Origin of the sequence: Pseudomonas sp. R3-52-08 (genome assembly GCF_003851745.1) — a bacterium.
Taxonomy (GTDB): domain Bacteria; phylum Pseudomonadota; class Gammaproteobacteria; order Pseudomonadales; family Pseudomonadaceae; genus Aquipseudomonas.
Map to the genome: position 1 here is coordinate 3,362,665 of NZ_CP027730.1, position 113,818 is coordinate 3,476,482.

Sequence of the window (113,818 nt, forward strand, 5' to 3'; positions counted from 1 at the left end):
CGGAAACGCCCGGCGTCGACAAACAGCGGCATGTCGTAGAACCAGCCGAGGAAGTCGTGCCAGTCGGCCGGGTGCTGCTCGAACTGGGTCAGGGTTTCCTGGATCAGCCGCGCATGGCGTGGGGTGTGCTCGCGCACGAATTGCTTGCCGCTGCCCGGCGGTGCCGGCGTGGTCCAACCCAGCGCATTGAACTCATGGTTGCCCATGATGCACAGCGCCTGACCGGCCTCGGTCATGTCGTGGACGATATGCAGCGCTTCGCGAATGCGCGGGCCACGGTCGATGATATCGCCGAGAAACACCGCCATGCGCGACGGGTGGCGCCAGGTGCCGCCCTGCTTGTGGTAACCCATCTGGTCGAGCAAGTGCTCCAGCGTGTGGGCGCAACCGTGCACGTCACCAATCAGGTCGTAGCTACGCGCGGGATCGAGCATCAGTCGCCTCCACCCCCCAAGCGGCTGCCCCAGCCCAGCTTGGTGCGGCACACTTCGTAGTAGTTGTGGTCCAGCGGGTGGATCAAGCGCAACTTCTGTGCCTTCTTGCTCACGGTGATGGTGTCGCCGGGAGCGCAGGTGAAATGGTTCTGCCCGTCGCAGGACACTTGTGGGTAGATTTGCATATCTTTGGACACCACGATCTTCAGCTCACTGTTGCCATCGACCACAATCGGCCGACTCGACAACATATGGGGGTACATCGGCACGATCACAATGGCGTCGAGCTTGGGGTGCATGATCGGGCCACCGGCCGACAGCGCGTACGCGGTTGAGCCGGTCGGCGTGGCGACGATCAGGCCGTCGGCCTTCTGGCTGCACACGAACTGGCCGTCGATATACAGCTCGAACTCGATCATCCGCGTGGATTTGCCCGGATGCAGCACCACGTCATTGAGCGCATCGCCCTGGCCGATGGCTTCGCCGTGGCGGCGTACTTCGGCCTGCAGCAGGAAGCGGTTTTCCACCAGGTAATGGCCGTCGAGCACCTTGGCCACTTCGACTTCCAGCTCATCCGGACGGATATCGGTGAGAAACCCCAGGCTGCCACGGTTGATCCCCAGCACCGGCACGTTGTGCCGCGCCAGCGCCCGGGCTGCGCCGAGCAGGCTGCCGTCGCCGCCGACCACGATGACCATGTCGCACACTTCGCCGAGCATTTTGCGCGAAGAAGTCTGCAGGCCGTGGCCCGGCAGGATTTCGCCGATGGTGTCTTCGAGGATCACATGCAGGTGGCGTTCCAGCAGGAATTTTTTCAGCCGGCGGACGGTGTCCAACACCTGGGTACTGCCCAGGCGACCGATAATGCCGATATTGCGAAATTGCTCCATGGGGCTCCTGCGGGCATAGGGGTGTGGCAAAAAGAAAGGATTATGGGCGAAAGGCCGGCTCAGGCAAAATCCTTTGTCGCCGCCCAGCCTTGATGACAATGGTTCTCAGGCGGTTCCCAGGCGGTTCTCAGCACCTGCACGCAACGTAAGAGGCTATGCTCGCACCATGACTCTGTTCCCCGACTTGCACGCCCTGCCCCGCCAACTGCGACACCCCGAAGTGCGCGACCTGGCGTGGGTGATGCTAGCGCCACCGATGCTCGCACACACGCCTTGGCCGCAGCGCCATCCGCTGGCTGGCAGTGACTGGGTACAGGCGCCGCAGTTGCTCGAAGCCTGGTTGCGTGCGCTCGATCAGGACAGCAGCGCGCTGCAGCAATGGCTGAGCCTGGCGCGCACCCGGCGTCTGGGCCTTTATTATGAGCGCCTGTGGCAGTTCGCCGTGCAACATGCGCCGGGCGTGGAGCTGCTGGCGGCCAACCTGCCGATCCGCCGCGCCGGGCACACCCTGGGCGAGTTGGACATGCTGCTGCGAGACCGCGATGGCGTGCATCACCTGGAGTTGGCAATCAAGCTTTATCTGGGCCCGCAGGCTGGCAACGGCCGCGACACGGCGCAGTGGCTGGGGCCGGGTTGCCATGACCGGCTCGACCGCAAACTGGCGCACCTGGCCCAGCATCAACTGCCGATTTCGGCGCGCGCGGAAAGCCGTGAAGCGTTGGCGGCGCTGGATATCCAGCAGTTCGATGCGTACCTGTGGCTGGGTGGATATCTGCTGTATCCGTGGCCGGGCCAGGCCGAATCACCCCATGGCGCCCATCCGCAGCATTTGCGTGGGCGGTGGTTGCATCAGCGCGATTGGCCGGACTTTGTCAGCGCGAGCGCGGCAGGTCGCTGGCAACCCCTGCCCCGGCATGCCTGGCTGGCGCCGGCGCATTACCCGGCAAGCGAGGTGTGGAGCGAGGAACAGATGCAGGGCTGGCTGGCAGACCTGGACCCGATGGCGCCGGCGCAGTTGTTGGTGCGGCTGGTGCAGAAGGGTGAGGATTGGGAGGAAGCCGAGCGGCTGTTTCTGGTGGCGGATCTATGGCCGAATGTGCCGGGGGCTGGCTGATAGAGCGTGGGGGTCTGCGAGTGCCTCATCGGGGGCAAGCCCCCTCCCACAGGGGAATGCATTCCAAATGTGGGAGGGGGCTTGCCCCCGATGGCGGCTGGCCAGGCACTACACATCATCGATATGCCGATAATCCAGCTGCAACCCGATAGCCAGCTCTCGCGCCCGCCCCAGCCTGATCGGCCCGCGTTCGATATCCACCAGCACCCCCGGACACTCCAACAGCGCCAACCCATCGATCGCCTTGAGCCGCCCATCGGTCACCACCAGCACCCGCTGCTGCTCCGCCGGGTAACGCTTACGCCGCGCCACCAACCAATGGGCCGCCTCGCTCAAGGCTGCCAGCAACGGCGTACCGCCACCGGCGCCTAGCTGTTCCAGCCAATCCGCCAAGCCTTTCGAGGCCTTCAAGCCCTGCACCTGCCACTGCGGCGATTGCCCGCTGGCGGTCAACAACGCCAGGCGCGCCCGTTGCCGGTAGGCGTCATCGAACAGCTGCGCCAACAGGCCCTTGGCATCGCTCAACGCCCGGTACCGTCGGGTGGAGGCCGAGGCGTCGACAATCACCAGCCACAGCTCATGGGCCGAACGGCTGCGCAGGTGCCAGCGCAGATCCTCACGACGCTGCGGCCGGCCACCGAGCAAGGTGCCCGGCCAATCGATCTGGCCCTGCCCTGCGCTGCGCGCCTTGCCCTGCTTGCCATTGTCCAGTCGCCCCGCCTTGGGCCGGGCATCCGCCCCCGCGTCAGGTCGGGGGCGAATGCCTAGGGCTTTTTTGGCCAGGTGGGCACATCGCGACGGGAACCGGTGGTCAGGGCCGGCGCAGGCATGTCGCCCCATTGGCCTTGGCCCGGCGAGGTATCCGAGGGTTGCGGCGACTGCCCTGGATTCGGCGGGCTGGCCGGTGGCGACTGTTCCTGGCGCCGGTGACGCAAGGCAAATTCCGCAACCGCTTCAATGTCTTCTTCGGCAATCCTGTCAGCGCCCCGCCACGCGGCATGAGCGCGGGCGCCACGCAGCCAGACCAGGTCGGCGCGCAAACCGTCGACGCCTGCGGCAAAGCAGCGTTCGGTAATCTGCGCCAAGGCGTGATCATCCAGCTCAATACCGTCCAGCCGTGCCCGCGCCTGGGTGCAACGCTCGCGCAGCGCCGCCTGCGGCGCATTCCACTGCTGACAGAACGCAGCGGGATCACGGTCGAAATCCAGGCGGCGACGAATAATCTGCCCTCGCTCGGTGGGCAGCGTTTGCCCACTCAACGCCACGTTGAAACCAAAGCGGTCGAGGAGCTGTGGACGCAACTCCCCCTCCTCCGGGTTCATCGTGCCGATCAGCACAAACCGCGCCGAATGCCGATGGGAGATGCCGTCACGCTCGATCAGGTTGGTGCCGCTGGCGGCCACGTCCAACAACAGATCGACCAAGTGATCGGGCAACAGGTTGACTTCATCGACATACAACACGCCGCCATCGGCCTTGGCCAGCACGCCGGGGGAAAACTGTGCGCGGCCCTCGCCGAGCGCGGCGTCCAGGTCCAGGGTGCCCACCAGGCGCTCCTCGGTCGCGCCCAGGGGCAAGGTGACGAACTGCCCACTGGCGAGCAGGTCTGCCAGGCCACGGGCCAGGGTGGACTTGGCCATGCCGCGCGGGCCTTCGATCAGCACGCCGCCGATTTGAGGATCGATCGCGGTCAGGCACAGCGCCAGTTTCAGCGCGTCGGCACCGACCACGGCGGCCAGCGGGAAATGCGGAATATCGGTCATCAGCGGTCTTCTTCTATATCCAGCAACAGGTTTTCCAATGCTTCGCGGTAGGCGCCCGGCGCTTGCCACATGCCGCGCTGCTGGGCTTCGAGCATGCGCTCGGTCATGTCGCGCAGGGCGGCGGGGTTGTGTTGTTGCACAAAGGCGCGGGTATCGGGGTCGAGCAGATAGGCGTCGGCGAGCAACGCGTACTGGTGATCGTCGATCAGCGCCGTGGTGGCGTCGAAGGCGAACAGGTTGTCCACGGTCGCGGCCATTTCAAACGCGCCTTTATAGCCGTGACGCTTCACGCCCTCGATCCACTTCGGGTTGGCCGCGCGGGAACGAATGACTCGGTTGAGCTCTTCCTTCAAGGTGCGGATCTTCGGCAGGTCCGGCTGGCTGTGGTCGCCATGGTAGCTGGCGGCCTTGGCGCCGCTCAGGGTTTCCACGGCGGCGAGCATGCCGCCCTGGAATTGATAGTAATCGTTGGAGTCGAGCACATCGTGCTCACGGTTGTCCTGGTTCTGCAACACCGCCTGCACCTGGCTCAAGCGCTGGGCGAACTGCTCGCGGGCAGCGGTGCCTTCGTCAGCGCCGCCATAGGCGTAGCCGCCCCAGTTCAGGTAGACCTCGGCCAAGTCTTCGCGGCTTTGCCACAGGCGGCCGTCAATCGCACCCTGCACGCCCGCGCCATAGGCCCCCGGCTTGGCGCCGAAAATGCGCCAGCCGGCCTGTTTCGCCGCAGCCTCTTCATCCAGGCCCGATTCGCGCAAGGCCTGGCGCTCACTGCGCACCTTGGCGGCCAGCGGGTTCATGTCGTCCGGCTCGTCCAGGGCGGCGACCGCTTGCACCGCCGCATCGAACAGGCGGATCAGGTTGGCAAAGGCATCGCGAAAGAAGCCGGACACGCGCAACGTCACGTCGACGCGGGGGCGATCCAACAGGCTGATCGGCAGGATCTCGAAGTCATCCACGCGCTGGCTGCCGGTGGCCCAGACCGGCCGCACGCCCATCAGCGCCATGGCCTGGGCGATATCGTCGCCGCCAGTGCGCATGGTGGCCGTGCCCCACACCGACAGGCCCAACTGGCGCAGATGGTCGCCGTGGTCCTGCAGATGCCGCTCAAGCAGCAGGTTGGCCGACTGGAACCCAATGCGCCAGGCCGTGGTGGTCGGCAGGTTGCGCACGTCCACCGTGAAGAAATTGCGCCCGGTGGGCAGCACATCCAGGCGCCCGCGACTCGGCGCGCCGCTAGGGCCGGCCGGCACGAAGCGACCGCTCAAGGCGTCCAGCAGGCCGCGCATTTCGGCCGGGCCGCAGGCATCCAGACGCGGCGCCACGACCACGCGCAGGCTTTCGACAACAGCCTTCACGTCCTCCCAGCCAGGTTCCTCCAACTCTTCCAGCGGCCCTTCCAGCGCCTGCTCGATCAAGCGCGCCGCGTACAGCTCCAGACGCTCGCGGGTGTCGCCGGCGGTGCGCCACACCTGCGCGTCGACCTCACGCAACACCTCGGGCCGACGCCCGGTCCACGGTTCGGCGAGCGCGCAGTCCAGGGGGTCGAAGCCCAGGTCGAACGCCTTGGCCAGCACCCGCAACAGGCTTGATTGCGCGCCACGGCCATCGCCCCGGGGGATGCGCAACAAGGCCAGCAAGGTATCGATGCGCAAGCGCCCTGCTGGCGACTCGCCAAAGATGTGCAGGCCGTCGCGGATCTGGGATTCCTTCAAGTCACACAGGTAGGTATCCAGGCGCGGCAACCAACTGTCGGCATCGGCATTGCCGTCCAGCTCAAGCTCCTGGTCGATATGGGTTTCGCGCACCAGCTTGAGAATGTCTTTCTGCAGTTCCAGCGCGCGTCGTGGGTCGAGCAACTGCGCTTCATAATATTCGTCGGCCAGCAGCTCCAGGTTGCGCAGCGGGCCGTAGGTTTCGGCGCGGGTCAGGGGCGGCATCAAATGGTCAATGATCACCGCCTGGGTGCGACGTTTGGCCTGGGCGCCCTCGCCGGGATCGTTGACGATAAACGGGTAGATATTCGGCAGCGGGCCGAGCAGCACGTCCGGCCAGCAGGTTTGCGACAGGCCCACGCCCTTGCCCGGCAGCCATTCGAGGTTGCCGTGCTTGCCCACGTGAATCAGCGCATGGGCGCCGTAGGTATGGCGCAGCCAGAAATAGAACGCCAGATAGCCGTGGGGCGGCACCAGGTCGGGGTCGTGATACACCGCACTCGGGTCGACCTGGTAACCGCGCGCGGGCTGGATACCGACGAAGGTTTGATCCAGGCGCAGGCCGGCGATCATCAGGCGACCGTTGCGGCACATCGGGTCCTGATGGGGCGCGCCCCAGCGCTCCAGCACCGCCTGGCGATTGGCTTCGGGCAGGCGTTGGAACATCGCCGCGTAGTCGTCCAGCGCAAGGCTCTGATGACACGGGCGCAGGTCGAGGCTGTCGAGGTCGTTGGTGACGCCGCCCAGCAACGCATGGATCAAGGCCGTGCCGCTGTCCGGCAAGGTGGCAGGCACCGGATACCCTTCGGCGTGCAGCGCGCGCAGGATATTCAGCGCCGCCGCCGGCGTGTCCAGGCCCACGCCGTTGCCGATACGGCCGTCGCGGGTGGGGTAGTTAGCCAGGATCAAGGCCACGCGCTTGTGCGCATTCGGCACCCGCGCCAGCTCGACCCAGCGGCGCGCCAGTTCGGCGACAAAATCCATGCGTTCAGGCGCGGCGCGGTAGCACACCACGTCCGACTGGCTGCGCTCACTGCGCCAGGCCAGGTCCTTGAAGCTGATCGGCCGGCTGATGATGCGCCCGTCCAGCTCCGGCAAGGCGATGTGCATCGCCAGGTCGCGAGGGCCCAGGCCTTGTTCACTGGCCTGCCAGCCGGGCTGGTTGTCCTGGGCGCAGATCGCCTGGATCACCGGGATATTGCGGCGAAACGGGCGCAGATGCGGCGCTTCGGGGCTCGATTGAGCAAAGCCGGTGGTGTTGAGGATCACCGCCGCCTGCACCTCATCCAGCAGGTCTTCGACCACCGCCAGGCAACCGGGCTCTTTCAAACTGGCGACTGCGATCGGTAATGGGTTAAGGCCCGCCGCCTGCAGGCGCTGGCAGAACACATCGATAAACCCGGTATTGGCGGCCTGCAAGTGCGAGCGGTAGAACAGCACCGCCGCCACCGGAAAATCAGCGTGCCACTGCGCCTGCCAATCGGCCAGGTAAGCGTTGGCGGTATGCGGGAGGTAGATCGAGGTGCGCGGCAAGCTCTGCGGCTCAGCCCAGGCATAGTCGCGCCCCAGATAGCCGGCGGCCAGGCAGCGATAGAAATCCAGCGCGTTACCCAGGCCACCCTGGCGCAGAAACTGCCACAGCCGGTCACGCTCGGGCGCCTCCACGCTGCTCAAGCCGCTGAGTTCCGGGTCTGGGCGATCATCCCCCGGTACCAGGATCAGCGTGACGCCACGCTCCGCCAACGCCACCAGACGCTCGACGCCATAGCGCCAGTAACCGATGCCGCCGTGCAGCGAAATCAGGATGACCTTGGCGTGGCGCAGCACGTCGTCGACGTACAGGTCGACCGAGCCATGGTTCTGCACCTGCATCGGGTTGGCCAGGCGCAGGCTGGGGTAATCCTCGGGCAACTGCCGGGCCGCCTCGGCAAGCAGCGCCAGGCTGGAATCGCCGCTGCACAGGATCACCAACTCGGCAGGGGTTTGGCCAAGGTCGGCGATGTTGTCGTCCGCGACGAAGCCACCGGGCTGGGTCCTGAGCAGGTGCATGGGTCAGGCGCTGATGGCGGCGCGCAGTTGCGCTTCAAGGCCTGCCGCGTCAAGCGCCTGGCCGATCAGCACCAGGCGTGTGGTGCGTGCCTCACCGGCGCCCCAGGCACGGTCGAAATGCTTGTCGAAACGTGTGCCCACGCCCTGGATCAGCAGGCGCATCGGTTTGTTCGGGATGGCGGCGAAGCCCTTGACGCGCAGGATGCCGTGCTGCACCACCAATTGCGTCAGGGCGTCGAGCAGTAGGGCTTCGTCGGCTGGCGGCAGGTCGATGGAGATGGAGTCGAACGCGTCGTGGTCGTGATCGTCCTCACCATCATGATGATGGTCGTGATGGCTATGGCGCGCGTCGATATGCTCCTCGGAGCCGGCGCCCAGACCGATCAGCACGTCCAGTGGTACGCGACCGCTGCTGGCTTCGATGACTTTCACCGCCGGCGGCAACTCCTCGGCCACTTCCAGGCGCACGCGGGCCAGGTCTTCGGCGCTGATCAGGTCGGCCTTGTTGAGGATCACCAGGTCGGCACTGGCCAGTTGGTCGGCGAACAGCTCGTGCAGGGGCGACTCGTGGTCCAGGTTCGGGTCGAGCTTGCGCTGGGCGTCGACCTGGTCCGGGAACGCGGCGAAGGTGCCAGCGGCCACGGCCGGGCTGTCGACCACGGTGATCACCGCGTCCACGGTGCAGGCATTGCGGATTTCCGGCCATTGGAAGGCCTGGACCAGCGGCTTGGGCAGGGCCAGGCCCGAGGTTTCAATGAGGATATGGTCGAGGTCGCCACGCCGGGCCACCAGTTCGCGCATCACCGGGAAGAACTCTTCCTGCACGGTGCAGCACAGGCAGCCATTGGCCAGCTCGTACACGCGGCCGTTGGCTTCTTCTTCGGTGCAACCGATGGAGCACTGCTTGAGGATGACCCCGTCAATGCCCAGCTCGCCGAATTCGTTGACGATCACCGCAATGCGACGGCCTTGGGCGTTGTCGAGCATATGGCGCAGCAGCGTGGTTTTGCCCGAGCCGAGGAAACCGGTAACGATGGTGACGGGGAGTTTAGCCAGTGTTTTCATCGGATGCCCTTTGGGGCGGGCATACGGGACGATAGGCCCTGCGACGGCGCGCAGCAGCGGATTTCGTCACCGGATCACCCCGCCCGGTTGAATTGAAAAATCGATTGCGAGGCAGGTCTCCTGGCTTGGGGCTTGCGGATCTTGCGACCGGCGCCGACTGCGCCTTCCCGCCGGATCGGCAGTGGCGTGGCAGTCAGTAGAACCCTTCACAGTTGCGGGGGCAGCCGCGGCTTGAACCGCGTTCCCTTCTTAGCTTCGGCCTGGGCCGAAGAACCTCGAAGGTGCAAGGCTACAGGGGCTCGCAGCATTTGACTACCGTCCCCGGCCCATGCTCTCCTACCCATCTTGTTTCGGGTGCCCTTCACAGGGTGAAACGGGAAACCGGTGCGCCATAGAGCTATGGCAAGTCCGGTGCTGCCCCCGCAACGGTAAGCGAGCGAAGCGTCAAATCCACTGTGCTGTGCATGGGAAGGAGATGCTTGACAGGCCAAGCGCCCCTCGCAAGCCCGGAGACCGGCCCGAAAAATTCAGATAACAAACCCGCGGTGGGCGGGCGCTGTTCAGAACCCTGCGTGCCCGGCTCGCGGGGTTTTCATGCGCTCGTTTCACCCTGACACCCAGAAGGGACGCGCCATGTCGATCATCAGCAGCACCTCGCACACCGCCAGCAACTCCGCCACCCTGGGCCAACGCCTGACCGCCGCCATCGGCGCGTCGATCCTCGGCGCGTGCCTGGTGTATTTCGCCGGTTTCTCGCACATCGAAGCCGTGCACAACGCTGCTCACGATACCCGCCACAGCGCCGCGTTCCCGTGCCACTGAGACCTGCCGACATGATCAAGCGTATTGCCCAAACCGCAGGTTTCACAGGCTTGCTGGCCGCCCTGCTGCTGACCCTGCTGCAAAGCTTCTGGGTCGCCCCGCTGATTCTGCAGGCGGAAACCTTTGAAAACGCCCCGGCAGCCACCGAACCGGCGCATGAACATGCCGCAGGCGCCGCCGCCCACACCCACGATGCCGAAGCCTGGGAACCGGAAGACGGCTGGCAGCGCGTGCTGTCCACAACCGGTGGCAACCTGGTAGTTGCCGTCGGGTTCGCCCTGATGCTGGCCGGCCTCTACACGCTGCGCGCACCGACCCGCACGGCCCAAGGCCTGCTGTGGGGTCTGGCCGGTTACGCGACCTTCGTGCTGGCGCCGACCCTGGGCCTGCCGCCAGAGCTGCCGGGCACCGCTGCCGCTGACCTGGCCCAACGCCAGATCTGGTGGGTCGGTACTGCCGCCTCTACCGCCGCCGGTATTGCGCTGATCGTGTTCGGCCGCAACTGGCTGCTCAAAGTGCTGGGCGTGGCGATCCTGGCCGTGCCGCATGTGGTCGGTGCGCCGCAACCGCAAATGCATTCGATGCTCGCGCCAGAAGCCCTGGAGGCCCAGTTCAAGATCGCGTCGCAGCTGACCAACGTGGCGTTCTGGTTGGCACTGGGCCTGATCAGCGCCTGGCTGTTCCGCCGCAACCGCGACGATCAATACTCGGCATGACCCTGGTGGTCGGCCTGGGCTGCCAGCGCGGTTGTGATCTTCACACTCTGCTGAGCCTCTTTGACACCGCCCTCGCCGAGGGCGGGATTGAACGCCAAAGCATTACCGCACTGGCAGGTATCGACCTCAAGCGCGAGGAACCGGGGCTGCTCGCCCTGTCCCGATTGCTGGGCTTGCCGTTGCAGTGTTTCAGCGCTGAACAACTGGCCGCCTATGAAGATCGGCTGAGCCATAAATCGGCCGTTGCCTTTACGCATACCGGCTGCCATGGGGTCGCCGAAAGCGCTGCCCTGGCCCTCGCCGAACATCTCGCCAACGCCCCCGCACGCCTGCTGATCACCCGCAAAAAAACCGCCCAGGCCACCTTTGCATTGGCCTGCACCGGCTAAAACCTCGATAATCGTCCGTTCCGATCATGAGCAATCTTCATGCTCGCCCGTTTTTCGACAGGAATCCCCCATGACCGTCTACTTCATCGGCGCCGGCCCCGGCGATCCGGAACTGATTACCGTCAAAGGCCAGCGGCTGATTCGCAGTTGCCCGGTGATCATCTACGCGGGCTCGTTGGTGCCAACGGCGGTGCTGGAAGGTCATAACGCTGAACACGTGGTCAACAGCGCTGAACTGCACTTGGAGCAGATCATCGATTTGATCAAGGTCGCCCACGCAAATGGCCAGGATGTGGCACGCGTGCACTCCGGCGATCCGAGCCTGTACGGCGCGATTGGCGAGCAGATTCGTTACTTGCGCGAGCTGGGCATACCGTTCCAGATCATTCCTGGCGTCACCGCAGTAGCGGCGTGTGCAGCGCTGCTTGAGACCGAGCTGACCCTGCCGGACATCGCCCAAAGCGTAATCCTGACGCGCTACGCCGATAAAACCAGCATGCCGCCGGGCGAAGACTTCGACAGCATGGCGCGACACGGCACGACCATGGCGATTCACCTGGGGGTCAACCACCTGGAGAAGATCGTCGCCGACCTGTTGCCGCATTACGGCGCGGACTGCCCGATTGCCGTGGTGCATCGGGCGACGTGGCCGGATCAGGATTGGGCAGTTGGTACGCTTGAGGATATTGTGGCCAAGGTTGAGGTAAAAGGTTTCCGGCGTACCGCGCTGATCCTGGTGGGCCGCGTGCTGACCAATAACAGCTTCAGCGAGTCATCGCTTTACCGTGCCGGCCATGCCCATCTCTATCGCCCCGGATAAACACCGCCAAAACTGTGGGAGGGGGGCTTGCTCCCACAGTTAATGTTCTGCGCCAGCAATGTCGCGCAACTCATTGAAAAAAGACAATAAAAAACGGCGCTCACGGGGCGCCGTTTTTATGCTCGCAGTGAACACCTTACTCAGTAGTAGGCGTTTTCTTTCTGCGTGTGGTCAGTCACGTCGCGTACGCCCTTGAGCTCTGGAATACGCTCCAGCAGGGTGCGCTCGATGCCTTCGCGCAGGGTCACATCCGCTTGGCCACAGCCCTGGCAGCCGCCGCCGAATTTCAATACGGCGATGCCGTCTTCAACCACATCGATCAAGCTGACCTGACCGCCGTGGCTGGCCAGCCCCGGGTTGATCTCGGTCTGCAGGTAATAGTTGATGCGCTCGTTGACCGGGCTGTCGGCGTTGACGTTCGGCACCTTGGCGTTCGGCGCCTTGATGGTCAACTGGCCGCCCATACGGTCGGTGGCGTAGTCGACTACGGCGTCGTCGAGGAAGGCTTCGCTGAAGTTGTCGATATACGCGGTGAAGCTTTTCAGCCCCAGAGCGGTGTCTTCAGGTTTCTCTTCCCCAGGCTTGCAGTAGGCAATGCACGTCTCGGCGTACTGGGTGCCGGGCTGGGTGATAAAGACGCGGATGCCGATGCCTGGGGTGTTCTGCTTGGACAGCAGGTCAGCCAGGTAATCGTGGGCGGCGTCGGTAATGGTTATGGCAGTCATGGAAACTCCTCACAGGCTTGCCGGCAGTTTACGCCAAATCATTACAGAGGTACAAAGTCCTAGTATTTTTGTCGGGATAAAGTTAACCGTTGGTCGCCATCGAACCAGCCTTTGAGCAGGCGATAACTGCCCTTTTCCAGCCATTGGTAACTGCCGAGGGCGCCAAGCCCGATGATGACCACGCACACAGCGAGCACGGCATAGGGGTTCAGGCCATAGCGCTGTGCAGCATAACCACCGGCCGACAGCACCAGCACGTGCAGCAGATACACGGAATAGGAGCAATCGCCCAGGACCTTGAGCAGGCGGTTGCCTTCGAAAAACCGCTCCAGCGCCATGCACCCCATCACCAGCACCGCGCTGGGCAGGCCCCAGGTCAGGGCGCGTGGTGAGGCTGGCCAATGGTAGATCGCCAACAGCGCACCGGCGATTCCCAGCAGAGGCAGCCACAATCCGGGGCGAATCCCGCCCTTGCGGTACAGCATGCCGATGCCGATCCCCATCAGGAATTCGATGACGATATCCGAACGATAGAACGCGCTGATCCAGCCAAATGAGGTCCACGTTTCGCACACCGCGAACAGCAACGCCGCCACCACCAGCAGCCGCCATTGCCGACGAAACAGCAGCGCCCAGGCGAACAGCAGGTAGAACAGCATCTCGTAGTTGAGCGTCCAGCCGACGTTCAGGGTCGGGTACACCCCATAGCCACCGGGGTTCTCGGACGGGATAAACAGCAGTGACATCAACAGATGGGCGGCATCCACACTCTGGTCCGGCAACATCGGCCGGGCGACCACCACCAGCAGCGCCATCAGCAGGGTGTAAAACCAATAGGCCGGTACGATCCGCAGCAGGCGATACAGCAAAAACCGCCACGGTGGCAGGTCCTTGTCCTGGGTAGACAGGAAAATCACCAGACCGCTGATCACGAAAAACACATCCACGCCCGCCGCGCCTTTTTCGACAAACAGCCGACCCAAAGCGCTGTCCGCCTTGAAGCCGAAGAAAATCTGCATGAAGTGGTGCCCCACTACCGTCCAGGCCGCCAGGGCGCGCAACGCCTGTACCGAAATCAACATCGCCCGCCCACTCCCAGTACATTCACATAAAGCTGGGACCCTCGTGGACGGTCAAAGGTCGATCAAAGATTCTCGCAGCGGTTCAGCTCGGTCGGCGTGCGTGGACACTAAAAGACGTCGTCAGCACATAGACCGCCTTCGACGCGCGATCAACATGAGCGATATTCATGCAAAACCCGGGCATGCTCCAAAAGCGCACAGGTTTGCTATGATCCACGCCCTCCGTAATGCCTGACTTAGAGTAGTCCCATGTCCGATCGTAGCGCTCGTCTGCAAGCCCTCCACCAAGCCCTCAAGGAACGCATCCTGATCCTTGACGGCGGCATGGGCACGATGATCCAGAGCTATAAGCTCGAGGAACAGGACTACCGTGGCAAACGCTTCGCCGACTGGCCAAGCGACGTCAAGGGCAATAATGACTTGCTGGTGCTCACCCGCCCTGACGTGATTGGCGGAATTGAAAAGGCCTACCTGGATGCCGGTGCCGACATCCTTGAAACCAACACCTTCAACGCCACGCGCATTTCCATGGCCGACTACGGCATGGAAGAGCTGGCCTATGAATTAAACGTGGAAGGCGCGCGCCTGGCACGTAAAGTGGCCGACGCCAAGACCCTCGAGAACCCGGCCAAGCCGCGCTTCGTCGCCGGCGTTCTCGGCCCCACCAGCCGCACTTGCTCGCTGTCGCCGGACGTGAACAACCCCGGCTACCGCAACGTGACCTTCGATCAATTGGTGGAAAACTACACCGAGGCCACCAAGGGCCTGATCGAAGGCGGCGCCGACCTGATCCTGATCGAAACGATCTTCGACACCCTTAACGCCAAAGCCGCGATCTTCGCGGTGCAAGGCGTGTTCGAGGAACTGGGCGTAGAGCTGCCGATCATGATTTCCGGCACCATCACCGATGCCTCCGGGCGCACCTTGTCCGGCCAGACCACCGAAGCGTTCTGGAACTCCGTAGCCCACGCCAAGCCCCTCTCGGTCGGCTTGAACTGCGCCCTCGGCGCCAGCGAACTGCGCCCATACCTGGAAGAATTGTCGAACAAGGCCAATACCCACGTTTCCGCGCACCCTAACGCCGGCCTGCCCAACGAGTTCGGCGAGTACGACGAACTGCCCTCGGAAACGGCCAAGGTCATCGAAGAGTTCGCCCAGAGCGGCTTCCTCAATATCGTCGGTGGCTGCTGCGGCACCACGCCGGGGCATATCGAAGCCATCGCCAAGGCCGTGGCCGGTTATGCGCCGCGCTCGATCCCGGACATTCCCAAGGCCTGCCGCCTGTCCGGCCTGGAGCCGTTCACCATCGATCGCAGCTCGTTGTTCGTCAACGTCGGCGAGCGCACCAACATCACCGGTTCCGCCAAGTTCGCCCGGCTGATCCGTGAGGACAACTACACCGAAGCCCTGGAAGTCGCCCTGCAGCAGGTCGAAGCCGGCGCCCAGGTGATCGACATCAACATGGACGAGGGCATGCTCGACTCGAAGAAGGCCATGGTGACCTTCCTCAACCTGATCGCCGGCGAACCGGACATCTCTCGCGTGCCGATCATGATCGACTCCTCCAAATGGGAAGTGATCGAAGCCGGCCTCAAGTGCATCCAGGGCAAGGGCATCGTCAACTCCATCAGCATGAAGGAAGGCGTGGAGCAGTTCATTCACCACGCCAAGCTGTGCAAGCGCTATGGCGCAGCCGTGGTGGTGATGGCGTTCGACGAAGCCGGCCAGGCCGACACCGAAGCGCGCAAGAAGGAAATCTGCAAACGCTCCTATGACATCCTGGTCAATGAAGTGGGCTTCCCGCCGGAAGACATCATCTTCGACCCGAACATCTTCGCGGTCGCCACCGGCATCGAAGAGCACAACAACTACGCCGTCGACTTCATCAACGCCTGCGCCTACATCCGCGACGAGTTGCCCTATGCGCTGACCTCCGGTGGCGTGTCCAACGTGTCGTTTTCATTCCGTGGCAACAACCCGGTGCGCGAGGCGATCCACTCGGTGTTCCTGCTGTATGCGATTCGCAACGGGCTGACCATGGGTATCGTCAACGCCGGCCAACTGGAGATTTATGACCAGATCCCGGCCGAGCTGCGCGATGCGGTGGAAGACGTGGTGCTCAACCGCACTCCGGACGGCACCGACGCCCTGCTCGCCATCGCCGACAAGTACAAGGGCGACGGCAGCGTCAAGGAGGCCGAGACCGAAGAGTGGCGTGGCTGGCCGGTGAACAAGCGCCTGGAACACGCGCTGGTCAAGGGCATTACCACGCACATTGTCGAAGACACCGAAGAGTCGCGACTGTCGTTCGCGCGTCCGATCGAGGTGATCGAAGGCCCGCTGATGTCCGGGATGAACATCGTCGGTGACCTGTTCGGCGCCGGCAAAATGTTCCTGCCCCAGGTGGTCAAGTCCGCCCGCGTGATGAAGCAGGCCGTGGCCCATCTGATTCCCTTTATCGAGCTGGAAAAGGGCGACAAACCCGAGGCCAAGGGCAAAATCCTGATGGCCACGGTCAAGGGCGACGTGCACGACATCGGCAAGAATATCGTCGGCGTGGTGCTGGGGTGCAACGGCTATGACATCGTCGACCTCGGCGTGATGGTCCCGGCGGAAAAGATCCTGCAGGTAGCCAAGGAACAGAAGTGCGACATCATCGGCCTGTCCGGCTTGATCACCCCGTCCCTGGACGAGATGGTGCACGTGGCCCGCGAGATGCAGCGCCAGGACTTCCACCTGCCGCTGATGATCGGTGGCGCAACCACCTCCAAGGCGCACACGGCAGTGAAAATCGAGCCCAAGTACAGCAACGATGCGGTGATCTACGTCACCGACGCCTCGCGCGCCGTGGGCGTGGCCACGCAGTTGCTGTCCAAGGAATTGAAAGCCGGTTTCGTCGAAAAAACCCGTCTGGAGTACATCGACGTACGCGAGCGCACCGCCAACCGCAGCGCCCGCACAGAACGCCTGAGCTACCCGGCGGCGATTGCCAAGAAGCCGCAGTTCGACTGGAGCACCTACACCCCGGTCAAGCCGACCTTTACCGGCACCCAGGTGCTGGAGAATATCGACCTCAACGTGCTGGCCGAGTACATCGACTGGACGCCGTTCTTCATTTCCTGGGACTTGGCCGGCAAATTCCCACGCATCCTCACCGATGAAGTGGTGGGCGAAGCGGCCACCGCGCTGTATGCCGACGCCCGGGAAATGCTCAGGAAGTTGATCGACGAAAAACTCATCAGTGCCCGTGCGGTGTTCGGCTTCTGGCCGACCAACCAGGTGCAGGACGATGACCTGGAAGTCTATGGCGAAGACGGCCAGCCGATTGCGCGGCTGCATCATCTGCGCCAGCAGATCATCAAGACCGACGGCAAGCCGAATTTCTCCCTGGCCGACTTCGTCGCGCCCAAGGACAGCGGCGTGACCGACTACATCGGTGGCTTCATCACCACCGCCGGCATCGGCGCCGAAGAGGTCGCCAAGGCCTATCAGGACGCCGGCGACGACTACAACTCGATCATGGTCAAGGCCCTCGCCGACCGCCTGGCCGAAGCCTGCGCCGAGTGGCTGCACCAGCAAGTGCGTAAAGAGCACTGGGGCTATGCCAAGGACGAACAGCTGGACAACGACGCGCTGATCAAGGAGCAATACAGCGGCATCCGCCCTGCCCCAGGCTACCCGGCGTGCCCGGACCACACCGAGAAGGCCCAGTTGTTCCAACTGCTCGACCCCGAGGCCCGGGAAATGCAGGCCGGCCGCAGCGGCGTGTTCCTCACCGAGCACTATGCGATGTTCCCGGCGGCAGCCGTCAGCGGCTGGTACTTCGCCCACCCACAGGCGCAGTACTTTGCCGTCGGCAAGGTCGACAAGGACCAGGTGCTGAGCTACACCGCGCGCAAGGGCCAGGACCTGAGCGTGACCGAGCGCTGGCTGGCGCCGAACCTGGGCTACGACAACTGATAGGCTCTTGCGTCCGTGCAGGGGCTTGTCGAGCCCCTGCACGGACGTGCGCCCTACAGACCCAGCCGGGTGCGTTCCCTCGCGGTCAGCTCGATGGCCAGGGCGGTTTCCTGTTCAGCCCGCTTGCGGCCCAACTCTGCATATTCACGTAAATAGTGCGCGCCTGCGTCGGGGTAACGATCATCCAGGGCGTCGATTTGTGTGGCGATGTCGTCGGCCAAGGCCCTGAACTCGACAGCGTACGTCCTTCTCAAGTAGTCCACCCAGTAGGTGCGTTCAACCAGGCTCTGGACAAAGGCATCGCGGCCTTCGTTTTCAATGATGCTGTCATACGCAGTATCCAGGGCCGCCGAGGTCACGTTGGCGACGTTTGTATAGATCATGCCATGGGGTTGGCTCGGCAGATCCAGACGCTGGGCCAATCCAATACGGTAAGCCAGGCGAATTTCCGCTGGGTCGGCGCCTGGCCGCCCGCGAATGGCCTCTTCGGCATGCCTCTCGACGGCATCGAGGCGGCTCATGCGCCTGGCCAACCGGAACAATTCGCTACCTTCCTGCGCAGGCGTCACGCTACTGCGCACGTTGAACTCATAGACAGCCGTTTCAAGGTCGTTGAACACCAGAATTCGACCATCGCCGCATGTCACCCTGACCTGTGCCGCACTTGCCCTGGCAAATACGTCCGAGCGCAGAGAGCGGTTTGCATAGAGCGCATCCAGGACCCGCCACACCCGCGTTGTCATATCCGCCGGATTGCGCTGGAAATCCCGGGTATTGCGCAATTGCGACAAGGTGAAGAAAAAGGCAGCGCTGTCAGGCTCGGCCCGTAGTTCGTCCCAGGCTTGCTCCCGCTCCGAACCCTCAGCCACGTCGGCGAACCAGCGGTCTCGCTGCACTTGGGGGGGTTCGATTTCCGGGTGCTCATCGAAATCCGACTGCTCATCGGAGCTTTCGGACTCTTCAGAATGATAGCCTGCGATCATTTCTTCGATATCCTCGAGGGTAAAGCCCAGGCCATTGCCGGTGCGCAGCAGATGCGTTCGCAAAGCTTCGAACTCATCCTCAAGCAGCAGGTTGTCGTACAGGTCGGTGCCGGCCATCAACGCCTGATGCCTGAGGCTAAGGGCCTCGGGTGGGATGACCTCTATCCGGTTGTTACGCAGGTTCAACGAGCGTAAGCGCGGCGCCTGAAGCACGCCCGCCGGCCACTCGGTCAATACGTTGTCGCTCAGGTTCAAGGTTTGCACCTGCGACATACCGCTCACATCCAGCTCGGGCAGCAGGTTTTCATTCAGGTTCAAGCTTTCCAACAGGGGCATATTAAGCAGTTGTCGGCGCAGCGCCGGCGCGTCTCGCAAGTTATTACGGGCAGCGTCCAGATGCCGCAGCGAACGAAATTCACTCACGGCATCGGGCAATACCGTCAGGTCGTTGTTGCCCAGGGTCAAGGTGTCGATATGGCGAAACGTGCGCAGAAACTCATTGGAGCCTTGATCCGTAATCCTGACCCCGCTCAGGTCTAGATCGCGGACATGGGGGAGCAGGCTGGGTAGCGCCGGCAAATCCCCCAGCGTCAGCCCGGACAGAGTCAATTGGTGCAGGCCTTGCGGCGCCGGTACCGGCAGCCCTTCGCGAAGGCAATAGCGCCAGCTGGACAGCATCCGTCCTGCCGCCCGGTGCCGGTCGAGGGCGTTGATCCAGCGCCCGTTGTCACGGATACCGCGAATATCGATCCATTCATTCAAAGCCTCGACCCATTGGCGGTGCTGCCCCTCCCACTCCACTAGGCGATCCTCTATTTCAATCGCACTCAGCCCATCGCTGCTCAACGCGTCGATGCGCGCCACGGCCTGCGCGGTGTCCAGGCTTGGGTCCAGGCGCTGCATGCGCGCCGCGGCAGTCATCGGCGCCGCTGCGCCCTCAACCGATAAGGGCAGCGGAAACAGAAGGCCAGGATTTTGTTCAACGCCCTCAGGGAAGTACTCAGGAACGCCGCCCGTTCTGCCTTGCTCCAGAAACACACGGGAAATGCCCAGCGGGCTCTCGCTTCCCAGGCGTTGGCCGATCGTCTGTACCTGCGCCACGGTAGCCGCCGTAAGACGACAGCCGCGCAGGTTCAAGTTGGACAGCAATGGGTCATGGCCGGTCAACGCCGCCTTGGGAATCGTGGTTATCGCGCTATGGCTCAGGTCTAGTTGCCGCAGGGAAGTCGACTGCAACGCGCCCACAGGCCAATCACGAATGGCTGTGTGCCCCAGGTCGAGGGTCGTCAACTGCAGGAGACGGCTGATATCCAGCGTTCGGACGGGGTTAAATTGCAGATTCAGAGAGGTCAGGTTCGTCAGACTATTCAAGCGGGCCTGGATCGTGGGGGTGACGTGCAACAGGTTGCGGGAAAAATCCAGGGAACGCAGGGACGTCATCTCAGTCAGGGTTGAAGGCAGGCTGGTCAGGTCGTTATTGGCAAGGTCCAAGTGCTCCACTTGGCTGAACCGCCCCAGAAAGGTCTCAAGCTCCGTGAGCGGTACTCGCACGCCTGCCAGGTTCAAGACACGTACATGGGAAAAGCCGGCTGCCGGTAACGACGGTAAATCGACCAATCCACCGCCTGAAAGGTCGAGGCGCATCTCTGGCGTAGCGGTCTGTGTAGACGGCACCGGTCTTGTACCCGGCGCCAGACGCTGGCCCAGGCCCTCTTGCCAGGAGACGAGTATGCGATCCGCAGCCTGTTGACGATTAAACGAGTCTGCCCAGTTATCCGGGTCAACCGGAGTGCGCGTCGACCACTGCTGCACCTCCTGGGTCAAATTACGTTGCTCGTCGCGTAAGGCGTTAAGCCGATCGAGCTGTTCAATGGCGGGTACCCGCTGCAGTCTGAATGCCTCAAGAACGTTGAAGAGTGTGGCCGCATCACCGCCCGTCATGTAGAACAGTGAGCCCTCTACGTACGACCGAACCATGGCCTCTTCATCCACAAGATGCGCTGTGTTGTCACGCACGTGTTCATAGGCCTGAATGAATGCCTGCTGTTCAAACTGCCCCCAGTTCATCCGCAGCCCGCGCCATAGGTTCTCATGGCCGGTGAACATCTGCGGCGGTATGGAGGTGATCGGTGTGGACGCCAGGTTGAGGCTGCCCAGGTGCTCAAGCCCGAGGACACCTTCCGGCCAGGTCGCCAGCGATCCGGACACATGCAGGCTGCGCAGGTTTACCAGCCCGCCGACATCCAACCGGTCCATGCCGCCTGACAGGGACAGCTGTTCAAGTTGCGTCATGCGATTGATCGATTGCAATACTTCATCAGGGACGACGGGCGAGGACGAAGGCCTGGAGGATTCCAGGTCCGTGAATACCAGCTCAGTGATATCCGACAAGCTCGCCAGCCGTTCGGCGATCGCATTGCGGGTGGAGGCGTCGACGTGTAGCTCAAGGCGTCGCACATTCGGGAACTGGCGGATAAGCGCCGTTCCCTGGGCGTCAAGCAGCGCCGCACCCGACATATTCAAAGTACGCACATGGGAAAAATCGGCGTTCAATGCGGGTAACCTTGACTCACCGAATAGGCTCAAGCTGCTGAAAGGAGCGCCGCCACGATTCAGGCCATTGCGCCAACAGTCGATGACGTTGCCAGCCACTCGTAGACGATCCAGGTCACTTCCCGCCCAGGGTTCAAGGGCATTGCGCAAGCCATCGATTTCTCGCTGGCGATTGGCCAACAGGTTGAAAATCTGTTGCGGGTGTTCACCGCTGGCCAGGTGTCTGACCACAAAAAGCCTGGCTATGGGGTCAGACACATTTGGGTAGATATCTCGCACCCGCGTGACCAAGCGATCAATATCGCCTGCCGCCGCTCCCCTCCCCGACAACTCATACCCCAGGCGGCCGCCCGGCAGGCGCAGGGACGGTCGCGACCGGGGCGCCCGTTGTCCGAGAATACCCGCCATTTCGCTGCGATGGCTGCTCGCATAGTTGACTAGCGTCTGCTTCAACAGGCCATCCTGACCGGTCGATGGAATACCTATCCCATTACGGAATTCATCTGGCAAGGCATGCAGGATCGATTGATAGAAGTTGCGGCTGGTGGGCAAGACGCTATGCATGGCCTCGCCTTGTTCATCATGCGCCTGGAAGCTGTCGCCTTCCTTGACCAGGTATTTACGCATCGCGGCGTCCTCTGCGCCGATACTGTCCAGCAGCGGCCCGCGAAAGGTGTCGCCGCGCAGTTCCAGCCGCAACCCTCCCGGCCAGCCCGGCAGCAGCTCCAGGCAGTGCAAGGCCAGGCGGTCGCTGTCCAGGCTCGCTAGATTCTCGCGGTGCAGGCCGGCGATAGCGCGGTTCAGGCGATGCTGTTGCAGGTGAATGCGCGCCAGGTCATCCAGGCGCGTCGGCACCCTGCCCTTATTCAAGCGATTGCGCTCGCTCTGGGTAGCGGCGTCCATCACCTCGTTCAAGGCCTGACGCGGTAAAGATGGGTAGCGTCGGCCCAGTACGCTGGTGTCGGGCACCGTCGGCATCCTTGATTGCCACAGGCTATCGAACAGCGCACGCTGCCTCTTCAGCGCATGGTCCGCCAGGCGCTTGTTGAACTCTTCTTCTCGGGTCAGCCCGTTCCAACCCGACGCACTCCCCAGCAGGCGGTCGATTTCGTCCGCGCTCATCCGGGACAGCACCTTCTCGCCCAGCTTGCCGGCCCGTACCTCGCCACGGGTGAGCTTGATGCTTACACCCGCGTTACTCGTTGACGGTGTCACACCATAGCGCTGGGACGCGCCCCAGGGCTCAGGCCCGTTGAACACTTCCAATATCCGGCCTTCCGGCCAGTGCGGCAGTTCTGTTATCAGCGGCAACACATACTCGAAGCGACTGCCTGACCCGAAACCGCGACGGATTTGCTCGATCACCTCGCCGACCTGCTGGTCGACACTGAACTGCTCCAGCGTTTCATCCAGTGCCGCTGGAATGGGCAAGCCGTCCACATGGACTTTGCGCAACACCGCGTCCTCAACGCCACTGACTTGGCCAATGGTGCGCAATACCTCGTCGGAGAACTCTTCGGTACGGTGGCCGAGCCGGCGCAGCAGCGTCAGACGGTCCCACTCCAATGGGCGCTCATGCATGTGCCGCCAGGCGCCGGCCTTGTTGTGTTCCAGAATGGGCTGGTACGCCTCAGGGTCATCGGGATGCTTGATCCGCCATTTGTTGACGGTTGGGTCGAGGGCCTGTTCGTACAAATCGCTATTCAACCGGACGTAGGTCTTGCCGTTGATTTCGTATTGTCCCAAAGCATTGGGACGAGCGCCGTCAGGCAACCTCACGACGCTTTTGTAAGGCGACAGATCGGGCTTCCACAACCGGGTCTGACCATTGGGCAGTTTGACCGGGTGCAGGTCCTCGATGACGGTCGAGGGCTTGATCGCCAGCAGCTTGCCTACCCCCTTGCCGGCAACGTGCAACAGAGCAATCAGCGCGAGGTTTTCCGCCAGGTCGATCAGGTGCGCCTTGGCGGCCTTACGATCACCTTCCGCCCACTCTATGGTCCCTTCAAACGCCTCGTACAGAAGCTGGCCAGCCATAAAGGCCAGCACGATTTCGCCCAGTACCGGCACAAAGCCTGCGAAGAAGGTCGCGGCGAAAAAGCCGATATTCAGCCAACTGGCGATTCTCTGCGCGCGCACCTTGGCATCGACCTCTGCGGTAGGCACCGCATGCGCCGCCGCGTCGTTGATGCTCTGAGTGCAACTGCAGTCAAACAGGTAGTCCCACAGGTCGAGGTTATCCCCCCAGAGCCCTTGCCCCTTTTGTCGGTACGGTGCGACATTCAGATAGGGGTCCTCCTCCACCTGTTGCGGGGGCTTCGGCAAAGGGGCTGGATTGGTGAGGCCAATAGGGAATGGCGTGAGCACATCCAGCACCTTACTGGCAGGTGGCGCTATGGACGCGAATTTTCTGGCCCGCGTGGTCTCGCCGTCCTTGGTGAACTGGCCGAAATAGTAGGGATGATCGCTATACGGCACGAACCGACTGAAGAATTTCTGGTAAGTGGTCGGGCTTGCCGCCTCAGGGGACGAGGTATCCGCAGCAGTGAATCGCTCCTTGAAGTACGCCTCCATCTCGCGAAAGGTAAAGCTTTTCATGGAATGCGTCTGATCATGCGGGACATAGACGATACATCCCTTCGCATAACGATATTTCTGGCACGGCATAAACACCACGCAGCCAGTCAAGCGGCGCTTCATGAGACCCAGGTCGCAAAACCAGACGGGTTGCCCTCGCAATTGCGGGAACACCTCACCATCAATCACCGACAGCACCATTGCATGCTCCTCGACATCGATGTCTTTTTGCAGCAGAGCCAGCTCGGCGGCGGCGCGCATCGTTGCCTTCTGGTTCGCAATGAACTGCCGGCGCAGTGTGGCGGCCTTCATGAGATCGGTGGGTTGGAGAAATGCCTTGATATGGGTTTGATACTTCGCACCGACATCCAGCGTCCGGCAGAGCGTCAAGAACTGATGAACCTCGAGGTTGACGGTCACTTGGGTAAAGGTATCGGGCGTCGCGCCCTGTTCCATGAAACCGGAGGAATGATGAAATGCACCCTCTGCGGCTTCAGAGACTTCAAAGTTATGTTTCGTCGCTTCCAGCAAGCTAAGCTTCAGGAACTCAAAATTTCCCAGCTCTATATAACCCGCTTTCGTGGTTTTTCTCAGGCTGATCCATGTCTTGCGTACGTCCAGCACTACGCCGTACTGATCGTTCAGCGCCTTGAGCAGCAAGGACTCGGCGAAGGCGTCGATGCTCTGCAAGTCGGCCATGGTCTTGTCGAGCGTCGTTTGCGCGGTGAAGCTCGCGGTGAAATAGTCATGTAGCTGCTTGCGTTGCGCGGAGGTGGCGTCCAGATAGGCCTGGGGTAACACCGCATCGGTGTGCTTGAGCTCGGCACGCCGCGCAGACGGGGCGTTCAACAGCCATTGAGGCAGCGATTTTTTCAGGAGTTTGCCATGCAGGCTTTCGGTAATGTGGTGCACAGGCACAGTTGTAATGGTCATGGTGTCTCTCTCTGGGAAGTAGAGTGACAGCACACCATTACTAGCCATCGCGAAGGCGGTAGTGAGCTATATGGCCCGCCACAGCCCAGGGGCTGGACTATGCTTTGAAGCACCTGATTCAGTCGCACTTCATTTCGAGGGATCCATGGACGACCCACAGCACAAACCGCCCACGTTCTGGCAGATGCTCCACAGCGTCTTGGCCGCCGCCTTTGGCGTGCAAAGCGGCAAGAACCGCGCCCGCGACTTCACCCACGGCAAGCCGAGCCACTTCGTGATAATGGGTATTGTATTCACGGCAGTGTTTGCGTTGACGCTGTTTGGCATTGTCAAGCTGGTGCTGCACCTGGCCGGGGTATGAAGCCGGCCGAGGCGGCAAGGACTGCAAGCTGAAGGAATGACTTACTGGTGGCTGACCCAGAACACAGCGGTGCCCACCACAAGGATGATCAGGAACAGAATCGCCCAGGCATCCACGGTGCTGTCGGGTTTACGTATTTTTGTCGAATTGCTCATCGCATCGCCTCTTGTCGGTTTTATAGGTGATTGCCCTAAGACTCGACACCAGTAAAGACCAGACTTGCCCCTATGACAAATGTGGATATCGCAATAACCCTTCCCATTAGTCATTTTGGTTATGTGCATATACTCAAACATCACTTTTGCGCATAAACGCAAACTGGTATCGTGCGCCGGCTCCGTTGGGAGTGCGCGGCCGTGCGCGCAGATTTGCCGAGAACAGGACCTATATGTACGTATACGACGAATACGATCAGCGCATCATCGAGGACCGCGTCAAGCAGTTCCGTGATCAGACCCGACGCTACTTAGCAGGTGAACTGAGCGAAGAAGAGTTCCGCCCTCTGCGCCTGCAAAATGGCCTTTATGTTCAGCGCTTTGCGCCGATGCTGCGGGTGGCTGTGCCCTATGGCCAGCTGACCTCGCGCCAGACGCGCATGATGGCCAAGATCGCCCGCGACTTCGACAAAGGCTACGCCCACATCAGTACCCGCCAGAACGTGCAGTTCAACTGGCCGGCGCTGGAGGACGTGCCGGACATCCTCGCTGAACTGGCGACCGTGCAGATGCACGCCATTCAGACCAGCGGTAACTGCCTGCGCAACGTGACCACCGACCAATTCGCCGGCGTCGCCTTCGATGAAGTGATCGATCCGCGTCCCTGGTGTGAAATCGTGCGTCAATGGACCACCTTCCACCCCGAATTCGCCTACCTGCCGCGCAAGTTCAAGATCGCCATCAATGGCTCGACGTCGGACCGCGCTGCCATCGAAGTGCACGACATCGGCCTGGAGCCGGTGCATAACGCCGCCGGCGAGCTGGGTTTCCGGGTGTTGGTGGGTGGCGGCCTGGGGCGTACCCCGGTGGTCGGCGCCTTCATCAACGAGTTCCTGCCGTGGCAGGACCTGCTGAGCTACCTCGACGCGATCCTGCGGGTTTACAACCGTTATGGTCGCCGCGACAACAAGTACAAGGCCCGGATCAAAATCCTGGTCAAGGCGCTGACCCCTGAGGTGTTCGCGCAGAAAGTCGACGCCGAGATGGAACACCTGCGCGGCGGCCAGACGACCTTGACCGAGGCCGAAGTGCAGCGCGTGGCCAAGCACTTCGTCGACCCCGAATACAAAACCCTGAGCAATCAGGACGCCGAGCTCGCGGCGCTCGACCAGCAGCATCCGGGCTTCGCCCGCTGGCGCACGCGCAATACCCTGGCGCATAAACAATCGGGCTATGTGGCGGTGACCCTGTCGCTCAAACCCACCGGCGTGGCACCGGGCGACATCACCGACAAGCAGCTGGACGCCGTCGCCGACCTGGCCGACCGCTACAGCTTCGGCCAGCTGCGCACCTCCCATGAGCAGAACATCATTCTCGCGGACGTCGAGCAGAGCCAACTGTTCACCCTGTGGGGCGAACTGCGCGAAGGCGGTTTCGCCACGCCGAACATCGGGCTGTTGACCGACATCATCTGCTGCCCGGGCGGCGACTTCTGCTCCCTGGCCAACGCCAAGTCGATCCCGATCGCCGAATCGATCCAGCGCCGTTTCGACGACCTGGACTACCTGTTCGACATCGGCGAGCTGGACCTGAACATCTCCGGGTGCATGAACGCCTGTGGCCACCACCATGTCGGCCACATCGGCATCCTGGGCGTGGACAAGAAAGGCGAAGAATTCTACCAAGTGTCCCTGGGTGGCAGCGCCAACCGTGATGCGAGCCTGGGCAAGATCCTCGGCCCGTCCTTCGCCCAGGAAGCCATGCCAGAGGTGATCGGCAAGCTGATCGACGTGTACATCGAACAGCGCACCGAAGATGAGCGTTTCATCGACACCTACCAGCGCATCGGCATTGACCTGTTCAAGGAGCGCGTCTATGCAGCGAATCATTAAGCACAACGAAGTCGTCGACGAAACCTGGCACCTGCTGCCCAAGGATGCGAGCTTCGACGGCATTTCCAACTGCGACGACCTGATCGTCCCATTGGCCCTGTGGCGCGAACACGGCCATGCCCTCAAGGCCCGCGACGGCGGCCTGGGCGTGTGGCTGGACGCCGATGAAGAAGCCGAAGAGATCGGTGATGACGTGGAGCATTTCCAAGTCATCGCCCTGAACTTCCCGGCCTTCACCGACGGACGCAACTACTCCAACGCCCGCCTGCTGCGTGAGCGCTATAGCTACAAGGGCGAACTGCGGGCGATTGGCGACGTGCTGCGCGACCAACTGTTCTACCTGCGCCGCTGCGGCTTCGATGCCTTCGCCTTGCGCCCCGACAAAGACCCGTACGAAGCGCTGGAAAGCCTTAAAGACTTTTCGGTGACGTACCAGGCTGCAACGGATGAGCCGCTACCGCTATTCCGACGCCGCTGAGTAAAAAATGTGGGAGGGGGTTTGCTCCTGATTGCGGTGGATCAGCCAGCTTAGGCGGGACTGACACACCGTCATCGGGAGCAAGCCCCCTCCCACATTTGGATCTGCGTACATCCGGCAGATTTTGCATCTGCGCACAGCGTTGAAGTAGATGGGAACCCTACAAATAGCCAGCCGAACACGGTTAAACATGTGGGAGGGGGCTTGCCCCCGATGGCGGTGGATCAGCCAGCTTAGGCGGGACTGACACACCGTCATCGGAGGCAAGCCCCCTCCCACCTTGGCTATTCAGCGACTTCAAGATTGCAGTTTAATCGACGCCAGCACTTGCTTCTGCCCCATGGAGCACGGTACATCGTCTGGCTGCGCCCGCACCGCATCGATCACGCCTGATAATTGCGCCTTGCTGTGGGCCAACTGCGCCTGCATCACCTCGATCTGGGCCACTTTGCGCTCCAACGCCTCGATCAACTCATCGCGCCTGTGCTCCCCCGGCGCCGGCATCAACGCCTTGAGTTCCTGCAGGGTAAACCCGGCCTGTTGCGCGCTCTGGATCAATTGCAGCGTCTGCAGCGCCTCGGGTGCATAACGCCGATACCCATTGGCTTGGCGTCCCACTTGGCTGATCAAGCCTTCGGCCTCGTAAAAGCGGATACGCGACGCCGCCAACCCGCTCTGTTTTACCAGCTCACCAATATTCATCGAAACGCCCGCTTGACATTAAAGTTAACTTTAAGCTTAGCCTGAGGCCTCCCCCGCTCAGGAGTCAATCCATGTCACCCTTTGAAGCCTTGCAACTGCCCAACGGCCAGGTTATTTCCAACCGCATTGCCAAGGCAGCGATGGAAGAAAACATGGCCGATTTCAATCAGGCACCCTCCCGTGAATTGAAGCAGCTATACACGACCTGGGCCGAGGGTGAACCCGGCTTGCTGCTCACCGGTAACGTCATGATCGACCGCCGTGCCCTGACCGGCCCAGGCGGTGTTGCCCTGGAAGACGAGCAGCACCTGGACAGCTTTCGCGAGTGGGCCGATGTGGCACGGAGCAAGGCTGTGCACTTCTGGATGCAGCTCAGCCACCCAGGACGCCAGACCATGGCCAACCTGGGCCAGCAAGCGCTGGCACCCTCGGCCATCGCCTTGGACCTCGGCGGCTTTTCGAAGCTGTTCGCCCAACCCAGGGCCATGACCGAAGACGACATTCAAGACGTAATCAAACGCTTCGCCACCAGTGCCCGCCTGGCCGAGAAAGCAGGATTTACCGGTGTGCAGGTCCATGGCGCCCATGGCTACTTGCTCAGCCAATTTCTGTCGCCCTTGACCAACCAACGCACCGACCGTTGGGGCGGCCCACTGGAAAACCGCGCGCGCCTGCTGCTGGAAGTGATCCGCGCCGTGCGCGCCAGCGTCAGCCCGGCATTTTGCGTGGCGGTCAAACTCAATTCGGCCGACTTCCAGCGCGGCGGCTTCGATGAAGCCGATGCGCGTGCGGTGGTCGAGATGCTCAACGCATTGCCGATCGACTTGCTCGAATTATCCGGCGGCAGCTACGAGGCACCCGCGATGCAAGGCGACGCTCGCGATGGCCGCACACTGGCCCGCGAAGCCTACTTCCTGGAATTCGCCAAAGACCTGGCAACCATCGCCCGGATGCCGGTCATGGTCACCGGCGGCATCCGTCGCCTAGCCATCGTGCAGCACGTACTGGACAGCGGCATCGCCATGGCCGGCATCGCCACCGCCCTGACCCTGGAACCGCAACTGATCAAACACTGGCGTGACGGTCGCGAGCTCAACCCGCAGCTCAAACCGATCACTTGGCAGCGCAAGACACTGGCGGCCCTTGCGCTGGTGGCTGTGGTGCGCCACCAGATGCGCCGCCTGAGCCGCGGCCGCCTGCCCAGCCTCAACGTCATTCCCTGGTGGGCGCTCGTGCGGGACCAATGGTTCCTCGCTCGCCGCACGCGCCAATACCGCGCGGCCATGACGCAATCTTCACATTAGAGGCGGAGCATTCGCCGTGATCGAACTGTCCTCTACTGATCAGCAGTTATTCATCTCAATGACGATTGGAGTTCTTCATGGCGAAAATCAACCTGGCCCAGCAGTTGGCAACCACCCTTGAACAGGCAGGTATCAAGCGCATCTGGGGTCTGACCGGCGACAGCCTCAATGGCCTCACCGACGCCCTGCGCAGCATGGACAGCATCGAGTGGATGCATGTGCGCCACGAAGAAGTGGCCGCGTTCGCTGCCGGCGCCGAAGCCGCTGCCACCGGTGAGCTGACGGTGTGCGCCGGCAGTTGCGGGCCGGGTAACCTGCACTTGATCAATGGGTTGTTCGATTGCCATCGCAACCATGTGCCGGTGCTGGCGATTGCCGCGCAAATTCCGTCCTCGGAGATCGGCCTGAACTACTTCCAGGAAACCCATCCCCAGGAGCTGTTCAAGGAGTGCAGCCACTTTATCGAGCTGGTGAGCAACCCCGAGCAGATGCCCCAGGTGCTGCATCGCGCCATGCGTTCGGCGATCCTCAATCGGGGCGTGGCGGTGGTGGTGATCCCCGGGGATGTCTCGCTGCTGGAAGTGGAGGACAAGCTCAAGCCCTGGCCGGCGCTGCATGCACCGCGCACCTTGCCGGCAGAGGCCGATCTGCAGCGGCTGAGCGAGATCCTCCAGCGCAGTGAAAAAGTCACCCTGTTGTGCGGCAGCGGTTGCGCCGGCGCCCATGACCAAGTGGTCGCGCTGGCCGATGCCCTCGGCGCGCCGGTGGTGCACGCGCTGCGCGGCAAGGAGCATGTGGAGTGGGACAACCCGTTCGACGTCGGCATGACCGGCCTGATCGGGTTCAGCTCCGGTTACCACGCCATGCTCGATTGCGACACCCTGATCATGCTCGGCACGGACTTCCCCTACCGCCAGTTCTACCCGACCGACGCGACGATCGTTCAGGTCGACCGCGACCCCCAGGCCCTGGGACGACGTACGACCCTGGACCTGGGCATCGCCGCCGATGTCAGTGAAACCCTCGATGCGTTGCTGCCACGCCTGACCCGCAAGACGGATCGCAGCTTTCTCGAAACCTCGTTGAAGCATTACGAAAAAGCCCGCCAGGGTCTGGATGACCTGGCGCAACCGTCCAAGGCAGATCGGCCGATCCACCCCCAATACGTGGCACGCCTGCTCAGCGAGCTGGCCGATGACGACGCGATCTTCACCGCCGATGTCGGCTCACCGACCGTATGGGCCGCGCGCTATTTGAAAATGAACGGCAAGCGCCGGCTGATCGGCTCGTTCAACCACGGTTCGATGGCCAACGCCATGCCCCAGGCCATCGGCGCACAGGCGGCATTCCCTGGGCGCCAGGTGATCTCGATGTCTGGCGACGGCGGTTTCACCATGTTGATGGGGGATTTCATTTCTCTGGCGCAATTGAACCTGCCAGTGAAACTGATCGTGTTCAATAACGCGTCACTGGGTTTCGTCGCGATGGAGATGAAGGCGGCAGGCTACCTGGACACAGGAACCGAGCTGAAAAACCCGGACTTCGCGGCCATGTCCAACGCCATGGGCATCCTGGGGATCCGTGTGGAGCAATCCGAAGACCTGGAGCCGGCCCTGCGCCGCGCCCTGGCCCACGACGGCCCGGTGCTGGTGGATGTGGTCACCGCCACTCAAGAGCTGGTGATGCCGCCGAGCATCAAGCTGGAACAGGCCAAGGGGTTCAGCCTGTATATGCTCAAGGCCGTGATGAGCGGGCGTGGCGATGAAGTGATCGAGCTGGCACGCACCAACTGGCTACGATGATGCCCTGTGGGAGGGAGCCTGCTCCCTCCCACATCAGCACGCCTTGTCAATTCAGCCCTTTTGTTTTTCGACCCACTGGCCGAACGCATCGATAAATGCCTGCAGGAACGGCCTGGTCTTCTCCGACAGCTTGCCCGCCTCGTCGAACACACTGCCCGCGCCGCCCAGGTAGGCTTCCGGCGTTTGCATGCACCACACATCCAGAAACACCAAAGACTGGCGCAGGTGATGGTTGGCCCCAAAGCCACCCATGGCGCCCGGCGACACGCTGATGATCGCCCCCGGCTTGGCGCCCCAGACACTCTGCCCATAAGGGCGGGAGCCTACGTCGATGGCATTCTTCAACGGCGCGGGCACCGAACGGTTGTATTCCGGGGTCACGAACAGCACTGCGTCGGATGAACTCACCTGTTTGCGGAAAGTACTGTAGGCTTCGGGCGCTGCCGCACCTTCAATGTCCTCGTTGTAGAGCGGCAGATCGCCGATCTCGACAATATTCAACTTGAGGTTGGCGGGGGCCAGTTCGGCCAATGCCAGGGCGACCTTGCGGTTGATCGACTCTTTTCTCAGGCTGCCAACCAGGACGGCAATCGTGTAGACCTTGCTCATTGAGGTTTCCCGACGTGTGACTAAAGGAGCGAGTAGTTATAAAGGCTTCGCGGCGCGTGCACCAGAGTGTTTTGCGAATGCCCAAGAAGTCGCCACGCACGCGCTCGCGTAGGAAACATCTGAAACTTTAAACGAATAGTATTTTTTTCTTATAGGTAAACTACCCCGCTCACTGACGGTCTACAGAACCGCAAATCGAGTGTTTATCTCCAGAGGTTCTAAACAGATGGCAGCAGTATTAGTCGGACAGTTTCATGCCAGAGACGCGGAAGGCCGCGTATATTCGGTGCATGAGTTCCAGGAATCCAACCCGGCGCACGGCGACCTGGCTGGCTCGGCGCCTACCACCTCCTACAAGCTGGCCATTGGCGACCGTGTAGAAAAACTGGAAGGTGATGAGTTCAAATTGATCCAGTCGGGCACGATTATCGTCCGCGAATCTCCGACCTCTCTCGTGTCATAAGATTTCGCCCTGTCCACCTGCTCAGTCCTCGCGACTGGGCTGGGGATGCTTACGGGCTGCGGATTTCCGTTACTTCAATGCCCTGCTCGCCTTGCTTGAGCGTCACCACCAACTGCCCTCTCTCCCCTTCCACCGCATACATCGAACGCTTGTAGCCCGACCGGTCGTAAGCGGGATACGCCTCCACCTGCCTGATCAACGTCATACCAAGCACCGCGCCCACCTGCTCGGCGACCTGTTCCTGGGAACGGATAAACGCTTCGAGTGCGAGGTTTTCCGGCGCGTATTCATCGTGATTATTGAAGAAGTAAGCCGCCAGGCACCCCACGGTCACCAGGACCAGGAATTGCTTGGCCGTTACCCCGAAAAGCGTCGAGGGTAGAGGCATTTGAGACCAGACCTGTTTTTGTTGTAAGTACCGGGTACCCGGCATTGGTCGTTGCTGATCAGACGCCTCATTCTAGTGAGGTCCTGGCTTAACGCCATAGGCAGGGGCGACCCGTGCAGTCTTTTTTGCGCACGGGGACCTGCGCCATTGAATCCCCACCCCACTGCACATAGACTCCGGCCATGCGTTTACGTCATATCGAAGTGATTCAGGCCATCTTGCAGACCGGACACCTCGGCACGGCCGCCGAGTGGTTGCAACTCCCCGTGGGCGAGGTAGACGCCACGCTCAAGGATGCGGAACTGCAATTGGGCTTCATGCTGTTTGCCAGTGTCCGCGGGCGCCTGCAAGCCACCCGTGAAACCCTGGAGCTGCAAGCGCAAATCGCCCCCCTGTACGACGCGCTTGAGCCGATACAGCGCCTGGCCAGCCGCTTGAAACACCATCACGCGCCGACCTTGCGTGTGCTGTGCACCCCGCCGCTGGCCAACCAATTACTACCCCAGAGCATCGCCCTGCTGCGCCGACGGTTCCAGGATACGCCGTGCAACCTATCGAGCCAGCCGACCCGGGAGATCGTCAGGCGCCTGTTGCTGCATGAGACCGATGTGGGCCTGAGCCTGCATGACCCGCAACACCCACACATTCAGAGTCGCGTGCTGGCCCAAGGCAAACTCCAATTGCTCGCCCCCCACGGCTGGCTGAAACCCAAGCAGAAGTACAGTGCGCTGCAGGATCTGGCGGGGCAGTCGATGATTGGCCTGGAGGGCCACGACCCGTTGAGCCGTCTGCTGGACGCCAAGCTGCTAGCTTTGCGCCCGCTGCCGGTGGTGCAGACGCGGGTACAGACGTACCAGATGATGCGCAGCATGGTGGAGGCGGGAGAAGGCCTGGCGGTGGTCGACCCGTTCACCGCCTTCGGTGCGCGGGACGCGGGGCTGGATGTGTGCCCGATATCACCCCCGATCAGCGTCAACCTGTATGCATTGACCCTGCAGGACGGGGCCGCTTCACCAGCCCTGAATGCACTGCTGGAGATCGTCACGCAAAAGGCCGAGAACCTGCTGTCCAACGATACCAAGCCACTGTAGACGCAAGCTGACGTGCTACACCGTCTCAGATCGATTCGACTTCGTTCTTGAACAGCCGATACCAGAAAATCGCCACTTCGCGGGTTTGCGGGTCGATGCCGCGATAGCGCAGTTGATCGATACCCCCCATCACGTACCCGCTACGTTCATACAGGCGACAGGCACCGAGGTTGTTGTTCTGGGTTTCCAGCATCATGCCCGGCAGGTTCTTCTTGCGTGCCCAGAACTGCGCCACGTCCAACAGCGCCTTGGCGACACCGTGACGCCGCGCAGGCAGCGCCACCGCCAACTCGTCGACATGGGCAAAGCCGTTCCAGTTGGTACTGATCACAACGTGGCCCACCGCGCGATCATCCAGATAGGCCATGAAGACCGCGCTGTCGGTCGCATCGCGAAAGCTGGCGAATTCTTCAGGGTCGATGCCGTAACACTTGCGGTACGGCAGGATGCGCTCCACCGGCCATTGATCGACCCGCTTGCCCATCTGCGGCACACCATAGGCACTGACCTCAAAACTGAAGTCGTTGCCCCATACGTAAGCGTCGAAGCCTTCGTCGGCGACTCGCACACTGAGCCCTGGATACTTCGGGTTCATGACAGCTTGCATAACGTTCCTTAACCTTTGATGCAATCGACGGTGTAACAACGACCACTGCCGTCATCTTCGTGTTGCAACCCATGCACATCGGCGACAAAACCGGGAAAACTGCTATCGAACGTCCGGGCAAACGCCAGATAGTCGATGATCGAACGGGTTGACTCGGTAAAGCGCTCGCCCGGCATGATCAGCGGAATACCCGGCGGATACGGCACCAGCATCACGGCTGCGATGCGTCCTGGCAAGGCATCGATGGATACCGCTTCCACTTCGCCCCTGACCAACTGGTCGTAGGCATCGGCCGGTTTCATCGCGATCTGCGGCAACACCGTGTACATGCGTTTGAGATGCCTGGCCGTCGCGTTGCTGCGATAACAACTGTGCAACTGGTCGCACAGGTCGCGCAACCCCAAGCCCTGATAACGTATCGCCCCCTGGGCATATACCGAGGGCAGGCAACTGGCCAGGCTGGTATTGGCATCATAGCTGCGCTTGAATTCCAGCAACTCGGTGAGCAAGGTACTCCATTTGCCTTTGGTGATGCCCATGGAAAACAGCACGAGGAAAGAATACAGCCCGGTTTTTTCCACCACCAGGCCGCGCTCCCAGAGAAACTTGCTGACCACGGCGGCGGGAATCCCGCGATCGCTCAAGGCGCCGCCGGCAGTGAGGCCGGGCATTACCAGGGTGACTTTGATCGGGTCCAGCAGCACATAGTCTTCAGCTACGTCGCCAAAACCATGCCAGTCATCCTGAGGATGCAGCAGCCAGTCCGCGGTGACGACCCGGTCGATACCGGCCACCGACGGCGGCTGCCAGATCGAAAACCACCAGTCATCAGCGGCGATATGCTGACGCAGGTTGGCCAGCGCACGGCGGAAACTCAGGGCCTCATCGAACATTTCCTGCAACAGCGAGCGACCCGCCGGGCCTTCCATCATCGCTGACGCCACGTCCAGGGAGGCGATGATGCTGTATTGCGGCGAGGTGGAAATATGCATCATGAACGCTTCGTTGAAGCGGTCGCGGTCCAGTTGCCGCGCTCCGCCGTCCTGCACGTGAATCATCGAGGCCTGGCTGAAGGCCGCCAGCAGTTTGTGGGTGGAGTGCGTGGTAAACACCAGCGGGCTGTCCGGCGTGCGCGAGGTACCCATGCCGTAGCGCCCGGCGAAAAACTCGTGGAACGCCGCGTAGGCATACCAGGCCTCATCGAAGTGCAGCACCTCGACGCTGTTACCCAGTTGCTGCTTGATCAGCTCGGCGTTGTAGCACAGGCCGTCGTAGGTGGAGTTGGTGACCACCGCCAGCTTTACCTTCGCCGGGCGTCCATGGGTCAGAGGGCTGGCGTCGATCTTGGCGCGGATCGAGTCGGCGCTGAATTCGCTCAAGGGGATGGGGCCGATGATCCCCAGCTCGTTGCGCTCCGGGCACAGGTACAAGGGGATCGCGCCGGTCATGATGATCGAATGCAGTACCGACTTGTGGCAATTGCGGTCGACCAGGACCAGGTCATCGCGACCGACCATGGAGTGCCAGACGATCTTGTTGGCGGTGGAGGTGCCGTTGATCACGAAAAACGTGTGGTCAGCGCCAAAATTGCGTGCCGCGCGGGCTTCGGCTTCCGCCAGCGGTCCGGTGTGATCGAGCAGCGAGCCCAGCTCGGGGACCGAGACAGACAAGTCCGAACGCAACGTATTTTCCCCGAAGAACTGGTGAAACGCCTGCCCCACCGGGCTTTTGCGATACGCCACGCCACCGCCGTGGCCGGGGGTGTGCCAGGAGTAATTGGAGTCGGCGGTGTGTTGCACCAGGGCCTTGAAGAACGGCGGCAACAAGCCATCGAGGTAGGCGCGCGCCGCACGCGCGACCTGGCGCGCGAGAAACGGTACGGTGTCTTCGAACAGATACAGGATGCCGCGCAACTGGTTGAGTTCGCTCATGGCATCCGCCGGGGCGTTTTCCAGGGTGACTTGCTCGCCCAGCGCGAAGATCGGCAGGTTGGGCGCCCTCACCCGCGCCAGGCGGATCAGCTCGACCATGTTTTGCAGCAAATGGGTATTTTCCCCGGCGCCCTCGGCGGCGATCAGCATGCAGGCAAGGCCGTGGTGGGTGGCCGCCACCAGTCGCCCTTCGGCGTAGTCCACGGCGGAAAAGATACTGAAGCCCTCCTGCTCCAACTCCCTGGCGATGCCTCGAACCCGATCACCGGCAACGGTGTCGGCCTTGATGTCGCGGTGCACGATAAGGACGGGAAACTTCAGGTCTTTGTACATGGGCGCTCCTACTCCTGAGGGCTTGCACTCAGGGTAGAAGCTGGAAGCGAAAGTGGCGAATGAAGATTTTCACAGACAATGAAGATCAATTGTCGCAGGGGGCTTGTCCCAATGCGGGTCAGTTAAGGCTTTTTGTAGGAACGCGGCGCGTGGCCATAGGTATCTACACAACTTTCGCGCGGCCCTAAACCTGTGACGGCTCAGCAGCCGAAGCCTCTTTAACTGCCCCCCGCGCTCCAAATGTGGGAGGGGGCTTGCCCCCGATGGCGGCCTGACAGCCGACCAGGATGTTGGATCAGAGCGAGTACATATCCGTTGCTGCGGTAACGGCAGCTTAGGGTTCCGCCCTTACGGCGTCTCACTTTTGAAAAGCGCAAAAGTAAGCAAAACGCTCTTGCCCCACCACTCGGCACCTCGCCCCGGCTCGGTGTGCCCGTAATCCGACATTGATTTGGGGGGCCGCCGCCACGCGCCATCCATGGCGCGGGGCGGCTAAACCGGCATCCATGCCGGTTTACCCCCCAAATCACTATCGAATTGCGGCCAGCGTGGTTTAACGGGGCGCCTAGATCAAAAGCAAGATCAAGAGCGACTCGCTTCGCATCGTGGTTAGCCTAGGCTGCTGCTACAGAGTTGTGTAGATACCTATGCCCCGATGGGAGTGTGTCAGTCACCGCCACCAGCGACTGATCCCAGCCTTCGGGAACCCGCCCATTGCCACATTTACCCTCCGCTGTTTGAGGATGGATGACCTATAGGTACAATCAGCGCCCTCTTCCGCTCTCCCAAGGAACCGCCATGTCCGGGCTTGAACTGTTCGCCGCCGCCCTGGGGGTGATCGCTGTGTGGCTGACGGTCAAGCAAAATCCCTGGTGCTGGCCTATCGGCCTAGTGATGGTGTTGCTCTACACCTGGGTGTTCCTTGAGGTGAAGCTGTATTCCGACATGCTGCTGCAGGGAGTCTACGCCGTGCTGCAAGTCTACGGCTGGTGGCAATGGACCCGCGCCGGCACGGTCAAGCAAGGCCGTCAGGTCAGCAGCCTGGGCTGGCCGGCCATCTTGACCGCCCTGGCCGTCGGCGCGGTGTTCAGCCTGTTGCTCGGCGCCGCCATGGCCCACTGGACCGACGCCGCTCAACCCTGGCTCGACGCGGCCCTGACGGGTTTCAGCCTGGTAGCGCAGTTGTGGATGGCGCAAAAACGCGTGCAGTGCTGGCCGCTGTGGATCGTGGTGGATGTGATTTTCGTCGGGCTATTCCTCTACAAAGGCCTCTACCTCACCGCCGCGCTCTACGCACTGTTCACCGTAATCGCCATGCAGGGCTGGCGTGAATGGCGCGCCGACCCGGCGTTGCACGCATGAAAGTGGTGGTACTGGCAGGCCCTGAATCCAGCGGCAAAAGTTGGCTGGCGGCTGAGCTGCACGCGCACTTCGGCGGGCTGATGGTGGGTGAATATGTGCGCTATTTCATCGACCACCACCAGCGCGACACCTGCCTGGCGGATATCCCGGCGATTGCCCAGGGCCAGTTGGCCTGGGAAGACGCCGCCCGCGCAGCGCAGCCTGATTTGCTGATCCTCGACACCCACCTGCTGACCAACACACTCTGGAGCCAGACCCTGTTCGGCGACTGCCCCAGCTGGCTCGACAGCGAACTGCTGGCCCGTCACTACGACCTGCATCTGCTGTTGTCGCCCGAAGACGTGGAATGGAGCGCCGACGGCCAGCGCTGCCAACCCGACCTGGCCGACCGCCGAGCGTTCTTCCAGGCCAGCCTGGATTGGCTGCACGCGCATCAACAGCCTGTGATGGTGATCCGGGGAGACTGGCAAGCGCGCCGGAACGCCGCGTTTGCCGCAGTCGAGCGCTTGCTCGGGGCGACAACGGTCGGTTAACGCTTTTTGCGCGTGCCGAGCTGAATCCAGGTCGGCGCGTGGTCGCTGGCATGCGCCTCGTTACGCACCCAGGCATCGACGCCCGCGTCCTTGAGATAGGGCTTGAGCGCCGGGTTGAGCAGCAGGTGGTCGATGCGCAGGCCGGAATTTTTCTGCCAGTGCTGGCGGAAATAGTCCCAGAACGTATACACCCGCTCTTCGGGGTACAAATGACGCACTGAGTCGGTCCAGCCCTGGTCAAGCAGGCGTTGATAGCAGGCGCGGCTCTCGGGTTGCAACAGCGCATCCTTGAGCCAGGAGCGCGGGTTATAGATATCCAGATCGGTGGGCACCACATTGAAATCCCCGGCCAGCACCACCGGGTGATCACTGGTTTGCAACGCCTGGGCATAGTCGATCAGGCGTTCGAACCAGGCTAGCTTGTAGTCGAATTTAGGCCCCGGTTGCGGGTTGCCGTTGGGCAGGTACAGGCAGCCGACCAGCACGCCGTGCACGGCCGCCTCGATATAGCGGCTTTGCTGGTCGCTCTCGTCACCGGGCAGGCCCCGCCGGCTTTCCAGCGGTTGCGCGTCCTTGGCCAGAATCGCCACACCGTTCCACGAGGCCTGGCCCAGGCAGATCGCGCCGTAGCCGGCCGCTTCGAACTCAGCATAGGGAAACAGGCTTTCCGGCGCCTTGAGTTCTTGCAGGCAGACGACGTCCGGCTGCTCGCGGGCCAGCCACTGCAGCAGGTTGGGCAGACGGGCACGAATACCGTTGATGTTGAAGGTGGCGATTTTCAGCGCTTTCATGGGGTGGGGTCCTTTCGGGGCTCTTGGGATAGAGCCCCGAAATGCCGCAGATGTTCCATGCGCGAGCGAGTCGGCCTCAGTAACCCAACGACAGGCCCGTGTTGCGACGCGGGTCATTCGCGCCATAGAAGCGGTTGTTGCCCACCGGCTTGCCACCCAGGGCCGGCGCGCCCACCAGGATCGCGGCCAGGTGGTTGGCGTCCTGGGGACCGGCGAATTTATGCCCCCAGCTCTCGAGGATTTTCTGGGTGTCCGGGCTGACCGCGAAGGTTTCAAGGTTGGTGGTCTGCGGCATCCACTGCTGGTGGAAGCGCGGCGCATCCACGGCCTCCTGGATGTTCATCTTGTAGTCGATGACATTGAGGATGGTCAGCAAGGTCGCGGTGATAATGCGGCTGCCGCCTGGCGTGCCCACCACCATCACCGTCTTGCCATCCTTGGTCACGATAGTCGGGCTCATCGACGACAGCGGCGCCTTGCCCGGCGCAATGGCGTTGGCTTCACCCTGGACCAGGCCGTACATGTTCGGCACGCCGACCTTGACGGTGAAGTCGTCCATTTCATCGTTGAGGATCACCCCGGTCTTGCTCGCCATCACGCCCGCGCCAAACCAGTCATTGAGGGTGTAGGTGACGGAAACGGCGTTGCCCCAGGTGTCGACGATGGAATAGTGGGTGGTGTTGTTGCCTTCATGGGGCGACACGCCCGGCTTGATCGCCTGGGAGTCCCCGGCCTTGTGTGGCTCGATCGCGTCGCGCAGTTTCGCCGCGTAATTTTTATCCAGCAGATGCGCAATCGGGTTCTTCACGAAATCCGGGTCGCCGAGGTAGCTGTTGCGGTCTACATAGGCGTGGCGCATCGCTTCGATCTGGTAGTGCAAGCCCTGGGCCGAGTGGTACCCCAGGTCCGCCATCGGGTAACCTTCGAGGATGTTCATGATCTGGCAGATCACCACGCCGCCAGAGCTTGGCGGCGGCGCCGAGACCACATGGTAGCCACGGTAATCGCACTCGATAGGCGCCAGTTCGCGGGTCTTGTAGGTGTCCAGGTCAGCCTGGGTGATCAGGCCCTTGCCGGCCTGGCTCGACTCCACCAAGGCGTTGGCGACCCAGCCTTTATAAAAGCCATCGCTGCCCTTGGCAGAAATCTCCTTGAGGGTCCTGGCCAAGTCCTTCTGCACCAGTTTCTGGCCGACCTGCATCGGTTGGCCGTTATGCAGGAAGATCCCGCGCAGATCCTGGTCTTTCTCGAATTCGCCGGTGGCGGTGTGCAGCAGGTCGATATCGCCCTGCTCCAGGGCAAAGCCGTTCTCCGCCAGTTTGATCGCCGGCGCGATCACCTGGGCGCGCTTGAGGGTGCCGTACTTGCTCAGCGCCAACTCCATGCCCGAGACAGTGCCAGGTACACCGACGGCCAGGTGGCCCTTGGCGCTCAGGCCTTCGACCACATTGCCGTCTTTGTCCAGGTACATATCGGCCGTGGCCGCCAGCGGGGCTTTTTCGCGAAAGTCGAGGAAGGTCTTGCGCCCGTCCGCCAGCTGCACGGTCATGAAACCGCCGCCGCCCAGGTTGCCTGCCGCCGGGTACACCACTGCCAGCGCATAGCCCACGGCCACCGCCGCATCCACCGCGTTACCGCCGGCCTTGAGCACCTCCACGCCGACCTGAGTGGCCAGATGCTGGGCGGTGACCACCATGCCATTTTCACCGGCCACCGGGGCCTGGGAAGCGGCGTGCACGCCACTGACCGTCAACACCAGCGCAGTGGCAATCAAGGTGCGGCTGAAGGGTTGGTATTTCATCCATGGCTACTCTATTTATTGAGATGCACCAAAATAGCCCTTCCCTTATTCGATCCCCAGCGCGATGGCGTTTTTATTACAGAACCTGTCGGTGATGGAACGCACGTCAAGCCGGTGAGCCTTCAAGCCGTTCACCGGCCCGTGCAAAGCCGCGCTGCAGATCTTCAAGCAATGCCGCGACATCTTCCAAGCCGATATGCAGCCGCACCACCGGGTTCAACCCACGGTCGGTGGCACTGTCGCGGTCTTGGGTGTCGACCACGGTGACCAGGCTTTCATAGCCGCCCCACGAGGCGCCCAGGCCAAACAGCTGCAAGCCATCGATAAAACGTTCGAGGTAGCCGATGTCAGCCTTCGCCAGCTCAAACGATAACAAGCCGTTATTGCCGGTGAAGTCCCGGCGCCACAGGGCGTGCCCAGGATGGGTGGGGAGCGCCGGATGGAACACCCGCTTGACCTGCGGTTGCGCCTGCAACCACTGGGCAATGTGCAAGGCCTGGCGTTCATGCACATCCAGGCGCGACGCCAGGGTGCGCGCGCCGCGCAGGATCAGGTAGGCATCGTCGGCGCTCACCGCATTGCCGAAGGTATCGCTCATCCTGCCCAGCGCCGGCCAGGCGGCGGTGGTGGTGCACACGCTGCCCATCATCACGTCGCTGTGGCCGCCGAGGTATTTGGTCAGGGCCATGATGGAAATATCCGCGCCCAGTGCCAGGGGCCGGTACAGATAGCCCGAGCCCCAGGTGTTGTCGACCGCCAGCAGAATCCCGCGTGGCTTGCACAGCGCGGCAATCGCCGGCAGATCGCACAGCTCATACAACAGCGAACCCGGCACTTCGGCGTAGACCAGCCGGGTGTTGGCCTGCAGCTGGTGTTCCAGGCCCTGGCCATCGGCGGGGAAATAGCTCACTTCAATGCCGAACGGCTGGAGAAATTCACGGGCCAGCTTGCGCACCGGTGAATACACCGCGTCGGTGATCAACACATGGTCGCCGGGGCGCAGGTAGGCCAGGAACACCTGGGCCGCCGCTGCCAGGCCGGTGCCATACAGCCGGGTGCGATAGCCGCCTTCCAGCTCGGTGACCAGGTCTTCCAGGGCATGGGCCGTCGGGTTGCCCCGCGCGCCGTAACTCAGCACCCGCTCGCTGTCCCGCCGGGCCCGGGCGTCGCGCATCTGCGCCAGGTTGTCGAACAGCACCGTACTCAGGCGCGTGATCGGCACATTGACCGCGCGGCCGCCGTGGCCCCTTTCAGTCCGAGCGGCGTGAATCAACCGCGTACGCACCCGCGACACCGGCGCCAACGGCTTGAGGCTGGCGATCTCCGCCGCGCTCATCTGCGCCAGCAGGCCGATTTCCCAGGCCAGGTACTGGCGCGCCGCGTCCTTGTTACCGCTGTGACGGTCATGGGTGAAGAACAGAAAGTCGATGCACTGCGCGTCGGGCGGCGAGTGCGGGTCTGCATCCACCGCTAGGCCGGCCGCGACCCAGGCCGCGAAACCACCCTCGAGCAGGCGTACCGCGCGCCCCTGCGCGGCAAAGGCCGCCAATGCGGGGTCGTCCGCCACCAGCACCTGGGGCCGATGCCCCGCCGTGAGTCGCGGACGAATCGACCAGCGCGAGCCGGCGATATGCCCCTTGCGATACGCCATGCTGGGGCGCAGGTCGACCAGGTCCACCTCGTTCAATTCCAGCGCCAGGGCTGCGGCGCTGATCAACGGCAGCGGTTCGTACGCCACCGGCTGCACTGTCGGCAACGCCAGGCCACTGTCGATGCCGCCGCTCAACACGTAGGCTTGATGCCCCAGCTGCCGCAGCCAACTGGCGACGATAGGCGCGCGCACGCCCTCGCTGTCCACCACGACCACCCGCGCCTGACGCACGCCGATGTAGAGGTCGGTGGCCTGGATCAACTGCCCGCCCGGTGTATGTTGCGCACCCGGCAGGCTGCCGGCGGCGAATTCCTCGAAAGTTCGCACATCACACAGGAACAGGCTGCGCTGGCTGTCGTCGGCCCACTGGCGCACCTGATCCGCCGAGACCTGTTCCACCCCTGCCCGCCCAGCCAACAGCCGTGCGGCCTGGCGCTGGCGATCCAGCTGTGGGCTGACGGGGTCGCCATAGCGTCGCGTGCTGCCGTGCTCCAGCGGCAAGTCTTCCAGATACCAGCCCTGGGTGCCGTTTTCCAGGGCATAGATCGGATTCTTCAAGCCAAGGTTGATCAGGGTCTGCGCGCCGATAATGCTGCGGGTGCGTCCGGCGCAGTTGATGACGATGGGGGTGGTGTCGTCCGGCACCAGGTCATGCACGCGATAGCCCAGCTCGCCGTTGGGGCAGCAGATGGAACCGGGAATCGTCATCTTGCGGTACTCCTCGAACGGTCGCCCGTCCAGCAGCACCAGCGGTTCGCCCCGCGCCTGCCACTCGGCCAATTGCCGCGCGGTGATGTGGGGCGTATGGCTGGCCGCTTCGACCAGTTCGCCGAAGGCCTTGGACGGCACATGCACCCCGGCAAACAACTGCAAGCCCGCCGCCTGCCAGCCGTCCGCCCCGCGCTCCAGCACATTCACATGGCTGTAGCCTAGCGTCTGCAACCGCGTGGCCACGGCTGCCGCGACCTCACCACCGTCCTGGTCGTAGATCACCAGGCGCACCTGGGGGTTGGGCGCCAGGCGGCGTACATCCAGCTCCAGGCGGCTATAGGGCAGGTTCACCCCGTGAAACAGGTGGGCCTCGCCGTATTGCCCGTGTTCGCGCACGTCGAATAGCGCGATTTCCTGCCCGTCGAACAGCCACTGCTGCAGTTGATGCGGGGTGATGGTCTGGCTCATGGAAGTCCCAACAATTAAAAGAAAAGTGAGGGCAAAGCCCTAATGCAGTTAAGGCTTTTTGTAGGAGCGAGCTTGCTCGCTAAGAACTCAGAGCCACCGCGTTTATCCAGAATGAACGCGTTGCCTGGACGTTTTTCGCGAGCAAGCTCGCTCCTACAGTGAGCCCCATTCGCTTAAATGACTGGCATTAGGGCGAGGAACGCTCAGTAGGCGCGAATCGACGGTGCCATCTGCGAGGCGTTGTAGTTGAGGATGCGGCCGTCCGCTTCCACGCCGTAACGGCCGTTCAACGATTCCAAGGGCAGGCCGTAGAGGTGGAAATGCAAAGTCGCCTGTTCGCCTTCAACCTTTATGCCGTGCAGATCTTCGCCGAGGAACGAGATCGAGGTGCCCGGCTGCACAATCACTTCCTGTTCCAGGGTCAGGGTGGTGAAGCCCGGTTCGCGGCCCGCGTCGCTGCGCCCATAGACGTAGTTGATTTCCTGGCCTTCAATCGCGGTGATGATCGCCCACGTCTCGTGGTTGTGCGGGATCGTGCTTTTGCCCGGCAACAGCGAGTTGAGGTACAGCGTCGGGGTGTCGCCGTCATCGTTGAGGCGATAACGGAACGCCGTGCTGCCCTGCCCCGGCACCGGTGCGGGGAATTGGTCGAAGTTGAACAGGTCGCGACGTTCGGCCAGGCGTTCCAGCAGGCCAACGATCTGCACCAGCGCTGCGCGGTCTACGCCACGCTGGTTGATCACACGGACCTGTTGCAAAAACGCTTCGATGACGGCGGCACGGTTTTCGGTACTCATGACGAATTTCCTCAGGTCAGACAGACAGGCTGTAGCGGCTCAAATTGGCCAGCAGGTACGGGTCGTGGGCAATCGGGCCACGACGCCCCGCGTCGCCCAGGGCATGGCGCAGGAACGTCTGGGTGCGCTCGTTGGCCGGGTTCTGGAAGATGTGTGCGGCGCTGCCATGCTCGACAATCACCCCGTGTTCGGTGAAGTACACGACATCGCTGATCTCTTCGGCGAAGCGCATTTCGTGGGTGACCAGCACGCACGTCATGCCCTCTTCGGTGAGTTCGCGGATCACCGTCAGCACTTCGCCGACGGTTTCCGGGTCGAGCGCCGAGGTCACTTCATCGAACAGGATCAGCTCCGGGCGCATCGCCAGGGCGCGCGCAATCGCCACGCGCTGTTGCTGGCCGCCGGACAATTGGCCGGGGTAGGCATCGGCCTTGTGCTCCATGCGCACTTTGGCCAGCAGCGCCCGCGCGTCTTTTTCCGCCTCGGCGCGGTGGCGCCCGAGCACCTTGCGCGGCGCGATCACCAGGTTCTCCAGCACCGACAGGTGCGGAAACAGGTTGTACTGCTGGAACACAAAGCCGACGCGCTTGCGCAGCTCGATGCGCTGGGCTTCCTGGGCCAGGGTGTCGACCTGGGTCTGGCCCACGCGGATGCTGCCGCGCTGGGGCTGCAGCAGCCCGGTGATGCAGCGCAGGATCGTGGACTTGCCCGAGCCCGACGGGCCGATGATCGACACCGCCTGGCCGCGCAGTACCTCAAGGTTGATGCCCTTGAGCACCGGGTTGGCGCCGAACGACAGGTGCACATCCCGCAGGCTCACCAAGGGTTCAATAGAAGGCATAACGGCGCTCCAGGTGTTGGGTGAGACGGGAGATCGGGTAGCAATAGGCAAAGAACAGCACCAACAGGCTCAGGTAGATCACCACTGTGAAGCCGGTCATGTTTACCGTGTTGCTGGCGATCTGCGCGGTGTCGATCACGTCATGCACGCCCACCAGCGAGGCCAGTGCCGTGCCCATGGTGACCACGGCATAAAGGTTCATCCAGGGCGGCAACATGCGCTTGAAGCACTGCGGCAGGATGATCGAGCGGAACAACTGGCCACGGGTAAAGGCCAGCGAGCGCGCGGCTTCCCACTGGGTGCTGGGGATCGAACCGATGGCGCCGCGAAAGATCTCCGCCACGTTGGCGCTGGCCGGCAGCGCCAGGCCGAGGGTGACCTTGACCCAGTCGGGAAACGACACGTAGCTGTTGCCAATGTGGATCTCGAACGGAAACACGTAGGTGGTGAAATAGATCAACACCAGCCACGGCGCATTGCGAAACACCTGCACCCACAGCCGTGCGACAAACCCCAGGGGCGACAGCGCCAGCGCGCCGATCAACAGGCCCAGCACCGAACCGATGGCAATCGCCAGCAGGCTGATCAGAATGTTCTGGCCGAAACCGGCCAGCAGCGCCGGCGACCATTGTAGCAAGGCCGACAGCACCGCAAATGAATCAGTGGCCATAGCCGGGCATCCTCAGGCGCGCTTCGAGCCAGCGCCCCACACAATTGACGATAAAGCTCAGCAGGCCGAAAAAGCCGAGGATCAGGATCATCAGCTCCAGCACGTTGTCGCTCTGGGTCCAGATCATGATCGCCGCGTAGGTGATGTCGCCCACCGCGATGGCCGAGGCCACGGCCGTCATCTTCACCAGGTCGATCAGGTTGTTGATCAGCGACGGCAAGGCAAAGCGCAGCGCCAGCGGCAGTTGCACATTCCACAGCAGTTGGCGGCGGCTGAAGGCCAGGGAACTGGCGGCCTCCAGCGTCACCGCGGGCACCGCCTCGATGCCGGCGCGCAAGGCCTCGGCATGGAACGCGCCCTTGTGCAGGGAAATCACGATCACCACCCAGGCGAACGGCGTCAGCGGGTTGGCCGCGCCGACCGCCTGGGTCAGCAGCATGTTCAGCACCAGGAACGCGCAGTACAGCTGCACCAGGGTGGGCGTATTGCGCGTGACTTCGATGAATACCCGCGCAGGCCTGGCCAACCACGGGTTGCCCGAGGTGAGCATCGCCGCCAGGCCGATGCCCGCCAGCAGGCTGCCGATGACCGTGAACAGGCACAGCAGGCCGGTGGTCAACGCCCCTTGCACCAGGGAGCCGCGCTGGTAGGCATCGAGCAGGAAGTTGTAATTCAGGCCGATACCGGCGGCCCAGTGCACGAACACTTCCATCATCGCAACTGCTCGCAGGCGCTGGCGATACGCCGTCCGGCCTCGACAACGCTGTCGGTCGCCGTGGCGATGGACAGGCGAAACCACGGCGACAGGCCATAGGCGCTGCCCGCCACCGCCGCCACGCCCTGTTCCAGCAGCCAGGCGACCACATCAGCGTCGTCTTCCAGGCGCAGGCCATCCGGGCGCAAGCGTCCCAGCAGCCCGGCGCAGCGCACAAACACGAAGAAACCGCCTTGGGGTTCGAGCACCTCCAGGCCGTCGACCTGTCTCAGCGCTTGGACCAGCCTGTCCCGACGCGCTTGATAGGTGGCGACCTGCTCCGCGAGAAAATCCAGCCCGCCGGAATACGCCGCCAACGCGGCGGCCTGGCCCACCGATGAAGCACCGGAGGTGGATTGCGACTGCACCACCGTCATGGCGTCGGTGAGCGTCTGCGGCCCGGCGCCGAAGCCGATACGCCAGCCGGTCATGGCGTAGGTCTTGGACACGCCGCCCACCAGCAGGCAACGCGCCTGCAGGTCCGGAGCGACATTCAACAGGCTCTGCGCCGGGTGGCCGTCGAAACGAATATGTTCATACAGTTCATCCAGCAGGATCAGCACCTGGGGATGGCGGCGCAATACCGCAGCCAACGCCGTCAGCTCGGCCTCGCTGTACACCGCGCCACTGGGGTTGCCCGGACTGTTGAGAATCAACCAGCGTGTGCGCGGGGTGAGGTGCTGTTCCAGTTGGGCCGGCAACAACTTGCAGCCCTGCTCCAGGCCGCATTCGGTAAACACCGGCTCGCCGCCGTTGAAACGCACGCTGTCCGGGAACGACGGCCAGTAAGGCGTCGGCACCAGCACCTCGTCGCCATCATCCAGCGTGGCGGCGAAGGCATTGAAGATGATCTGCTTGGCGCCATTGGCGATCACGATGCTGGCCAGCGGGTAGTCCAGGCGATTTTCAGCCGCGAGCTTGCGCTGTACCGCCAGCCGCAACGCCTTCACCCCCGGCGTCGGCGTGTACTTGGTCGCGCCGGCGGCGATGGCGGCATAGGCGGCCTGCTTGACCGGCTCCGGGGTGTCGAAATCCGGCTCGCCGGTGGTGAGATCGAGAATGTCGCGCCCGGCCTCGCGCAACTCGGTGGCGCGGGATTTGGCGGCGGCGTTGGCGGACAGCGACACCCGCTGCACGCGCCGAGACAGGCGTACGCTCATGGCTGCACCTCGAGGACTTTTCCTGGGTTGAGCAGGTTGTGCGGGTCGAGCGCTTGCTTGATGCGGCGCATCAGGTCCAGCTCTACCGCGCTTTTGTAGCGCCCCAGCAAGCCGACCTTACGCTGCCCGATGCCATGCTCGGCGCTGATCGAGCCACCGTGGGCGTGGGCGCTGTCGTGCACCAGCGCGCTCAACTGCGCGTAGTGCGCCATGTGCGCCTCCACCGTCGAACCCAGCGGATGCGCCACGTTGTAATGCAGGTTGCCGTCGCCCAGATGGCCGAAGGTGAAGTGGCGCACGCCGGGAAAGTGCTGCTGCAACAACGCATCGGTCTGGGCCACGAACGCCACCACCTGGGAAATCGGCACCGAGATATCGTGCTTCATGTTGCGCCCAGCGCGTTTCTGCGCCTCGCTCATGTTTTCGCGCAGCAGCCACAGGGCCTGGCTCTGCGCCAGGCTCTCGGCGATCAGCGCATCACTGATCAATCGGTGTTCGAAGGCCTCACCCAAGACGTGTTCGAAGGCTTCGCGGGCATGGCTTTCGCCGTGGTTGTCGGACAGTTCGATCAGGGCGAACCAGGGTTGGCGCGCGCTCTTGAACGGCTGCGGGCCTTGGGGGAACTGCTCGCGCAGCAGGGCCAGGCAATCGGCAGAGAGCAATTCGAAAGCAGTCAGGTTCGCGCCGAAGCCGGCGCGGGCATGGGACAGGAAGGCGACGGCCTGGGCCAGTTCATCGAACGCCAGCAGCGCCGTGGCCTGGGCCAAGGGCTGCGGGAACAGCTTCAAGGTGGCGGCGGTGATAATGCCAAGGGTGCCCTCGCTGCCAATGTAGAGATCGCGCAGGTCGTAGCCGGTGTTGTCCTTGCGCAAACCGCGCAGGCCATGCCAGATCTCGCCTTCGGCCGTAACCACTTCCAGCCCCAGGGTCAGCTCGCGGGTATTGCCGTAGCGCAGCACCGCCGTGCCACCGGCATTGGTGCCGAGGTTGCCGCCGAGGGTGCAACTGCCTTCGGCGCCCAAGCTCAGGGGAAACAGGCGGCCGGCCGCGCGCGCCGTGGCCTGGACGTCGTGCAGGATGCAACCGGCTTCCACGGTCAGGGTGTCGTTGTCGGTGTCGACATCGCGCACGCGGTTCATTCGGTCCAGCAACAGCAATACCGAACGCCCGCTGGCATCCGGCGTAGCGCCGGCCATCAGCCCCGTGTTGCCGCCCTGCACCACGATCGGCGCCTTCAATGCCACGCAGGCACGCACCACCGCCGCCACTTCGTCAGTGTTGGCCGGGTGCACCGCCGCGACGACCTGGCCGGTGTAGCGCCCCTGCTTGTCGGTCAGGTACTGCGCCGCCTGCGCGCTGCTCTGCACATGGGCGCTGCCGAGCAGTTGCTGCAGGGTGGCGAACAGCGCATCACTCATGGCTGTACTGCTCGTGCAAATCGCGCAGGGCCTGGGACGGCGCCATGCCGGTGCGCTCGCCCAGGGCAATCAGGAAGCCGCTTTTATGCCAGCCCTTCACGATGGCATCGAGCCTGGCCTGGGTGTCGTGCTCGCCCTTGCGAATCCAGATCACCGAGTTGGAGGGAATCAGGTCACCCGGCAGCGGTATCTCATAACCGGCCCACTCGGCGTCGCCGAGCAAGGCGTGCATGGTCGGGCTGACGTGCACCGCCGCCACGCACCCATTGCCGCGCAACGACAGCAGCGATTCGGACTGGCTGCGGAACGCCTTGATCTGCGCGCCGTAGGTGTCTTGCAACGGCTTGATGAAGTTGCTGCCCTGGGACACGCACACCGGCTTGTCCTTGAGGTCGGCCCACTGTTTGATGCCCGACCCCTTGCGAATCAACGCCGCGCCACCGACTTCTTCGTACGGCGTGGGCACGTAGTCGAGGATCTCGGCGCGCTCTTCGGTGAACTGCATATTGGCGATCAGAATGTCGACCTTGCCCTGTTGCAGGAACTGCACACGGTTGGGCGCCAGCACCGAAACGGTCTTGGTCTCGACGCCCAGCGCCTGGCCGACGGCCTTGGCCAGTTCGACGTTGTAACCCAGGTGCTCGCCGGTCTTGGGGTCGAGGGTGCCGAACGGCGGGCCGCTGAGGATCACCCCGACGCTGATGGCGTGGCGCTGGCCGATCTTGTCGAGGGTGGCGTCGGCATGGGCCACGCCTGCGCACAGGGCCAGGCCGAGCGCGAGGAGGCTTTTGAACGGCATGTCAGGCCCCCTTGAACTGTTGTTGCAACTCCACCAGCGCCGGCGAGGCCGGGCTGATGCGGTTGCGGGTCTGGGCTTCGATCAGCCAGCCGCTGCCGTGCAGCCGCTTGATGATCGGGTCGAGCCTGGCCTGGGTGTCGCTTTCGCCGCGACGGGTCCAGATCACCGATGGCGCCGGGTTGAGTTCCGGGCCGATGACACGGTAGTCCTGCCATTCGGCGCTGTCGTTAATCAGCGGGTTGATCAGGGTGGCGTCATGCACCGCCGCCACGCAATTGTTACCGCGCAGGGCCAGCAGGGATTCGGAGGAGCTTTTGAACGCCTTGATCTGCGCGCCGGATTCGGTCAGCGATTTGACATAGCTGCTGCCCTGGGAGGTACACACCGGCTGATCCTTGAGGTCTTCCCAGCGTGCGATCTTGCTGCGCTTGAGTACGGCCGCGGCGCCGCCGACGCGGTAGAACGGAGTGGGCACAAACCCGAGGATTTCGCCGCGCTCGGCGGTCCATTCCATGTTCGCGATCAGCAGGTCAACCTTGCCCTGCTGCAGGAACTGCACACGGTTGGCGGGCAGTACCGGCACCAGTTGCACCTGGGCCTGGAGCTGGCGGCCGAGTTCGTTGGCCAGGTCCACGTTCAGGCCCTTGGGCTGCTGCGTCGTCGGGTCGATGCTGCCGAACGGCCCGCCGGACAACAGCACGCCCACCACCAGCACATGGCGCTGCTCGATCTTGTCCAGGGTCGCATCGGCCTGCGCCGCCACGCTGGCGCCCAGGGCGATCATCGACCCGAGGGCCACCGGCAACCATTTCTTCAACTTCATTGGATTTCCCCTGGCGAATGATCGGCGTAGCCCCGACCTGATGGAGGGGCATGCTAGGGAGAGTGGGCGAGCAACGGAAATGCAAATATCTCATATCGTTATAACTTTACTTTGAGGCGCCACCTTCGATTGCGGAATAAGCCATGCTTTGCTGGACTGAATAAAAACAGGCTTCCCTCATACATAAAAAAATGTAATGTTTAACTTCACACCGTTGATATAAAACCGCCTCCGGAACCGGCCATGTCGACCCTCGACCTAGAACTGTTGCGCACCTTTATCGCCGTGGTCGATCACCACAGCTTCGCCGAAGCCGGCCTGCACCTGGCCCGCACCCAATCTTCCGTGACCCAGCATATGCAGCGCCTCGAGCAGCAGGTGGGGGTCAGCCTGTTCGAGAAGCGCGGGCGGCAAAAGCAACTGACCGAGCCCGGACTGCAGCTGCTGCGCCACGCGCGCCAGATGCTGTCGCTGAATGACGAGGTGCTCAATTCCCTGCGTGAAAGCAGCCTGAGCGGCGTGTTGCGTATCGGCTCGCCGCACGATATCGCCGACACCATCCTGCCGCCGATCCTCAGCCACATCGCCCGCTCCGCGCCGCGCCTGCGCCTGGAAATCGATGTGGGGCGCAGCCCGTTTCTGATGGACGATCTGCACCGGGGCAAGGTCGACATGGTCATTTCCACCCGCTCCGACCCCACCCTGGAGGGGTTTGCCTTGCGCACCTCGCCGGTCTGGTGGATTTGTTCGGCGCAGTACATTCATCAGCCCAGCGAACCGTTGCCATTGATTCTGGTGGATGAGCCGAGCATCTACCGGCGCTATGCACTGGAGGCACTGGAGCGGGCCAATATTGCCTGGCGCCAGGCGTACCTGGCGTCGAACTTGATCGGGATCAAGGCGGCGACCCGTGCCGGGCTGGGGGTGACGCCGCGCAGCATGGAGATGCTTGGCCCGGACATGCGCGTATTGGGCGAAACGGACGGGCTGCCGCGCCTGCCGGAGGTGACGTATTACCTCTGGATCCGCCCCAACACGGCCAACCCGATTGCCAGGAAAGCCTATGACTTGATTCGTGGCAGCCAGGGCTTGTAAAACACGCTGCTGGCAACGGGATGTTATCCCGTTAGAATCACCGCCCTATACTGCCCGCCTTCCTGATACGAGCCCCTCCATGAGCTTTGATTTCGACACGATCCACCCACGCCTCGGCACCGGCAGCACCAAGTGGAACCGCTACCCGCAAGACGTCTTGCCGATGTGGATCGCCGACATGGACATCGCCGCCCCACCTGCCATCCTTCAAGCGTTGCATGCGCGCCTCGACCAGCAGGTGCTCGGCTACAGCGTCGCCGGCCCGGATGTGCGCGAGGCGATCATCGCCGACCTGTGGGCCAAGTACGCGTGGCGCGTGCAACCGGATGAGCTGCTGTTCCTGCCGGGCGTCGAGCCGGGTTTCAATATGGCATTGCACGCGTTTGTCCAGCCAGGCCAGCCGGTGGTGCTGCAAACCCCCAACTACCGGCCGATTCGCCTGGCGCCCGGGCACTGGAATTTGCCACGCATCGAAGTAGCGTTCGAGTGGATCGAGGGCGAATACCGCACGCCCCTGCCGGCGCTGCGCCAGGCACTGAGCGGCGCCGGTGCGCTGCTGTTGAGCAACCCGCACAACCCCATCGGCAAAGTCTTTCCCCATGCAGAACTGCTGGCCGTGGCCAATGCCTGCCTGGAAAGCGGTGCGCTGATCATCTCCGATGAAATCCATGCCGAACTGTGCTTTGACGGCCGTCGGCATATCCCGATCGCCAGCCTCAGCGAAGAGATTGCCCAGCGCACCATCACGCTGATGTCGGCGAGCAAGGCCTATAACGTGGCCGGGCTGAAGACCTGTTTTGCCGTGGTGCAGAATGCCGAAATCCGCGAGCGTTTCAACCAGGCCCGTTGCGGCATGGTCGACAGCGTCAGCCCCCTGGGCCTGGAAGCCACCCGCGCCGCCTACAGCCAATGCGGCGCCTGGCTCGACGCGCTGAAGCATTACCTGCAAGCCAACCGTGATTACCTGCTCGATGCCGTGCACACTCGCCTGCCCGGCGTGGTAATGCATGCGCCACAAGGTACATTCCTGGCCTGGCTCGATTGCAGCGCCCTGGGCCTGGAAGATCCGCAGCAGTTCTTCCTGGAACAGGCCAAGGTCGGGTTGAGCGCCGGCATTGAGTTCGGCGATGACAGCCAGCAGTTCGTGCGCCTGAACTTCGGCTGCCCACGGTCGATGCTGGAAGAGGGCCTGCAACGTATGGAACGCAGCCTGAAAAACCGCTGAATGGGCTGGAACCGTAGAAGGCTTTTTCAGCACTCAAGGCAATCCCCTTGTGCCGCTGAACCTTCTCGGAGCTTTGCGCCCTATGCTGTCGACACGCCCTGCAACCAACGGCCCTGTGCAATTCACAGAATCATTCAAGCCGAACCAGTCACCGCAAGAACCTGCACCAACGGGCTCGGTTCTAGAGGCCGCTGCCTCCACCGCATCACATCAATTGACGCGCTTTGTGGGGCTGAAACATCCACTGGCTAACCCGCCCGGCGCGCGTTCAGACATCAAGTCTGTGGAGGTTGAAATGGGCCGGTCAGTCTCTTTGAATAGAGGCCACGACCCGCTCGCTACCCGCGGGTTGTCGGACTGCTCGGCGCTGGCAGTGCTCACCGGCTGGAACGGATCCACCTACCAGAATCGCACCTTGATGCATCTTACCGGCAGCAATCTGGAACTGGGCCTGAATCCGGGAAATAGCGATACTCGAGCGTTGATGCACAGATTGCAGGCATCGCTGGACAAGAACAGTCATGTGATTCTGGTAGCCGGGGTGAATTCAAGTTCCCTGCAAGGCATGGCAACGACCATCGGGCAAACCCTGCACGGCGAGCAGCCGCTACGGGACCTGCTCATCGGCCACTCAGGCGCGGCAGTGACCCTGGCCAGTTCCACCGGCATCACAATCAATGCCGATGGCACCTTCAAATTGCTCGACGGAACCGGTAAAGGGGTACTCAGTCGCGAAGACGTCGCCAGCGTGTTTGATCGCGTCGACTGAAAGCGCCCGCCTGAGGCTTTTTAAAGCTTGGCGATGGACACTTCGGTAGACTTCACAAAGGCAATTACCTCGCTGCCCACCTTCAACTCCAGGTCACGCACCGAGCGGGTGGTGATCACCGACGTGACGATGCCGGATGCGGTTTGCACGTCGATCTCCGACACCACTTCACCCAGCAGGATTTCCTTGATCACGCCCTTGAACTGGTTGCGCACGTTGATCGCTTTAATGGTCATGTCGGTTTTCCTTTTGGCTGTTGAGTCAATCCGCACGAATGCGCAGGCACTCAAAATGCGCTCTCGATAAGAACATTAAAAGGAATATATAACTCTTTATTTATTCGATATAGATATATACAAACTGTTGCCCAGCCAACAGCACTTCAACAATCTGCCTGCATCCGCCACAGCCTCCACTCGGCACACAGGCGCAAACGCGCGACAACGCAGATGGCACAGAGACTGCATATTCCTGAAACGCATGATGGAACATGCGAATTAATTTTCTGAATATAAGAAAACTCTAAACGCCCACGTGCCCGGAGCTGTTCCATGAAACCCTTTGCCCAACGCTTACTTGGCGCATGCGCCCTCGCCCTGTGCCTGCAACCGCTGGCCCAGGCCGCCGAAACCGATCCCGCAAAAGTCAATCTCGACTACGCCTACTACTCGCCCGTCAGCCTGGTGCTCAAGCATTTTGGTTGGCTTGAACAAGCCTTGCCGAATTCCAAGGTAGGCTGGGTATTGAGCCAGGGCAGTAACCGTTCGCTGGAATACCTCAACAGCGGCGGCGTGGATTTCGCCTCTTCCGCCAGTTTGTCCGCGGTGCTGAGCCGGGCCAACGGCAGCCCGATCAAATCGGTGTATGTGTACAGCCGCGCCGAGTGGACGGCCCTGGTGGTGCGCAAGGATTCGCCCTTCAACAGCGTCACCGACCTCAAGGGCAAGAAAATCGCCGCTACCAAAGGCACCGACCCCTACCTGTTCACCCTGCGCAGCCTGCAACAAGCCGGGCTGAACAAGGACGATGTGGAACTGGTGCACCTGCAGCATCCGGACGGCCGCACCGCCCTGGAAAAAGGTGACGTTGACGCCTGGGCCGGCCTCGACCCGCATATGGCCGCCAGCCAGATACAGGCCGGTTCGCGCCTGCTGTATCGCAACAAGGACTTCAACAGCTACGGCGTGGTCAGCGTCACCGAGCAGTTCGCCAAGGCGCATCCGCAGACCATCACCACGGTACTGGGCGCCTATGAAAAGGCCCGGGATTGGGCGGTAAAGCACCCGGATGAGTTCGCCAAGCTGCTCGCCGATGAATCCGGCCTGCCGTTGGAAGTGGCCAAGCTGCAGCTGTCGCGTACCGACCTGAGCACGCCGTTCTTGAGCAGCAAGGATGTGCTCGCCTCCAAGGCCGCCGCGCCGATCCTGGTGTCCGAAGAGCTGGTTCGCAAAGGGGTGAACGTGGACCAGGTGATCGACCAGTTGCTCGACACCTCGTTCGGCCGCTAAGGAGCGCGTGATGACCAGCAAAACCCAAGCCCTGCCACTCGCCCCGCCACGACAGATCAAGCGCAGCGCCTGGCCGCAACGGCTCAAGGGCCTGGTGTTGCCAGTACTGATCCTGCTGGTGCTGGAGGCGGTGGTGCGCGTGGGCTGGCTGCCGTCGTACCAGATGCCGGCGCCCAGCGAGATCGCCGTGACCCTGGCGGACCTCGCCGAAGGCTCCCTGTGGAAACACATCAGCGCCAGCCTGGTGCGGGTGCTGCTGGGTTTTGCCATTGGTGCGAGCCTGGCCTTGGTATTCGCCGCCTGGGTGGGCTTGAGCCGCGAAGCCGAGGCCTATCTGGAGCCGACCTTCGCCGGGTTGCGCTCGATCCCGAGCCTGGCCTGGGTGCCATTGCTGCTGCTGTGGCTGGGCATCGACGAGACCTCCAAGGTCGTGCTGATCGCGATTGGCGCGTTCTTCCCGGTGTACCTCAATGGCGTTGCGGCCATCCGCGATATCGATCGCAAGCTCGTGGAAGTCGGGCAAATGTATGGGTTCAATCGGCGCCGCCTGGTACGTCGCATCCTCTTACCGGCGGCGCTGCCCGGCCTGTTTACCGGGTTGCGCAGCGGCCTGAGCCTGGCCTGGATGTTTCTGGTGGCGGCAGAGTTGATCGCGGCCACCAAAGGGCTGGGCTACCTGCTCAGCGATGGGCGGGAAACCTCGCGGCCGGATATCGTGCTGGCGGCGATCATCGTACTGGCGCTGCTCGGCAAGGTCAGCGATGGCCTGCTCGCGGCACTGGAAAAGCGCTGCCTGGCCTGGCGCGACACCTTCCAGGGAGCCGAAAAATGAGTGTGCAACCGCTGCTGGACATTCACGTTGTGCGCAAAAGCTTCGACAGCGCCGCCGTCTTGAACAATGTGCGCCTGGCCTTGCAACCGCGCGAAGCCGTGAGCCTGCTGGGGCCCAGCGGGTGCGGCAAAAGCACCTTGTTGCGCATTGTCGCGGGACTGGACAACGACTACCAGGGCGAACTGCACAGCCCCAACGGCGAGGTGGCCTTCGTGTTCCAGGAACCACGGTTGATGCCCTGGCTTACGGTGGAGCAAAACATCGGCTTCAGCGCGGACAATCACTACGACAAGGCCTGGGTCACGCAGTTGATCGAAGAAGTCGGCCTCACGGGTTTTGCCCAGGCGCTGCCCAAGGCGTTGTCCGGCGGCATGGCGCAACGGGTCGCGATCGCACGTGGCCTGTATTCACGGCCGCAGGTGTTGCTGCTGGATGAACCGTTCAGCGCCGTGGATGCGTTCACGCGCATGAAGCTGCAGGACCTGCTGCTGCAACTGGCCGAACACCATGCTATCGCCTTGCTGCTGGTGACCCATGATGTGGACGAGGCGCTGTACCTCAGCGACCGGGTATTGGTGATGGGCGATCGGCCCAGCAGCATTCGCCAGGTGCTGGCGGTGGATTTGCCGCACCCGCGAGACCGGCGCGATCCGTCCCTGGCTCGGCTCAAGGCGCTGTGCCTGACCGAGTTGCAACACGCCCACGTCATCTGACGGACTCCCCTCCAGCGTTCAACGCTCAGGCGCCGACTTGTGCGTTGACCATCGCTGTCACACACCATATAGTGTGCCCACAAACACATAACACCACTACATAGTGTGCAGGCTCGGTATTTCCGACCACACTATGCGCCGTATTTCAATGCCTTGAAGCCTGCAAACCGCATATTTTTGGACGGTTTCACGCACCGTCAAAACAGAACAGGAAGGAGTATTTCGATGCTGAGTTGGGATGAAGTCGACAGCGAAGACAGCATTGCCCCCGTGATCAAAGGCGCCAACGCCGGCCACGCCACCGAAGCCAACATGGACCGCCTCGACGGTGCCGGCGCTGCTGCCGCCATCGAAGCCCGCGCCGTCACCGCCAATGACTCCGCCGCCATCGTGCGCGCCAAGGCCGCCCTGGACAAACTCGACGTCGCCGAAGGCCTCGCCGAACTTGAAGGCGCCTCCGCCCGCGTCGCCGTTGACGAAAAACGCATGATCAACTGCCGCGCCGACCTCAACCAACTCGTGCCCTTCAAGTACGACTGGGCCTGGCAGAAGTACCTCGACGGCTGCGCCAACCACTGGATGCCGCAAGAGGTCAACATGACCGCCGACATCGCCCTGTGGAAAGACCCCGAAGGCCTGACCGACGACGAGCGCCGCATCGTCATGCGCAACCTCGGCTTCTTCTCCACCGCCGACTCCCTCGTTGCGAACAACCTGGTGCTGGCCGTATACCGCCTGATCACCAACCCGGAGTGCCGCCAGTACATCCTGCGCCAGGCCTTCGAAGAAGCGATCCACACCCACGCCTACCAGTACTGCATCGAATCGCTGGCCATGGATGAAGGCGAGATCTTCAACATGTACCACGAGATTCCATCGGTCGCCAAGAAAGCGGCCTGGGGCTTGAAGTACACCCGTTCGATCTCCGATCCGAAGTTCGAAACCGGCACCGTCGACACCGACAAGGAACTGCTGCGCAACCTGGTCGCCTACTACTGCGTGCTGGAAGGCATCTTCTTCTATTGCGGCTTCACCCAGATCCTCTCCATGGGCCGCCGCAACAAAATGACCGGCGTGGCCGAGCAGTTCCAGTACATCCTGCGCGATGAGTCGATGCACCTTAACTTCGGTATCGATGTGATCAACCAGATCAAAATCGAAAACCCGCATTTGTGGGATGCCGAGATGAAGGAAGAAGCGACCCAGATGATCCTGCAAGGGACCCAGCTGGAGATCGAATATGCGCGCGATACCATGCCGCGTGGGGTGCTCGGCATGAATGCGGCGATGATGGAGGACTATCTGAAGTTCATCGCGAATCGTCGGTTGTCGCAGATTGGGTTGAAGGAAGAGTATCCAGGAACGACTAACCCGTTCCCTTGGATGAGCGAGATTATGGACTTGAAGAAAGAGAAGAACTTCTTCGAAACCCGTGTAATCGAGTATCAGACCGGCGGCGCGCTGAGCTGGGATTGATTCAACAGCACAGATCCAACATGTGGGAGGGGGCTTGCTCCCGATAGCGGTGTATCAGTCACAGGTGCTTTAACTGAACCACTGCTATCGGGAGCAAGCCCCCTCCACATTGGGAACGCGGTGTTTCATAAACTTTGCAAATTGCCCTTTATGCCCAACCAAACCATCAAAACGCCCTGTGTAGGCCTGTGTTCCACCGTCTACGGTGACCTGGTCTGCCGGGGCTGCAAGCGTTATCACCACGAAGTGATCCAGTGGAACGGCTATAACGCCGAGGAAAAACACGCGGTGTGGCTGCGCCTCGAGCAGTTGCTGGTGCAGGTCATGGCCAGCAAGCTGGAAGTGGTCGACCCGCAGCGTCTGCGCCAACAACTGGAAGACCGCAAGATTCGCTTCATGCCGCAACAGTCGCCGTATTGCTGGGCATACCAGCTGATTGCGCGGGGTGCGCGGGTGATGTCGAAGCTGGACGCCTATGGGTTGGCGTTGCTGCCGGAGTTTCGTGAACGTAGCCTCACGGACCTGCGCGATGCGATTGACCGGGAGTTTTTCCTGCTGTCCGAGGCGCATTACGAGCGCTATATTGCGCCGGTTTTTCTGCGCGACACCTTTGGTCCAGCCCTGATCGCCACGCTCTGACGCGCAATTGTGTTTAAAATGCCGCCCGCTCAACGACTGACGCTCAACGATGACCCCAGACGCACTCGCTACCCTGCACGCCCATCTGCTCACCGCCCTGGCCAGCGCGCCGGCTGAAACCCGGCGCCTGTTTCACGGCCGTGGCCGCTGCTGGCCGGGCCTTGAGCAGGTGACGGTGGACTGGCTGCAAGGCGTGGTGCTGGTAGCGCTGTTCAAGGAAACCGAGCATCTGCAGGCCCTGAAACAGCAGTTGTTGCAGATCGACTGGGCAAGTTTCGGTGCCCATACCGTGGCGCTGCAACACCGCTACCTGCCGCAAAGCACCACCGAGTGGCTGGTGGGCCAGGCAATCGATGAGCTGACCATCACCGAAGGCGGCCTGCGTTACCTGATCGACCTGGGTAAAAAGCAGAACAGCGGCCTGTTCCTCGACATGCGTTACGGGCGCAACTGGGTGCGCGAGCAGGCCGGGGGCCAGCGCGTGCTTAATCTGTTTGCCTACACCTGCGGATTCTCCGTGGCCGCGATCGAAGGTGGCGCCGACCATGTGGTGAACCTGGACATGGCCCGTGGCGCCCTGAGCCGTGGTCGCGACAACCATCGCCTGAATGGTCACGACTTGAGCAAGGTAAGCTTTCTGGGCCACGACCTGTTCAAGTCCTGGGCCAAAGTCACCAACAGCGGCCCCTATGACCTGGTGATCATCGACCCGCCGTCCTTTCAGAAAGGCAGCTTTCTGTTGACCAAGGATTACCAGCGCGTCCTGCGCCGCCTGCCGGATTTGCTCACGGCCCAGGGCACGGTGCTGGCGTGCATGAACGATCCGGCGTTTGGCGAAGACTTCCTGATCGACGGCGTCACCCGCGAGGCACCGGGCCTGCGCTTTGTAGAACGCCTGGCAAACCCACCGGAATTCCAGGATATCGACCCGCAAAGCGGGTTGAAGGCCCTGGTGTTTCGCCAAGGCTGATGCCGAAAAGTCCTACGCTTGCTACGCTAAGGCATACGCCGGGCGGTGAACCTTATCCCTGCCTTCCCGGTCGATACCTGCATTCCCCGGCCAGACTCGACAGCGTTACGCTGTCGGCTGCCCCGTTTGACCCTTTGGAGAACCGCCCGTGATATCGACCCTGCATGTAGCCAGAATCAAAGCCTGGGGCGCCCACGGCTTTACCGCCACCGGTGTAGTACTGGCATTCCTGGCCACCCTGGCACTGCTGGAAAATTCCCCCAAGGCCTGCCTGCTGTGGCTGGGCCTGGCACTGGTGGTGGATGGCGTCGACGGCTCCCTGGCGCGACGGGTCAATGTCAGCACGGTATTGCCCAGCTTTGACGGCTCGGTATTGGACCTGGTGATCGATTACCTCACCTACGTATTCATCCCTGCGCTGTTTATCTACCGCTATATCGACCTGCCGGACTTCACCCACCTGTTTGCGGTGTCGGTGATCCTGGTGTCGTCGCTGTTCTGCTTCTGCAACGTCAACATGAAGAGCAAGGACAACTATTTCGTCGGCTTCCCGGCGGCATGGAACGTGGTGGCCTTGTGTGTGTACATCATCCAGCCCGACGCCTGGATCACCTTGCTCACTGTAATCGGCCTGGCGCTGCTGACCGTGACGCCGATGAAGTTCCTGCACCCGTTCCGGGTCAAGCGGTTCATGCCGATCAATATCGCGGTGACCACAATCTGGTTGCTGTGCAGCTTCCTGATGGTGGTGGATTATCCGAACACCAACCCGTGGACGTTCGGCTTATGGTCGCTGATGTCGGCGTACTTCCTGGGTATTTGCATCTGGCGCACGGCGCTGGAGTGGATGGGCACTCACAAATAACCCAAATGTGGGAGGGGGCTTGCTCCTGATGGCGGTGGGTCAGTAACACTTAAGCTGACTGACCCATTGCTATCGGGAGCAAGCCCCCTCCCACATTTGGTTCTGCGTACATTCGACAGGTAAGATACGGCCTTTCGCATAGCGCACCTCCAACAATAAGCCCTGCCCATGCCCTTCGAACTCAGCGTTGACCTGACTACCCTCGCCATTCTCGCCGTCGTGGCTTTTATCGCCGGCTTCATCGACGCCATCGCTGGCGGAGGTGGCTTGCTTACCACCCCTGCCCTGTTGACCGCCGGCATGCCGCCGCACCTGGTGCTGGGCACCAATAAACTCAGTTCCACCTTTGGCTCGGCCACCGCCAGCTTCACCTTCTACCGCCGCAAGCTGTTCCACCCGCGCCAGTGGGTGCATGCCATCGTCGGCACCTTGGTCGGCGCGCTGACCGGCGCTGTGGTCGCGCACTATTTGCCCGCCGAGACCCTGAACAAGATGCTGCCGGTGATTGTGTTCGCCTGCGGGGTGTACCTGCTGTTCGGCGGCACGCCCAAGGCACCGCTGGACGCCGAGGCGCCGATCAAGAAGAAATGGCAGGCTACCCAGGGCTTCGGCCTGGGCTTCTACGACGGCGTGGCCGGGCCCGGGACCGGTGCGTTCTGGACCGTGAGCACCATGCTGCTGCACCCGATCGACCTGGTGAAGGCCAGCGGTGTGGCGCGCAGCATGAACTTCGTCAGCAATGCGGCGGCGCTGACGGTGTTTATCATCAACGGCTCGGTGGACTGGGTGGTCGGCCTGGCGATGGGGGTCTCGGTAATGGGCGGCGCGTTCTTTGGCGCGCGCAGCGCAATCAGCGGCGGCGCCAAGTTCATTCGCCCGGTATTCATCACCGTGGTGCTCGGCCTGACGGTGCGCCTAGCCTGGCAGCATTGGTTCAGCGTGGCCTAAGCGACGGGCCACATACAGGTCGATCAGATAACGCGCAATCGAGCGTGACGCCGGCAACGGCGGCAGGTCGTGGATGTTGAACCACTGCGCATCTTCGATCTCGTCGGCCTGGGGCACGATGTCGCCACCGGCATACTCGGCATGGAAACCCAGCATCATCGAATGCGGGAACGGCCAGCACTGGCTGCCCATGTACTGCAGGTTCTTCACCTCGAGCTGCACTTCCTCGCGCACTTCGCGGATCAGGCAGTCTTCGGCCGACTCACCCGGCTCGGCAAAGCCGGCCAGGGTGCTGTAGACACCGGTGACAAAGCGTGGGGAGCGCGCCAGCAGAACCTCATCGCCACGGGTCACCAGCACGATCATGCTCGGCGAAATCCGCGGATAGCTGCGCAGGTCGCAGGGTTGGCAATACATCGCGCGCTCCCGTGGCACCTTGACCATCGCCTGGCCGCAACTGCCGCAGAACCGATGCTCGCGCGCCCAGGTGCCGATCTGTGCGGCATAGCCCAGCACTTTGTACAGGGTGTGATCGCCTTGCAGCATAAAGCCGCGCAGGCCTTGCCAGCTGCAACCCGGTACTTCGCCAGCGCTGTCGAGTTCCAGCAGGTACACCGGCTCGCCATCGAGGTGGCCGATGCCGTGTTCGGCAAACACCGACAGGTCCTGGCGCTTGAGCCATTCCCGAGGGAACAGAGGCCCGTTGGCGTCCTGCAAAAAGCCATCGCGGCTGCGGGCGACGGCCCAGCCGCCGGCAGCGTCATTGTCCAACAGCGTTGTGGTAATCCAGCCTGGGGTCATATCGATCAATCCAAGAATTCGGGTGCCTGCTTGCTCATATGGGCCGCGATGGCCACGCGCAGGTCGTTGGATTGCAACATAGCCGAGTTCCAGGTGGCAACGTATTCCAGGCCATCATTGACAGTGTGGTCGCGCATATAGCTGATCATGGCCTTGGTACCGGCCACGGCGATCGGCGACTTGGTGGCGATTTCATGGGCAATGGTCATGACGCCGGCCAACAGGCTTTGCTGGTCGGCAAACACGCGGTTGACCAAGCCGATGCTGCGCGCCTCTTCGGCTCCGAACTGACGACCGGTGTAGGCCAGTTCGCGCAACATACCGTCGCCGACGATGCGGGGCAGGCGTTGCAAGGTGCCGACGTCGGCGGCCATGCCCATGTCGATTTCCTTGATCGAGAACTGCGCGTCCTCGGCGGCGTAGCGCATGTCGCAGGCGCTGATCAGGTCAATGGCACCGCCGATGCAGTAGCCGTGGATCGCTGCCAGTACCGGCTTGCGGCAGTTGTCGACCGCGTTGAACGAGGCTTGCAGCCCGAGGATCTTGCGCCGCAGCAGGCGCGCATTGCGGCCCACATCCTTGCCCAACTCATTGGCCACCGAGGCCAGCAGCATCAGGTCGATGCCGGAGGAAAAATGCTTGCCGGCACCGCTGAGCACCACGGCGCGCACGGCATCGGTGTCGTCGACCCATTGGAAGATCTCGATGATTTCGCTCCAGAACGCCGCGTTCATCGCGTTGATCTTTTCCGGGCGATTGATCTGCACATGGGCAACGTTGCCGCTGAGTTCCACAACGAACGCTTGGTATTCGGACATGGCCGTGATCCCTGACTGGCGAGTGATAAGGGCCGAACTATAACAAGGGCAGGCAACGGCGCATCGGCCAAAAGCGGGACTGGCAAAAAACCTTGCCAGGCGCCATCCTTGGCGCTTTAAGCCGCCCCTGCGGCGTTCGACGTTTGAAGGATATGCCCCATGCACGCCCAGCCGCTCACTCCCGCCGATTTCGACCTGATCGAAGAAACCCTGCTCAAGTACGGCGACGACCATTCGGTGCTCAACGTCGCCGAACTCGACGGCTACTTCACCGCACTGGTATCGAGCCCGACGCAGGTGGATATCGCCGAATGGTTTCCGGCGATCTGGGGCGGGCAGAACCCGGCGTGGGAAAGCGCCGATGAAGCCAAGCAGTTCCTGGACCTGTGCGTGCGTCACCTGAACAGGCTTGCGGCGCAACTGGCCGGTGATGCCCAGGGATTCAAGGCGCATTTCGATGAGAAGGAACACCACGGCCAGGTTGTGACCCTCGCCGAAGAATGGTGCTTCGGCTATATCCGTGGCGCGGCCATCGGCAACTGGCCGCCGCTGCCCGCCGAACTGGCCATTCAGTTCGAGAAAATTTCCTGGTGCGCCGAGCAGGACAATTTCGAATTACCGGCGGACCTGGATGTGCGGGCCCATCAGCAGCGGGTCAGCGAAATCGAACCGGCGGCTCGGGCGCTGCACGATTACTGGCTGAGCAAGCGCTAAATCTCGACAAGCACCGCACCTTTGGCCGATTATTCGGGTCCGCCCCGTCGGCCACTCCATGCCACCTCGCCTTGATCAGGAGCCTTGTCCCTTGAGTTCGCAGAAAACCGTGACCGTTACCCCGCCCAACTTTCCTCTCAATGGCAAGGTCGCGCCCCCCGGCTCCAAATCCATTACCAACCGCGCCCTGCTGCTGGCGGCCCTGGCCAAGGGCACCAGCCGCTTGAGCGGCGCCCTGAAGAGCGACGACACCCGTCACATGTCGGTGGCCTTGCGGCAGATGGGCGTGACCATCGACGAGCCGGACGACACCACGTTCGTGGTCACCGGCCAGGGCAAACTGCACTTGCCGCCACAACCGCTGTTCCTCGGTAATGCCGGCACCGCCATGCGCTTTCTCACCGCGGCCGTGGCAACCGTGCACGGCACCGTGGTGCTGGACGGCGACGAGTACATGCAAAAGCGCCCGATCGGGCCGCTGCTCGCCACCCTCGGCCAGAACGGCATCCAGGTCGACAGCCCGACCGGCTGCCCACCGGTGACCGTGCACGGCGTGGGCAAGGTCCAGGCCAAGCGTTTCGAGATCGATGGCGGGCTGTCCAGCCAGTATGTCTCGGCGTTGCTGATGCTCGCGGCATGCGGTGAAGCACCGATTGAAGTCGCCCTGACCGGCAAGGACATCGGCGCCCGTGGCTACGTAGACCTGACGCTGGACTGCATGCGTGCCTTCGGCGCCCAGGTTGAAGCCGTCGACGACACCACCTGGCGCGTGGCCCCGACCGGCTACACCGCCCATGATTACCTGATCGAACCCGACGCCTCCGCAGCCACCTACCTGTGGGCCGCAGAAGTATTGACCGGCGGCCGTATCGACATCGGTGTTGCCGCCGAGGCTTTCACCCAGCCGGACGCCAAGGCCCAGGCGGTGATCGCCCAGTTCCCGAACATGCAGGCCACGGTGGTGGGCTCGCAAATGCAGGACGCCATCCCGACCCTGGCGGTGCTCGCCGCGTTCAACAATACGCCGGTGCGCTTCACGGAACTGGCCAACCTGCGCGTCAAGGAATGTGACCGCGTCCAGGCGCTGCACGACGGCCTCAACGCAATCCGGCCGGGCCTGGCGACCATCGAGGGCGACGATCTGCTGGTTGCGGCTGATCCGGCCCTGGCCGGCACGTCCTGCAACGCCTTGATCGATACCCACGCCGACCATCGCATCGCCATGTGCTTTGCCCTGGCCGGGCTGAAAGTCGCGGGCATTCGCATCCAGGACCCGGACTGCGTGGCCAAGACTTACCCTGGGTACTGGAAAGCCCTGGGCAGCCTGGGCGTAACGCTCAGCTATTAAGACAACAGCGCAGGTTCAGGGAGGGCACGCACATGACCATTCGCCAACCCTGCCCGCCCGGCGTTTGTGACTGCGAGCGCGAACGCTTGCTGGAGGCGCCCGAGCCCGACCTGCGCATTCTCAACCTGACACGCCAGGAAGAAAAACGCCTGCTCGAGCGCCTGGAGAACCTCAAGAGCCTGCAGGACCTCGAACATCTGCAGCAGCGGATGTACGAACAGTTGGGCATCCGCGTGCATATCGCGCCGGGCCACACCGAGGTCAAGAGCATGCGCGGTATCCAGATCGTCATCGACGAGCTGCCCGGCCTGTGCCGCAAGACCCGCCAATCGATTCCAGCGGCGATCCGTCGTGGCCTGGAGAAGCAGCCCGAGATTGCCTACCGCTTGCTGGACGCCCACGACCTGTTTCGCGACGCTTGAATCACCCCGCTACCGTCTCGCGCAAAAACAGCGTCTGCCCTGTCTCCCTGGCCTTTCGCAGATGCGCTTCGGCACTGTCGCTTTCCGATTCCAGCAGCAACTGCGAGGTCAGCACCTGCGCTCCGCAGTAGTCGAAGATCCCGTAATCGATCTGCGTGCGCATGGCCTGGGCATAACCGTGCCGGTCAAAGGCGCCGGCATCGGCAGCCCCCAAGGCCAGCAGGTGCACCTGCAAGTGCCGCAACTTCTTGGTCACCGGTGTATCCGGGCCGTAATCGATCGCCCAGCCGTTGACGAAGACACGGTCGATCCAGCCCTTGAGCAACGCCGGCATGGACCACCAGTAGATCGGGAACACCATGACCAACGCGTCGGCGCGCTCGATGCGGGCCTGTTCGGCGAGGACATCCGCCGGCGGCGTGGCGCGGCTGCGGTGTACCTGGTGGTCGGCGGCGGTGTAGCGCGGGTCGAAACCTTCGGCCGCGAGGTCGGCGATTTCAAAGGTGTGCCCGGAGGCGCTCAAACCGGCACCCACGTGCGCGGCCACGCTGTGGGTCAGGGATTGGCTGTCGTGATGAGCCACAACGATGAGTGCATGCATGACATTGACTCCTTTTCGGCTTAAGCTACTTTTAGTAAGTTACCTTATTTAAGTTACTTTTGGTATATAAGCATGTCAAGCGAACAATCCCCTGCCCCCCGTCGGCGTCTTTCCCGCGAAGAACGCCTGCAACAATTATTGGAAACCGCCTGGCAACTGGTGCGCGAGGAAGGCACCGATGCCCTGACCCTGGGGCGCCTGGCCGAGTTGGCCGGAGTCACCAAACCGGTGGTGTACGATCATTTCGTCACCCGCTCTGGCCTATTGGCCGCGCTGTATGAAGATTTCGATGGGCGCCAGAACCAGGTGTTTGTTGACGCCATCGAGGCCAGCAGCGCGACGCTTGAAGCGCGCGCGTGGGTGATCGCCTCGTCCTATGTGGATTGCGTGTTGCTGCAGGGCCGCGAGATTCCGGGGGTAACGGCGGCGCTCAGTGGCTCGCCGGAGCTGGAGGCGCTCAAGCGCAAGTACGAGGCGATCTTCCTCGACAAATGCCGCGATGCCCTGGCGCCCTTCGCGCCGGATGGCACGCTTTCCCAAGCGGGCCTGCGCGCCATGCTGGGCGCGGCCGAAGCCTTGTCCCATGCCGCAGCCAGCGCGGAAATCAGCCGCGAAGAAGCGCAGCAGGAACTGCTGGCGATCATCCTGGCGATGGTCAAGCGCGGCGCCGCCTGAGACCGCGACGGTCGTCAACTAAAAGCAGATCAATGTGGGAGGGGGCTTGCTCCCGATAGCGATGGTTCAGTCAATTGATAGGTGACTGACACACCGCCATCGGGAGCAAGCCCCCTCCCACACTGTCACCGGTTCTCAACCCAAGCGTTCATCTACAAACCGCTGCACCTTGCGCGTCAATTGATCCAGGTGCCGGTCGCGCTGCTTTTCCGCGTCCACCATTGCGCGCTTCCCGTGCTTTTGCAGCAGGTAGGTATGGATCTGCCGCACTTCCAGTGAGCTGTAGATAGCAGCCACGTCGAGCACGCCCATCAACCCATCGGTGCCATAGTCCCGCGTATTCATCAGCACTTGGGTGCCACGCGCGCCGCGCACCTGCAAGCCCATCGCTTCGAATGCCGGAACCTTCTCCACCGAGCACGCCAGCTCTCCATGGGGATAGCGCGCGAACACGTCATTCAGCATGGCCCGGGCCACGCCTTGGCGCCGGAAAGCCGAGTGCACGGCCATAAAGGCCACGCCACAGGCTTGAGGGTCGTCCTTCACCGGGAGGTACAGGCAAAAACCAACGACGGTCTCCTCCTGCATCGCCACGACCAGCTCAACGCTGATGCCCTTCGATCCATCCAGCGCCTCCAGGTACAGGTGCACCTCAAACCCGATGGCGTACTGGTAAATGTTGTAGAGCAGGTTGCTGGGCGCCAGTGCCACGCTGCTGATGTCGGTGAGGTTGTCGACCACCAACTGCAGGATCTGGCTGTTGATCGGTTCGGGGCACGGCGTGGTGTAGCGGGTAAGGCTGAACATGCAAATTCCTGGGGTTTCACGTCAAGGCAGTGGCGATTGTACCTGTTGCACGCCGTGAAGCCTCGGCCCTGAACCGCCGGCACTCAAGCATTGAACAAAAAAAGTTCGGACCAACGGGTGCATGCACGCACCTGGATCGCGCATCATGGGCACTTTCAAGCTCAAGGGTAACGTCCATGCGCGTTCTGTCATTGATGATGGGTCTTACGACGCTGGCCGCCAGTACGGTGTTCTGCGCCAGCGCGATGGCGAATGAAGAAAGTCAGTTGGTGCAACAGATCAACCAGTACCGCAGCCAGGTGCAGCGCTGCGGCGACCAGGGTTCCCAGGAATTGCCGCCGCTCAACAGTGACACACGGCTGGTGCTGCCGGCCACCAATGTCGGCGATTTGCAGCAATCGCTGGCGCGGGCCGCGTACCCCATGGTCAACGTGCAGGCCATCAGCCTGTCCGGGCCCAGGGATGCCGAGGCCGCCATGAAAGCGGTGCGTGAAAGCTTCTGTCGCGTGGTACTCGACCCGCAATTCGTTGACATCGGCGTGAGCAACAGCGGCCAGGACTGGCGCATCGTGCTCGCCCGCCCGCTGCTGACCAGCGGCCTGGGCGACTGGCAGACCGAAGGCCGCAAACTGCTCGACCTGATCAACGCCGCCCGCGCCCAGCCGCGCCAGTGTGGCACCCAGGCGTTCACCGCGACCACGCCGCTGTCGTGGAACGACGACCTGGCCGGTGCCGCCAACAGCCATACCCGCAACATGGCCAACGGCAACTTTTTCGATCACCTCGACCACGACGGCCGTACCCCCGGCGACCGCGCCGAGCTGGCCGGGTATATCGCAAAAAACATCGGTGAAAACATCGCCGCCGGCCTCGATACCCCACGCAAGGTGCTCGACGGTTGGCTCGCCAGCCCCGGCCATTGCGCCAACCTGATGAACCCGCAATTTCGTGAATTGGGCGCGGCCTATGCAATGGACCCGAAAAGCGATGCGGGCATCTACTGGACGGGGCTGTTCGGCGCGCAATAACGGTGGGCGCAGGCCCGGACCTGCGACGACTCGCCCCGCCAAATGGGCAATGAAATCAAAGTGCTATATAGGAGATAATCGCGCTGAACTGATCCAGGTCATTCCGGTCTGTTGCTAGTCGGTCTGACTTCTTCAAAGCCTAACAACGCGTAGCGAGCAAGGTGTGAACCCAATGATGAATTGGCTGCAAGGCAGCAGCGTAATGGCAGAGCGGGTTCGTCGGCATGATTGGGCCAGTACGCCCCTGGGGCCGGTTGAACACTGGCCGGACGTGTTGAAGACAACCGTTGCGCTGTGCTTCGCCTCCAGCTTTCCCCAAGCCATCGTCTGGGGGCCTCAATTGATCACCCTCCACAACGATGCATTCGTGCCGATCCTGGGCAACAAGCCCGACGCCCTGGGCCGTCCGTTCAACGAGGTGTGGCACGAGGCATGGGATGACATCCGCCCTATCGCCGACACCGCGTTCGCCGGGCAGGCCACCTATATCGAAAACTTTCCGCTGTTGATCCTGCGTGACGACACGCCTGAACAAGCGTATTTCACCTTTTGCTACAGCCCGATCCGTGATGCAAAAGGCGCGGTGGTGGGGTTGCTCGATACCGTCACCGAAACCACCGCCACGGTCTTCCTCACCCGGCGCCTGGCCGTGCTGGACGCCATCGGCAACAGCGTCGCCACGGCCACCGACCCCGAAGCAATCATGATGTCGACCACCCGCCTGCTGGCCGAACACCTGCAAGTATCGATTTGCGCCTACGCCGACATGGAAGACGACCAAGACGGCTTTACCATTCGCGGCGACTGGTCGGCGCAAGGCTCGCCGAGCATCATCGGCCATTACAGCCTGGCTGCGTTCGGTGAGCGCGCGGTGGCCTGCCTGCGCGCCGGCGAGCCCCTGGTGATCGGCAATAACCTGCTCGAGTTGCCGGCCCATGAAGCCGCGAACTTCCAGGCACTCGGTGTAACGGCGACCATTTGTATGCCTTTGATCAAAGACGGCCGCCTCACCGCGCTGATGGCCGTGCACGACAAACAGCCCCGCCACTGGTCCTCCTATGACCTGGCGCTGTTGGGCGAAGTCACCGAACGTTCCTGGGCGCATATCGAGCGCGTACGCGCCGATGCTGTGGTGCGTGAGGGCCTGGCGGCCTATACCGAACTCAATGCAACCCTGGAACAGCGCGTCGAAGAGCGCACCCGCGCCCTCGCCCAGGCCGAAGCCGCGTTGCGCCAGTCGCAAAAGCTCGAGGCCATCGGCCAACTCACTGGCGGCGTCGCCCATGATTTCAATAACCTGCTGACGATCATTCGCTCATCCGTGGACTTCCTGCGCCAGCCGGGGCTCTCGGAAGAACGCCGGCAACGCTATATGGGCGCGGTGTCCGATACCGTCGAGCGGGCCAGCAAGCTCACCAGCCAACTGCTCGCCTTCGCCCGCCGCCAGCCCTTGAATCCGCAGGTGTTCGATGTCAGCCAACGGGTGCGCAACATCGGCGACATGCTCGAGAGCGTCACCGGAGCACGCATTCAGGTGCAGGTGCAATTGCCTGACCAGCCCTGCTATGCGCGCATCGATCCCAGCCAGTTCGAAACCGCCCTGATCAACATCGCCCTCAATGCCCGCGACGCCATGGACGGCCAAGGCAGCCTGATCATCAAGGTCGCCGGCCAGCAGCCGCTGCCGCGCATCCGCGGGGATGCCGAGTCGCGCCTGCCCTACATCACTATTTCCCTGGCCGACACGGGCGTGGGCATTCCCGGCGATACCGTCGAACGCATTTTCGAGCCGTTCTTCACCACCAAGGCCGTCGGCAAGGGCACCGGCCTGGGCTTGTCGCAGGTGTTCGGCTTTGCCAAGCAATCGGGCGGCAATATTGATGTGGCCAGCACCCTGGGGCAAGGCACGGTGTTCACCCTGTACCTGCCCGAGGTGGAAGGCGAAGCCGCGCCCCGGCAGGACGCACAGCGAGACCTTCCACCCCCGTTGGACCTGGCCCAACGGCATGTACTGATCGTGGAGGACAACCTGGAGGTGGGACGCTTCGCCAGCCAGATCCTCAAGGATTTGGGTTACCAGACCACCTGGGCCACCAACGCCGAACAGGCGCTGACGCTGGCCGGCAACGACGCCCAGGCCTTCGACGCGGTGTTCTCGGATGTGGTGATGCCTGGGATGACCGGCGTCGCCATGGCCAAACTGATGCGCCAGCGCCGGGCGGACCTGCCGGTGGTGCTGGTCTCGGGTTACAGCGAAGAACTGGCGGACAGTGGCTATGAAGGCTTTGAGTTCCTCGCCAAACCCTACTCCGCCGAACAGGTTGCGCGCGCGTTGGCCAAGGCCATGGCCAAGGATCAGCCCGCCACGGCCACCTGATTGCGGCCCAGCGCCTTGGCCCGGTACAGCGCCTTGTCGGCGCTGTCCATCAAGCCATACAAGTCCAGCGCCTGGGTATGGGTCGAAGCCAGGCCCAGGCTGGCACTCAGCCCCTGCACCGGGTCGGCCCTCAGGTCGCCAATGGCCTGGACCAGTTGCTCGGCGATGCTGCGCGCGGTCTCCAGGGACGTATTGGGCAGCAATATTGCGAACTCTTCGCCCCCCAGGCGGCCGTACACATCGACCTGGCGAAACGAGGTGCTGATCACGCTGCCAATCTGACGCAACACCTGATCACCGGCTTGGTGCCCGTAGGTGTCATTGATGGTTTTGAAGTGATCCATGTCCAGCATCAGCACACACAGCGGCTGCTGCTCGCGACGGCACTGGGCATAGAGCGCCTGGGCCTGTTCGAAAAATGCACGACGGTTCATCAACCCGGTCAGCTCATCGGTCTGGGAGGCGTGGGTTGAAATGGTGTGGGCGCGCTCCATTTGCCGGGTCAGGCGAAAAGCTTTTTCCAGCGCGTCGGACAGTTTGCGCGTGGCGCCCACCACAAAGGATGAGAACACCAACACCGCCAGCGCCACGCCCACCTGCATCGGCGACGGCTGGAACAGCAGCCACAGGGTACAGGGCAACAGCACCAGGCCCATGGACCCCAGCGACATGTAGCGATACGCCGAATAGCACGACACCGCGCTGACCGACATGCCCACGGCGAACAGCATGACCAACACCTGGGACACGCGGTCATCGACCGGCATCACCGCCAGCGCCCCGCTCCCCCAGATGCCCGCCGACAGCATCAGCGTCAGCCAGTAACGCCGCTCCCAACGCGCAGGCGTACGCTCGCTGTCAGGGCAGCGGAACCATTCAAGGAATAATTGCAGGCGCAGCAGTGACGAGCCGGCCAGCAGCACCAGCCATACCACGATCACTTGGTGATCGAAGCGGTCCCAGCACAACCAGCACAGCATAAGAGCAGCCAGGTAGCTGCCAAACAGCGCCGGGAATGACTGGCGAAACAGCTGGTGCAAACGGTCGGTGCGCACCTGCTGTTCGATAACACGGTCCGGGTCTTGCCCAAGCCCACGGCTATTCATGCGATTCGCCTGTCTGAGTGCTACGACAAAGGTACCATTGTGGCACCCTGCCAGTAGCCCGGACAACCGCATCCGTCGCGCCAGGCGCGTTTAACTCTCCTGTGGTCGCAGAATCAACACACCCAAAGGTGGCAGGTTCAGCGACAGCGACACCGGCTGCCCGTGGCGGGGTTCATCCAGGGTCTGTACCGCACCGCCATTACCGTAGTTGGACCCGGCATACATGTCGGCGTCACTATTGATCACTTCGCTCCAGCGTCCGGCGAAAGGAACGCCGACCGCATAGGCCTCACGCGGCACCGGGGTGAAGTTGGCGACGACCAGCACTGGCTTGCCGTCCTTGCTCCAGCGCAGCCAGGCATAGACGCTGTTGATCGCATCGTCGCCAATCAGCCACTGGAAGCCCTGGGGTGCGTCGTCCTGCTCGTGCAGCGCCGGTTCCTCGCGGTACAGGCGGTTCAAGTCGCCCACCAGCTTCTGCACCCCACGGTGCTCGGGGTATTGCAGCAGGTACCAGTCCAGTTGCTGGTCGTGGTTCCACTCGCGCCACTGGCCGAACTCGCAGCCCATGAACAGCAGCTTCTTGCCGGGGTGCATCCACATGAAACTCAGGTAGGCACGCAGGTTGGCGAATTTCTGCCAGCGGTCGCCGGGCATCTTGTCGATCAGCGAGTGCTTGCCGTGCACCACTTCGTCGTGGGAAATCGGCAGGATAAACCGCTCGGACCAGGCATACACCAGGCCGAAACTCAGCTCGTTGTGGTGATGGGCGCGGTACACCGGGTCTTGCTGGATGTAATGCAGCGAGTCGTGCATCCAGCCCATGTTCCATTTGTAGTTGAAGCCCAGGCCACCTTGCTGGGTGCTTTGGCTCACCCCCGGCCACGCGGTGGATTCCTCGGCGATCACCAGGGCACCCGGCGCCTCCAGCGCCACCACGTCGTTCAAGTGGCGCAGAAAATCGATGGCTTCCAGGTTTTCGCGGCCACCGTGACGGTTGGGCACCCATTCACCGGCTTTGCGCGAATAGTCGCGATACAGCATCGAGGCCACCGCATCCACGCGCAGGCCGTCGACGTGGAAGTGCTTGAGCCAGTGCAGTGCCGAGGCGAGCATGAAACCGTGCACCTCGGTGCGGCCCAGGTTGTAGATCAGCGTGTCCCAGTCCTGGTGGAAACCTTCCAGCGGGTTGGCGTATTCGTACAGCGCGGTGCCGTCGAACTGCGCCAGGCCGTGGGCGTCCGTCGGAAAATGCGCCGGCACCCAGTCGAGGATCACGCCGATGTCCGCCTGGTGGCAGGCATTGACGAAATACGCGAAATCTTCCGGCGAGCCAAAGCGTGCGCTCGGCGCAAACTGGGACAAGGCCTGATAGCCCCACGAACCGCCGAAGGGATGCTCCATGATCGGCATCAGCTCGATATGGGTGAAGCCCAGTTGTTGCACATAGGGAATCAGCCGCTCGGACAGTTCGCGCCAGCCGTACTGGCGTGACACTTCCCCGGCCTCGTCCAGCTCGCATTGCCAGGAGCCCACGTGCAACTCGTAGATCGACAGCGGCGCGGTGGATTTCTGTTTGTCACCTCTAGCCTGCATCCACTCGTGGTCCTGCCAGTCCACCTGCAATGGCGCGGCGACCTTCGAAGCGGTGTCCGGCGGCAGCTGGGTGGCCAGGGCCATCGGGTCGGCTTTGAGCGGCAAAATGCCGTGGGCACCGAGAATCTCGTACTTATAGGCCGCCCCCGGTTGCAGACGCGGGATGAAAATTTCCCACACGCCCGACGGATGGCGCAGACGCATCGGGTGCCGGCGACCGTCCCAGATGTTGAAGTCGCCCACCACCGAGACCCGTCGGGCATTCGGCGCCCACACGGCGAAACGTACGCCCTGCACGCCGTCGACCGTGGTTACCTGAGCCCCCAGGCAACTGCCCAGGTCGCGGTGGTTGCCTTCGGCAAACAGGTACAGGTCCATTTCACCGAGCAGCAATTGGTTGAAGCTGTACGGGTCTTCAGTGATCTGCTCGCCGCCGGCCCACTGGATCTTGAGCAGGTAGGCCTGACGCGTGCTGAAGTGCCCGACGAACAGCCCCGGCACCTGGCTGGCGTCGAGGCTGCCGATCGGCTCGCCACTGTCACGCGCCAGTACCTGGACACTCAAGGCTTCGGGCAGGAACGCGCGGATAAATTGCCCGCCCTGCTCATCATCATGCGGCCCAAGGATCGAGAATGGATCGTGGTGCTCGGCGCGTACCAGCGCCTCGACGTCCTTGGACGCCGGCATTGCAGTCAACTTGGGCTGCAGCGGTTCTCTATGCGTAAAACTCATGACGTCTCCCCACCGCGTGCAGTTTTCGATTCAGGTGTAAGCCCGCTGAGCAAACCGTGCAACCCTTGCAAGGGCACCGGCAACCAGCTCGGGCGATTTTCCGCTTCGTAGGCCACTTCATACGCGGCCTTCTCCAGGCTGAACAACGTCAGCGCGGCGTCCTGGCCGTTGGCATCCTGCCAGTCATGCGCCAGTGTAGCCGTCGCCGCCTGATAAGCCCGGGTAAATGCCTGGCGGGCTTCACTCAGGTAACGCTCGGTCACGCGACGACGCGCGGCGTCGGCTTCTGGCGAATGATCAACCCCTTGCACATTCAGGGCCATGGCCGCTGCGTAATCAAAGGAGCGCAACACCCCACTCACGTCCTTGTAGGGGCTGTGCTTGCCGCGCCGTTCATGCAGCGGCCGCGCCGGTTCGCCTTCAAAGTCGATCAAATAGGCATCGCCCTTGACCACCAGTACCTGGCCCAGGTGCAAGTCACCGTGGACGCGAATCCGCAACCCGCCCAGCGTGGCTTTCGCCAGCGCCTGGACATGGCTGCCGATGGCTTTTTTCTGCGCCAGTAATTCACTGACCAGCGCCTGATCGGCGGGGTTCAACTGGCTTTGATTTACTTTGAGCAACTGCAGGGCCCGCTCGATCTGCGCCCCCACATCCTTGGCCCAGGCCTGGGTGTCCTTGACCGAAGTGACTTCGGGCTTGAAGTCCTTGTTCTGGGTAGGCGCGCCCAACACCACGTGCATCTCGCCCAGACGCTGGCCGAGCAGGCCGGCAAAGTCTGCCAGCTCGCCCAGGGCGTTGTAGTGCTGCTCCTGTTCGGAAATCGCCTCGGCCAGTTCGTCGCGAATGGCGCGTTCGAGGTTGTTCTGGGTCCAGCTCCAGGCGTCGCCCTGGTTGCTCAGGTAGCCCTGGGCAATCATCAGCAGGTTGTCCTGACCCTGGGCGTCGCGCCGGCTCATCGAGCCCATCAACGGCGAAATGTTCGGGTATTCGGCTGCGGTCAAGTAGGCGCTCATTTCCAGTTCCGGGTGCACCCCGGCACTGACTTTGCGGATCAGCTTGAGCACCAGGCTCTCGCCGACCACCACCGAACTGTTGGACTGCTCGGCAGACAAGTAGCGCACCGCTGATTCATCCGTCAGTTGCAAGGCTGCCAGGTGCGGCGTGGCTTCAAAGCGCAGGTCACCCTCGCTGCTATTGAGCACGGTACCGGCCTGCAGGCTTTGGATCACGCTGCGCACAAAGTGCTCGAGGCTGAACGCGTCGGTGACCAGCCCTACCTGGCGGCTGCGCCGTACCCGGGCCATTGCCAGTTGCTGCGGCAAGGCGCTGGTGAGCTGGTCTTCGCCAAGGAAGCCGAAGGGCAGCTGATAACGGCTGGTCTGGCCCGCGCTGGTGACGTCGATCTCGCTGAGCAGTACCGGGTGCTGGGCGTCGCCGAAGCGCACGCCGTAGGCGATATGCACACTGTCGATGGTGGCGTCCTTACCGGCGAACCAGCGGCGCTTGGGCAGCCAGGCCGGCAGCGACGTATGCTCCAGGGTGGTGCGGCAGGGTTCTTCCAGTAACTCTTCCATACGTTTTTTCAACACCAATGTCGTGAAGTCAGGAATGCTCTGGGCCGGTTCCACATGCCAGCTCGGCATCTGGTTTTCCGCCGCCAGCACGAACCAATAAAAGCCATAGGGCGCCAGGGTCAGCAGGAAATTCAGTTGGCCGATGGGCGGGAACGCGTTACCGCCGAGCATCTCCACCGGCACCATGCCGGCGAACGCCGACAGGTCCAGCTCCGCCGCCTGGGCGCTGCGCGAAACGTTGGCCACGCACAGGATGGTTTCAGTGCGGCCGTCCTCCCCGGTGTATTCACGGGTATACGCCAGGATGCGGCGATTGCTCGGCGACAGCATTTTCAGGCTGCCCCGGCCAAACGCCTTGGATTGCTTGCGCACCGCCAGCACGCGCCGCGTCCAGTTCAGCAGTGAATGCGGGTCCTGGGCCTGGGTTTCGACGTTGACCGACTGATAGCCGTATTGCGCGTCCATGATCGGCGGCAGCACCAGGCTGGCCGGGTCGGCGCGGGAGAAACCGCCATTGCGGTCGATGGACCATTGCATCGGCGTACGCACGCCATCGCGGTCGCCCAGGTAAATGTTGTCGCCCATGCCGATTTCGTCGCCGTAGTAGAGGGTCGGCGTGCCGGGCATCGACAGCAACAGGCTGTTGAGCAGTTCCACGCGGCGCCGGTCACGCTCCACCAACGGCGCCAGGCGCCGGCGAATGCCCAGGTTGATGCGCGCGCGACGGTCTGCGGCATAGTAGTTCCACAGGTAGTCGCGCTCTTTGTCGGTGACCATCTCCAGGGTCAATTCATCGTGGTTGCGCAGGAAGATCGCCCACTGGCAATTGGCCGGAATTTCCGGGGTCTGGCGCAGGATGTCGGTAATCGGAAAGCGATCTTCCTGGGCCAGGGCCATGTACATGCGCGGCATCAACGGGAAGTGGAAGGCCATATGGCATTCATCGCCGTCGTCGCCCTTCCTGTCACCGAAATAGAGTTGGGTGTCTTCCGGCCATTGGTTGGCTTCGGCCAGCAGCATGCGGTCTGGGTAATTCGCGTCGATTTCGGCGCGGATCTGCTTGAGCACCCCATGGGTTTCGGCGAGGTTCTCGTTGTTAGTGCCGTCCCGCTCGATCAGGTAGGGAATCGCATCCAGGCGCAGGCCGTCGATGCCCAGGTCGAGCCAGTAGCGCATCACCGACAGCACGGCTTTCATCACCTGGGGGTTGTCGAAGTTAAGGTCGGGCTGGTGCGAATAGAAACGGTGCCAGAAGTACTGGCCGGCCACCGGGTCCCAGGTCCAGTTGGACTTCTCGGTGTCGAGGAAGATGATCCGCGTACCGTCGTATTTCTGGTCGTCATCCGACCACACGTAGAAGTCCCGCGCCGCCGAACCCGGTTTGGCCTTGCGGGCGCGTTGGAACCAGGGATGCTGGTCGGACGTGTGGTTAATCACCAGCTCAGTGATCACGCGCAGCCCACGCTTGTGGGCCTCGGCTATGAAGCGCTTGGCGTCGGCCATGGTCCCGTAGTCGCTGTGTACGCCACGGTACTCGGCGATGTCGTAGCCGTCATCACGGCGTGGCGAGGGGTAGAACGGCAGCAGCCAGATAGTGTTTACGCCGAGGTCGGCAATGTAGTCGAGCTTGGCGATCAGCCCGGGAAAATCGCCGATGCCGTCATTGTTGGAGTCGAAATAGGATTTGACATGCACCTGGTAAATCACCGCGTCCTTGTACCAGAGCGGGTCCTTGATAAAGGTGGCAGCCTTGGGTTTTTTCGCCATTGGAAACTCCTGGAATACTCAAACTCTTACAGACTGAACGCGTTCAATGTGGGAGGGGGCTTGCTCCCGATGGCGGCGGTTCAGATAGATGTTCAGTGACTGACACACCACCATCGGGAGCAAGCCCCCTCCCACAGTTGATCTGCGCAAGACTCAGGAAGAGGTAATCCGCCAGATCCCGAACGGCATCTGCGGCTCCAGCCGAGTCCATTGGGTCTTGCCATACCAGGTCCAGCGATGGCCGTTCATCAAGTCTTCACCCTGGGTCTGGGCGTCGTCCGGCAAGCCCATCTCCCATAGCGGCAACTCGAAGTGCGCTTCCTGGGCGTTGTGCGGGTCGAGGTTGATGGCCACCAGCACGAAATTGCTGCCGTCCTCGCTGCGCTTGCCGAAGTACAGGATGTTGTCGTTCCAGGCGTTGTACAGCTTGAGCCCCAGGTGCGTCTGCAACGCCGGGTTTTGCCGGCGGATGCGATTGAGCTGGGCGATCTCGGCAATGATGTTGCCGGGCGCGGTGAAATCGCGCGGGCGGATCTCGTATTTCTCCGAGTCCAGGTATTCCTCTTTACCCGGCACCGGCGCGGACTCGCACAATTCGAACCCGGAGTACATGCCCCACAGGCCCGAGCCCATGGTGGCCAGCGCGGCGCGGATCAGGAAGCCTGGGCGGCCGGACTCATGCAGAAAGCCAGGGTTGATGTCCGGCGTATTGACGAAGAAATTCGGCCGGTAGCATTCCCGCCACGGCGACTGGTTCAACTGGGTGAAATACTCACTCAGTTCGGCCTTGGTATTGCGCCAGGTGAAATAGGTGTAGCTCTGGGAATAGCCGACTTTACCCAAGCGCGCCATCATTGCCGGGGTGGTAAAGGCTTCGGCCAGGAAGATCACCTCCGGGTATTTGGCCCGCACGTCACTGATCAACCATTGCCAGAACGGCAGCGGCTTGGTGTGCGGGTTGTCCACGCGGAAGGTCTTCACGCCCTCTTCCACCCAGCCCACCACGACGTCGCGCAGTTCGGTCCACAGGCCGGGAATCGCATCCGCCGCATAAAAATCGACGTTGACGATGTCCTGATACTTTTTCGGCGGGTTTTCCGCGTATTTGATCGTGCCGTCCGGGCGCCAGTTGAACCAGCCCGGATGCTGCTTGAGCCACGGGTGGTCCTGAGAGCACTGGATGGCGAAGTCGAGGGCGATTTCCAGACCGTGGTCGGCGGCAGCCTTGACCAAGCGGCGGAAATCCTCACGGCTGCCCAGTTGCGGATGGATCGCCTCGTGCCCGCCCTCTTCGCTGCCAATTGCGTAGGGGCTGCCGGGATCATCGGGGCCGGCGTTCAGGGAGTTGTTCTTGCCCTTGCGATGGCTGCGGCCGATGGGATGGATCGGCGGGAAGTACAGCACGTCAAAGCCCATGTCATGGATCATCGACAAGCGTGAATGCACATCGTTGAAGGTGCCATGGCGGGCCGGATCGTCGGTGATCGAGCGGGGAAACAGCTCATACCAGCTAGCGAACTGGGCGCGCTCGCGCTCCACGTCGATCGGGTACACGCGACTGATGCTCAAATAGGCACGGTGGTCGGCCTGGGTCATCAGGTGTGCACTGTCTTCGTGCAGGAACTGCGCGACCTGCTCGGTTTCCAGCAGGCCGGAGAGTTCGTGATGCAGCAGCATCAAGCGGTCGCGCAGTTCGTTGTCACTGCGTTCGGCGGCCTGCAGCACCAGGCTGCGGCCTTCCTGCAGCTCCAGGCTGACAGGCACCCCGGCTTCGTGCTTTTTGCGCAATTCATAGCAGAAGCTGGCGAAGGTATCGATCCAGGCCTCGATGCAGTATTCATGGGGCCCCTGGGTGGTGACGGTGAATGCACCTTCCCAGCCGTTGTTGCCCACATCGCTCATGACCACGCTGTGCCAGTTTTCCTGCCCGCGCGGGCGCCAGCGCACCAGCACCGCCAGTTGGTCATGGCCATCGGCGAACACTTTACTGGTCACGTTGACGCGCTGACCAACCACCGCCTTGACGGCAAACTCGCCACCATCGATCACCGGCATGGTGCTTTCAATCGCAATTCTGGGTAATAGCAGCGCCTGGGACAACGGCAATAAAGACTCTTCTGGAACCAGTGTTTCAGCAGTCATCGAGCATATTCCCCTTACGCCCTGTGGACGCTCTGTGCTTGATCCGAATTCTTGAGATGGCGGCGCGCTCGCTGAGCAGGCCCGTATTAGGTCCGAGCCTGGGCTTCGGGCAAAAGTTCAGGTGAATATGCCGCCACCCGGCGGGGAATCAATTCCCACCAATGGCTGTCCACCCATAGAGCAAAGCACAAAGGAGGCCACACCGATGAATATCCCCATCCCGGCTGAAACCCCGGACCCGAACATCGACAACCCGACGCTGCCCCCCACGGAGCCTGCACCGATTCCTGAAAAAGAACCGCCGGAGAACGAGCCGCCACCGGTGCAGGAACCGCCGACCACGATGCCGCCTGTGATCGTCAGTCCTTCTCGAAACGCTTGACGATTTTCGGCATCACGCTGAACACCGCCAGGGCCAGCAAGGTACTGAGTACCGCTGTCGATTCCCGGCCCAGACCGGCCGAGACCCCAATCGCAGCGGTCATCCACAAACCGGCGGCGGTGGTCAGACCCTTGACGTGGCCGGCATCGTCATCCTTGCCCTTGATGATGGTGCCGGCTCCCAGGAAGCCAATGCCGGCAATCACCCCCTGCACCACCCGGCTCATGGCATCGGCCTGATTGCCGGACATCTGCGGCACCATCACAAACAGCGCCGCGCCCAACGCCACCAGCATATGGGTGCGCACCCCGGCGGCCTTGCCCTTGCTCTCCCGTTCAAACCCGAGAATGGCACCCAGTAGCGCGGCCATCAGCAGGCGCACGGTCATCTGGGTGAGCTGCCGGGCGTCGCCGATATCGGCAAATTCAGCCTGCAGTGTTTGCCACGCTTCATGCAACCAAGCGTCCATGAATGCCCTCCTGTGTTTTTTATAGGTAAAGCATGGACAGCGGCGACCGCCAGTCAGTTGCGCGGAACCTGCATACACCGCAACACCCTAACCTTCATCGCCCATGAACAAAGGAGACCGGCATGTCCCTACGTATCGAAGATCAGCTGTGCTACCTCACGCTCGGTGACAATGCTCAGGAACACAGCGTGCCTGCGACCCGAGTCAATATCGCGACCGACACCGAAAAATCCATGTCGTACGTAGAATTGGCGGCCGAGCGGATCTACATCACCGAAGCCGAGGCTGACGCCCTGACCGTTGCGGGGGCCCATGATGGGCGTCAGCATGTGAAGGCTGATGCACCTGGCTCGGTGATTTGACTAAGGTGATTTAACTGAGCTGTGCAGTACCTGTGGGAGGGGGCTTGCTCCCGATAGCGGAGGGTCAGTTACCTGATGTATCAACTGACCCAGCGCAATCGGGAGCAAGCCCCCTCCCACATTTGAGTCGGGTTCTTCAGTTAGCGCTGGGCGAGTCGCCCATCTGATCCGCTTTTTGTCGCACTACGTGATTCTGTTATGCAAACAGAGGTGCGGGTATAGTCCCCGGGGGAAATCAGCACCCAAGGCCCCCATGAAACGCTACGAAAAATTCGCCGAAGACATCGCAGAACTGATCCGCTCCGGCGTGCTCGGCCCCGGCCAGCGCGTGCCTTCGGTGCGTTACGCCAGCCAGACTTACGGCGTCAGCCCGTCCACGGTGTTCCAGGCCTACTACCTGCTGGAGCGCCGTGGCCTGATCCGCGCCCGACCGCGCTCCGGTTACTTCGTCAATACCCATGCGCCCAGCCCGTTTTCCGAGCCGGTGGTGAGCGCGCAGGTGCACGAGAGCACCGAAGTCGATGTGAGTGAGCTGGTGTTTTCGGTGCTGGATTCGATCAAAGACCCGAACACCGTGCCCTTCGGCTCGGCCTTCCCCAGCCCGATGCTGTTCCCGTTGCCGCGCCTGGCCCGCTCCCTGGCCAGCGCCAGCCGCGCAATGGACCCGCGCCTGGTGGTCACCGACATGTCCCCAGGCAACCCGCAACTGCGCCGTCAGATTGCGCTGCGCTACATGGTCGGCGGGCTGATGCTGCCCATGGAAGAACTGCTGATCACCAACGGCGCCCTGGAAGCGCTGAACCTGTGCCTGCAGGCCGTCACCGAGCCGGGCGACCTGGTGGCGATTGAAGCTCCGGCGTTTTATGCCTGCCTGCAAGTGCTCGAGCGCCTGAAGCTCAAGGCCGTGGAAATTCCGGTGCACCCGCGCGACGGCATCGACCTTGACGCCCTGGCGCAGAGCCTTGCGCGTTACCCGATCAAAGCCTGCTGGAGCATGACCAGCTTCCAGAACCCAATGGGCGCCACGGTGCCGGAAGAAAAAAAGCGGGCGTTGGTCGAGCTACTGCGCAGCCACCAAGTGCCACTGATCGAGGATGATGTATATGCCGAGCTGTATTACGGGCAGCACGCGCCAAAACCGGCCAAGGCCTTCGACACCGAGGGGCTGGTGATGCACTGCGGCTCCTTTGCCAAGAGCCTGGCGCCGGGTTATCGCGTTGGCTGGGTGGCGGCTGGTCGCTTCGCGCAGAAGGTCGAGCGCTTGAAACTGATGACATCGCTGTGCCCGTCGATGCCGGCCCAGGCCGCGATTGCCGACTACCTGCAACACGGCGGCTACGACCGGCACCTGCGCAAACTGCGCTATGCCCTGGAAGAACAGCAAAGCGCGATGCTCGCGGCGATCGGCCGTTACTTCCCGGCACAGACCCGAGTCAGCCAACCGGCCGGCGGGTATTTCCTATGGCTGGAATTGCCCGAGCACACCGATTCATTGAAGTTGTTTCAGATGGCCCTGGCGCAAGGCATCAGCATCGCACCGGGGCCGATCTTTTCGGCAACCCGGCGCTTTCGCAACTGCATCCGATTGAACTACGGCAGCCCGTGGACCGAAGCGTCGGAGCAGGCGATGGAGACCCTGGGCCGGATCGTACGCTCGTTTTGAGTTGCACAATGGCGCTCCGGCCTGTCAAGGCTCTTTGTAGGAGCGAGCTTGCTCGCGAAGAACGTCTAGGCAACGCATTCATTCTGAATAACCGCGGGGGCCCTGAGTTCTTCGCGAGCAAGCTCGCTCCTACAGTCGGCATGCATCGGTTGGGGAAACGCGCGATCAGCGACCGCCGCCCAAGTCGATAAACGTACCGGTAGCATACGAGGCCTTGTCCGACAGCAACCAGATAATCGCCTCTGCCACTTCATCCGGGCGCCCGCCACGGGCCATCGGAATGCCGGACTCCAGCTTGCTGACCCGGTCCGGGTCGCCACTGAGGGCGTGGAAGTCGGTGAAGATATAGCCGGGGCGCACCGCGTTGACACGAATGCCCTCGCCCGCGACTTCCTTGGACAGGCCGAGGGTGAAGGTGTCGAGCGCGCCCTTGGACGCAGCATAGTCAACGTATTCCCCTGGCGAGCCCAGGCGCGCCGCCACCGACGAGACGTTGACGATACTGCCGCCCTGCCCGCCATGCCTGGGCGACATACGCAGCAGCGCATGTTTGGCGCAGAGGATCGGGCCCAGTACGTTGGTCTTGAGGATTTTCAGGATGCGGAATTCGGACATTTCATCGACCCGCGATTTATGGCCGACAGTGCCCGCATTATTCACCAGCGCCGTGACGCGGCCCAGCTCGGTATCGACACGGTTGAACAGGGCGATCACTTCATCTTCGTTACTGACGTCCGCGCGTACCGCAATTGCCTGTGCACCAAGGCCGCGCACCTGTTCCAGTACACGCTGGGCGGCGTTTTCGTCGGACTGGTAGTTGATGCAGATGCGATAGCCCTGGCGAGCGGCCAGCAAGGCTGTTTCGGCGCCAATCCCGCGACTGCCTCCGGTAATGATGACGACTCTGTCCATGTGCAGTCTCCTGACTCAACCTGATGTTTGGGGTTGAGTTGAAGAATACCCGTCACGCAGGGCTTTTGTCAGGCGCGTGCGCGTGTTGAGATCGTTCCCACTAGAAGCGTGGCGACGATCTTAAAACACCGACCACCCAATCCGCTCACTCAACAACTCCAACGCCTTCATCCCTGCCAGTGAATTCCCCGCCGCGTTCAATTCCGGCGACCAGACACACACTGTAAACTGCCCCGGCACCACCGCGACAATCCCGCCGCCTACCCCGCTCTTGCCCGGTAGCCCGACCCGATAAGCAAAATTGCCCGCCTCGTCATACAGCCCGCTGGTGGCCATGATCGAGTTCACCTGCTTGGTCTGGCGCGCCGTCAGAATCTGCTCGCCGCTGTGGGCGCTCACGCCCTCGTTGGCCAGGAAGCTGAACGCCCTGGCCAGGTCCAGGCAGCTCATTTGCAACGCGCAGTAATTGAAGTAGCTGTGCAGCACCGCGTCCACATCGTTGTGGAAGTTACCGAAAGCCTTCATCAGGTAAGCCATGGCCGCGTTGCGCGCACCGTGCTGCGCTTCTGAATCGGCGACGACGCTGTTGACCAGAATCTGCGGGTTACCCGACAGGCGTCGTACGAAATCGCGCATCGACAGAATCGGCACGGCGAAGCGTGATTGGTTGATGTCGCAGATCACCAACGCGCCGGCGTTGATAAACGGATTGCGCGGGCGGCCGCGTTCGAATTCAAGTTGCACCATGGAGTTGAACGGTTGCCCCGACGGTTCGTGGCCCAGGCGCTCCCAGATGGTTTCGCCGCCGTGGTCGATGGCCTGCACCAGGCTGAACACCTTGGAAATGCTCTGCACCGAGAACAGCGTATCGGCATCCCCGGCGCAATAGGCCGCGCCGTCGTTGCCGTAGACCGCGATGCCCAGCTGGTTGGCGGGCACGTCGGCCAGCGCGGGGATGTAATCGGCGACTTTGCCGAGGCCGATCAGGGGGCGCACTTCGTCGAGGATCGACTCCAGCAGCGCCTGCATATCTTGTCCTGTCATCTTCTCTGGATCAGTAGTGAGCGAGGCGCGGAGGATACTTCAATGGGCGCGATAGCCCCACACAATCTCTACGACCCGCTCGGCAACCACCAGATAAATCAGGATCAACAACACTTGCAGCGCCAGGTGATAGCGCAACTTGGCCAGGCGACGAATGCCGTCGCTGACGTTCAAGAGCATCAACAGCGTCGACAGGATAATCAGCCCCCAGCCGGCGACGTTGGAGGCAAATACCCCGATAAATAACTCACGTTGGCCGACCAGTGTATTGGTGCCCGCCGCAAACAACAGCGCACACACCAGCAGGTTTTTCACGTTGTCGAACACCTGTGTGCTCAGGTCGTTTTCCAGCAACGCCAGATACCGCGTCCATAAGGTGCGCATGCTTGTGTACCGAGTGGAAAGGCTCGTCACTCAAGGTAGTTCAAATGGGTAGGCTGTCGAGCGCCAGCAGGGTGGCGAGGCACGGCAAAACCGCACAACGGTGCCGGCTAAATGCAATCTACTGATAATAGAAAAAACTATAATTCCATAATTTAATAATTAGGTTAGAACCAATCGGCCTTTTACAGACGCGCCCGTGCGCCCTACTTTCACGCTACGGACCGACCCCCTGCCCGGTGGAGGCTTGTTTATCGACTTCAACAAGGACCTGACCATGAGCATCGAATTCATCGGCTACATCGGCGGCCACCATGCCTCTGAAATCCACCCGCGCAGCGGCCCGACGCTGCAGCCAGACTACGTTGAGCGTGTGGCGCGCGCCCATGAAGAGGCCGGCTTCGACCGCGCCCTGGTGGCCTTCCACTCCACCAGCCCGGACAGCACGCTGATCGCCGCCCATGCCGCCAGCGTAACTCAGCGCTTGAAATTCCTGATCGCCCACCGCCCAGGCTTTGCCCAGCCCACCTTGGCCGCGCGCCAGTTCGCCACGCTGGATGTATTCAACGGCGGGCGTACCGCCGTGCATATCATCACCGGCGGCGACGACCGCGAACTGCGCGCCGATGGCAGCCATATCGGCAAGGACGAGCGCTACGCGCGCACCGACGAATATTTGAGCGTGGTGCGCCAGGAATGGACGAGCGACAAGCCCTTCGACTTCGCCGGCACCTACTATCAGGTCGAAGGCGCGCACTCCACGGTGAAGTCGCCGCAGCAGCCGCATATCCCGTTGTACTTCGGCGGTTCGTCGGCGGCGGCGATTGCGGTGGCGGGCAAGCATGCGGACGTGTATGCGCTGTGGGGCGAAACCTATGAGCAAGTGCGCGAGGTCGTGACCCAGGTGCGTGCCGAAGCGGCCCGGCATGGGCGTACGATTCGTTTCAGCTTGTCATTGCGCCCGATCCTGGCCGAGACCGAGGAACTGGCGTGGCAGCGGGCAGACACTATTTTGCAGCAGGCCACGGCGCTGGCCGAACAGAGCGGCTTTGTGCGGCGCGAGCCGCCCAATGAGGGCTCGCGCCGGTTGCTGGCGGCGGCGGCGCAAGGCTCGCGCCTGGATAAACGCCTGTGGACCGGGATTGCCGCCTTGCTCGGCGCGCAGGGCAATTCCACGGCGCTGGTGGGCACGGCCGAGCAAGTCGCGCAGGCACTGCTCGACTACTACGATCTGGGTATCACCACATTCCTGATTCGTGGGTTCGATCCGCTCAATGATGCGATCGACTACGGCAAGGCGCTGATACCGCTGACCCGCCAGTTGGTCGCTGAACGCGAGCGGGCCAGGCAAGTCGCTTGAGAACAGTTGGGAGGCCGTTCGTGCCTCCCACATTTCTGGCGACTAACCTGGCGACTAACTCAATCTCAATTCCCGCGCCAGGAACGGCGCCGTGCGGCTGGTTTTGCTGCTGGCAACTTTTTGCGGCGTACCACTGGCAACCACCTTGCCGCCCGCGTCCCCGGCACCCGGGCCGATGTCGATCACCCAGTCACTCTGCGCCACCACGCGCATCTCATGCTCGACCACCACCACCGTATGCCCCGCCTCGACCAATTGGTTGAGCTGGCTGAGCAAGCGGTCGACATCCTTGGGATGCAGGCCAGTGGTGGGTTCGTCCAGTACGTACAACGTGGCGCCCCGCGCATTGCGTTGCAGCTCGGTCGCCAGCTTGATGCGCTGCGCCTCACCGCCCGACAACTCAGTGGCCGGTTGGCCCAGGCGCAGATAGCCCAGGCCGATATCGCGCAGCACCTGCAGAGCGCGCAGCACGCCCGGTTGTTCGGCAAATACGTCGACGGCCTGCTCCACCGTCAAGCCCAGCACTTGGGCGATGTTCAACCCTTGCCATGTGATCGCCAGGGTCTCGGGGTTATAGCGCGCACCGTGGCAGGTCGGGCATGGCGCATACACGCTGGGCATGAACAGCAATTCGACGCTGACAAAGCCCTCGCCTTCGCAGTTCGGGCAACGGCCCTTGGCCACGTTGAAGGAGAACTGCCCCGCGTCGTAACCGCGCTTTTTCGCGGCTGGCGTGGCGGCGAACAGTTTGCGCACGTTGTCGAACAGCCCGGTATAGGTCGCCAGGTTGGAACGCGGCGTACGGCCGATGGGTTTCTGGTCCACCTGCACCAGACGGCGGATCTGGTCCAGCCCGGCGCTGATGCGGCCTTCGCTGGCGGAAGGCGCAGCGTCTTCCAGGCTGGGCTCTTCGACGTTTTCCAACACGCGCCCGAGGCCGCTGCTGACCAGTTCCAACAGCGCCTGGCTGACCAGGCTGGACTTGCCCGAACCGGAAATCCCGGTCACTGCCGTGAAGCAGCCCAGCGGGAAATCCACCGCAAGATTCTTCAGGTTATTGCGCGTCACGCCTTGCAGCTTCAGCCAGCCGCTGGGTTGACGCCGAGCCGGGTTCGCCGGGCGCGGCTGGGCAAACAGGTATTCGCGGGTCTGCGACGCGGCAATCTGCGCCAACCCCGCCGGCGGGCCGCTGTACAGCACTTGCCCGCCGTGTTCGCCAGCGGCCGGGCCGACGTCGATCAGCCAGTCGGCGCGGCGCATGGTTTCCAGGTCATGCTCCACCACAAACAGCGAATTGCCGGCCGCTTTCAACCGCGCCAGTGCACTGAACAAGGCCTCGCCATCGGCCGGATGCAGGCCTGCGGACGGCTCGTCGAGCACGTAGATCACGCCGAACAACTGCGAGCCCAGTTGTGTGGCCAGGCGCAGGCGCTGCAATTCTCCGGACGACAGCGTCGGCGTGCTGCGCTCCAGGGCCAGATAGCCCAGCCCCAGCTCGATCAGCGTACTGACGCGTTCGAGCAGGTCCTCGGCGATCCGTTGGGCGGCCAGGCGTTTTTCCACTGACAACTTCATCTTGTCCTGCCCTGCCGCCACCGGCCGCAGCAATTCGGCCAGGCGGGTCAGGGACAGTTGCGACAACTCACCGATATCCACCCCGGCAAACTTCACCGACAGCGCCGCCTTGGTCAGGCGCTTGCCCTCGCACAACGGGCAGGCACTGCCTTGCATGAACTGCGACACGCGCTTTTTCATCAGCGCACTTTGGGTGTGGGCGAAGGTGTGCAGGATGTAGCGCCGCGCGCCGCTGAAGGTGCCCTGGTAACTGGGCTCCAGCTTGCGTTTCAAGGCATCGCGGGTCTGCGCCGGGGTGAAGCCGGCGTACACCGGTACGGTGGGAGTTTCTTCGGTGAACAGGATCCAGTCGCGCTGTTTTTTCGGCAGGTCGCGCCACGGGATATCCACGTCGTAGCCCAGGGTTACCAGGATGTCGCGCAGGTTCTGCCCTTGCCAGGCCAGCGGCCAGGCTGCCACCGCGCGCTGGCGAATGGTCAGCGACGGGTCGGGCACCATCAGCGCTTCGGTCACTTCATACACGCGGCCAAGGCCATGGCATTGCGGGCACGCGCCCTGGGGCAGGTTCGGCGAAAAGTCCTCGGCATACAGCATCGCCTGCCCCGGCGGGTAGCTGCCGGCACGGGAATACAGCATGCGGATCAGGCTCGACAGAGTGGTCACACTGCCCACCGATGAGCGTGCACTCGGCGAGCCACGCTGCTGTTGCAGGGCCACGGCGGGTGGCAAGCCTTCGATGCTGTCGACATCCGGCACGCCGACCTGGTCGATCAAGCGCCGCGCATAGGGCGCCACCGACTCGAAATAACGACGCTGGGCCTCGGCGTAGACCGTGGAAAACGCCAGGGAAGATTTGCCGGAACCGGACACGCCAGTGAACACCACCAGGGCATCCCGGGGAATATCCACATCGACGTTACGCAAGTTGTGTTCGCGAGCGCCGCGCACCCGCACGAAGCCGGTGTGCGGGGCGGTCGGTGCGGGGGTGTTGCGTTGTGAAGTCATGGACAACCTTGTCTGGCGGTGAGAACGCTGCGCACCCGTTGCGTGAGGGCATCGGGGCTGTAGGGCTTGCTCAGTAGGTGAATATCAGCGCTCAGCAGATGATTGGAGGAAAGAATGTCGCGGGTGTGGCCGGAGGTGAACAGCACCGGGATCGGCGGCACCTGCTCACGCGCCCAGTTGGCCAGGTCGATGCTCTTGATGCGGCCGGGCATCACCACATCGGTAAAAATCAATTCCGGCTGCAGGCCGGCCTGCAGCTTGGCCATGGCCTGGTCGCCGTCTTCGGCCGTCAGCACCGTGTAGCCCGATTGTTGCAGCAGCTCCACCACGGCCAGGCGCACGCCTTCATTGTCTTCCACCACCAGGATGGTTTCCTGGCCGGTGCAAGGGCTCTCCTGGCCAATGTCCGGCTCCAGATGCTCCGGTTCCAGGCTGCGCGGGAAATACATCTGCACCACAGAACCTTTGTTTTCCTCGCTCCAGATGTCCACATGCCCGCCGCTTTGCCGGACAAAGCCAAACACCATGCTCAGCCCCAGGCCTGTGCCCTGCCCTTCGCGCTTGGTGGTGAAAAACGGCTCGAACGCACGCTTGAGCACGGTCGCCGGCATTCCAGTGCCCGTGTCGGTGACAGCCAGGCGCACATACTCGCCGGGCTTGATGCTTTTGCCCGCACATTCGGCCGGATTGAGAATGATGTTTTCGCCGGTGATACGAATCACGCCCTCGCCGTGCATGGCATCGCGGGCATTGATCGCCAGGTTGAGCAGCGCGTTTTCCAGCTGGTTGCGGTCGACGTTGATGCACCAGGAATCCTGCGGCAATTGCACGTCGATATGAATGGTTTCGCCCAGCGCGCGTTGCAGCAGTTCACCGAGACCGGCGTAGATACGTTGCGGGTTGTACACCGCCGGCGACAAGGGCTGGCGCCGGGCAAACGCCAGCAGTTGCGAGGACAGGGTGGCGCCGCGTTCCACCGCGGCAATCGCGGCAGAAACACGCCGCTGCACCTGTGCATTGTCCGGCTCATGACGGGCCAGCAGGTGCAGGTTGCCGGCGATCACTTGCAGCAGGTTGTTGAAGTCGTGGGCCACGCCGCCGGTCAGGCCGCCAATCGCTTCGAGCTTCTGCGACTGGCGCAACTGCTCTTCGGCGGCGGAACGCGCCTGCACTTCGGCGGCTACGCGCTGCTCCAGATTGTGGGTCAGCTCCTGGCGCACGCGCTCGGACCGCACCAGTTCAGTGGTCTCTACCACGATCGCCAGCACCCCGGCCGGTTGCTGGTTGTCCCCGGCCACTGGGCTGTAATAGAGGTCCATCCACAAGGTTTCCGGCTTGCCGTTGCGCGACAACACCAGTTCCTTGTTGTTGAACGACAAGGTGCCACCCGCCAGGCATGTATCCACTACATGCCGATTGAACTCGGCCACTTCCGGCCACCCCAGTTCCACCGGCGTGCCCAGCAAGTACGGATGGCGTCCGCCGGCGAACATCGAGTAGCTGTCGTTGTAGATCATATAACCCGCCCGCCCCCACAACATCACCATGGGTACAGGCGAGGCGAGCATCATCTGCACGGTGCAGGCCAGGCTGGTGGACCAGCGATCAATCGGGCCGAGGTCGGTGGTTGACCAGTCAAACCCGCGAATCCGCTGGGCCATTTCACCGGACCAGCCTTCACAGCCGTGGGGGTTGGATAAGAATTGCATGTTCGGGCTCTGGGCAGTGAGAGGACAGTCGCAAGTTTTGGAGCGCAGCGGCGATAGATGGTTTCATCTTGGCTAACTTAAGCTGAAGAAACCACTGGCCTCAGTGAAAATCCCGGCTGCGCACCACAATGCCGTCCAGCAGCGGCGTCAGGTCGGTCAGGCGTCCAGCGATCAAATGCCGCACCTCGCCCACCGCCTCCCAGCGCCCGTCCACCTTGAGCAGGCGCGACCCGACCAGGGCCTGGCGCTGACGTTCGGCCAGGTCGCGCCAGACCACCACATTGAGGTTGCCGAACTCATCTTCCAGGGTGACAAAGGTCACGCCGCTGGCGGTGCCCGGGCGTTGGCGCCCGGTGACCAGCCCGGCGACGCTCACATTGCGCCCATGCTCCACGGTCAAAAGCTCCTGGGAACTGCGACAGCGGCGCCTGCGCAGTTCCGCGCGCAGCAATGTCAGGGGATGCGGGCCAAGCGTGGTGCCGAGCGTGGCGTAATCGGCGTGCAAGTCCTCGCCGACCGTGGGCTGGGGCAACGCCACCGGCGCTTCATCGGGGCTCGGCAGGCCGGCAAACAGGCCCAGTTGCGTGTGCACGCCGGCCACTTCCCAGCGCGCCTGGTGGCGGTTACCGGCTAACGCGCGCAAGGCGCCGGCATCCGCCAGCAGCGCTTGGGCGCGCGAATCCAGGCCGGCGCGGGCGTCGAGGTCGGCGATGTCACTGAAGGCGCGGTGCTGGCGCACGGCCTCGATGCGCCGGCCATCTTCTTCGCGAAACCCGCAGATCATGCGCAGGCCCATGCGGATCGCCGGCTGCTGGCCGTCGATGGGTTCCAGGCTGCAATCCCAGTCACTGGCCTGCACGTCCACCGGGCGGATCTGCAGGCGATGCCGGCGCGCGTCCTGCAGGATCTGGTCCGGGCTGTAGAAGCCCATCGGCCAGCTGTTGATCAGCGCGCAGGCAAAGGCCGCCGGCTCATGGCATTTGAGCCAGCTACTGGCATAGGTCAGCAAGGCAAAACTGGCCGCGTGGGACTCGGGGAAACCATAGCTGCCAAAACCTTTGATCTGCTCGAAAATCTGCGCGGCAAAGGCTTCGGTGTAGCCGTTTTTCAGCATGCCTTCGCGTAGGCGCTTTTGATGCGGTTCCAGGCCGCCGTGACGTTTCCAGGCGGCCATGGAGCGGCGCAACTGGTCGGCCTCGCCAGGGCTGTAGTCGGCGGCGACCATGGCGATCTGCATCACCTGCTCCTGGAACAAGGGGATGCCCAGGGTGCGTTCCAGCACTTCTTTCAATGCCGGTGACGGATAAGTGGTGGGCTCCTCCTTGTTTCTGCGACGCAAATACGGATGCACCATGCCGCCCTGGATCGGCCCCGGCCGCACGATGGCGACTTCGATCACCAGGTCATAGAAGGTTTGCGGCTTGAGCCTGGGCAGCATCGACATCTGCGCCCGCGACTCGATCTGGAACACGCCGATGGTGTCAGCCTTGCTGATCATCGCGTAGGTGGCCGCATCCTCCTTGGGCATGCCTGCCAGGCTCAAGTCCAGGTTGCGATGGCGGCGCAGCAGATCGAAACAGCGGCGAATCGCGCTGAGCATGCCCAGGGCGAGGATATCGACCTTGAGCAGGCCGACGGCGTCGAGGTCGTCCTTGTCCCACTGAATGATGGTGCGCTCGGCCATGGCGGCGTTCTCCACCGGCACCAGGGTGTCCAGCGGGTGTTCGGAAATCACGAAGCCCCCGGGGTGCTGGGACAAATGCCGAGGAAAGCCGATCAATTGTTGGGTCAAGGTCAATACGCGGCGCAGCAGTGGGCTGTCCGGGTCGAAGCCGCTTTCGCGCAGGCGCTCCAACGGCGGCGCGTCGTCACTCCAACGTCCGCAGCATTCGGCCAACGCGTTGACCTGGTCTGCCGGCAGGCCGAGGGCCTTGGCCACATCCCGCACCGCGCCAGTCGCGTGATAACTGCTGACCACCGCCGTCAACGCCGCACGCGTGCGGCCATAGCGCTGGAACACGTATTGCAGCACCTCTTCGCGGCGCTCGTGTTCAAAATCCACATCGATATCCGGCGGTTCATTGCGCTCCCTGGACAGGAAACGTTCGAACAGCACGTTGCTCAGGCTCGGGTTGATCTCGGTGATGCCCAGGGCAAAACACACCGCCGAGTTGGCCGCCGAGCCACGGCCCTGGCACAGGATCGAGCGGCTGCGGGCAAAGCGCACAATGTCGTGCACCGTGAGGAAATAGCTTTCGTAGCCCAACTCGCTGATCAGCTCCAGCTCGGTGTTGATCTGCTTCAGGGTCTTGGCGTCGATGCCGTCGGGCCAGCGCTGGGCGATGCCTTCTTTAGTAAGAGTGCGCAGCCAGGATTCGGCGTCATGGCCGACGGGCACCAGCTCGCGTGGGTAGTGGTAACGCAACTGGCCGAGGTCGAAGGTGCAGCGCCGTGCGATGGCGAGGGTTTCATCGAGCAAGGCTTGCGGGTACAGCGCGGCCAGGGCGTCGAGGCTGCGCAGATGCCGCTCGCCATTGGGATGCAAATGCAGGCCGGCTTCGGCCACCGGTACGTGATGGCGGATGGCGGTCATGGTGTCTTGCAGGGCACGGCGCCCGCGCGCATGCATGTGCACATCACCGCAGGCGACAGCCGGGATTTTCAGGCTGGCCGCCAGCTGCAGGCGTTGCTCCAGATGCCGTGCATCGTCCTGCCCGCAGTGCAAGTGCACCGCCAGCCACAGGCGCGCGGCGAAGGTACGTCGCAGCCACTGGATGCTGGCCTGGGTGTCGCTGTCCTGCGCCACCCACAGCGCCAGCAGGCCGGGCAGCGGTTGTTCGAAGTCTTCCTGCAGCAGGCGATAGCTGCCCTTTTCGGCGCGGCGGCGGGCCAGGGTGATCAACCGGCACAGGTGCTGGTAACCGCTCAGGTTTTCCACCAGCAGCACCAGTTTCGGCCCGTTCTCGATGCGCACTTCGCTGCCGATAATCAGCGGCAATTCCAGCGCTTTCGCCGCCTGCCAGGCACGCACGATACCCGACAGGGTGCATTCGTCGGTGATCGCCAGGGCGCTGTAGCCTTGGCGTTTAGCCCGCTCGAAGAGTTCCAGCGCACTGGATGCACCGCGCTGGAAGCTGAAGTTGGACAGGCAATGCAGCTCGGCGTACTTCATGCCTGCCCCGCCCCTGTAGGAGCGAGCTTGCTCGCGAAAAGCCCAAGGGCGCCGCATTCATTCTGGTGCCCCGCGTTATCGTTAACCACCTTCGCGAGCAAGCTCGCTCCTACAGGGGGTGGCGACTTATAGGTTTTCATGCAAACCAGCCTTGCAGCCACAGGCCATCCTGTTGCCCCACCGTGCGGTAGGCCCAGCCTTGCTGGCCGGCGCGGGTCTGGATGAGGTAATAGTCGCGGCGGATATCGGCGCCATCCCACCAGCCGGACTCGATGCGCTCCGGGCCCATCAGGATCTGTACGCCCTGCTCGGCCAGCAAGGTCGGTTGGTTCAACAACCAGCCAGGGCGCCGGACCTTGTTCAAGCTCGGGCATGGGTGGTTGTCGACGGCGGCTTGCCAGGCGCATTCAGGGCGATGGTCGGCGTGAAAACGCAGGCCCTGCACCGCCTCATCGCCCAGGCGCGCGCGCAGGCGTTCGCGCAATTGCTCCCAGGGCAGGGACTGTTGCGGGCGGTCGTCGAACAGGTCCTGGCGCTGCGGCACGAATACCGGCAAGTCCTGGGCCACCAGGCGAAACCCGCGCACCGGTGCAGTGACTTGCACCTGCTCCAATCGCCCCCGGGCCAGTTCGAACAGCATCGAAGGCTCGCGCTCGACGCTCAGCAGGCCAACCTTGATCACACTGTCCGCTGCCTGGGCATGTTCCAAGTGCAGGTCGAAACGCTGCACGCCGCTGTCTCGCCCGCACAGGAAGGCGGCCAGGTCGGCGGTCAGACGGCGCAAGGGAAACAGCAGTGCCTGGTGGGATTGCACATCGAAATTCAACTCGATGCGTACATCGAACTGGTCCGGCGGCTGATAGAACCCCAGGGCCAACGGCCGCTGCCCGCTCAGGGCGTCGAGGTGCTTGAGCAGGCTGGCGTCAAAGCGCCGCGCCAGGGTATGCCGAGGCAGCGCCTGCACGTGGGCCAAGGTGCGCAGGCCCATGCGCGACAACGCGGTGGCGGCCTGCGGTTCAATCCCGGCGCGGTCGACCGGCAACGGCGCCAGGGCCTGCATCAAGGCGCTGTCGTCGGCCACCGCCAGGCCATCGTAACGGTTGGCCAACACCCGTGCCGCCGCCGGGTTGGGCGCGGCAACGATGCGGTGACGAAAGCCCAGCTCGGTCAACTCTTTGCGCAAACGCGCCTCGAACTGCGGCCAGGGCCCGAACAGGCCCAGGCTCGACTCGATCTCGAACAGCAAGGCGCGTGGGTAATACACGCTGACCTGGGAACTGAAGCGGTAGGCCCAGGCGGCGAGAAACTGCTGCCAGCGCTCGATTTCCAGCGGATCGTACTCGGCACAGGCGAAGGTCTTGGTCAGCGCATGCGCCGCCGTCAGCGACTGGCCGGGGCGCAACCCCAGGGCGCGGGCGGCGGCATTGACGGTTTGCAGCACGCGCCGCTGCGGCGTACCGGCCAGCAGTGCCAGCGGTTGGTCGGGCTCGGGATGGGCCCGCAGTACCCCGTCCAGCGCCAATTGCGGGAAGACAATACAGACCCAGCGCATGGCAACCTCAATGCCCCGCCAGGGCAATCGGCGCCGGATGGGCCAGACCGCCACGGCATTTGAGCACACGCACTTGCGCAGGCCTTGCCTCGACCGCCAGGCGCAAGGCGGCCGGCGATGGGTTGATCGCTTCACTCAAGGCGCGCCAGGCAAACGCCAGGGTCTGCCCGGTTTCCGCGGCCACCTGCAAACGGCGCAAGGCACGGTCATCGGCCTTGCGCGGCCAACACAACACCGCACCACAACTACCGGAGCGCAGGCATTGCTCCACCGCCCACAGCGCGTCGCGCTCCTGGGCCTGGATCACCGCGAGCTGACGCACATCCACCCCGGCGTTCTGCCAGGCATGGGGATACGGCGTATAGGGCGGTGCCACCAGCACAATACGTTCGCCCATCGCCGACAAGCGCGCCAGGGTCGGCAGCACCAGTTGCAGTTCGCCCACACCGTCCTTGGCCATCAGGATTTCACTCAAGGCCGCCTCCGGCCAGCCGCCGCTGGGCAGCACTGCATCCAGCGCCGCAAGCCCGGTGGGATGCACACTGGCCGGTGGCGCGGCGGGCCGGCCCTTCCAGACTCGCCCGCCATTGAACAGCGAGTCCAGGGCAACCACGGCGCCCATCAGCCTTGCCTCACCAGGCCGCAGAACACCCCTTCGATGGCCAGGTCCTGATCGGCCCCGACCACGATGGGTTGATACGCCGGGTTGCGCGGCAACAGGTGCACCTTGTCGCCATGGCGCTCGAAACGCTTGATGGTGACTCCACCGTCCAGGCGCGCCACCACAATTTGCCCGTTCAAGGCCTCGGCACTGCGCCGCACGCCCACCAGGTCACCATCGAGAATGCCGTCTTCAATCATCGAATCGCCCTGCACGCGCAGCAGGTAGTCCGGGGTCTTGGCGAAGGTGGCGGGGTCGAGTTGCAGGCGATTGTGCACTTCGGCATCCGCGCCGATGGGCAGGCCTGCAGCCACACGGCCGAGCACCGGGATGTCCAGCCATTCCGGGCGCGGCGGTTGGTTGAGCAGGCGAATACCCCGGGCCTGGTTGGGGTTGACCTCGATAAAGCCGGCTTCGGTCAAGGCCACCACATGCTTGCGGGCGACGCTGCGCGAGGCAAAGCCGAACGCCTCGGCGATCTCGGCGAGGCTGGGGGGCTGGCCTTGCTGCGCGATGCGGTCGCGGATGAAGGTCAGGATGGCGGTACGGCGGGGGGTCAGGGTCGTCATGGAGTACATTTGTACTCTTGTGGGAAATTTCTGACAATAGCCGTCAGTCGGCGATACGCCTCGGTCAAATGTGGGAGGGGGCTTGCCCCCGATGGCGGCCTGACAGCCGACCAGGATGTTGGATCAAGGCGAGTACATATCCGTTGCTGCGGTAACGGCGGCTTAGGGTTCCGCCCTTACGGCGTCTCACTTTTGAAAAGCGCAAAAGTAAGCAAAACGCTCTTGCCCCACCACTCGGCACCTCGCCTAGGCTCGGTGTGCCCGTAATCCGACATTGATTTGGGGGGCCGCCGCCACGCGCCATCCATGGCGCGGGGCGGCTAAACCGGCATCCCTGCCGGTTTACCCCCCAAATCAATATCGAATTCCGGCCAGCGTGGTTTAACGGGGCGCCTAGATCAAAAGCAAGATCAAGAGCGACTCGCTTCGCATCGTGGTTAGCGTAGGCTGCTGCTACAGAGTTGTGTAGATACCTATGCCCGGATGACAGCGTATCAGTCAACTTATTGGTAACTGGCACACCTCCATCGGGAGCAGCCCTCTCCCACCTTTTGATCTTCATGCTCGATCGAGCTACCACCGCTCTTTCAACATCCGCAGTTCCAAATGCTGCAGCAGCATGATGGTCTTGCCATCCACGATTTCCCCACTGGCTACCATCCCCAGCGCCTGCTCGAACCCCAGCTCCAGCACTTCGATATCCTCGCCCTCCTCCGCCAGGCCGCCGCCAGCCCCAACCCGGTCGCCCGGCTGGTATTCACCGATAAAAAAGTGAATCCGCTCGGTCACCGACCCCGGGCTCATGAACGCCGCATAGACTTTTTCGACATGTCCCACGCGGTAGCCGGTCTCTTCCTCGGCCTCCAGGCGGATGCGCTCTTCGGGGCTGGCGTTGTCAAGCAACCCGGCCGCCGCTTCGATCAGGTAGCCGGCGTAATCGTTGACAAACGTGGGCATGCGGAACTGGCGGATCAGCAGCACCGTGCGCTGCTCGCGGTTGTACAACAGAATGGTCGCACCGTTGCCCCGGTCGTACACCTCGCGGGTCTGAGCTTGCCAGCTGCCGTCACGGCGGCGCAGCTCGAAGCTGTATTTCTTCAGGAGGTACCAGTTGTCCGAAAGGGTTTCTTCGGCGGTGATGCGCACGGGGCTGTTGTCCATGGTCGGGCCTTTGCTCAAAGAAGCGGAGCATCGCGTGCAGGTCATGCAGCGTCAAGCCGGTCGCCCCGCTGCATCGCTGCAACACTTTGCAAGCAATCCTGGGTCACGGCCGTCGCATTAATTTCTCCCCCACCCGGGCCATCTGGTACAACCCGTGCTTCGCCCTTTGTAATGGAACCTTCATGTCATCTCGTTCTATGCCCCGTCGGGGCCTGCGCTGGCTGGCGCTGCTGTGCATGGCCGTGTTGATCGTCGGCCTGCCGGTGGGCTGCGCCGTGCTGCAACACAAGGAGCGCGAACTGGTGTTTCGCATCGAGCCGGGCACCGCAGGCTGGTACACCGGGCTGCCCAACGCCGTACAGGAGTTCGATATCAAGCCCGCCGCCTTCAAAGCCGGCCAGAATATTCATGGCTGGTGGTACCCGGCCGCGCAGAAAGATGCGCCCGCCATCCTCTACCTGCACGGCGTACGCTGGAACCTCACCGGCCAGCTGTTTCGCATCGAACAATTGCACGCCATGGGCTTTTCGGTGTTGGCCATCGACTATCGCGGTTTTGGCAAAAGCCAGGGCGACCTGCCTTCGGAAACCACGGTGTATGAAGACGCACGCATCGCCTGGGAGCGCTTCCAGACCTTGCAACCCGACCCCGGCAAACGCCTGCTCTACGGGCATTCCCTGGGTGGCGCAGTGGCCATCGACCTCGCCGCAGAGCTGAGCAAACAGGTACCGCTGCCGGTGCGCGGGCTGGTGATCGAATCCACGTTCACTTCCCTGGGAGATGTTGCCACGGCGGTTGCCAATACCTCGTTGCCGGTACGCTGGTTGCTCTCGCAGAAATTCGATTCCATCGACAAGATGGCCGATATCCATATGCCCTTATTGGTGGTGCATGGCCTCGATGACCGCTACGTGCCACCGCGTTTCAGCCAGCAATTATTTGAAGCCGCCCAGGAGCCCAAGCGGCTGTTACTGGTGCCGGGTGCCAGTCATAACAACAGCATGAGCCTGGCCGGGCGCGATTATGGTCAGGCACTGCACAAGCTGATGCAAACGAGCATGCCCTCACCGCTGGTCACGCACTCCACAGGCCGCGTGGGCGACTCATAAATGCGCTTTTCGGCACTGGGTTCGCTCAGGCCTGTCAAGCGCAAACCCTGGCCATATTGGCCCCCGTTGAAAGTTGATCAAATATTGACCGCAGGTTAAATCGCCAACGCTGCCGGGCCCTTGCAAAGTTATCCACAGAGATACCCACGGTTTTCGTGGACAACTCTTTTTACTTTTTCAGGTTTTTTTTGCGCATCACGCGCCGTCAGGAAACGTGCCAGGCAGCAAGATCTCGCGATTCACCTCGCGTATATCGTTATAGCCACACAGTGCCATCGTCACATCCAACTCACGGGCGATGATCTCGAGCGCTTTTGTCACGCCCGCTTCGCCCATCGCCCCCAAGCCATACAGGTGCGGGCGCCCGATCATGGTGCCCTTGGCGCCCAGTGCCATGGCCTTGAGTACATCCTGGCCAGAGCGGATACCACCGTCGAGCCACACCTCAATCCGACTGCCCACCGCCTCGACAATCGCCGGCAGCTGGCTGATGCTCGACGGCGCGCCATCCAGCTGGCGGCCACCGTGGTTGCTGACCACCAACGCATCGGCGCCGGTATCGGCCGCCAGGCGCGCGTCCTCCACATCGAGGATGCCCTTGATGATCAGCTTTCCGCCCCAGCACTTCTTGATCCACTCCACATCGTCCCAGCTCAGGCGCGGGTCGAACTGCTGGGCGGTCCACGCCGACAGCGAACTCATATCGGCCACCCCCGTCACATGCCCGACGATATTGCCGAAGCCCCGTCGCTGGGTGCCCAGCATGCCCATCACCCAACGCGGCTTGGTGATCATGTTGAGGATGTTCGGCAGGGTCAGCCTGGGCGGCGCGGACAAGCCGTTGATCAGGTCCTTGTGACGCTGCCCGAGGATCTGCAGGTCCAGCGTCAACACCAACGCATCAACACCAGCCGCCTTGGCCCGCTCGATCAAACGCTCGATAAACCCACGGTCGCGCATCACATACAACTGGAACCAGAAGGGCTGGCCGACGTGCTCGGCAATGTCTTCCAGCGAACAGATGCTCATGGTCGACAAGGTATAGCGCAGGCCAAACGCCGCAGCGGCGCGGGCGGTGAGAATTTCGCCATCGGCGTGCTGCATGCCCGCCAGGCCGGTGGGTGCCAGCGCTACCGGCATGGCCATGTCCTGGCCGATCATGCTGGCGCGAATCGAACGCTCATCGATATTGCGTGCCACGCGCTGACGGAACTTGATCCGGGCAAAGTCGCTTTCATTGGCCCGGTAGGTGCTCTCAGTCCAGGAGCCGGAATCGGCGTAGTCGTAGAACATGCGGGGGACACGTTTTTGCGCAAGCTTGCGTAAGTCTTCGATGGTTGTGATCAACGACATCGGGTCACCTCTCCCTGAACTGAGAACAAAGAGTACTCGGCCCTCGCCCAGCTAACCAGCCGTTGCGTTTATAAGCCTTGCCGAGTGTCGAGGTGCGGGTAAAAGTCGAGCAGGTCGAGGGCATCGGCGACCGCATGGCCGCTGGCGGTATTGTCGAAAATGCACCAGGTGGGAATGCCCTCTTCAATCGACTGGCGCAGCAACCGCGCATACGCCTGCACCCGCTCGTGCCCATAGGCGCTGTGATAAATCCGCGGCGAGCCGTGCAAACGCCAATAACGCACGCCGTGCCAGGCATCACCGGCAGCGATCACCGCAGGGTCGGCGCTGACCCAACCGATTTCGAGCGACTGCAACAAAGTTCCGGCCGCGAGCCAACTGGAATGGCGCGGTTCCAGCACCACGGTACCGGCAAACCGTTGGCGCAGCGCCTCGAAAAAAGCGTCGGCAACCAACGGCTCATACCTCAGGGACGGCGGCAGCTGCACTAACAGGCAACCCAGCTTCTCGTCCAGTTGCAGGCACTGCGCGAGAAACTCGTCCAAGGCGGTACCGCACTGCTGCAAGCGCAGTTCGTGGGTGATCCGCTTGGGCACCTTGACGGAAAAACGGAAACCCGCAGGCACCGACTCACGCCAACGCTCATAGGTTTTTGCCAGGTGAGGTCGATAAAACGAACTGTTGATTTCCACCGCATTGAAACGCGAGGCATAGCGTTGTAAATGCGTGCCTTGCTCAGCGAAGGCCGGCCAATGCTCGCGGGGCAAGCTCCAGCCGGCGCAGCCCACATACAGAGGTGCTGTCAAAACAACACCGTGGCGGCATCGCGCATGAAAATCTCGATGGTCTTGGGGCCGACACCCTCGAACTCACCCAGGCGTTTTTCGAACGCCTGGCGGTTATCGCTGGCCTCACGCATGCGGGTGATCTTGCCGCTGTACTCGGCGTTGAGCTTCGCACTCAGGTCCAACAGGCGTTGCGCCGTGGTTTCGTCGTAGCGCACGTAATGCGCGCGCCCCAACATCGCCACCAGCTCCCGCGATGTGCAGTGCTGCAATTTGCGCGGGGTGTCGCGGCCCTCCTCTTCAACGATGACCTTGTAGGCTTGCGCGGCAATGGGCGCCTGAATGCGCTTGCCCATCAGGAAACTGGCGATAAACCACTTGAACAGGCCGGTGTCATCGCCGGGCTTGAGCGCGATGCCCAACTCGATCGCGCTGATGGAACGGGCCATGCTCACTGCCCCTTGCTGAGCTTCTCGTTGATCGCATCCGTCTGACGCTCGATGTCCTTGATCGAGGTTGGCGTCACGACTTTGTCGATGGTTTCGGTCTTGGGGTTCGGACGCTCCAGGGTCTGCCCCTTGGCGCCGTCGGCATGGCCTTTTTGCGCGTCTTCGGAACTGATGGGTGCGGGGGTTTTATCGGCGGGCGTGTGATCGGTCACAGTGCTATCTCCTGGCAATGACAGGCCACCCACAGCGGCGGCCCTATGCAGCAGAACCTTGGGAATTTGGATTAGTTCAAGGAAATTGCCCGCTTGGCCGCTGGGTCAATTCACGCAAAAAAAATTTAAACCTTTTGCGCAGGGCGCGGCTCAACACTGATGTAACGGCATTACGTAACGGCATCACGCCATTTCCCAAGGAGAGACACCATGACGACTCGACTGATGAAACAAATGGGCCTGACATTCGCGCTGGTTGCGGGCTCGATTTCCACCGCGATGGCCGCCACGTCCAACGACTTTGTCGACAATGCCGCCGAGGGTGGTATCACCGAAGTGGAAGCCGGCAAGCTGGCCCTGGAAAAAAGCAGCTCGGCAGACGTGAAAACTTTTGCCCAACACATGATTACTGACCATACCAAGGCCAATCAGGAACTGATGGCCCTGGCGAAAAAACTCGACATCGAAGTACCGGATGATGCTGCTCTGACCGACAAGGCGAAGAAAGCCATCCTGGAAATGCGCGATGAATCGTTCGACAAGGCGTACGCCAACAACCAGGTCGACGCCCATCAAAAAACCGTCGACCTGTTCAAGAAGGAAGCCGAGTCCTCGGACAACGCCGAGTTGAAGGCCTTCGCTACCAAGACTCTGCCAACCCTGGAAGCACACCTGAAAATGGCCAAGGAGCTGCAAGCCAAACACGCCCATTAATCCTTCCATGACCCAAGGAGACACTCGACCATGAGTTCGCAACTCAACGGCAAGCACATCCTCGTCATCACCTCCAACACCGGCATCGAGCGTGACGAACTGCTCAAGCCCTTGCAAACCCTGCGTAGCTACGGCGCGACGGTAACGCACGCGTCCAGCAAAGGCGGCACCACCCAGACCTTTGTCGGCGATACGGAAAAAGACCAGACCGTGGAATCCGACGTGCAACTGTCGGACGTGGTCGGCGGCAACTTCGATGCGCTGGTCATTCCCGGCGGCACCGTGAATGCCGACACCCTGCGTCAGGACGCAGCCGCGCTGCGCTTGATCAATGAGTTCGCCCAGGCCGGTAAGACCATCGCGGCGATCTGCCACGGCCCGTGGGCGTTGATCGACGCCGGCGTGGTCAAAGGCAAGACCCTCACCGCGTTTAAAAGCGTGCGTATCGACCTGGAAAACGCCGGTGCCGCCGGCGTGGTCGATGCCCAGGTGCAGGAATGCAAAGCCAATGGCTGGACCTTGATCACTTCGCGCACGCCGGACGATCTGCCGGCGTTCAATGAAGCGATTGCCAAGGCAGTCGCGGGCTGATCTTTAGGCCGCAACCAAAACAGGCGCCCCATGGGGCGCCTGTTTTTTTATCGCTGAATGCTGTTAGTTTTTGCGCTCTTGCGCCATCTCCCGCTTGGGCCCGAACATCGCCCAGGCGATCAGCCCCAGCAGCGGTACGAAGACCAGCACCACCACCCACAAGCCCTTGGTTTCCCAGCCCCCAGTGCTGCGCAATACGATATTGATCGCCCACAGTTCCAACAGCAGCAGAATCACCGCCAGTACGATCCAGATATAGTTTATTTCCATGCTTCACCTCCTGATGTCTAAGGCTTAGGTCAAGCAGAAGCGCCAAGGGTTCCATTGGATTTTTTCAACTGAAACCTGGGCCAACGCGGTAAATGTGCGTTGTGCAATCCCGGCAACGCCCGATCATGCAAGCTGCACGACAGCGAAACGCTAGCTTGACTCTATCTATATGATTCTTAAAACAATTTTTTTTACGTGAAAGTTGGTACGCGTAATGCAATTTTCTGACTCACGAGGCGTGCGTTTCGACATGCCCGACGACTATCCGTGAGGTTCCACATGAATGCCATCGACCTTCTCAAAGCCGACCATGAACGCGTCAAGACCCTGCTGACCCAATTGAGCGAATCCACCGAGCGCGGGGTGAAAAAACGCACCGAGTTGCTGGCCAAGCTGGAGATGGAAATCACCGTGCATACCAAGTTGGAAGAAGAAATCCTCTACCCGGCTTTCAGGGAAGCCGGCGGTAAGGAACAGGACATCATGTACCACGAAGCCAAGGAGGAGCACCGCACTGTCGATTCACTGGTGCTGCCTGACCTGAAGCAGACCGATCCGTCTTCCACCGAGTTTTCCGGTCGCGTCAAAGTGGTCAAGGAGCTGCTGGAACACCATATCGAAGAGGAAGAAACCGAGATGTTTCCCCAGGCCAAGAAACTGCTGGGCAAGGCAAAGCTGGACGAGCTGGGCGAGCAAATGGAAGCGATGAAAGCAACTTACAAGAAGTCTTTGGCGAGTAAGCCATTGGCCGCGTGATGCGCTGCTTGCAAGCCCTTCCCTGATCTGCGGTAGCGACAGGCCTGCTCACAGGCCCTGTCGCGTTGCATCGCAACTGAAAAATCATGAATATGATCGCGACGGTAACGGCGCTGCACTCGAGCAGGCAAAGTAGTTCGGGATGTTACTGGAACACCGGTCAGCCAAGCCTTAATCGGAAACCGAGACTCCCCTTTTCATGCGCCGCCGCTACCACCGAACCCGCAAAAGGACGCAGCGCAATGCTGCCCTGTGGCAGAACGTCGCAGATTACGCGGGGTGGCCAAGGTTGGTAGACTCAGCACCCTTCTCGTTACTCCTTTTCAAAGCCGGGTGGGCCGCTGCACAGCCATTCAGGCGTTTCACAGGACGCACAGTTGATGAGTACGTTATTCACCCGCCGCAAAGTGCTGACCGGCATGGGCCTGTTAGGCCTGGGCAGCCTGCTGGGCGGCTGTGACTACAGCCCCAAGCTGAATTTCAAGTACGGCAAAGACCTCAGTGACAAGATCATGGGGCGCACTTTCAAGCTCAAGAACACCGACGGCGAAACCGTCACCCTCAGCTCGTACCGTGGCCTGATGCCCGTGGTGTTCTTCGGCTTTACCCAATGCCCGGCGGTCTGCCCGACCACCCTGGCACGCGCCGCCCAGGCCAAGAAGCTGATGGGCCGCGACGGTGAAATCATGCAGGTGGTGTTCATCACCCTGGACCCCGAGCGCGACACCCCCGAGATTCTCGACAAATACGTCAAGGCCTTCGATCCCAGTTTCGAAGCCCTCTACGGCACCCCGCAGGAAATCGCCGTGGCCGCCAAGGAGTTCGGGATCTTTTATGAAAAGATCCCCGCCGGCGACACCTACACCCTGTCCCACACCGCCACCAGCTTCGTGTTCGACACCCGTGGCAACCTGCGCCTTGGCTTGCAGGCGTCCCTTACTGCTAAAGAGTGCGCAGAAGACCTGCTCACCGTCATGGAGGTCTGCTAATGACTGCCGTTCAACACCTCAAGCGTCTCACCCTCGGCCTCACCCTGCTCGGCCTCGCCGCCCACGCCAGCGCCCAGGTGCAAGTGACCGACGCCTGGGTCCGCGCCACCGTGCCGGGCCAGCCCTCCAGCGGCGCGTTCATGACCGTCACCGCCGACAGCGACAGCCAGTTGCTGCGCGTGGCGTCGCCCGTGGCCAAGGACGTGCAGATCCATGAAATGAGCATGAAGGACGACGTGATGCGCATGGGCCCGGTGGACTCGGTGGCGCTGCCCGCCGGCAAAGCCGTCACGCTCGACCCGAATGGCTACCACGTGATGCTGATGGGCCTGACCGGCCAGATCAAGGAAGGCGACCAGGTGCCGCTGACTCTCACGGTAAAAGACGCCAAGGGCGCTGAGCAAAGCATTGAAGTGAAGGCTGCTGCGCGGGGAGTTGACGGGATGGACCATAGCCAGATGGACCACAGCAAAATGCATTGAGGCTCGAACCCGGTCAGCAATGTGAGAGGGGCGGTGCGACGATTCGACTTGCCCCCGATGGCGGTGGGTCAGTCACAGGTGGAGCGACTGATACTTCCTCATCGGGGGCAAGCCCCCTCCCACATTTGGATTGCGGCGTATCAGTTACATAGCCGTCGATGGTCAGGCTCCCACAGATTCGGAACCACGCCCATTACGGGGATCCTTGTTATCCTGGCGCTCCAGTTCACATGGACGCGCGCCCATGCCAATCGACCCCGCCTTCATCCTGCACCAGACCGAACACTGGCTGCTCAACCATCATCAATCTTCAAAACTGCCGGGCTACCTGATGCTGGGCGCCAAGGCACCGATTGCCTCCCTGGCTGACATGCCCGACGCCGCACTGGCCGAACTGGGCGGTCTGCTTGCCCGAACCCAACGGATAATGGAAACGCAGCTGCAGCCCAAATGGCTCTACATAAGCCGCTACGGGCATATGCCGGGATTTGCGCTGCACTTTCATTTCATCCCCGTCTATGACTGGGTAGAGCAAGCGTTCTGGCAGGACGAACGCTATCGCACGCTGCACAATTTCGGCTCGCAAGCACAAGCCAAAATCCTGACCGATGGGGCTGAACTGACGTTGTTTGTATGGCGGGAATTTGGCGAGAGCCTCACACCGCCGCTGATTCAAGGGCCCGGGGTGGAGCAGGTGATTGAGCGATTGCGCACTGGTTTCAAAGATCGTTCCCACGCTCCCGCGTGGGAATACAGCCCGTGACGCTCTGCGTCACCTGAGCGCAGTGGCTGGCAGGACGCGGAGCGTCCCGGAAGGCATTCCCACGCAGAGCATGGGAACGATCAGGGCTATACGGTGATCGACGGAGCAGGCGATTATGTAACCAGGCACTCGATTTGGTTGCCTGCCGCACCGGAATTCTGCGCAAGCTTTTTCACCATCGGCACACACGCCAACACCAGTCCCGCTGGCGAGCGATACACCGCCTGCTCATGCCCCACATACCCGCACGCTTTATAAAAGCTCACCGCGTTCAACGTCGAGTCAAGCACCACCTCTGCAACCGCCCGCTGCCGCGCAACGTCTTCCAGGTGGTCAAGCATTGCCTTGCCATAACCGCGCCCGGTGAATGCGGACCTTACGAACAACGCCCCGAGTTCATTGTTGGCCAGGTCAAGCATGCCCGTGACGACGGCTTCACCGTTCACCCAACCCATGTAGAACAATTTTTCCATCAATGTGCTGTAACCGTCGCTTGCGCGACCTCGGGTCCAGAGTGCCATTTGCTCAGCGCTGTAGGCACCAATGCACTGACTGCGAATGGCCTCGCGACGAATCTCAAACGCCCTGTCAGCGTCGTCTGGTGTGGCTCGTTTTATCTCTAGCACAGCACTCACTCTCTCCATGACTTTAAAAAATCCACCCTTAACCGTTTGTATTAATCGCCCTACCTCCTCCACCGAAGGCTATCTCAAGACCCGCTGCATCCGATATTTATGCTCACTCCCAAGCTTAATAATATTTTATTAAAAACCACCCTCCCCCTAGCCTTGAAGCCATGCCCACGTTGAATCCAACTGCATGACGCAAGGACAGACACATGACTCAAGCAATAACAAAAACCGACACCCTGGTGGTCGGCGCCGGCCAGGCCGGTGTGGCCATGAGCGAGCATTTGATCAAGCACGGCGTGCCGCACCTGGTGCTGGAGCGCAGTCGTATCGCCGAGCGCTGGCGCACCGGGCGCTGGGATTCACTGGTAGCCAACGGGCCGGCCTGGCATGACCGTTTTCCCGGCCTGGAATTCGATGATGTGGCCCCCGATGGCTTTGCGCCGAAGGAGCGCGTGGCGGACTACTTTGAAGCCTATGCGCGCAAGTTCAATGCGCCGATTCGTACGGGCGTGGAGGTGACGTCGGTGGTGCGCAATGAAGGCCGTCCAGGCTTTACCGTACACACCAGCCAAGGCGTGATCGAAGCTAACCGCGTGGTGGCCGCCACCGGGCCGTTTCAGAAGCCGGTGATTCCGGCGATTGCGCCGACAGATACCGCGCTGCATCAGCTGCATTCCGCCGATTATCGCAACCCGGCGCAACTGCCGGCGGGCGCCGTGCTGGTGGTGGGTGCGGGCTCTTCCGGCGTACAAATCGCCGATGAACTGCAACGTTCCGGTCGTCAGGTGTACCTGTCGGTCGGCGCCCATGACCGGCCGCCTCGGGCTTATCGCAACCGGGATTTCTGCTGGTGGCTGGGGGTGCTGGGCGAGTGGGACCAGGCCGCGATGAAACCCGGCCGCGAGCACGTGACCATCGCGGTGAGCGGCGCCCACGGCGGCAAGACCATCGACTTTCGGGAACTGGCCCAGCAAGGCATGACCCTGGTCGGCCTCACCCAAGCGTTTAACGGCAGCGTCGCCACGTTCCAACCGAACCTGGTAGAGAATCTGGCCCGTGGCGATGAGAACTACCTGGCCCTGCTGGATGCGGCCGATGCCTACATCGAGCGCAACGGCCTCGACCTGCCGCTTGAGCCCGACGCCCGCCGCGTATTCCCGGATGCCGACTGCATCAGGCATCCGATCCTGGAACTAGACCTTGCCCAGGCCGGCATCACTTCGATTATCTGGGCCACCGGGTTTGCCGTGGACTACAGCTGGCTCAAGGTCGACGCATTCGACGCAGCCGGCAAGCCCCGGCACCAGCGCGGCGTAGCCAGCGAAGCCGGGATTTATTTCCTGGGGCTGCCATGGCAGTCGCGCCGTGGCTCGTCGTTTATCTGGGGCGTGTGGCACGACGCCAAGTACGTGGCCGACCATATCGCCATTCAGCGTCAATACCTTGAGTACCGCGAAGCCGCCCCGCTGGCTCGCCCCTCCCCTGTCAGCGCCTGATCCCTTTGCCGGAGTTTTTTTGATGCCTACTCATACTCGCATCCGCATGTTCAACACCAAAGAAACCTACCCCAACCAAAGCCTGGACAACGACCTGTGCCAGGCCGTACGTGCCGGTAATACCGTGTATGTGCGCGGCCAGGTGGGCACCGATTTCGACGGCAACCTGATCGGCCTGGGCGACCCACGTGCCCAGGCCGAACAAGCCATGCGCAACGTCAAGCAACTGCTTGAGGAAGCGGGCTCCGATCTGTCGCATATCGTCAAGACCACCACTTACCTGATCGACCCGCGCTACCGCGAACCGGTGTATCAGGAAGTCGGCAAGTGGCTCAAGGGCGTGTTCCCGATCTCCACCGGGCTGGTAGTTTCGGCGCTGGGCCAGCCGCAGTGGCTGATGGAAATCGATGTGATCGCGGTTATTCCAGAGTAAGGAGACTAGCCATGACCTTTTCAATCGTGGGTCGCTGCGCGGAGACCGGCCAGCTGGGCATCGCCATCAGCTCCTCGAGCATCGCCGTGGGCGCGCGTTGCCCATGGCTGCGGCCGGGTGTAGGTGCGGTCGCCACCCAGAACATCACGCTGCCGGCCCTTGGCCCGGAAGTGCTCGACTGCCTGGAGCAAGGCCTCACGCCGGCGGATGCCGTCGACACAGCCCTGACGCGCAACGGCTACAGCCAATACCGCCAGCTGACCGCAATCGATCACCTGGGCCGCAGCGTGCATTTCAGCGGCAGCGAAACCCTGGGCACCCACAATGCCGTGTCGGGCGAGCAATGCGTGGCGGCGGGGAATATGCTCGCCGACCGAGGGGTGATCGAGGCGATGGTCAGCGCCTTCGAACACGGCGAAGGCCAGTTGGCGGACCGCTTGCTCGCGGCAATGCATGCCGCCATCGGCGCCGGTGGCGAAGCCGGCCCGGTGCATTCGGCCGCGCTGGTGGTGGTGGGTGAGCTGACCTGGCCGATCATCAACCTGCGCGTGGACTGGGCCGATGAAGCCCCCATCAGTCAATTGCAAACACTGTGGGACGCCTACCGTCCGCAAGTGCAGGACTACATCGACCGCGCCCTCGCCCCGGATCGCTCCCCAGGCTATGGCGTGGCCGGAGACGAGCGATGAGCCGCAGCCGCGAGTTGCTGCAGACGCTGGTGGGGTTCGATACCACCAGCCGCGAGTCCAACCTGCAGTTGATCGAGTTCGTGCGCGACTACCTGGAGGGATTCGGCGTGTCCAGCGAGCTGATCTACAACGCGTCGCGCAGCAAGGCTAACCTGTTTGCCAGCGTCGGCCCGGTGGAATTACCCGGCATCGTGTTGTCGGGGCATACCGATGTGGTGCCGGTGGATGGGCAGCCCTGGACGCTGCCGCCGTTTCAACTGACCGAGCGTGACGGCAAGCTGTACGGGCGTGGCACCGCCGATATGAAAGGCTATATCGCCTGCGTGCTGGCGCTGGTGCCGGAGTTGGTCGAGGCGCGGTTGCGCCTGCCGGTACACATCGCCCTGTCGTATGACGAAGAAGTCGGCTGCCTCGGGGTACGCTCGCTGCTCGACGTGTTGGCGCAACGTCCGGTGAAGCCGATGCTGTGCATTATTGGCGAGCCGACCGAGCTCAAACCGGTGCTCGGCCATAAGGGCAAGCTGGCGATGCGCTGCGATGTGCATGGCGAGGCCTGTCATTCGGCGTATGCACCGTCCGGAGTGAATGCGATCGAGCATGCCGCCGAGTTGATCGGCGAACTGGGGCGCATTGGCCAACGCTTGCGTGCGCACCAGGACCCTCGCTTCGATCCGCCGTTCAGCACCGTGCAAACCGGCGTGATCAGCGGCGGCAAGGCACTGAATATCGTGCCCGCCGACTGCCGGTTTGATTTCGAAGTACGCGCCCTGCCCTCGACGGATCCCGGTGAAGTGGCGCACGAACTGCACACCTACGCCATGCAGCAAGTACTGCCGCGCATGCAGGCCGTGAGCACGCAGAGCTCGATTCGGTTCACCGCGTTGTCCGCCTACCCGGGTTTGGTCACCGATGAGCACAGCCAGGCCGCGCAATTGATTGCGTCGTTTTGCGGCTCCAGTGCGTTTGGCACCGTGGCGTTTGGCACTGAGGGTGGGCTGTTTGATGCAGCGGGTATTCCCACGGTGGTGTGCGGGCCTGGCAGCATGGACCAGGGGCACAAGCCGGATGAGTTTGTGAGCGTGGAACAGCTGGCAGAGTGTGATGCCCTGTTACAGCGGATGCTGGACTCGCTACGCATCTGAATACACCACAAATCAAATGTGGGAGGGGGCTTGCCCCCGATAGCAGTGGTTCAGCCAATACATGAGCTGGCTGATACACCGCTATCGGGAGCAAGCCCCCTCCCACATTGGGCTCTGTGTTTACCCGAGTAATCGCGCCAGCTCTTCGCGGCAGTAATCAACGAACAGTTGCACCGGCTTGGTCAGCGGGGCGCGCTTGAGCCACACCGCCGACAACCCCGAGCCAGTGACGGTTTCCGCCAGCGGAATACACACCACCTTCTGCCCATCATAGGTGTACTCGCTGAACGGCTTGGTCACCAGGATCGAAAACCCGAACCCGCGCCCCACCATGCCCCGCACCATCTCGATCGACGGCGAGCTGAACACGATATTCGGCGTCAACCCCCGCTCGTCAAAGATGCTCACGAAGTAGGTCCGGCTCGGCAGCACATCCAGCAGAATCATCGGCTCCAGCACCAGGTCGACCAACGACACCTTGGCCTGCCGTGCAAAACGGTGATCGGCCGGCAACAACGCGTATGGCTGCTGCGGCGGCATCAAGGGCGTGGTTTCGATGGCGCCGCCCAAGTCGTGCTCGAACAGCATCGCCACATCGATGGTGCCCGCCGTCAGCGCCTGCACCAGCTCCTGCTGCTCACCGTCACGCAGGCGGATTTCCACCCCCGGCCAGCGTGTCTTGAACCCGGCGATCAGGCGCGGCAGGTACAACGGCGCCACGGTTTCAAAGCAGCCGATATCGATCTGCCCGGCCACCACATCATTGTCGGCCAAGGCGTTCTGTTCGAACTCATGGGCCACCCGCAGCAGCTCCAGCGCCTTGCGATAAAACCGCGCGCCGCTGGGGGTCAGCGACACACCCTGGGCGTGATGGCGGATAAACAACTGCACACCAAAACTGTCTTCCAGCTGCTTGATGGCGGTGGACACCGACGGCTGGGCGATATACAGCTTGCGCGACGCCTCGGCGACGCTTCCGCATTCGGCGGTGGTGACGAAATATCTGAGTTGGCGCAGGTTGTAGGCAGCCATCGGGGCCTCCGAAAACGGGGGTTTTCGCCCCAAAAACGTGCAAGAAAAACCGGCTTTTTTCATCGATTCAAGCCCATGCAACATACCGGAGCAAAAACCGCCGCGAGATACTTTTTTTAAGGTCTATAGCAACAAACTTACTAATTTACCTCCCCCTGCCCATTGCAGATGATCACTCCAACAACAAAGCGCCGCCGTTGCTGCGCACAGCGAAGTACGTCCACGTACTCACCTTGCCTTGGAGCTCCTCATGGTTACCACTGCAACATCCTCCGCCCCGCTTATCGAAAAACACACGATTGGATACGTGCCCCCGGAAGATCGCCATGGAAAGGTAAGAGACCTGTTCACCCTGTGGTTCGGCGGCAACATCGCGCCGCTGCCGATCGTCACCGGCGCATTGGGGGTGCAGTTGTTCCACCTCAACCTGGTATGGGGCATCGTCGCCATCCTGGTCGGCCATCTGGTCGGCGGTGTGTTGATGGCGCTGCACTCGGCCCAGGGCCCGCAAATGGGCATTCCGCAGATGATCCAGAGCCGTGCCCAGTTCGGCTCCCTTGGCGCGCTGCTGGTGGTGGTGATTGCCGGCGTGATGTACATCGGCTTCTTCGCCTCCAACATCGTGCTGGCCGGCAAATCCCTGCATGGCGTGGTCGATGCGGTGCCGGTGCCCGTCGGCATCGTGATCGGCGCCATTGGTTCGGGCATCATCGGCATCATCGGCTATCGCTTCATTCATGTGCTCAACCGCATCGGTACCTGGGTACTCGGCGCCGGCATCGTGCTGGGCTTCGGCTACATTTTCACCCATGTGCAGACCACAGATTTCCTGACCCGCGGCAGCTTCAACATTTCCGGTTGGCTGGCCACCGTTTCCCTCGCCGCGCTGTGGCAGATCGCCTTTGCGCCGTACGTTTCGGATTATTCCCGCTACCTGCCGGCCGATGTACCCGTCGCGTCCACCTTCTGGACCACCTACCTGGGCTCCGCGCTGGGGTCGAGCCTGGCCTTCATCTTCGGCGCCGTCGCCGTGCTCGCCACCCCCGTGGGCATGGACACCATGGACGCCGTCAAGCTCGCCACCGGCGCCATCGGCCCGCTGATGCTGGTG

100 protein-coding genes and 2 riboswitches (2 of these 102 running past the window's edge) are annotated in these 113,818 nt (G+C 62.3%); of the genes, 48 read left to right on the forward strand and 52 right to left on the reverse strand.

Annotated features, from left to right (window positions below; genetic code table 11):
* Positions 1-437, reverse strand: the 5' portion of a protein-coding gene (locus C4J91_RS15315) for a metallophosphoesterase (protein ID WP_372237504.1). It extends 538 nt beyond the left edge of the window; 437 of the gene's 975 nt are visible here — the first part of the coding sequence; the start codon lies at positions 435-437; its stop codon lies off the left edge, out of view.
* On the reverse strand, positions 434-1,324 hold the full coding sequence (locus tag C4J91_RS15320; protein WP_057725186.1) for an NAD(+) kinase: 891 nt from the start codon (positions 1,322-1,324) through the stop codon (positions 434-436). The genes C4J91_RS15315 and C4J91_RS15320 overlap by 4 nt, the downstream gene beginning before the upstream one ends.
* A gap of 166 nt (positions 1,325-1,490) precedes the next feature.
* Here C4J91_RS15320 and C4J91_RS15325 point away from each other — a divergent pair, with 166 nt between their 5' ends.
* Positions 1,491-2,438, forward strand: coding sequence for a DUF1853 family protein (locus tag C4J91_RS15325; RefSeq protein WP_124363109.1), 948 nt, complete (start codon positions 1,491-1,493; stop codon positions 2,436-2,438).
* Positions 2,439-2,546: 108 nt separating this feature from the next.
* Here C4J91_RS15325 and C4J91_RS15330 read toward each other — a convergent pair whose 3' ends face one another.
* The 4 genes from C4J91_RS15330 to cobW are packed head-to-tail and all read right to left on the reverse strand — an operon-like array spanning position 2,547 to position 9,027.
* A complete protein-coding gene (locus C4J91_RS15330) occupies positions 2,547-3,149 on the reverse strand; it encodes a VWA domain-containing protein (RefSeq protein ID WP_124365162.1) in 603 nt (200 codons plus the stop codon).
* 53 nt (positions 3,150-3,202) lie between these two features.
* Positions 3,203-4,201 (reverse strand): ATP-binding protein, encoded by a 999-nt coding sequence (locus C4J91_RS15335; RefSeq protein ID WP_124363110.1) that lies wholly within the window; start codon positions 4,199-4,201, stop codon positions 3,203-3,205.
* The gene (gene cobN, locus C4J91_RS15340; protein WP_124363111.1) at positions 4,201-7,962 is read right to left on the reverse strand and encodes a cobaltochelatase subunit CobN; all 3,762 of its coding nucleotides are present in this window, start codon (positions 7,960-7,962) and stop codon (positions 4,201-4,203) included. The genes C4J91_RS15335 and cobN overlap by 1 nt, the downstream gene beginning before the upstream one ends.
* A gap of 3 nt (positions 7,963-7,965) precedes the next feature.
* Positions 7,966-9,027: a cobalamin biosynthesis protein CobW gene (gene cobW, locus C4J91_RS15345; protein ID WP_124363112.1), complete on the reverse strand. Its 1,062-nt coding sequence runs from the start codon at positions 9,025-9,027 to the stop codon at positions 7,966-7,968.
* A 92-nt stretch (positions 9,028-9,119) separates the two neighbouring features.
* A riboswitch (cobalamin riboswitch) is annotated at positions 9,120-9,320 on the reverse strand.
* A 42-nt stretch (positions 9,321-9,362) separates the two neighbouring features.
* Positions 9,363-9,564: riboswitch (cobalamin riboswitch) on the forward strand.
* Positions 9,565-9,660: 96 nt separating this feature from the next.
* Between cobW and C4J91_RS15350 the strand changes: the two genes are divergently transcribed.
* The 4 genes from C4J91_RS15350 (at position 9,661) to cobM (ending at position 11,774) form a co-directional block, all read left to right on the forward strand.
* On the forward strand, positions 9,661-9,849 hold the full coding sequence (locus C4J91_RS15350) for a CbtB domain-containing protein (protein ID WP_124363113.1): 189 nt from the start codon (positions 9,661-9,663) through the stop codon (positions 9,847-9,849).
* Positions 9,850-9,860: 11 nt separating this feature from the next.
* Entirely contained in the window at positions 9,861-10,565 is a 705-nt protein-coding gene (locus C4J91_RS15355) for a CbtA family protein (RefSeq protein ID WP_124363114.1), read from the forward strand.
* A complete protein-coding gene (locus C4J91_RS15360; RefSeq protein WP_124363115.1) occupies positions 10,562-10,954 on the forward strand; it encodes a cobalamin biosynthesis protein in 393 nt (130 codons plus the stop codon). The genes C4J91_RS15355 and C4J91_RS15360 overlap by 4 nt, the downstream gene beginning before the upstream one ends.
* Before the next feature lie 70 nt (positions 10,955-11,024).
* On the forward strand, positions 11,025-11,774 hold the full coding sequence (gene cobM, locus C4J91_RS15365; RefSeq protein WP_124363116.1) for a precorrin-4 C(11)-methyltransferase: 750 nt from the start codon (positions 11,025-11,027) through the stop codon (positions 11,772-11,774).
* Positions 11,775-11,914: 140 nt separating this feature from the next.
* Here the strand turns inward: cobM and nfuA are convergent, their stop codons facing one another.
* Both nfuA and C4J91_RS15375 read right to left on the reverse strand, forming a co-directional pair.
* Complete coding sequence (gene nfuA / locus C4J91_RS15370) at positions 11,915-12,499, reverse strand: Fe-S biogenesis protein NfuA (protein ID WP_017136914.1); 585 nt, start codon at positions 12,497-12,499, stop codon at positions 11,915-11,917.
* Positions 12,500-12,558: 59 nt separating this feature from the next.
* Positions 12,559-13,581 carry an acyltransferase gene (locus tag C4J91_RS15375; protein ID WP_124363117.1) on the reverse strand — a complete coding sequence of 341 codons (1,023 nt, stop codon included), beginning with the start codon at positions 13,579-13,581 and terminating at the stop codon, positions 12,559-12,561.
* A 249-nt stretch (positions 13,582-13,830) separates the two neighbouring features.
* Between C4J91_RS15375 and metH the strand changes: the two genes are divergently transcribed.
* On the forward strand, positions 13,831-17,541 hold the full coding sequence (gene metH, locus C4J91_RS15380; protein ID WP_124363118.1) for a methionine synthase: 3,711 nt from the start codon (positions 13,831-13,833) through the stop codon (positions 17,539-17,541).
* A gap of 53 nt (positions 17,542-17,594) precedes the next feature.
* Here the strand turns inward: metH and C4J91_RS15385 are convergent, their stop codons facing one another.
* Positions 17,595-24,587 carry an NEL-type E3 ubiquitin ligase domain-containing protein gene (locus C4J91_RS15385; protein WP_164484544.1) on the reverse strand — a complete coding sequence of 2,331 codons (6,993 nt, stop codon included), beginning with the start codon at positions 24,585-24,587 and terminating at the stop codon, positions 17,595-17,597.
* A gap of 145 nt (positions 24,588-24,732) precedes the next feature.
* Between C4J91_RS15385 and C4J91_RS15390 the strand changes: the two genes are divergently transcribed.
* From C4J91_RS15390 to C4J91_RS15400, 3 genes are all read left to right on the forward strand, one after another.
* Complete coding sequence (locus C4J91_RS15390) at positions 24,733-24,948, forward strand: DUF2970 domain-containing protein (protein WP_124363120.1); 216 nt, start codon at positions 24,733-24,735, stop codon at positions 24,946-24,948.
* Between the two features lie 388 nt (positions 24,949-25,336).
* Positions 25,337-26,995: a nitrite/sulfite reductase gene (locus C4J91_RS15395; protein WP_124363121.1), complete on the forward strand. Its 1,659-nt coding sequence runs from the start codon at positions 25,337-25,339 to the stop codon at positions 26,993-26,995.
* A complete protein-coding gene (locus C4J91_RS15400) occupies positions 26,979-27,473 on the forward strand; it encodes a DUF934 domain-containing protein (RefSeq protein ID WP_124363122.1) in 495 nt (164 codons plus the stop codon). Before C4J91_RS15395 ends, C4J91_RS15400 begins: the two co-directional genes overlap by 17 nt.
* Positions 27,474-27,770: 297 nt before the next feature.
* Here C4J91_RS15400 and C4J91_RS15405 read toward each other — a convergent pair whose 3' ends face one another.
* Positions 27,771-28,175 carry a MerR family transcriptional regulator gene (locus tag C4J91_RS15405; RefSeq protein ID WP_124363123.1) on the reverse strand — a complete coding sequence of 135 codons (405 nt, stop codon included), beginning with the start codon at positions 28,173-28,175 and terminating at the stop codon, positions 27,771-27,773.
* 71 nt (positions 28,176-28,246) lie between these two features.
* Here C4J91_RS15405 and C4J91_RS15410 point away from each other — a divergent pair, with 71 nt between their 5' ends.
* Positions 28,247-29,479, forward strand: a complete 1,233-nt coding sequence (locus C4J91_RS15410) for an NADH:flavin oxidoreductase/NADH oxidase family protein (RefSeq protein ID WP_124363124.1) — start codon at positions 28,247-28,249, stop codon at positions 29,477-29,479.
* A gap of 77 nt (positions 29,480-29,556) precedes the next feature.
* The gene (gene poxB, locus C4J91_RS15415; RefSeq protein WP_124363125.1) at positions 29,557-31,281 is read left to right on the forward strand and encodes a ubiquinone-dependent pyruvate dehydrogenase; all 1,725 of its coding nucleotides are present in this window, start codon (positions 29,557-29,559) and stop codon (positions 31,279-31,281) included.
* 51 nt (positions 31,282-31,332) lie between these two features.
* On the opposite strand, the gene C4J91_RS15420 is transcribed toward poxB, so the two are convergent.
* The gene (locus tag C4J91_RS15420; RefSeq protein ID WP_124363126.1) at positions 31,333-31,890 is read right to left on the reverse strand and encodes an NADPH-dependent FMN reductase; all 558 of its coding nucleotides are present in this window, start codon (positions 31,888-31,890) and stop codon (positions 31,333-31,335) included.
* 226 nt (positions 31,891-32,116) lie between these two features.
* On the opposite strand from C4J91_RS15420, the gene C4J91_RS15425 reads away from it, so the two are divergent.
* The gene (locus tag C4J91_RS15425; protein ID WP_124363127.1) at positions 32,117-32,353 is read left to right on the forward strand and encodes a hypothetical protein; all 237 of its coding nucleotides are present in this window, start codon (positions 32,117-32,119) and stop codon (positions 32,351-32,353) included.
* Positions 32,354-32,402: 49 nt separating this feature from the next.
* Here C4J91_RS15425 and C4J91_RS15430 read toward each other — a convergent pair whose 3' ends face one another.
* Complete coding sequence (locus tag C4J91_RS15430) at positions 32,403-32,741, reverse strand: hypothetical protein (RefSeq protein ID WP_124363128.1); 339 nt, start codon at positions 32,739-32,741, stop codon at positions 32,403-32,405.
* A 182-nt stretch (positions 32,742-32,923) separates the two neighbouring features.
* Between C4J91_RS15430 and C4J91_RS15435 the strand changes: the two genes are divergently transcribed.
* The gene (locus C4J91_RS15435) at positions 32,924-33,832 is read left to right on the forward strand and encodes a LysR substrate-binding domain-containing protein (protein WP_124363129.1); all 909 of its coding nucleotides are present in this window, start codon (positions 32,924-32,926) and stop codon (positions 33,830-33,832) included.
* A gap of 25 nt (positions 33,833-33,857) precedes the next feature.
* Here C4J91_RS15435 and C4J91_RS15440 read toward each other — a convergent pair whose 3' ends face one another.
* Positions 33,858-34,439, reverse strand: a complete 582-nt coding sequence (locus C4J91_RS15440; RefSeq protein WP_124363130.1) for a GNAT family N-acetyltransferase — start codon at positions 34,437-34,439, stop codon at positions 33,858-33,860.
* An 8-nt stretch (positions 34,440-34,447) separates the two neighbouring features.
* Positions 34,448-36,703, reverse strand: coding sequence for an Orn/Lys/Arg decarboxylase N-terminal domain-containing protein (locus C4J91_RS15445; protein ID WP_124363131.1), 2,256 nt, complete (start codon positions 36,701-36,703; stop codon positions 34,448-34,450).
* 798 nt (positions 36,704-37,501) lie between these two features.
* On the opposite strand from C4J91_RS15445, the gene pnuC reads away from it, so the two are divergent.
* Both pnuC and C4J91_RS15455 read left to right on the forward strand, forming a co-directional pair.
* Complete coding sequence (gene pnuC, locus C4J91_RS15450; RefSeq protein ID WP_124363132.1) at positions 37,502-38,065, forward strand: nicotinamide riboside transporter PnuC; 564 nt, start codon at positions 37,502-37,504, stop codon at positions 38,063-38,065.
* A complete protein-coding gene (locus C4J91_RS15455) occupies positions 38,062-38,598 on the forward strand; it encodes an AAA family ATPase (protein ID WP_124365163.1) in 537 nt (178 codons plus the stop codon). The genes pnuC and C4J91_RS15455 overlap by 4 nt, the downstream gene beginning before the upstream one ends.
* Here the strand turns inward: C4J91_RS15455 and xth are convergent.
* The 11 genes from xth to C4J91_RS15510 all read right to left on the reverse strand — a co-directional run bounded on the left by xth (position 38,595) and on the right by C4J91_RS15510 (position 51,282).
* Positions 38,595-39,389: an exodeoxyribonuclease III gene (gene xth, locus C4J91_RS15460; protein ID WP_124363133.1), complete on the reverse strand. Its 795-nt coding sequence runs from the start codon at positions 39,387-39,389 to the stop codon at positions 38,595-38,597. The two genes, C4J91_RS15455 and xth, sit on opposite strands and share 4 nt — an antisense overlap.
* 76 nt (positions 39,390-39,465) lie before the next feature.
* Positions 39,466-41,190, reverse strand: coding sequence for a gamma-glutamyltransferase (gene ggt, locus C4J91_RS15465; protein WP_124363134.1), 1,725 nt, complete (start codon positions 41,188-41,190; stop codon positions 39,466-39,468).
* 106 nt (positions 41,191-41,296) lie between these two features.
* A complete protein-coding gene (gene metC / locus C4J91_RS15470; RefSeq protein ID WP_124363135.1) occupies positions 41,297-44,020 on the reverse strand; it encodes a cystathionine beta-lyase in 2,724 nt (907 codons plus the stop codon).
* A 203-nt stretch (positions 44,021-44,223) separates the two neighbouring features.
* Positions 44,224-44,817 carry a cysteine dioxygenase gene (locus C4J91_RS15475; protein ID WP_124363136.1) on the reverse strand — a complete coding sequence of 198 codons (594 nt, stop codon included), beginning with the start codon at positions 44,815-44,817 and terminating at the stop codon, positions 44,224-44,226.
* 16 nt (positions 44,818-44,833) lie between these two features.
* Positions 44,834-45,658: an amino acid ABC transporter ATP-binding protein gene (locus tag C4J91_RS15480; protein ID WP_124363137.1), complete on the reverse strand. Its 825-nt coding sequence runs from the start codon at positions 45,656-45,658 to the stop codon at positions 44,834-44,836.
* Positions 45,645-46,328 carry an amino acid ABC transporter permease gene (locus tag C4J91_RS15485; RefSeq protein ID WP_124363138.1) on the reverse strand — a complete coding sequence of 228 codons (684 nt, stop codon included), beginning with the start codon at positions 46,326-46,328 and terminating at the stop codon, positions 45,645-45,647. The genes C4J91_RS15480 and C4J91_RS15485 overlap by 14 nt, the downstream gene beginning before the upstream one ends.
* Positions 46,318-47,043 (reverse strand): amino acid ABC transporter permease, encoded by a 726-nt coding sequence (locus tag C4J91_RS15490; RefSeq protein ID WP_124363139.1) that lies wholly within the window; start codon positions 47,041-47,043, stop codon positions 46,318-46,320. Before C4J91_RS15490 ends, C4J91_RS15485 begins: the two co-directional genes overlap by 11 nt.
* A complete protein-coding gene (locus C4J91_RS15495) occupies positions 47,040-48,242 on the reverse strand; it encodes an aminotransferase class I/II-fold pyridoxal phosphate-dependent enzyme (RefSeq protein ID WP_124363140.1) in 1,203 nt (400 codons plus the stop codon). The genes C4J91_RS15490 and C4J91_RS15495 overlap by 4 nt, the downstream gene beginning before the upstream one ends.
* Positions 48,239-49,660 (reverse strand): FAD-binding oxidoreductase, encoded by a 1,422-nt coding sequence (locus C4J91_RS15500; RefSeq protein WP_124363141.1) that lies wholly within the window; start codon positions 49,658-49,660, stop codon positions 48,239-48,241. Before C4J91_RS15500 ends, C4J91_RS15495 begins: the two co-directional genes overlap by 4 nt.
* Positions 49,653-50,459, reverse strand: a complete 807-nt coding sequence (locus C4J91_RS15505) for a transporter substrate-binding domain-containing protein (protein WP_124363142.1) — start codon at positions 50,457-50,459, stop codon at positions 49,653-49,655. Before C4J91_RS15505 ends, C4J91_RS15500 begins: the two co-directional genes overlap by 8 nt.
* A gap of 1 nt (position 50,460) precedes the next feature.
* On the reverse strand, positions 50,461-51,282 hold the full coding sequence (locus C4J91_RS15510; RefSeq protein WP_124363143.1) for a transporter substrate-binding domain-containing protein: 822 nt from the start codon (positions 51,280-51,282) through the stop codon (positions 50,461-50,463).
* Positions 51,283-51,525: 243 nt separating this feature from the next.
* On the opposite strand from C4J91_RS15510, the gene C4J91_RS15515 reads away from it, so the two are divergent.
* From C4J91_RS15515 to C4J91_RS15525, 3 genes are all read left to right on the forward strand, one after another.
* Positions 51,526-52,377: a LysR substrate-binding domain-containing protein gene (locus C4J91_RS15515; protein WP_124363144.1), complete on the forward strand. Its 852-nt coding sequence runs from the start codon at positions 51,526-51,528 to the stop codon at positions 52,375-52,377.
* Between the two features lie 79 nt (positions 52,378-52,456).
* A complete protein-coding gene (locus tag C4J91_RS15520; RefSeq protein WP_124363145.1) occupies positions 52,457-53,602 on the forward strand; it encodes a MalY/PatB family protein in 1,146 nt (381 codons plus the stop codon).
* A gap of 295 nt (positions 53,603-53,897) precedes the next feature.
* The gene (locus C4J91_RS15525; protein WP_124363146.1) at positions 53,898-54,371 is read left to right on the forward strand and encodes a hypothetical protein; all 474 of its coding nucleotides are present in this window, start codon (positions 53,898-53,900) and stop codon (positions 54,369-54,371) included.
* A gap of 20 nt (positions 54,372-54,391) precedes the next feature.
* Here C4J91_RS15525 and C4J91_RS15530 read toward each other — a convergent pair whose 3' ends face one another.
* Positions 54,392-54,607, reverse strand: coding sequence for a molybdopterin-binding protein (locus C4J91_RS15530; RefSeq protein ID WP_003173733.1), 216 nt, complete (start codon positions 54,605-54,607; stop codon positions 54,392-54,394).
* Positions 54,608-54,922: 315 nt separating this feature from the next.
* Here C4J91_RS15530 and C4J91_RS15535 point away from each other — a divergent pair, with 315 nt between their 5' ends.
* The 8 genes from C4J91_RS15535 (at position 54,923) to C4J91_RS15570 (ending at position 62,322) form a co-directional block, all read left to right on the forward strand.
* Positions 54,923-55,879, forward strand: a complete 957-nt coding sequence (locus C4J91_RS15535) for an aliphatic sulfonate ABC transporter substrate-binding protein (RefSeq protein WP_124363147.1) — start codon at positions 54,923-54,925, stop codon at positions 55,877-55,879.
* A gap of 10 nt (positions 55,880-55,889) precedes the next feature.
* Entirely contained in the window at positions 55,890-56,711 is an 822-nt protein-coding gene (locus tag C4J91_RS15540) for an ABC transporter permease (RefSeq protein ID WP_124363148.1), read from the forward strand.
* Complete coding sequence (locus tag C4J91_RS15545; RefSeq protein WP_124363149.1) at positions 56,708-57,424, forward strand: ABC transporter ATP-binding protein; 717 nt, start codon at positions 56,708-56,710, stop codon at positions 57,422-57,424. The genes C4J91_RS15540 and C4J91_RS15545 overlap by 4 nt, the downstream gene beginning before the upstream one ends.
* Before the next feature lie 225 nt (positions 57,425-57,649).
* The gene (locus tag C4J91_RS15550) at positions 57,650-58,900 is read left to right on the forward strand and encodes a ribonucleotide-diphosphate reductase subunit beta (protein WP_124363150.1); all 1,251 of its coding nucleotides are present in this window, start codon (positions 57,650-57,652) and stop codon (positions 58,898-58,900) included.
* Positions 58,901-59,050: 150 nt separating this feature from the next.
* Positions 59,051-59,539, forward strand: coding sequence for a DUF1289 domain-containing protein (locus C4J91_RS15555; RefSeq protein WP_124363151.1), 489 nt, complete (start codon positions 59,051-59,053; stop codon positions 59,537-59,539).
* Between the two features lie 49 nt (positions 59,540-59,588).
* Positions 59,589-60,509: a class I SAM-dependent methyltransferase gene (locus tag C4J91_RS15560; protein WP_124363152.1), complete on the forward strand. Its 921-nt coding sequence runs from the start codon at positions 59,589-59,591 to the stop codon at positions 60,507-60,509.
* A gap of 148 nt (positions 60,510-60,657) precedes the next feature.
* The gene (pcsA, locus tag C4J91_RS15565; RefSeq protein ID WP_124363153.1) at positions 60,658-61,374 is read left to right on the forward strand and encodes a phosphatidylcholine synthase; all 717 of its coding nucleotides are present in this window, start codon (positions 60,658-60,660) and stop codon (positions 61,372-61,374) included.
* A 168-nt stretch (positions 61,375-61,542) separates the two neighbouring features.
* A complete protein-coding gene (locus C4J91_RS15570) occupies positions 61,543-62,322 on the forward strand; it encodes a TSUP family transporter (RefSeq protein WP_124363154.1) in 780 nt (259 codons plus the stop codon).
* On the opposite strand, the gene nudC is transcribed toward C4J91_RS15570, so the two are convergent.
* Positions 62,290-63,123: an NAD(+) diphosphatase gene (gene nudC / locus C4J91_RS15575; protein WP_124363155.1), complete on the reverse strand. Its 834-nt coding sequence runs from the start codon at positions 63,121-63,123 to the stop codon at positions 62,290-62,292. The two genes, C4J91_RS15570 and nudC, sit on opposite strands and share 33 nt — an antisense overlap.
* Positions 63,124-63,128: 5 nt before the next feature.
* The gene (locus C4J91_RS15580; protein WP_124363156.1) at positions 63,129-63,941 is read right to left on the reverse strand and encodes a crotonase/enoyl-CoA hydratase family protein; all 813 of its coding nucleotides are present in this window, start codon (positions 63,939-63,941) and stop codon (positions 63,129-63,131) included.
* 159 nt (positions 63,942-64,100) lie between these two features.
* On the opposite strand from C4J91_RS15580, the gene C4J91_RS15585 reads away from it, so the two are divergent.
* From C4J91_RS15585 to C4J91_RS15595, 3 genes are all read left to right on the forward strand, one after another.
* A complete protein-coding gene (locus tag C4J91_RS15585) occupies positions 64,101-64,655 on the forward strand; it encodes a UPF0149 family protein (protein WP_124363157.1) in 555 nt (184 codons plus the stop codon).
* A gap of 91 nt (positions 64,656-64,746) precedes the next feature.
* Positions 64,747-66,003, forward strand: coding sequence for a 3-phosphoshikimate 1-carboxyvinyltransferase (locus C4J91_RS15590; protein WP_124363158.1), 1,257 nt, complete (start codon positions 64,747-64,749; stop codon positions 66,001-66,003).
* A gap of 32 nt (positions 66,004-66,035) precedes the next feature.
* A complete protein-coding gene (locus C4J91_RS15595) occupies positions 66,036-66,425 on the forward strand; it encodes a hypothetical protein (protein ID WP_124363159.1) in 390 nt (129 codons plus the stop codon).
* A 1-nt stretch (position 66,426) separates the two neighbouring features.
* Here the strand turns inward: C4J91_RS15595 and C4J91_RS15600 are convergent, their stop codons facing one another.
* A complete protein-coding gene (locus C4J91_RS15600; protein WP_124363160.1) occupies positions 66,427-67,026 on the reverse strand; it encodes an NAD(P)H-dependent oxidoreductase in 600 nt (199 codons plus the stop codon).
* Positions 67,027-67,098: 72 nt separating this feature from the next.
* Between C4J91_RS15600 and C4J91_RS15605 the strand changes: the two genes are divergently transcribed.
* A complete protein-coding gene (locus tag C4J91_RS15605) occupies positions 67,099-67,701 on the forward strand; it encodes a TetR/AcrR family transcriptional regulator (RefSeq protein ID WP_124363161.1) in 603 nt (200 codons plus the stop codon).
* A 135-nt stretch (positions 67,702-67,836) separates the two neighbouring features.
* Here C4J91_RS15605 and C4J91_RS15610 read toward each other — a convergent pair whose 3' ends face one another.
* The gene (locus C4J91_RS15610) at positions 67,837-68,508 is read right to left on the reverse strand and encodes a GNAT family N-acetyltransferase (RefSeq protein ID WP_124363162.1); all 672 of its coding nucleotides are present in this window, start codon (positions 68,506-68,508) and stop codon (positions 67,837-67,839) included.
* 176 nt (positions 68,509-68,684) lie between these two features.
* On the opposite strand from C4J91_RS15610, the gene C4J91_RS15615 reads away from it, so the two are divergent.
* Entirely contained in the window at positions 68,685-69,536 is an 852-nt protein-coding gene (locus tag C4J91_RS15615) for a CAP domain-containing protein (RefSeq protein WP_124363163.1), read from the forward strand.
* Positions 69,537-69,708: 172 nt separating this feature from the next.
* Positions 69,709-71,913 (forward strand): GAF domain-containing protein, encoded by a 2,205-nt coding sequence (locus C4J91_RS15620; RefSeq protein ID WP_124363164.1) that lies wholly within the window; start codon positions 69,709-69,711, stop codon positions 71,911-71,913.
* Here the strand turns inward: C4J91_RS15620 and C4J91_RS15625 are convergent.
* The 4 genes from C4J91_RS15625 to C4J91_RS15640 form a co-directional block, all read right to left on the reverse strand.
* Positions 71,892-73,019 carry a diguanylate cyclase gene (locus C4J91_RS15625; protein WP_124363165.1) on the reverse strand — a complete coding sequence of 376 codons (1,128 nt, stop codon included), beginning with the start codon at positions 73,017-73,019 and terminating at the stop codon, positions 71,892-71,894. The genes C4J91_RS15620 and C4J91_RS15625 overlap by 22 nt on opposite strands.
* Before the next feature lie 90 nt (positions 73,020-73,109).
* A complete protein-coding gene (gene glgB / locus C4J91_RS15630; protein WP_124363166.1) occupies positions 73,110-75,347 on the reverse strand; it encodes a 1,4-alpha-glucan branching protein GlgB in 2,238 nt (745 codons plus the stop codon).
* Positions 75,344-78,691 (reverse strand): maltose alpha-D-glucosyltransferase, encoded by a 3,348-nt coding sequence (gene treS / locus C4J91_RS15635; RefSeq protein WP_124363167.1) that lies wholly within the window; start codon positions 78,689-78,691, stop codon positions 75,344-75,346. Before treS ends, glgB begins: the two co-directional genes overlap by 4 nt.
* Positions 78,692-78,844: 153 nt before the next feature.
* Complete coding sequence (locus tag C4J91_RS15640; RefSeq protein WP_124363168.1) at positions 78,845-80,833, reverse strand: alpha-1,4-glucan--maltose-1-phosphate maltosyltransferase; 1,989 nt, start codon at positions 80,831-80,833, stop codon at positions 78,845-78,847.
* A gap of 205 nt (positions 80,834-81,038) precedes the next feature.
* Here C4J91_RS15640 and C4J91_RS27580 point away from each other — a divergent pair, with 205 nt between their 5' ends.
* Positions 81,039-81,215 carry a hypothetical protein gene (locus C4J91_RS27580; protein WP_164484545.1) on the forward strand — a complete coding sequence of 59 codons (177 nt, stop codon included), beginning with the start codon at positions 81,039-81,041 and terminating at the stop codon, positions 81,213-81,215.
* Here C4J91_RS27580 and C4J91_RS15645 read toward each other — a convergent pair.
* The gene (locus tag C4J91_RS15645; protein WP_124363169.1) at positions 81,193-81,684 is read right to left on the reverse strand and encodes an MgtC/SapB family protein; all 492 of its coding nucleotides are present in this window, start codon (positions 81,682-81,684) and stop codon (positions 81,193-81,195) included. The genes C4J91_RS27580 and C4J91_RS15645 overlap by 23 nt on opposite strands.
* A gap of 122 nt (positions 81,685-81,806) precedes the next feature.
* Between C4J91_RS15645 and C4J91_RS15650 the strand changes: the two genes are divergently transcribed.
* Positions 81,807-82,046 (forward strand): DUF3203 family protein, encoded by a 240-nt coding sequence (locus C4J91_RS15650; RefSeq protein WP_124363170.1) that lies wholly within the window; start codon positions 81,807-81,809, stop codon positions 82,044-82,046.
* A 253-nt stretch (positions 82,047-82,299) separates the two neighbouring features.
* Positions 82,300-83,709: a GntR family transcriptional regulator MpaR gene (gene mapR, locus C4J91_RS15655; RefSeq protein ID WP_124363171.1), complete on the forward strand. Its 1,410-nt coding sequence runs from the start codon at positions 82,300-82,302 to the stop codon at positions 83,707-83,709.
* Positions 83,710-83,874: 165 nt separating this feature from the next.
* Here mapR and C4J91_RS15665 read toward each other — a convergent pair whose 3' ends face one another.
* The 3 genes from C4J91_RS15665 to C4J91_RS15675 all read right to left on the reverse strand — a co-directional run bounded on the left by C4J91_RS15665 (position 83,875) and on the right by C4J91_RS15675 (position 86,049).
* On the reverse strand, positions 83,875-84,621 hold the full coding sequence (locus C4J91_RS15665; RefSeq protein WP_124363173.1) for an SDR family oxidoreductase: 747 nt from the start codon (positions 84,619-84,621) through the stop codon (positions 83,875-83,877).
* 120 nt (positions 84,622-84,741) lie between these two features.
* Positions 84,742-85,650 (reverse strand): glutaminase B, encoded by a 909-nt coding sequence (gene glsB, locus C4J91_RS15670; RefSeq protein ID WP_124365164.1) that lies wholly within the window; start codon positions 85,648-85,650, stop codon positions 84,742-84,744.
* A gap of 54 nt (positions 85,651-85,704) precedes the next feature.
* Positions 85,705-86,049 (reverse strand): hypothetical protein, encoded by a 345-nt coding sequence (locus C4J91_RS15675; protein ID WP_124363174.1) that lies wholly within the window; start codon positions 86,047-86,049, stop codon positions 85,705-85,707.
* Between the two features lie 274 nt (positions 86,050-86,323).
* Here C4J91_RS15675 and C4J91_RS15680 point away from each other — a divergent pair, with 274 nt between their 5' ends.
* Positions 86,324-87,406 carry an LLM class flavin-dependent oxidoreductase gene (locus tag C4J91_RS15680; RefSeq protein ID WP_124365165.1) on the forward strand — a complete coding sequence of 361 codons (1,083 nt, stop codon included), beginning with the start codon at positions 86,324-86,326 and terminating at the stop codon, positions 87,404-87,406.
* 54 nt (positions 87,407-87,460) lie between these two features.
* Here C4J91_RS15680 and uvrA read toward each other — a convergent pair whose 3' ends face one another.
* The 7 genes from uvrA to C4J91_RS15715 form a co-directional block, all read right to left on the reverse strand.
* Positions 87,461-89,986, reverse strand: coding sequence for an excinuclease ABC subunit UvrA (uvrA, locus tag C4J91_RS15685; protein ID WP_124363175.1), 2,526 nt, complete (start codon positions 89,984-89,986; stop codon positions 87,461-87,463).
* Positions 89,983-91,695: an ATP-binding protein gene (locus tag C4J91_RS15690; protein WP_124363176.1), complete on the reverse strand. Its 1,713-nt coding sequence runs from the start codon at positions 91,693-91,695 to the stop codon at positions 89,983-89,985. The genes uvrA and C4J91_RS15690 overlap by 4 nt, the downstream gene beginning before the upstream one ends.
* 100 nt (positions 91,696-91,795) lie before the next feature.
* A complete protein-coding gene (locus C4J91_RS15695) occupies positions 91,796-94,867 on the reverse strand; it encodes an error-prone DNA polymerase (RefSeq protein ID WP_124363177.1) in 3,072 nt (1,023 codons plus the stop codon).
* Between the two features lie 136 nt (positions 94,868-95,003).
* Positions 95,004-96,419 carry a DNA polymerase Y family protein gene (locus tag C4J91_RS15700; protein ID WP_124363178.1) on the reverse strand — a complete coding sequence of 472 codons (1,416 nt, stop codon included), beginning with the start codon at positions 96,417-96,419 and terminating at the stop codon, positions 95,004-95,006.
* A gap of 7 nt (positions 96,420-96,426) precedes the next feature.
* A complete protein-coding gene (gene imuA, locus C4J91_RS15705; protein WP_124363179.1) occupies positions 96,427-97,041 on the reverse strand; it encodes a translesion DNA synthesis-associated protein ImuA in 615 nt (204 codons plus the stop codon).
* Positions 97,041-97,658 carry a transcriptional repressor LexA gene (gene lexA, locus C4J91_RS15710; RefSeq protein ID WP_124363180.1) on the reverse strand — a complete coding sequence of 206 codons (618 nt, stop codon included), beginning with the start codon at positions 97,656-97,658 and terminating at the stop codon, positions 97,041-97,043. Before lexA ends, imuA begins: the two co-directional genes overlap by 1 nt.
* Positions 97,659-98,222: 564 nt before the next feature.
* A complete protein-coding gene (locus C4J91_RS15715; RefSeq protein WP_124363181.1) occupies positions 98,223-98,810 on the reverse strand; it encodes an NUDIX domain-containing protein in 588 nt (195 codons plus the stop codon).
* A gap of 182 nt (positions 98,811-98,992) precedes the next feature.
* Here C4J91_RS15715 and C4J91_RS15720 point away from each other — a divergent pair, with 182 nt between their 5' ends.
* Positions 98,993-99,919: an alpha/beta hydrolase gene (locus C4J91_RS15720; RefSeq protein WP_124363182.1), complete on the forward strand. Its 927-nt coding sequence runs from the start codon at positions 98,993-98,995 to the stop codon at positions 99,917-99,919.
* Between the two features lie 195 nt (positions 99,920-100,114).
* Here the strand turns inward: C4J91_RS15720 and C4J91_RS15725 are convergent, their stop codons facing one another.
* The 4 genes from C4J91_RS15725 to C4J91_RS15740 all read right to left on the reverse strand — a co-directional run bounded on the left by C4J91_RS15725 (position 100,115) and on the right by C4J91_RS15740 (position 102,718).
* A complete protein-coding gene (locus C4J91_RS15725) occupies positions 100,115-101,272 on the reverse strand; it encodes an alpha-hydroxy acid oxidase (protein ID WP_124363183.1) in 1,158 nt (385 codons plus the stop codon).
* Between the two features lie 68 nt (positions 101,273-101,340).
* Complete coding sequence (locus C4J91_RS15730) at positions 101,341-102,078, reverse strand: DUF72 domain-containing protein (protein WP_124363184.1); 738 nt, start codon at positions 102,076-102,078, stop codon at positions 101,341-101,343.
* The gene (locus C4J91_RS15735) at positions 102,075-102,506 is read right to left on the reverse strand and encodes a DNA methylase (RefSeq protein WP_124363185.1); all 432 of its coding nucleotides are present in this window, start codon (positions 102,504-102,506) and stop codon (positions 102,075-102,077) included. The genes C4J91_RS15730 and C4J91_RS15735 overlap by 4 nt, the downstream gene beginning before the upstream one ends.
* A 2-nt stretch (positions 102,507-102,508) precedes the next feature.
* The gene (locus tag C4J91_RS15740) at positions 102,509-102,718 is read right to left on the reverse strand and encodes a hypothetical protein (protein WP_124363186.1); all 210 of its coding nucleotides are present in this window, start codon (positions 102,716-102,718) and stop codon (positions 102,509-102,511) included.
* Between the two features lie 210 nt (positions 102,719-102,928).
* Here C4J91_RS15740 and C4J91_RS15745 point away from each other — a divergent pair, with 210 nt between their 5' ends.
* Together C4J91_RS15745 and C4J91_RS15750 are read left to right on the forward strand one after the other, a co-directional pair.
* Positions 102,929-103,432, forward strand: a complete 504-nt coding sequence (locus tag C4J91_RS15745; protein WP_124363187.1) for a DUF4142 domain-containing protein — start codon at positions 102,929-102,931, stop codon at positions 103,430-103,432.
* Positions 103,433-103,462: 30 nt separating this feature from the next.
* Positions 103,463-104,023, forward strand: a complete 561-nt coding sequence (locus C4J91_RS15750; protein WP_124363188.1) for a type 1 glutamine amidotransferase domain-containing protein — start codon at positions 103,463-103,465, stop codon at positions 104,021-104,023.
* A 63-nt stretch (positions 104,024-104,086) separates the two neighbouring features.
* On the opposite strand, the gene C4J91_RS15755 is transcribed toward C4J91_RS15750, so the two are convergent.
* Positions 104,087-104,293: a hypothetical protein gene (locus tag C4J91_RS15755; protein ID WP_124363189.1), complete on the reverse strand. Its 207-nt coding sequence runs from the start codon at positions 104,291-104,293 to the stop codon at positions 104,087-104,089.
* A 279-nt stretch (positions 104,294-104,572) separates the two neighbouring features.
* Between C4J91_RS15755 and C4J91_RS15760 the strand changes: the two genes are divergently transcribed.
* The 4 genes from C4J91_RS15760 to C4J91_RS15775 all read left to right on the forward strand — a co-directional run bounded on the left by C4J91_RS15760 (position 104,573) and on the right by C4J91_RS15775 (position 107,283).
* Complete coding sequence (locus C4J91_RS15760) at positions 104,573-105,049, forward strand: hemerythrin domain-containing protein (protein WP_124363190.1); 477 nt, start codon at positions 104,573-104,575, stop codon at positions 105,047-105,049.
* A gap of 380 nt (positions 105,050-105,429) precedes the next feature.
* Positions 105,430-106,038 (forward strand): SCO family protein, encoded by a 609-nt coding sequence (locus C4J91_RS15765; RefSeq protein WP_124363191.1) that lies wholly within the window; start codon positions 105,430-105,432, stop codon positions 106,036-106,038.
* Positions 106,038-106,520, forward strand: a complete 483-nt coding sequence (locus tag C4J91_RS15770) for a copper chaperone PCu(A)C (RefSeq protein ID WP_124363192.1) — start codon at positions 106,038-106,040, stop codon at positions 106,518-106,520. Before C4J91_RS15765 ends, C4J91_RS15770 begins: the two co-directional genes overlap by 1 nt.
* Positions 106,521-106,764: 244 nt before the next feature.
* Positions 106,765-107,283 carry an HIT family protein gene (locus C4J91_RS15775; protein WP_124363193.1) on the forward strand — a complete coding sequence of 173 codons (519 nt, stop codon included), beginning with the start codon at positions 106,765-106,767 and terminating at the stop codon, positions 107,281-107,283.
* Positions 107,284-107,396: 113 nt separating this feature from the next.
* Here C4J91_RS15775 and C4J91_RS15780 read toward each other — a convergent pair whose 3' ends face one another.
* On the reverse strand, positions 107,397-107,909 hold the full coding sequence (locus C4J91_RS15780; RefSeq protein ID WP_124365166.1) for a GNAT family N-acetyltransferase: 513 nt from the start codon (positions 107,907-107,909) through the stop codon (positions 107,397-107,399).
* Positions 107,910-108,121: 212 nt separating this feature from the next.
* On the opposite strand from C4J91_RS15780, the gene C4J91_RS15785 reads away from it, so the two are divergent.
* The 4 genes from C4J91_RS15785 to argE are packed head-to-tail and all read left to right on the forward strand — an operon-like array spanning position 108,122 to position 111,675.
* Entirely contained in the window at positions 108,122-109,411 is a 1,290-nt protein-coding gene (locus tag C4J91_RS15785) for an NAD(P)/FAD-dependent oxidoreductase (protein ID WP_124363194.1), read from the forward strand.
* A 22-nt stretch (positions 109,412-109,433) separates the two neighbouring features.
* Positions 109,434-109,844, forward strand: coding sequence for a RidA family protein (locus C4J91_RS15790; protein WP_063030874.1), 411 nt, complete (start codon positions 109,434-109,436; stop codon positions 109,842-109,844).
* Positions 109,845-109,855: 11 nt separating this feature from the next.
* A complete protein-coding gene (locus C4J91_RS15795; protein ID WP_124363195.1) occupies positions 109,856-110,533 on the forward strand; it encodes a DUF1028 domain-containing protein in 678 nt (225 codons plus the stop codon).
* Positions 110,530-111,675, forward strand: a complete 1,146-nt coding sequence (gene argE / locus C4J91_RS15800) for an acetylornithine deacetylase (RefSeq protein WP_124363196.1) — start codon at positions 110,530-110,532, stop codon at positions 111,673-111,675. The genes C4J91_RS15795 and argE overlap by 4 nt, the downstream gene beginning before the upstream one ends.
* 120 nt (positions 111,676-111,795) lie before the next feature.
* Here argE and C4J91_RS15805 read toward each other — a convergent pair whose 3' ends face one another.
* Complete coding sequence (locus C4J91_RS15805; RefSeq protein ID WP_124363197.1) at positions 111,796-112,707, reverse strand: LysR substrate-binding domain-containing protein; 912 nt, start codon at positions 112,705-112,707, stop codon at positions 111,796-111,798.
* Positions 112,708-112,957: 250 nt separating this feature from the next.
* On the opposite strand from C4J91_RS15805, the gene C4J91_RS15810 reads away from it, so the two are divergent.
* Positions 112,958-113,818, forward strand: partial view of a cytosine permease gene (locus C4J91_RS15810; protein ID WP_124363198.1) — the 5' portion only. The gene runs 555 nt beyond the window's last position; the window shows 861 of its 1,416 coding nt (coding positions 1-861); it begins with the start codon at positions 112,958-112,960; the stop codon falls past the right edge of the window.

What these genes read in the sequence shown, in the direction of transcription:
- C4J91_RS15320 (WP_057725186.1), bottom strand. Translation starts at nt 1,324, where the DNA reads ATGGAGCAATTTCGCAATATCGGCATTATCGGTCGCCTGGGCAGTACC.
- C4J91_RS15325 (WP_124363109.1), top strand. Translation starts at nt 1,491, where the DNA reads ATGACTCTGTTCCCCGACTTGCACGCCCTGCCCCGCCAACTGCGACAC.
- C4J91_RS15335 (WP_124363110.1), bottom strand. Translation starts at nt 4,201, where the DNA reads ATGACCGATATTCCGCATTTCCCGCTGGCCGCCGTGGTCGGTGCCGAC.
- cobN (WP_124363111.1), bottom strand. Translation starts at nt 7,962, where the DNA reads ATGCACCTGCTCAGGACCCAGCCCGGTGGCTTCGTCGCGGACGACAAC.
- cobW (WP_124363112.1), bottom strand. Translation starts at nt 9,027, where the DNA reads ATGAAAACACTGGCTAAACTCCCCGTCACCATCGTTACCGGTTTCCTC.
- C4J91_RS15350 (WP_124363113.1), top strand. Translation starts at nt 9,661, where the DNA reads ATGTCGATCATCAGCAGCACCTCGCACACCGCCAGCAACTCCGCCACC.
- C4J91_RS15355 (WP_124363114.1), top strand. Translation starts at nt 9,861, where the DNA reads ATGATCAAGCGTATTGCCCAAACCGCAGGTTTCACAGGCTTGCTGGCC.
- C4J91_RS15360 (WP_124363115.1), top strand. Translation starts at nt 10,562, where the DNA reads ATGACCCTGGTGGTCGGCCTGGGCTGCCAGCGCGGTTGTGATCTTCAC.
- cobM (WP_124363116.1), top strand. Translation starts at nt 11,025, where the DNA reads ATGACCGTCTACTTCATCGGCGCCGGCCCCGGCGATCCGGAACTGATT.
- nfuA (WP_017136914.1), bottom strand. Translation starts at nt 12,499, where the DNA reads ATGACTGCCATAACCATTACCGACGCCGCCCACGATTACCTGGCTGAC.
- C4J91_RS15375 (WP_124363117.1), bottom strand. Translation starts at nt 13,581, where the DNA reads ATGTTGATTTCGGTACAGGCGTTGCGCGCCCTGGCGGCCTGGACGGTA.
- metH (WP_124363118.1), top strand. Translation starts at nt 13,831, where the DNA reads ATGTCCGATCGTAGCGCTCGTCTGCAAGCCCTCCACCAAGCCCTCAAG.
- C4J91_RS15385 (WP_164484544.1), bottom strand. Translation starts at nt 24,587, where the DNA reads ATGACCATTACAACTGTGCCTGTGCACCACATTACCGAAAGCCTGCAT.
- C4J91_RS15390 (WP_124363120.1), top strand. Translation starts at nt 24,733, where the DNA reads ATGGACGACCCACAGCACAAACCGCCCACGTTCTGGCAGATGCTCCAC.
- C4J91_RS15395 (WP_124363121.1), top strand. Translation starts at nt 25,337, where the DNA reads ATGTACGTATACGACGAATACGATCAGCGCATCATCGAGGACCGCGTC.
- C4J91_RS15400 (WP_124363122.1), top strand. Translation starts at nt 26,979, where the DNA reads ATGCAGCGAATCATTAAGCACAACGAAGTCGTCGACGAAACCTGGCAC.
- C4J91_RS15405 (WP_124363123.1), bottom strand. Translation starts at nt 28,175, where the DNA reads ATGAATATTGGTGAGCTGGTAAAACAGAGCGGGTTGGCGGCGTCGCGT.
- C4J91_RS15410 (WP_124363124.1), top strand. Translation starts at nt 28,247, where the DNA reads ATGTCACCCTTTGAAGCCTTGCAACTGCCCAACGGCCAGGTTATTTCC.
- poxB (WP_124363125.1), top strand. Translation starts at nt 29,557, where the DNA reads ATGGCGAAAATCAACCTGGCCCAGCAGTTGGCAACCACCCTTGAACAG.
- C4J91_RS15420 (WP_124363126.1), bottom strand. Translation starts at nt 31,890, where the DNA reads ATGAGCAAGGTCTACACGATTGCCGTCCTGGTTGGCAGCCTGAGAAAA.
- C4J91_RS15425 (WP_124363127.1), top strand. Translation starts at nt 32,117, where the DNA reads ATGGCAGCAGTATTAGTCGGACAGTTTCATGCCAGAGACGCGGAAGGC.
- C4J91_RS15430 (WP_124363128.1), bottom strand. Translation starts at nt 32,741, where the DNA reads ATGCCTCTACCCTCGACGCTTTTCGGGGTAACGGCCAAGCAATTCCTG.
- C4J91_RS15435 (WP_124363129.1), top strand. Translation starts at nt 32,924, where the DNA reads ATGCGTTTACGTCATATCGAAGTGATTCAGGCCATCTTGCAGACCGGA.
- C4J91_RS15440 (WP_124363130.1), bottom strand. Translation starts at nt 34,439, where the DNA reads ATGCAAGCTGTCATGAACCCGAAGTATCCAGGGCTCAGTGTGCGAGTC.
- C4J91_RS15445 (WP_124363131.1), bottom strand. Translation starts at nt 36,703, where the DNA reads ATGTACAAAGACCTGAAGTTTCCCGTCCTTATCGTGCACCGCGACATC.
- pnuC (WP_124363132.1), top strand. Translation starts at nt 37,502, where the DNA reads ATGTCCGGGCTTGAACTGTTCGCCGCCGCCCTGGGGGTGATCGCTGTG.
- C4J91_RS15455 (WP_124365163.1), top strand. Translation starts at nt 38,062, where the DNA reads ATGAAAGTGGTGGTACTGGCAGGCCCTGAATCCAGCGGCAAAAGTTGG.
- xth (WP_124363133.1), bottom strand. Translation starts at nt 39,389, where the DNA reads ATGAAAGCGCTGAAAATCGCCACCTTCAACATCAACGGTATTCGTGCC.
- ggt (WP_124363134.1), bottom strand. Translation starts at nt 41,190, where the DNA reads ATGAAATACCAACCCTTCAGCCGCACCTTGATTGCCACTGCGCTGGTG.
- metC (WP_124363135.1), bottom strand. Translation starts at nt 44,020, where the DNA reads ATGAGCCAGACCATCACCCCGCATCAACTGCAGCAGTGGCTGTTCGAC.
- C4J91_RS15475 (WP_124363136.1), bottom strand. Translation starts at nt 44,817, where the DNA reads ATGAGTACCGAAAACCGTGCCGCCGTCATCGAAGCGTTTTTGCAACAG.
- C4J91_RS15480 (WP_124363137.1), bottom strand. Translation starts at nt 45,658, where the DNA reads ATGCCTTCTATTGAACCCTTGGTGAGCCTGCGGGATGTGCACCTGTCG.
- C4J91_RS15485 (WP_124363138.1), bottom strand. Translation starts at nt 46,328, where the DNA reads ATGGCCACTGATTCATTTGCGGTGCTGTCGGCCTTGCTACAATGGTCG.
- C4J91_RS15490 (WP_124363139.1), bottom strand. Translation starts at nt 47,043, where the DNA reads ATGATGGAAGTGTTCGTGCACTGGGCCGCCGGTATCGGCCTGAATTAC.
- C4J91_RS15495 (WP_124363140.1), bottom strand. Translation starts at nt 48,242, where the DNA reads ATGAGCGTACGCCTGTCTCGGCGCGTGCAGCGGGTGTCGCTGTCCGCC.
- C4J91_RS15500 (WP_124363141.1), bottom strand. Translation starts at nt 49,660, where the DNA reads ATGAGTGATGCGCTGTTCGCCACCCTGCAGCAACTGCTCGGCAGCGCC.
- C4J91_RS15505 (WP_124363142.1), bottom strand. Translation starts at nt 50,459, where the DNA reads ATGCCGTTCAAAAGCCTCCTCGCGCTCGGCCTGGCCCTGTGCGCAGGC.
- C4J91_RS15510 (WP_124363143.1), bottom strand. Translation starts at nt 51,282, where the DNA reads ATGAAGTTGAAGAAATGGTTGCCGGTGGCCCTCGGGTCGATGATCGCC.
- C4J91_RS15515 (WP_124363144.1), top strand. Translation starts at nt 51,526, where the DNA reads ATGTCGACCCTCGACCTAGAACTGTTGCGCACCTTTATCGCCGTGGTC.
- C4J91_RS15520 (WP_124363145.1), top strand. Translation starts at nt 52,457, where the DNA reads ATGAGCTTTGATTTCGACACGATCCACCCACGCCTCGGCACCGGCAGC.
- C4J91_RS15525 (WP_124363146.1), top strand. Translation starts at nt 53,898, where the DNA reads ATGGGCCGGTCAGTCTCTTTGAATAGAGGCCACGACCCGCTCGCTACC.
- C4J91_RS15530 (WP_003173733.1), bottom strand. Translation starts at nt 54,607, where the DNA reads ATGACCATTAAAGCGATCAACGTGCGCAACCAGTTCAAGGGCGTGATC.
- C4J91_RS15535 (WP_124363147.1), top strand. Translation starts at nt 54,923, where the DNA reads ATGAAACCCTTTGCCCAACGCTTACTTGGCGCATGCGCCCTCGCCCTG.
- C4J91_RS15540 (WP_124363148.1), top strand. Translation starts at nt 55,890, where the DNA reads ATGACCAGCAAAACCCAAGCCCTGCCACTCGCCCCGCCACGACAGATC.
- C4J91_RS15545 (WP_124363149.1), top strand. Translation starts at nt 56,708, where the DNA reads ATGAGTGTGCAACCGCTGCTGGACATTCACGTTGTGCGCAAAAGCTTC.
- C4J91_RS15550 (WP_124363150.1), top strand. Translation starts at nt 57,650, where the DNA reads ATGCTGAGTTGGGATGAAGTCGACAGCGAAGACAGCATTGCCCCCGTG.
- C4J91_RS15555 (WP_124363151.1), top strand. Translation starts at nt 59,051, where the DNA reads ATGCCCAACCAAACCATCAAAACGCCCTGTGTAGGCCTGTGTTCCACC.
- C4J91_RS15560 (WP_124363152.1), top strand. Translation starts at nt 59,589, where the DNA reads ATGACCCCAGACGCACTCGCTACCCTGCACGCCCATCTGCTCACCGCC.
- C4J91_RS15570 (WP_124363154.1), top strand. Translation starts at nt 61,543, where the DNA reads ATGCCCTTCGAACTCAGCGTTGACCTGACTACCCTCGCCATTCTCGCC.
- nudC (WP_124363155.1), bottom strand. Translation starts at nt 63,123, where the DNA reads ATGACCCCAGGCTGGATTACCACAACGCTGTTGGACAATGACGCTGCC.
- C4J91_RS15580 (WP_124363156.1), bottom strand. Translation starts at nt 63,941, where the DNA reads ATGTCCGAATACCAAGCGTTCGTTGTGGAACTCAGCGGCAACGTTGCC.
- C4J91_RS15585 (WP_124363157.1), top strand. Translation starts at nt 64,101, where the DNA reads ATGCACGCCCAGCCGCTCACTCCCGCCGATTTCGACCTGATCGAAGAA.
- C4J91_RS15595 (WP_124363159.1), top strand. Translation starts at nt 66,036, where the DNA reads ATGACCATTCGCCAACCCTGCCCGCCCGGCGTTTGTGACTGCGAGCGC.
- C4J91_RS15600 (WP_124363160.1), bottom strand. Translation starts at nt 67,026, where the DNA reads ATGCATGCACTCATCGTTGTGGCTCATCACGACAGCCAATCCCTGACC.
- C4J91_RS15605 (WP_124363161.1), top strand. Translation starts at nt 67,099, where the DNA reads ATGTCAAGCGAACAATCCCCTGCCCCCCGTCGGCGTCTTTCCCGCGAA.
- C4J91_RS15610 (WP_124363162.1), bottom strand. Translation starts at nt 68,508, where the DNA reads ATGTTCAGCCTTACCCGCTACACCACGCCGTGCCCCGAACCGATCAAC.
- C4J91_RS15615 (WP_124363163.1), top strand. Translation starts at nt 68,685, where the DNA reads ATGCGCGTTCTGTCATTGATGATGGGTCTTACGACGCTGGCCGCCAGT.
- C4J91_RS15620 (WP_124363164.1), top strand. Translation starts at nt 69,709, where the DNA reads ATGATGAATTGGCTGCAAGGCAGCAGCGTAATGGCAGAGCGGGTTCGT.
- C4J91_RS15625 (WP_124363165.1), bottom strand. Translation starts at nt 73,019, where the DNA reads ATGAATAGCCGTGGGCTTGGGCAAGACCCGGACCGTGTTATCGAACAG.
- glgB (WP_124363166.1), bottom strand. Translation starts at nt 75,347, where the DNA reads ATGAGTTTTACGCATAGAGAACCGCTGCAGCCCAAGTTGACTGCAATG.
- treS (WP_124363167.1), bottom strand. Translation starts at nt 78,691, where the DNA reads ATGGCGAAAAAACCCAAGGCTGCCACCTTTATCAAGGACCCGCTCTGG.
- C4J91_RS15640 (WP_124363168.1), bottom strand. Translation starts at nt 80,833, where the DNA reads ATGACTGCTGAAACACTGGTTCCAGAAGAGTCTTTATTGCCGTTGTCC.
- C4J91_RS27580 (WP_164484545.1), top strand. Translation starts at nt 81,039, where the DNA reads ATGAATATCCCCATCCCGGCTGAAACCCCGGACCCGAACATCGACAAC.
- C4J91_RS15645 (WP_124363169.1), bottom strand. Translation starts at nt 81,684, where the DNA reads ATGGACGCTTGGTTGCATGAAGCGTGGCAAACACTGCAGGCTGAATTT.
- C4J91_RS15650 (WP_124363170.1), top strand. Translation starts at nt 81,807, where the DNA reads ATGTCCCTACGTATCGAAGATCAGCTGTGCTACCTCACGCTCGGTGAC.
- mapR (WP_124363171.1), top strand. Translation starts at nt 82,300, where the DNA reads ATGAAACGCTACGAAAAATTCGCCGAAGACATCGCAGAACTGATCCGC.
- C4J91_RS15665 (WP_124363173.1), bottom strand. Translation starts at nt 84,621, where the DNA reads ATGGACAGAGTCGTCATCATTACCGGAGGCAGTCGCGGGATTGGCGCC.
- glsB (WP_124365164.1), bottom strand. Translation starts at nt 85,650, where the DNA reads ATGCAGGCGCTGCTGGAGTCGATCCTCGACGAAGTGCGCCCCCTGATC.
- C4J91_RS15675 (WP_124363174.1), bottom strand. Translation starts at nt 86,049, where the DNA reads ATGCGCACCTTATGGACGCGGTATCTGGCGTTGCTGGAAAACGACCTG.
- C4J91_RS15680 (WP_124365165.1), top strand. Translation starts at nt 86,324, where the DNA reads ATGAGCATCGAATTCATCGGCTACATCGGCGGCCACCATGCCTCTGAA.
- uvrA (WP_124363175.1), bottom strand. Translation starts at nt 89,986, where the DNA reads ATGACTTCACAACGCAACACCCCCGCACCGACCGCCCCGCACACCGGC.
- C4J91_RS15690 (WP_124363176.1), bottom strand. Translation starts at nt 91,695, where the DNA reads ATGCAATTCTTATCCAACCCCCACGGCTGTGAAGGCTGGTCCGGTGAA.
- C4J91_RS15695 (WP_124363177.1), bottom strand. Translation starts at nt 94,867, where the DNA reads ATGAAGTACGCCGAGCTGCATTGCCTGTCCAACTTCAGCTTCCAGCGC.
- C4J91_RS15700 (WP_124363178.1), bottom strand. Translation starts at nt 96,419, where the DNA reads ATGCGCTGGGTCTGTATTGTCTTCCCGCAATTGGCGCTGGACGGGGTA.
- imuA (WP_124363179.1), bottom strand. Translation starts at nt 97,041, where the DNA reads ATGGGCGCCGTGGTTGCCCTGGACTCGCTGTTCAATGGCGGGCGAGTC.
- lexA (WP_124363180.1), bottom strand. Translation starts at nt 97,658, where the DNA reads ATGTACTCCATGACGACCCTGACCCCCCGCCGTACCGCCATCCTGACC.
- C4J91_RS15715 (WP_124363181.1), bottom strand. Translation starts at nt 98,810, where the DNA reads ATGGACAACAGCCCCGTGCGCATCACCGCCGAAGAAACCCTTTCGGAC.
- C4J91_RS15720 (WP_124363182.1), top strand. Translation starts at nt 98,993, where the DNA reads ATGTCATCTCGTTCTATGCCCCGTCGGGGCCTGCGCTGGCTGGCGCTG.
- C4J91_RS15725 (WP_124363183.1), bottom strand. Translation starts at nt 101,272, where the DNA reads ATGTCGTTGATCACAACCATCGAAGACTTACGCAAGCTTGCGCAAAAA.
- C4J91_RS15735 (WP_124363185.1), bottom strand. Translation starts at nt 102,506, where the DNA reads ATGGCCCGTTCCATCAGCGCGATCGAGTTGGGCATCGCGCTCAAGCCC.
- C4J91_RS15745 (WP_124363187.1), top strand. Translation starts at nt 102,929, where the DNA reads ATGACGACTCGACTGATGAAACAAATGGGCCTGACATTCGCGCTGGTT.
- C4J91_RS15750 (WP_124363188.1), top strand. Translation starts at nt 103,463, where the DNA reads ATGAGTTCGCAACTCAACGGCAAGCACATCCTCGTCATCACCTCCAAC.
- C4J91_RS15755 (WP_124363189.1), bottom strand. Translation starts at nt 104,293, where the DNA reads ATGGAAATAAACTATATCTGGATCGTACTGGCGGTGATTCTGCTGCTG.
- C4J91_RS15760 (WP_124363190.1), top strand. Translation starts at nt 104,573, where the DNA reads ATGAATGCCATCGACCTTCTCAAAGCCGACCATGAACGCGTCAAGACC.
- C4J91_RS15765 (WP_124363191.1), top strand. Translation starts at nt 105,430, where the DNA reads ATGAGTACGTTATTCACCCGCCGCAAAGTGCTGACCGGCATGGGCCTG.
- C4J91_RS15770 (WP_124363192.1), top strand. Translation starts at nt 106,038, where the DNA reads ATGACTGCCGTTCAACACCTCAAGCGTCTCACCCTCGGCCTCACCCTG.
- C4J91_RS15775 (WP_124363193.1), top strand. Translation starts at nt 106,765, where the DNA reads ATGCCAATCGACCCCGCCTTCATCCTGCACCAGACCGAACACTGGCTG.
- C4J91_RS15785 (WP_124363194.1), top strand. Translation starts at nt 108,122, where the DNA reads ATGACTCAAGCAATAACAAAAACCGACACCCTGGTGGTCGGCGCCGGC.
- C4J91_RS15790 (WP_063030874.1), top strand. Translation starts at nt 109,434, where the DNA reads ATGCCTACTCATACTCGCATCCGCATGTTCAACACCAAAGAAACCTAC.
- C4J91_RS15795 (WP_124363195.1), top strand. Translation starts at nt 109,856, where the DNA reads ATGACCTTTTCAATCGTGGGTCGCTGCGCGGAGACCGGCCAGCTGGGC.
- argE (WP_124363196.1), top strand. Translation starts at nt 110,530, where the DNA reads ATGAGCCGCAGCCGCGAGTTGCTGCAGACGCTGGTGGGGTTCGATACC.
- C4J91_RS15805 (WP_124363197.1), bottom strand. Translation starts at nt 112,707, where the DNA reads ATGGCTGCCTACAACCTGCGCCAACTCAGATATTTCGTCACCACCGCC.